The organism is Hirschia litorea (genome assembly GCF_042665075.1).
GTDB classification, from domain to species: domain Bacteria; phylum Pseudomonadota; class Alphaproteobacteria; order Caulobacterales; family Hyphomonadaceae; genus Hirschia; species Hirschia litorea.
In genome coordinates, this window is record NZ_JBHTBR010000009.1 from 66667 (window position 1) to 157501 (window position 90835).

Genomic DNA, 90835 nt, shown 5'->3' on the forward strand with positions numbered 1-90835 from the left:
AAAGTAGTTCAGCCATCTCAACGTAGGAAGATGGCTCGAAGAGCAATCAATAAACACAATGTCAGTATCGCTCTAGCCTGTCGCACTTTTCAGATTAGTCAGACCTGCTTTCGTTATTGTCGCTTACTAAGTGACGAAAACACACAGATCGCTGATTGGTTGATAAAGCTAACCGGCGCATATCGCAGTTGGGCTTTGGCTTATGCTTTTTATATCTACGTAATGTAAAAGGCTTTAAATGGAACCACAAACGTGTTTATCGCATTTATAGAGCTTTGGAGCTGAACTTGCGGATACGCCCGCGCAAACGCCGCATAACACGCCAGAAACCTCAAACTTTGGCAATCCCAGACCAGCCTAATCAAGTTTGGTCTATGGATTTTATGTCAGATCAACTTGAAGACGGTCGTCGTTTTCGAACGCTCAATATCATTGACGATTTTAATCGTGAAGGTCTCGCAATTGAAGTCGATTTATCGCTTCCATCAACACGCGTTGTACGTTGCTTGGAGCAAGTTCTGGAATGGCGCGGAAAACCTGATTTTATTCGTGTAGATAATGGCCCAGAATACATCAGTGCTACGCTCCAATTATGGGCGCAAAAGCATGGAATTGAAATCAAGTATATCCAGCCAGGGAAACCAACACAGAACGCCTATATTGAGCGATACAACCGTACTGTCCGGCAAGAATGGTTGGGGCAGTACATCTTTGAAACAATCCAAGAGGTACAACAATATGCTACCAATTGGCTCTGGACTTATAACAATGAACGCCCTCATATGGGCCTTGGCGGCATAACACCCGCCATGAAGTTAACAATGGTGACGTGAATTCTACTATCAAACCCCGTTAAATATGGGGGGATTACAGCACGAGAACTCAATGCGATCAACACACGACGTGGTAAGCCTCACACAATTGTGTCTGACAACGGAACTGAAATGTCGAGCACTGCCATCTTGAAATGGTGTCAGGATACGCAAATCAACTGGCATTATATTGCGCCAGGCAAGCTAATGCAGAATGGGTTCGTCGAGAGTTTCAACGGTAGCTTTCGAGATGAATGCTTAAACGAGACACTTTTCTCATCTCTTCGTCATGCCCAATATGAAATCACAAAATGGAAGGAGGATTACAACAAAAACAGACCACACTCATCACTAGGTAATCTCACACCTAATGAATATGCTTTCAAATCAAACTTGCAAAACTAGGCTGCTTGAGGCCTAGATAATAATGACGAATTGATACGAATAACTGGATGAAACTTGGGTCTCAAGTCAGTTCGTTTCCCTAGCTGGATATACTTGATTTCAATTGCGTGCTTTTGCGCCCATAATTGGAGTGTCGCACTGATGTATTTAGGGCCGTTATCAACCCGGATTTAGCAAACACACACATACGCACGCAAAAAGGAAAAATCACGTCACTTGAAAAATATGAAGTTGAGTTACCTTAGCTTATGACCGGTCATTTCTTCGAGCTTTTTAAGCATAGCAGATCTATCCGATACCTTGATCAGCTCTCTTTCATACTCATATATTTTTGCTCCAACTAGGAAGCGATACCAGAAGCCCTGCAAGAAGTGATAGATCAAACCTTCACGTCCATCGAGGAAACCAAACTGCAAGAAATAGCGATATAGAAAATACACGAAAGGCCCAACCCAAAATGGCAACTTGTTATATAGCTTTTCTTTGAACCCCCGTTTTGATGCTGCTTGCTTCGGTGTATTCCCCTCGGTTAGGTCTTCATCACGTTCAAATAGCGCGTACTTTTGGTTAAGTACGTCAATGGCTTCACGTGTAGCATAGTGATTATGTTTAGTTGTAAAGAAAGTGATATCGTTTAGGTTGCAATCAGAAAATCCGCCGCTGATTTTGATTGTTTTGCCACCTTTTACAACAATGTGCTCATCCATCCAACGGTCTTCGATGCGACCTTTTCCGCGACGCCATATCCGTAATAATGTGAGAGGATAACGTCCACCGTGTTTAATCCATTTACCTAGAAAGATGTGCTTTCTATCAATATTTATCCCCACCACATTCTCTTTGAGTTGAGGTAACCTATTGCGTATTTTCTTGGCTAAATCTGTTTCAATGATTTCATCAGCGTCTAACCGCATAATCCAATCACTTGTTATAGGAGCATTGTCCAACCCCCATTGAAATTGCTTAGAATAGTTGGTCCAAGGGTTTTGGAGCACTGTAGCGCCTAAAGATTTTGCTATTTCAACAGTCTTATCTTTAGAAAAAGAGTCAATTACAAAAATATTTGAGGCAAAAGACTGGACGGATTCAATGCACCTTTGAATGTGTTGCTCTTCATTATAAGTTAAAATTATAACAGAACAATTGTTATTACTCATTTTTCGCTCCGTTAAATACAAGTATTTCAGATACAGGTCGACGAGCAGATTTTGCTACTTTTAGTGTCAAAATATCTTTAGGCGGTTTCCCTACCGCTATCATCATAATCAATACTTCGTCTTTGTTTACGTTAGCAACTTTCTTAATTTGGTCAGATGTTTTATGAGTGATTGCCAAATTTAAAGGACAGCTTACTATGTCATTTGCATGACATGAATATAGTAAGGCCATGGAAAATAATGCACCATCCACATAGGGTTGGTTTCGTTGTTGAGCACCGCCCCAAGCAGATAATTCCGATGTAATTAAGAATAAGTTACTGACATCTTGATTGAAGCCTCCGGCTCCCGCTTGCAAAGAAAGCAGCTCCCGAATTTTGTTTATATCGTTGAAAAAATATGCTTTTGTAGCTTGTCTATTACATTGAGACGGGGCTTGTTGTGCTATACGAACAAGATTTTCCACTTCTTGTTCTGTTAGTTTTTCTTCAGAGTAAACTCGACTACTAAAACGAGATTTCAGCAGATCACTACCAACTTTTTGACTGCCTAGTTTTAATGGTGCTTCAAACTCTCTTAAACCACCATTTAAAGACACTTTCTTCTCATGTTTTTTTAAAGTTTGGCTGACCTTATCCAGAATCTTATCTTCAAAATTAATTTGAGTATGAAAATCATAATACGCCTGAAGTGTACCTAGTGTTTTTTCAACAGGAAATGCTCCAAAAGCAACATCATATTTTGATAGTGCATCGATGAGGTAATTTATTTTAGATTTACCAAAGCCGGGACGGGTATGAGCAACAGATAGCCCCTTTTCTAAAGAGTGCGTTTCGATAATTATTTTGTAATACAACGCTTTTTGCTTGTCGCATACTGGTGAAATACTACAGTATTTTATATATCTCCATCTATCTCCACCAAAGAGGGTGAAGAACCAAACAAATTTGTTCAATTTTTTCAACATCTACTAATATCCCCAATTTCCCAGCACCTAACAATTAGTTGATGTTAAGATGTTTCGGCTTCACTAATTTTTCTTTTTTGAATAGGCATACATGGATTGCCAACACAAACCATCCACTCTTGCAAATCTTTTGTGACGAGCGATCTAGCCCCAACCACACTACCTGTGTGAATTGTGACGCCAGGCATAATCATAGATTCTGCAGCCACCCAAACATGGTCTTGAATTACAATTGGCTTCGTGAGGAGCGGGCGTTTTAAACTGGAAATATCATGCGAGCCTGTACATAAAAAAGACCTTTGGCTGACTGCCACTTTAGATCCGATTACTATTTTATCCATCGAATAACAATCAACATTGTCACCAAGTACCGAATATTTCCCCACTTCCAAGTTCCAAGGAGCCCATACAAAACAAGTAGCTGATATCTTTGATCCTGAGCCGATTTTTGCACCAAATAGTTTTAATAAAAAGACTCTCCAGCCATTAAACATAAACCGCGGTGAGGGTCGAAAGAATACAATCCAAACAACCAACCAAATTGCCCTCAAAGCTTTACTGCTTTTTGTTAAGGTGTCCCTATATTTATACTTCGAAAAGTCTTGCGAAGATTGCATTAGAAATCCAATTGATTTTTTAAATAATTTCTGCCGACTTTTTGCATATCTGCTAGCTTCACCGACACGGATTCCCAATTAATTTGTTTTTTAACAAGTACTTTTGCTTGGTCATAGTCTTCAGCTGCAATCAGACGATCTGCTAACCCTAGTTTTTCAAGTAAATCTCTGGCTCTTTCATTTAATTTTCCTTTTGCACCAGGCAGGCCAACTACGATAAAGGGCTTCTGAAGTAAAATACTTAAAACTGTGCCATGAAAGGAGTTGGTAACCACAAAGGAGGAGCTATTTATCAAAGATACCCAGCCCGCTGGCGATGGATATACAGTTGAACCGATCTCCTTCCAACGTCTATGTACATTATAAGGGGACACAACTTCCGTTTTGAGTTCGTTGGCAACTATATTAGCAGCTTGCGTGATACCACCACCTGAACGCAGAGCATAACAAAATACGTGATCAGACCTAACAGGTTCAGCTACTTTTATCAAAGAACTAAAATCACCTAAAAGGATTGCTGGATCTGGCACACAATCAGCATCCCTTCCTGTAATGTCCTTCAATATTTTGACTCCACTCTCCTCCCTTACTGACAAACCGTCGATGGAATTTACATACGTGGCAACTGTTTCATTATATATAGGGTCAAGAGAAGCGCGTCCAAAACTTGGAGCATACATTATTCTTTTACCAATATCGCTATCACTAATAGCGGCAAAATAAGCCGGATCTAACCCTCGCTGATCAGACGGGTTCCAAATTTGATCACTTCCACAAATAATAGCGTCGAATTTATGTATTGGATTCAGGAGATAGTTTTCTAATTCTTTTAAAGTTTCTAAACGTGAACCGGTCACCCCCAAGACATCTCGATGGAATTCCGCAAATAGTTTTAGTTGTTTTTTATTCCCAACTAAACTTTTTCTAATTCTTGAATATATTAAGAAAGCAATCTTTAGGTTGGCTTTAAACTGTTTAGGCGAGTAAATATTTACGAAGCTCCCCCCCTCCTCCACATAACGAGGATGATAATTGATAAAGTCCGCATCATGCCCCTGCTCGACCAACCATTGACGCAAGCCATAGGCTTGCATCAGCGCACCAAAATTCTCACTGAAGTGATAAGTTAAAATCCCAATTCGCAACGTAACTCTCCAAATTTCAAATCAAAACCAGATCGGTTTTGGCGCATTTCCAAAACAATTACTAAAGATCTCTAATAAATAAGCAGCACCGAACTCTGCGCTTAAAACGTCTCGCGCCCATTGCTCGCGCTGTTTTCTATTTTGCGATGATAAGTATCCTTTTTCGTTCGCTAGCTTAATAGACTGAACGATGCTTTCTGTATCTCCCCACGGAATTACAGCTCCATTGTTCGGATCTCTCAACATCATGGACGCCCCAACTCTATTACTAACAACAGGGTAACAACCTTGAAATAAGGCCTCACTTACAACCGCACCCCAACCATCATCTGTCGTTATAGAAGGTAAAACCAAAATATCTATTGAGCTCATAAAGTCTCCCATCATGTTAGATGGCACAACACCATGGAAATGAATGTTTGAGGAACTAGGATTTTTATACTGTTCGATTTCTGAACCTAAACTACCTTTTCCAGCGATGTGTATCTCATAATTCGCATCTAAACATTCTGCAGCCGACAAGAACAAATCGAACCCTTTTAATACTTCTAATCGACCGACAAAACCAACACGAACTTTCAGGTTTGTTTTTTCTCTAACTTGCAAAGTCGATGGTTCTAAAAAATACGCAAAAGGAAAAATTAACTCACTATTATAGCCAGCCAGTTTGAACCATCGGGGGCCATGCTCTCCGATTGCTAAAATAAAGCGGGCTTTTTTCCGAATATTCCCTTCATTCAATATGGATTGAGCTAGTCTTATTTTGCCAGAGATCCCCTCCAAAACCCTCGGCTCCTGAATGATTCCAAACATTCTCTTATATTTTGAAGCAAGCTTTATTCCCAACACTATACATGGAACCCTACGCAAACCGGCGAATATATGAATAGAATCAGGGCTAGAATTTTTTATCACATTTTCAACCTGACCATCACTTAAACTTTCTAAGTAATTCTCAGGAAAAGAAGACGATAAGCCTTGAGATATTCGCGATTCTGGCATCATGCTCTCAACAATATATACAACTTTCCCGACGCCCCTATTTTTAGACAATGCATCAACGATCGGTACCAAATGTGGGTTATATTCGCGTCCCCATAAATATATTTCTGAAATTAACACTTCACCGTCCGCCTATGAATATTCATTTATTATAACCAGCCCACATAAACCAAGACGAACCGGGATGAACTATTGCCAAAACAATGTCAGCCCTTCGTCGTATATTACTTTCAGTTACCCAAGAAAGGGCAAGTTTGAGCTTGCCCTTAAAACTATCCATGCCTCTTGGTTCACAAAATAAGCCAAATCTTCATATTAACTTAATGTAATGACCAATGCCAATCTTAACACTTGCGCTCCAGCGAATTCCTGAAAATATATGTAGTCATATTCATAACTTTTTGTAACTATACGCGGAACCTCTTCAGGGCTAGTTAGAATAACTATATGTTTTAAGTTATCTACATTAGAAACAGATCACCCAAGCTGCCCCCCCCCTCCTCAGCAATATAGCTTACACTTTAAACTTATATTTTTCTGAGTTTAGTACTATTCGTAATAATACAGAAGCTAATTCCTCTGGCGTTTCATACTCTAAAATTTCAGAGTATGCAGAGGCCAATGAGATTTGATGTAATTTTAGCTCAATAATAATTTTTTCTATTGACGTTTCAGTTGATGAGTCCTTCCAGACCCAATGGAAAATAATATAACGTATAACCCAAATGGATAAATATTCAGGTTCATAAACCTATCGTTTATAAGCATCATTAATAATAGCGGGATTAGAACTACTGTATAGTTCATGCTCCTTTTAAGTACAATAATAAACTGCGCCAATACAAAAAGACAAAGGAAAACCCCAACTAAACCAAACTGAGTTATCGAATACAAAAACCAGTTATGTGGCTGAAGCACGTTCAATCTCGCGGGGTAATCAATGCCAACACCCCAAAATGGGTGATCCGCAAACAATTCTAACGATACCGCCCAGTGGTGATCACGCCCACTCAGCCCCGTACCACCTCCTCTATATTCGTTACTAACTAAAAAAATTTTATCAGCAAAAAAACCTGTTACAAAGTCGCCCACTGTTGGAACTGATACAACACCAATCAGAACTACAGTAGGCACTAATATCACCCCAACCCCGAATAGCAGAACAGCTGTCTTCAAGCCTTTTCGTTGAATTATCAATCTAACGCAATAAAGCACCCAACAAATCATAATTGCAAGAAGTGAAGACCGAGACTGCATCAGCATACAAGCATAAAATATACTCAAGAATAAAAAGGTGAATGATTTAAACCTTAAACAAAATGAAGATAAAATCAGAACAGTCGCTAAAATCTCACCACCTAAATTTGGATGCATATCTCCTAAAAAGAGGAACCGTCCGTAGTGATTATCTATTTTTCCTAAATGAACTAGTGGTATATACACCGCCAAGATCAAAAACCCTGAAACAGCAACACCACTAGCATAACCACGGATATCACTTCTAACAAAAAGAAGCGTCAAGAATAGCGAGAAGAAGAACATACAATACTGAATGATTGCTAATAATTCTACATCATATAGAAAAATAGAGGACGCTAAGCCAATCATCGTCAAGCACAGAAACATAGATTCTGGCATCATCCGTTTCATTCGCTTTATGTATTTGGATGAAAAAGCAACTAGGATTGCGGCCTTTGCAATTACAATTATACTGTAATACAGTGTGTTATTAATGTTCGCCAGATACATGATGTAGTTCGAACTATCCAACACCCCAATAAGCACTGGAATTCTCAGCAACATAAAAAACTTTGAAATCATTCCATCCACTTTCTAAGAGGTGAGCAGCCAATGCACATGTCTATTTACTAAGGCACATTACTGGGGCTTTGTTGGTATCATCTTGTTTATATGCACCAATATAATTATTGCAGCGCTCCCCTCCGCTACCGCAAGCGCAATTCCAACTCCTGTCAGCTGCAAAGCATCGGCCAAACACAACGTCAACACGCCCCCCCCAATTGCGCATAAAATAGGATACTTAGCGAACACAACATGAGAATTCGTTGCAAGCAATACATTGGAATAAAGGTACCAGATACCGTGAAACACCGTTGCTAAAGCCATAAAAAAAACGAATAATCTATCTGGCTTAATCTGCCCTGCACTCCACAATTCAACAAAGTCTGCCCCACAGATCGCAAATAATATTCCGCCCGGCAATAATAAAAATATCACAAGATTAAAGTTCAGCTTCCTGATTTTTTTAAGTGTTTCTTCAGACTTTTTTGCTGTGGCTGCAGCGATTTCTGGCATTGTTGCACGGTTGACTATACCCACCACCTGAATGGCTAAGCGACTCGCTGTACGAACGGGTTGATATATTGCAACAGCCGCTGGCGACAAAACATACCCAATTACCAACACTATGCCTTGCAAATTTATAGCAGTCGATAGTGGGATAAGCATGGCCGATACAGCAGGCTTAAACAGCCTTTTAATTTCGCCAATAGTTGCGTGATCGATATTATAATACAACCAATTAATTCGATAGCGCATAAACCAATAGAATAACACTGTATTCAATATTCGACCGACCAGAAGAGTTATCACGGCACTTGTAACCCCCCCCCCACCAAAAAAGACAACCATCAACATACATATATTGCAGGTGTTCACCATCAAATCGTATACAAATGTGCCAATGGCATAGTTTCCTGTCGAACAAAATCCCGCAAGCGGAATACGTGAAACCAATGTCAACATTGAATAAACTGCTAGCCAAAACAGTATTTCGCCATACCTTAAAATAATTTCCGATTGAAATCGATCAGGCACGAAGTGATGCAAATTAAATATACAAAAAGAGATAAATATTACACCAACCGAAATAGCAATAAAAAGCCAAAATACACTTTGAAAAGCTCCAAGTGCCTCTTTCTTCAAGTCTTTTGCAGCTTTTAATGCCATATCAGCTGTCAGGGCTTGTATAAATCCTAAATCCGTAAGTGCTAGATAAGTCGGTATTGTTGTTAGCAATACCCAAACACCAAATTGTTCTACACCCCAACTTGCTACCAAAATAGGAAATGATAGTAGCTGAACAAAAGCATTCATAAGAATGCCAGCACTATTTACTATTGAACCGCTAAAAATGCGCTTTGAGACACTCATATTATTCTCGATGTCGCAACGATAACTTGCATTCAAAAGCATTTAAGATCGCTGAACCACTCCACGTTTCTTCAGCCCTTAAACGCGCAGATTTAGCAAAGTCAGCATATTGAATTTTATCATTCAACAGTTGTTCTAGAGCTACTACAAATTCTGCTACATTTTCAGGTTCAGTAATTATTCCACATTTGAAAATTTCGTTGGCAAGTCCTGTATTTCCCATAGTCGTTGCTACAACAGGGCGGCCCGAGGCCAGCATATTTGTTAACTTCGAAGGCAACACCAAGTCAGCAGCCCCCTTTATTTGTGGCAACATATGGATCGTCGCCAAGTTCATCAGTTCATTCAAATTTTCTTTTGGCTGCAAATCAAAAAATTTTATATTATCGAGCCCTTCTGCTGCTTGACGCAAATTCTTCCGATTGGGGCCCTCACCGCAAATCACAAAAGTTAGATCTTTGCGATGAGCAAGTTGCTTTGCAGCTTGAACTATAATTTTTATGCCTTGTTTGTTCGCTATATTCCCTGAATATAATGCGACATGTTCCGTCGTAATATTCCACTCTTCCCGATATTTAGATGGGCGGTCCAGCGGCTTTATCACATCCACATCTGCCCAATTTCTAAACTCGTAAACTGCGTCTTCCGGAACACCCTTTTCTTTAATGAGTTTGGCGCACATTTGCGGGGATATGGAGCTGACTTTATCAAAATTTTGAATAGCCTTATTCTCAAACCCGCGAGCTAGTCTTCCAATTGAACTCTCACCTTTCAAAAGCCCAGTAGCAAATGCTGCCTCAACCTCAAAATCTTGCACGTGAAGCCAAGTCTTAGCGCCACATAGCTTAGCCACAAACGTAGCGACTGGAGCAGCTATTAAGGATGGAGCCACCGCCAAAACAATATCCGGCTTCCAAAACAAAGCTGCCTTTAACATTGGAAAGAAAGACCAAATTCGAAAACTAAAATGGTGCAAAATTCGTTTCAGACCGGAAGGATTTTTTGGAACATAGTGAGGACAGCGCGTAACTTTTACCCCATTTTCTGTACTCTTTTTATAAGTCCACCCAGTATGACCATCCATTATTTTCCAACCAGGGTAATATGGGCGCCCAGCTACTACACGAACATCATGACCCTTTTCCACTAAGGCCTCAGCCATGCCAGTTGTGTATACAGCTATGCCTACTTTTTCGGGCGCGTAGTTTAGGCCCAGGATGAGTATCTTCATTATAAGGGTATCTGTTATTTGAGTAGTAAATGGGGTCTTCAAAAAGCTTTATTATCAAACAAAACAAGACAGGCAGTTTTGATCAAAACATAAAAATCTTTTTTATGAGACCATCCCTCAACATAATCTAAATCCAGCTCAATACGTTTTAGCTTTAATTCTTCGGTATCAGTGGGCCCTCTAGAACCTGACACTTGAGCAAGGCCGGTTACACCAGGGCGCGCCTGAAAACGAAGTGCATATCGACTATCAAAAGCCATGAATTCTGCGTCATGCGCAACGACATGAGGGCGCGGCCCCACAAGGGACATTTCCCCCTTTAATACATTCAAAAGCTGAGGCAGCTCATCTATAGAGGTTTTACGTAAAAAACGACCAAGCCTTGTAATTCTCTCATCACCTCGGACCGCTTGCTTAAAGCTAGCATCATGTTGACGCATTGTACGAAATTTATAAATTTCAAACGCCTTACCATGAACGCCCCCTCTTGCCTGCTTAAACAAACCAGGGCCCTTGCTTTCCAGCCTTACAAAAGCCCAAATCATCACCATAAATGGAGAGAGAAATAACAATAAAAGCAAAGCCAATGAAAAATCAAAACACCGTTTAACTTTTCCGCCAATCGGCTTCTCACCAGCTGATTTTTTATAATTTGTTTTATTAGCATTAGAAGGCGCGACAACCGGCCGCCTATTAGATCCCTCATGGATGTAATAGCATTCATTCGACACATTACATTGTTCATTGTCCGGAATATAACGCAGCATAAGATCCCCCAGTCCAGAATTACACCTTTGTTTATCCAAAACACGTGCCATCTAGACAAAAGTTATGACGTAAACAACGTAATTAGACTTTTTCTATACCGAAGCTAGATCTTAACGACAAGTAAAAACAAGACCAAAATCTCTAGTTCTCGTCTGCTTTCCACAATTTAACGACGAGATATGCATGATTGCATTGCAGCTATGCTATTTAGCCGCGCATAATTAGGCATACCACCCTAAACTAGACTTGTTTTTCGAAAGAAAAAAGAATATCTATTCTTGTATAAGTACGAAACACACAAATACACGACTGCTTTTTTGTTTAAAATACATATCTAGAGTGCAATCTTCTCTTTATAGAGCGCTCCCAGTTTATACTATAGTGAAAATTAAGCGTTAAACGTCGCCGACTGCACTTACAGACTCAGATAACATCCCCCAAAAGGGTTCGACAGAAACGATACTGCTAACAGGTCGAGATAAATATCTCACTATATCGACAGGTCGCACTTCAATACCATTGCGAAAAAAGTCTTCGGCACGTGATATTGTCTCCTTATGAGACAAACCTGATTGTTCAGCACCTACGCCCGCTATCTCTTCATTTCCCCGCGAAATTGCCTGCATCCCTCGCTGTGTTGAGTTAGCCCCCACACCCGCATCATCCTCTATTGGCAGCGCAGCTAGTTTACCCCTTTTCGCAACAGACCAATCATGCAGACTTGATGATGCCTGCAACGCAACGAATTCATAGTCTGTCTCATCCACAAATACGGGATTGGAATTTAGGTTATCAAGAACAATATCCCCTTGAGATGTACGCACAAGCAAGACTGCATGTATGCCTACACGCGTATTTTTTACAACGGCAATCGGCAAAGACTTTCGATCAACGCCTAGCAACTCCAATTTACGCCTTTTCTCCAATACATAATCTTCACAATCCCCCCTCGCCCCCACATCTTGGCCAGGGTAGGTTAAAGGCATAGCCCACTTATCATCAGCGCCATATGTAATAGTATCTGTTGAAGGCCATATACGCTTATTTATATTGGCGTTGACTTTAAACAAAGCCTTTGCCAAGTGAGCAGTCATAACTTCCCTGCTAACATTTTGCGGTTGAGAATCTAGACGCTTAAGCTCATCTAGTCGTTGCTGCATCATGCCTTGGAAAAGATCCTTAGCCTTTGCGTTTGGACGCGTGGCTAAACCTTCCTCATTCACAGAGATGTGCTGCATTTTTATTTTTGTAGTTTGCGGCACAATACCAGCCGGCACCAAATCTTGAGACGTTTCAACTTTGATTTTAAGATCATCTAATCTTTGCTGCATCATAGCCTGAAACATATCTTTTGCGTTCAGCTCTACCTGCTCACTTGTTCCACCGGTCGATACACGAACCTTTTCAACCCTTGCGCCTCTATCCTCAAATAGAGATTCACCGCACTGATCCTTATGCTCTAGGCAAAATGCCTTCACGCCGTTGGGCGCATTTGCTTTAAGTTCAGTTACCTCAATAATAGAGCCAACACGATCTGATAATATATTGGAAGGCGTGGATGCACACCCTCCTACCCATAGAGTTACCCCTATAGCTATGGTCTTGAATAAATTTTGGTCCACCGCTGTTCTCCGCGTTTGTGACCTAAAATTTACAACAAATATTTTTATATTACGGCTACACGAGCGGCCAATTTTAAGTATTAAGGTTACGAATACAGTAACCCTAACAAATAATTACTTATAACATTAAAATTGACTATATAATTTCTACATTTCAAAAACTAAGAATAATACGTATTCCCATATCTTTACGACACTTCAAACATTCATGTCTCCAATACTGAATCTGAATACATGCTTATATTTTGAAAACGAAAATGAGAAATTATTTTATTTTATCGACTGCAGTACAAGAAAAAGCTCTTTTGGAGCCAAAAAATCAAAGCATGCTGCGGTTTTTTGACGGTAGATATTTTGGTGATATGCGCTATTTTTAAAGTAATCCTGATAATAATAAGACGCGATATAGTTTTTCACCTTCTCGCTTTCAGGTGAAATTTTACTACCATACAAGCCTGCTAACTTAAATCTTCCGCACGCCATATTAAAATCCCGTGTCATAGGCTCAATCTTCCAACTATTTTCTAAACAAGCCCGCCCCTCACAAACATCATTTTCATACCCCATTTGAAAATAATCTGCTAAACGATACCAAGACGTTCCGTGTGTCGGATTTACCCTCACAGTTCGCTCTGCATAAATATTTCCCAATCGATTTGCATCATCACTTAATTCTGGAAACCACTGAGATTTAAGAGATTGAACACGCGTTGCTTGCGCTATCGCGCCCGCATGCCAAAAAAGAGGCTTGCTCCAATGAGTGTTAGAATAATTTTCTAGTCTCTCAACGACAATCAATCTTGTTTTATCCTCTATGTTCTCTGGCAGGACTTGCTTAACTGTCGACGCTAATGTGCGTTCAACAGATGCTGCGTTGAATACAAAGAAAGCAAAACAGGCAGCTATAAGAGAAACAGCAATTAAAGGAAATCGCATCATCTTCGACTTAACTCTTTGCTATTTCGTGCACCCGCAGCCCCTAGGAGCGCCATAACTAGATACGCTATTGCCGGAACTTGAAGTCCAAAATCAACCAGCCCATGCAATAAACATATACATATCGCGACACACGTTGTAAGTGCCCAATATGAGTCTGTAGACCCCAACTTACTTCGCGCTAAATGTCCCACAACGCCGGCAATCAAACATAGCCCCAACAGGCAACCAAGCGAAAACCCAATCACCCCCACCTCTTCCAAAGCATTTACAAAAATATTATGCGTGGAACCAACACCGACAATACTCGCCCAATTTTCAGGCGTTGCGGCTAATTGATTTAAATCATGAAACGAATTCATCCCATGTCCAAATACCGGTCTCTGCAAAAACAAATTCCAATGTGTTTCAACTAACACTTCACGTGTTTGAGCATGTTGAGCTAAACTCTCATCAAATCGTCGCAACACATAATTGCTGCCGAACCCAACAAATATTATTACCGCAGCAACACTCATCACTGCAATTTTACTCACTGTCGTTTTGATTTTTCCCTTCTGCATAAAAACAGCATTTAAGAAAAAAATCGCCACACAACCCACGCATGTTAAAGCTATACCGGTACGCGATGCCGTCACTAGAAGACAAACAAGTGACAATATTAGAGCAACTAATGAAACTGGCGCGTCCAAAAGCAATCTCGCGAATATAGGGAACCTCATGTTTTTAGAGCTACCCTTGTATAGTAAGACAAATATATTGTTCATACTTAAAAAGAATAACAAATAAAATGAAGTTGCTGCAGAGTTAGCACTGGTATAATTCACCATCAGACGCCCCCCCTGAGCACCATATAAACTCAATGCATATAAGCAGTATGGTATAGATAGCCAGATGATCGCCTTGAAGAAGGCATCTCTCCCAGTACGTGATTGTGTAAACATACGCGCAGCAAAGAAAGCGCTTATGAACCCTATAAAAGCAGCCAGCCCTTCTATTGTTCTGTAAAAGGATATAGTCGCGATACCGGCTTCATCAGATATCATTTCCCAAGCCGGATGTGCCGGCAAAATAGGGTTCGGTATGAGCGTTAAAATTATATAGCCAAGAAATAGAACTAAAAACAACAAAGCCCACTTTAGCGTCCAGTCTATTTCTTGCCACGGCTTCAGAGCATAAAAAGCTAAGCCTATCGTCACCAATATTGAAATGACGCCAGAATAAAAGCTTGATAAAACTGCATTATTTGCCCCCCCAAATATCAAGGCACTAAAGATAGTTGCAACAAGAATCCAGCTCAGACTACTTTTTTTACCAATTTCAATACTCTCGACCATAGCCCCTCCCAATCGCAACTATTCTACACACTGTTTTATAAAGTTATTTAGCTATAGCAAAGCAACATTGTCTGATCTAAGTTGAAACTACAGTCGACATTTTGTTATAAATATTTCTGCATCATTGCTTCAAGCTAAGCAAATTATTCCATCACGAAGAATCAAGCGTATGTTCTTTAAAACTAAAGCAACATCTCCCCCCCCCAAATCCGCACCCACCTTTCCTAACAATCATGTAGGATATGCAATTGGAGATATTCATGGGTGCGCTGAAGCTCTAAAAAGCTTATTAAAAAAAATAGTGATAGATTTTAATTTGCTTGAAAACAAATCTAAGCTTCAACCCTCCTTGATATTCTTAGGTGATTATATTGACAGAGGCCCCTCCTCTAAAGAAGTCATAGATATTTTAACGTCGAAATTACCGCGTGAATTTGAACCAATATTTTTACGAGGCAATCACGAAGAGGCTTTCTTAGATTTCATAGATGATATTTCCTCAGGAAAGACTTGGTTTAACCATGGCGGCCTGGACACTCTGGCCTCATACGGTTTACCCGTACCTGTAATAGGAGATTTTTCAGCAATCGATGAGTTAAAATATTGCTTGAGACACGCACTCCCAATGAAACACGAAGCATTTTTCAGATCGACGGTCACCTCATACGAAATTGGAGATTATTTTTTTGCACACGCAGGCGTTAATCCTGCCAATCCACTGAACCAACAAGATGATAAATCACTTTTGTGGATTAGAGAGCCATTCTTAAGTTCAACACGTGATTTGGGTGCTTGCATCGTGCATGGCCACACGCCCGTTGATACACCTGATCGCAAATTCAATCGTATTAATATTGATACGGGTGCTTATAGTTCTGGCAATTTAACGTGTGCTCGATTTATAGGTACAGACGTCCATTTTATACAGAGTAAATAGCCCGACATTGCATTTTATATTAAAAAATGCTGTTTCATAAAAGTTAGTTTTGAGGGGATTAAGAATTATGTTTTCCAAAAAGAGGGTTGGAGCGTTCTCAATAGTTGCTTTAACTTTTATCATGATAGCTGCTTGTACCGCGACCACTGGTAGACCAGCCCAATCAAATATAGCCACTGAAGTGACTCAAGTAATGCAGCCCGAAGCATATAAATTGGGTCAAGGCGATAATATCAGCATTAAAGTCTATGATGTAGAAAGCCTATCAGGGGAATTTGTTATCGATCCAGAAGGAAAGATAGATTACCCACTCATCGGAGAAGTTATCGCTGGTGGAAAGACAGTTGAACAATTCAAAACACAATTAGCACAACAACTTAGCCCCAATTATGTGCGCGACCCTCGCATCGGGATAGAAGTGCTAAATTATCGACCATATTACATTTTAGGCGAAGTTGCTAAACCAGGAAGTTTTGAATTTATCTCTGGTATGACAATAATGGAAGCTGTAGCAACCGCAGAAGGCTTTACATATCGGGCCGATAGCCGACGCGTCTTTATTAAACACTCCGGCCAACAAAATGAAACATCTTATGTCTTAACAGGCTCCACACCGATACAACCAGGTGATGTAATCCGGATACCAGAACGCAGATTCTAACATCTTATCAAATACTTCTCTATAATCCCAATTTTTAAAAATTGAATCTAAATTCAATCTCTTATCGCAAAGCCTTTATTGAAAAAGCGCCCTAACCTGAAAATGGTTAGAGCGCTTTTATCCAATAAAAATCAACTCTATTAAAGTGTGAATTAGCTTCTTGCAGTCGCGTGATTATCCACAAACCACGCATATGCTTCACGCAATCCATCTTCTAATGAAATCGTGTATTGCCAACCAAGATCTTTAAGACGAGATACGTCCATCAGTTTACGTGGCGTGCCATCTGGCTTTGTTGCATCAAACACCAACTCACCCTTAAAACCTGTAACTTTGGCAATTGTCTCAGCAAGCTCGCGGATCGTGCAATCAACACCCGTTCCAACATTGATATGAGATAGCATTGGCTGCGTATTCGCATCATAAGTGGCGCGATCCAAATGCATAACATGGATACTCGCAGCTGCCATATCATCCACGTATAAAAACTCGCGCATGGGCGTACCACTGCCCCAGATTGTTATCTTATCCGCCCCCTCCTCAACCGCCTCATGAAAGCGGCGCAAAAGTGCTGGGATCACATGAGAGTTTTCAGGATGAAAATTATCATGCGGGCCATATAAATTCGTCGGCATCACCGAGCGATAATCGCGTTTGTATTGACGATTGTAACTTTCACACAATTTTATACCGGCAATTTTAGCAATTGCATAAGGCTCATTGGTTGATTCAAGAACACCCGTCAATAATGCATCTTCACGCATTGGTTGGTCTGCAAGCTTAGGATAAATACAAGATGATCCCAAAAACAAAAGGCGCTGAACATTATGAGCATGAGCTGCATGAATAATGTTAGCTTCAATCATCAAATTCTCATAAATGAAGTCGGCAGGATATTCATTATTGGCGTGTATCCCCCCCACTTTAGCGGCAGCTAAATAAACCTCATCAATCATCTCATACGCAAAAAAATCACGCACAGCTGCTTGGTTTGTTAGATCTAATTCAGACCGTGTCCGGGTTATAATATTTGTATACCCCTTGTCTTTCAATTGACGGACGATCGCTGAGCCAACCATGCCGCGGTGTCCTGCGACAAATATTCTAGCCATCAATTTTCTCCAATTTGATAATATTTTCTATTTGTGGAAGCTTTGCCAGAACCTGACACTCACTTATTTTTCGTGCGAGCACTTGCTGCCCTAATAGATTGGGATGAATATCATCTCGAAATGGCATTTCATTGGTTTGTATAAGAGACTGCAGATCTTCAAAGTCATTTATTACAGGCAAACCCCAGCCTTCAAAAATATCTTTTAATACAAAAAAATTAGGGTCTAGTCCCTTATCCAATTCAGTCTGGGTTACGTGCTGAACAAGACAAACTTTCACATACCCCTTTTTAGCCATGGCAATTAAGTCATTAATTCCACCAGCCCCTTCATCAGTATCACTACTAGCTGTGTTTATCTGAAGCCTCGCATCCGAACCGCGTTTATTTACTATTCTAAGCAGACGAGGAATCAGATATCTTTCGATCAATTCCGTTGTTGCAGTCAACGGTTTCTTGGTTGGGTGAGTGTTTTTATTTAATTCTTGGAACGTTGGAATGTCGGTTAAATCATGGGAATTCAGCACGAAAATTAATGTATCTGCTTTCAGAAAACCATACTCATTTAGCCATGCTAATAGGTTTTTGGGCCCCCAACTTCCAGCACTCACATTTCCATAAAAGCGATTATTATCCGACAGTATAGACGTTGCTAAGGCCGAGTGAGAGGTCTGATTCCCTCCATTTATTACACTATCTCCCAAAACTAAAGTGCGTGGGATATCACCGATTTCTTCAATTGAGGCACTCCGCATACTGTACTCATTAACGAAAATATGATTTCCAAACCGCGATACATCCTGATTTGGTTTTAACATATATTCAATCGTTGGATGAGTAACATACAATGGTGGAGACCCTAACCCAACAATATTGCGAAGTATTAGTTCACCGCAAATAACAAGCGTCGTCACAACTACTAAAATTGATTTCAACTTCCCCACCCCCGCCATTTTTTATGGAACAACTAGTTCTCCATCGACACAGGCACGTCATACCCATGCGATTTTAAAAGCGCATTACTTCGTGCTGTTTCTAAATCATGCGCAACCATTTCAGCGCACATTTCTTCAACTGTAATCTCAGGCACCCAACCCAATTTTTCTTTCGCCTTGCTTGGATCTCCCAATAAAGTCTCCACCTCTGCTGGACGGAAATATCGAGGATCTACCCGCACAATCACATCTCCAACTTTCAGCGCAGGTGCCTTAGGCCCTTTTATGGCCGCAATGATTGCAACCTCATTCACGCCCTCACCTTCAAAGCGCAATGTAATGCCAAGCTCTTTAGCACTCATCGTTATAAACTCACGTACAGAAATTTGTTTTCCTGTCGCAATCACAAAATCATCTGCAGCATCTTGTTGCAGCATCATCCACTGCATACGCACATAGTCCCTTGCATGACCCCAGTCACGTAAGGCATCCATATTACCCATGTACAAACACTGCTCAATTCCCATAGCAATATTGGCTAGCCCGCGTGTAATTTTACGCGTTACGAACGTCTCACCACGGCGCGGACTTTCGTGATTAAACAATATACCGTTACACGCATACATCCCATAGCTCTCACGGTAGTTTACCGTAATCCAATATGCATACATTTTCGCAACCGCATAAGGACTACGCGGATAAAAAGGTGTTGTTTCACGCTGCGGCGTTTCCTGAACTAGTCCATATAGTTCTGACGTAGATGCCTGATAAAAACGTGTCTTCTTCTCAAAGCCCAAAAACCGGATAGCCTCCAGCAAACGCAATGTCCCGATCGCATCCACATCAGCCGTATATTCAGGGGCTTCAAAAGATACCGCCACGTGCGATTGAGCCCCTAGATTATACACCTCATCTGGCTCAACTTCCTTCATAATACGTGTCAGATTTGACGTATCTGAAAGATCCCCATAATGCAGTTTAAACCGTTGATCTTCTGTGTGAGGACCTTGATATATGTGATCAACACGTTGTGTATTAAAAGAAGATGCACGGCGCTTTAACCCATGAACTTCATAGCCTTTTTCTAACAAAAGCTCCGCTAAATATGACCCGTCTTGGCCTGTCGTTCCGGTAATTAATGCACGTTTCATTATGCACCCCCAATCATAGAAAAACTAAATTCAAATCTATACACATTTCAGTATCAATCGCTTGTAATGGCCTATATCGACCGTAGAGGACTCATGCAACCTTTTGATAAAGTGAACGCATTTTTTTGTGCAAATTCGACGCCATCTGCGTAAATTCTAGTCATTTTTGTTTATAATATAACGCCGCCAGCAGCTAAACTTCGCCCAATTGCTTGTTTATGCCGCTCCATTATTATGGAATCCGTGTCATATCCATTAAAAAATAAGAATAACGAAATTTATGCGAATTTCTGCTATAATTATGCAAGTAAAGCACCAGATTATGGGTTTATTGCGAAATTTGCATATCACTGCTGGGCACGAAAAACGTTTTCGACGGAATTGTTAGATTTTCTTCAAAATTTCAGTTCATTAAAGACGTGTAATTTTGAAATTTTTGTAGTTTTAGTCTGCTCCCCGAATTTACCATCCAAGCTTTCGTTGCAGCCATTCTCTTAAGCCCCCCCCTTTTACAATTTACGTACCCACTCTAAGAAACGCCCGATTCTTCAATTAGAGGCAGTAAGGCACCTATCACATGGTACAAAGTGCTAGCTGGTGCACTATTAGATGTTGCTCTTCCTATACTATCGACTTCGTCAAACCAATATCCGCGGATATCACCATCAACTGTCAAAAAAATAGTTTTCAGGCGGTCCAGCATTACAAGGCCCTGTCGAACATCTTTTACATCATTGCTTAATAACTTAATACGGATATATTCAGTTTGAGGCCAGAGACGCGCCTTACTTATCGGTATCGCGCCCCCCGTCGTAAGGCACTGATTCATAACGAGGCCAGTAGCTGCTTCCATGCCATACTGGTCCGAAAATTTTTCCATATAATCAGTAAACTCTGACGCCCTACCGGTGAGTTGTTTATATTTTCTAAGAAGTGAAGCCCATTCAAGCAAATGTCCTGGCTCTAAATAATGATATTTTGCTTCAGCTGTTTCAACCAATGGAGACAGATCACTGTTAAAATATTCCCGCAACAATCCATCAATACAAAAATGGGTATTGAACAAACCAAAAATTTCACTAGCGAGATCTGCCATTTGCTCATCTTGGTGTAATTCCATCCACCACATAGCTGTTTCAAAAAGATGCATGTGAGGATTTGCACGCCGCAACGGAATGTCATCGTTCAAATTTTCTTTAAATCCCCCCCTAGGGTGACGTAAATTAGTAAAAAGAAAATCTTTAGTTTGTTGAGCAGCATCGTATATTTTTTTATCACCACTCACTTTATAGGCCCACCCTAAACCAAGGAGTGCAAATGCTTGATCATAAGTATCAACTGTATCATTCACACAACGACCATCGCGACTATACAAGTGTCCCCAGCCACCTGTTTCAAGCCAACAATGTTTGAGCATATATTCAAGTGGGCTACGCATTGCTTCTAAACCAGGTCTCCAACCCAAATCATATGCATGTGCAAAAGCGTAAACTTGCCTTGCTTGAACACGGAAGCGACGTGTCATGTCAACTAATGGCTCACCTTGCATATTCATCGCTTCAAAAGAACCACCATGAACTTTATCCAAGCCCACCTCATGCCAATACGGTAATGCCACCGACATCAACCAATTTTTAGCCCACTTCTCCGCTGATCCAATATCTACTGAAACTTGTTCCACTCCATACCCCACTTCATTACCCCGTTTAAAGTACCCAATGACTTAAAAAAATATTTTCAGTCGCATAAAGGTAAGCCACTAACAGGCCCGAATCATCAATTAGAGGGGTCTCTATACATTATATTTTCAGATGTTAAACAGAACAGCACCTATGACCGCAAATTGATCTAAAACATGCACAATAAGAATATCAATACTAAGCTTATAGATGGCTTTGTATCAGCGCGTAGTTTTGTCGCTTATGCTGAAAACAATACCCATGCGGCATTGGTTGAGTATTTATTGGAAAACACCAAGTGCAATATCCGTCATGTAATTTTAAAACGAAATGTTGTGTTTCAGTCCAAAAGTCTTGTTAAGGTACATCCTCTACCAGAGATCCGCAGCACGTCTCCAGCTCACACTTGGAACACGATACAAACCTTTTATTATGATCGTTTTAAAGACTATGATTTGATCTATTTTCAAGACCAAAGTTGGGAAAGCCAGGCTATTTCTGGAGCTACTATTCAGGCCGGACGTAAGCGATGCTTGATACAGGATGGTTTTTTGTCATTTGATGAAAAACGATCTTTCGGATTTAAAAAATGGTTCTGGGCATTTTCTCGACACATTGATTTTGTTCACCCCAAAAAACCCAAACCACATCTACATTTCTGGAAAAACCGACTACTATACAATCAACATTTTTTCGGGATTACTAGGCCTGATCAAATATGGGTTTTTGGCGAAAGTATGAAAGACAGGCTAATCCGCCAGTTCGGTATTAGCGCACAAAAAATATATGTGACAGGCCCTATATTATTACCTCGAAATTTTCCTATAAAGCCTGCAAAAAAAATCACAATCCAGTCAGTTGAAAAACTAAAAATACTGTTTCTTGATCAGTGTTTTCTACAATATGGACGAATTTCTGACAGAAATTGGAAACGAAACTATCTTCCACTTATTCATCATCTTACGAACTACGATCTAACTATTAAAATTCATCCAGCCCAAACCAAAGAGGCCCTGAAAGACATTAAGCACTATGCTGGGGATAAGGCACGAATTTTGAACACCAAACGCTTGGAAGATCAAACGTTACCCAAAATTGATATTGCAGTGACGGTATCATCTACATCTTTTGTTTATTGTTTATCAAAAGGTATTCCAGTTATTTTTTATGATGTTCAAGCATTAGACAAGATGCCAGTTATATCTCACCCTTTGATAAAGGAAGTAGGTACCAAAGCTGACTTAGACACGGCCCTTTCTATCTATCTAGCCAATGGGAAATTCAATTTCAAAAAAGGCATTTCAATTGAATATCTCATCAATCCTGGTTAATGGCCAACCTTCAAAAATAAAACCTAAGAATGAAAATTGATTACAGTTGACCTTACAAGGCACATACATTAACCACACCTCACTACAATTGTGTGGTTGGAGAAGGAGTTTTTATACTATGGTGCCGGCAAAAGTTATCGCTGAAATTGGATGCAACCACTTAGGGGACATGAAAATCGCTAAAGAATTGATTTCAATAGCTAAATCATTCTGTGGTGCGGATTATGTTAAATTCCAAAAGCGTAATAATAGAGAACTTCTCACACCTGAACAATATGAAGCTCCACATCCAGTTCCCGCAAATGCATATGGTGATACCTATGGGGCTCACCGTGAATACCTTGAGTTCTCGAAAGAGCAACACCAAGAACTTATGGATTACTGTGAAGAAATCGGGATCGGCTACTCAACTTCTGTATGGGATGTAACTTCTGCTCGAGAAATGGCCTCTCTTCAGCCAAGTTTTTTAAAAGTGCCTTCCGCGTGTAATCTATACTTCGACATGCTTGAAGTTCTTTGTACTGAGTACAAAGGCAAAATCCAATTATCTCTTGGTATGACGACACAAGCTGAAGAAGAAAAAATCGTAGAATTCTTTGAAAAGCATGATCGCGCCAAAGATTTGCTTCTTTATGCATGTACATCCGGATACCCAGTACCAGCTGACCAAACTGCGTTACTTGAAATTACTCGCCTAAAAGAGAAGTTTGACGACCGTGTAGAAGCGATCGGTTTTTCTGGACATCACCTAGGTATTGCTCTTGATATTGCTGCTTATACACTTGGCGCTCAGTGGATAGAACGCCACTACACCTTGGACCGCACTTGGAAAGGTACAGACCACGCCGCTTCTCTTGAGCCAGACGGTTTGAGAAAATTGTGTCGTGATCTTAAAAGTGTTTCTGCTGGCATGACATACAAAGCCCAAGAACTACTTCCAATAGAAATAGAAACACGTAAAAAACTCAAATGGCAAGAATCGTAACTCAAGATCTCATTTCGAAACAACTTATGATTTACAAGCTATTTTAATTTAATGCTCGGCCACATGATATATGAGTAATGTGTCATGTGGCGGCATGCAAGAGTATCAGATTTTATAGTAAATCGAACTCCATAAATTTTTTGCTTCCTTCGGAAATTGATTCGAAACTATACTTAATCTGAAAGTAAAATTTCCAATGCCCTCACAGAAGCCTGCTTCACCAATTGATCCACTTAAACGGACAGTGTTAAGGTGGTTCTTGTCTTTGACTAGCACCTCAATTGACGAGCTTGAACGTTTGAAACCGGAGCTTGAACGTTTGAAACCGGAGCTTGAACGTTTGAAACTCCAAGAAAAGCGCAAAAAACTCACAGAAAAAAGCTATCTAAATAGTCCGAGTAGACAAGAACGCGTCGTTCAAAAAATTTCTGAGGTTCTAGAATCACAAGGACTTAAAGAAGGTCGAATGCTAGAAATCGGTGGACGCGAAAACCCCTTGGGACGTTTCTTTCCAAATTTTGAATGTATGAACATGGATTTGGCGAATACTGGTGAAAATGTTGTTATCGGTGATATAACAGGATGCCCTGAGATTGAGTCTGAAAGCTTTGATGTAATTATTAGTTTTGATGTGTTCGAACACATCAATCGCCCTTGGTTAGCTGCAAATGAAATAACGCGCCTTTTGAAGCCTGGTGGTATTACCTTCCACTCAACGCTTTGGAGTTGGCGTTATCACCCCTGCCCGATTGACTATTGGCGCTTTTCTCCAGACGCCCTTGAATTTCTATTCAACGATCTAGAACCATTACTCAAAGAATTCGATAGCGTCGAACGCCGCCGTAATATTCTTGGGCGCGGCAAATATAAAGTAAAAGCCGATGCAATAGGTGGCTGGAGAGAGAACTGGCGTGTAAATTTCGGTGGTAGAAAACCGTCCAACTAAATCGGAGTTCCTCTCGCCTGGCCTAAGAAGTTGGACTCTTTTCGAACTCCAATGGGACTGCTCGCTATCCTGAATGTTGAAGTGCTTGGCTTAGGTAGTCCAACCTCGATGTTAAAATCCAGCAGCGATTTTGACCTTACCACTATGGCATAGGTCGGTGTTGCGGGCAAACTCAGCGGGAGATTGCCCATTGTGAGCCATGTGAGGACGACACTCATTGTAGTCACACCGCCAGGCCTCAATCAGGCGTCTTGCCTCGGGTAGGGACGCGAACCAATTAACGTTCAAGCATTCGTCTCTCAGCGATCCATTAAAGGATTCGATGTGGGCATTATCGGTTGGCGTACCAGGCCGCGAGAAGTCCATTTTCACTTTGTGATGATACGCCCATAGATCGACGATCTGTCCCGTGAATTCTGCACCATTGTCGGCAAACAGAGCCCTCGGAGCTCCGCGCAGATACACCAACCGGTTCAGTACCCGAGCCACATCTTCGCCCCTCAGTCGCGCCCCAACTTCGATCGCAAGGCACTCTCGCGAGTAGACATCTATCACGGTCAACAAGCGCATCTTTGACCCGAAAGATAGCTGGTCATGCACAAAGTCGAGGCTCCGCGCCTCGTTTAATTTCGAAGGCTGACAGCGTGATTCACGATGTGTGGCCATCTTGCGCCGACGCGGCCGCTTCGCCCGTAGGCACAGACCTTCTTCACAATACACCCGGTAGACAACATTGCGGCCGACCTGCCAGCCTTCCCGCTTCAACATGATGTGGACACGTCGATATCCAAAGCGGATGCGGGCCGAAACCTTCTCACGTTAGTCTTTATGGCATCAACCACTCAATTAAGTTATCAGATACTCAAAAGTTCTTTTTTCTTCATCTTCTCCAATAGACTCTTGCAGGCATTTGAGTCTCCTCCTTGAAGGAAAAACTGCTCAAATATTTGCTTCGCTTCTTGGAGGCGTCCGAGCTTGTAGAGGGCTTGGCCTCGTTCTCTCAAGAACTTGGGGAGCATTTGTGATTGATAGTCTACTTCTTGGTCCATATAGTGCAATAGCTCTTCATATAATTTGGCTTCGGACAAGCGTTGCATATTCCGAAAAACCGATAGATTCGGATCTATAGTTTCTTGGATTCTGGATTTAATCTCTACTAAATCACCGACACTTCCATCACATACATAATACCTTTCGAAGGCATCCTGAACATCACTCGATGTAGTATGCAAAACATCAAAGTCAAAATCGACTGCTCTAAGCTGCTTCATCAGGGCTTCAAAGCAATCCATCGTACTCGTGTTATACTTATTTGGGTTCACCCCATCAAAATTCTGCCCTGAGAAATCAATGCCTGTACATTCAATTCGTTGCGCACCCAAAATAGCAAAGATCTGGACTGCAGAGAAGAACACGCCCATGGCATCCATAATCGGCGCGTTTGCATCCGTGAAGTTAAACTCATCTCGGCGCGCATCAAAAGCCATCGATGACAAATTATAAGATATGAAAGGCACGTTGAGCTTTTTCAAAAGGTCAGTATCGAGCTTATTGTGAAGCTGGCTACGACGGTTGATTTGACCATAAATTCGCACTACGTCTTTCGTCAGATACTGAGGCCAAGCTTTTGGTGAATGAGGTGCATCCTGCATCACGTGCACATCGCACGCGATAGCCGAGTTGAGAACCGAACGGTTTAGTCCAACAAGAATTTTCCCTTCACATTCTGCTTCGGTTAACAGGGTAGAGCTGCTACCTGCCCCCATAATGACAACCGTTTTGCCACGAATTTTTGAGCTCAATTCTGCTATATCATCTGCAGTGAATGCGGGAGCCTCATCTGCTCCAAGAAATTTTTCAATAACCCTATCATACAGCCTAAGATATCCATCAAGGAATCGTTCCTGCGTAAAAAAGTTATCATAAACTTTTTTGGCACGGGCACCGATTTCTTTTGGTGCTGTATTAATGATCTCATCGACACTTTTGTCGGATGCATTGTCAGGGTCAAAATATACAACGTTCTTATCTATATCAAAATCCATATTGCCTTCAGTCGGGGTTAGAATGAGCCCCTTGGACAGGCTCATAGCTTCGAGTGAAGAAAAATCAAAAATTGCGTGGCGTTGCTGCATTAAAAACCAATCCGCCTGAGCAACAATGCCCATAGCGATCGGATGCGACAACCGCTGGGGAATCAATATCGTTTTAAAGGAATATTCCCTTGAGTTCTTTTGAAGCTTTTCATAATACCCGCCTTTGTGCTTTGTACCCAAAGCGATCCAGATGATTTTCTTTTCGGTTTTGTTCGCTAGCTTTTCTAACAGGACAGGGCATCGGTCGACACCTTTATTATAACTGTAGTCCCCGACTGTCACAAATACCAAATATTGCGATCGCAAATCCGGATTCAAAAGTTCTACGCAGCCATGCTGCACAAAAACCCCCTGAGCCGCTTCTTCAGATATCTCAAAATCGTCGGCTGCGTTATAAACTGGCTCTGGACCAAAATTAACCTTCCCTAGAGCCGTTGTTTCCGTGGTTTTCTCGAAAGCTTCGTATGCTCCTCTACTCGGAAAAACCACTTCTAGAGCATTCTCAAAAGCGGTCTTCTCATAGTGGTTCATGATCCACCGCTCTGACGGGTTTAAAATCTCTCCAAAACTGGTTCGCTCATGGGTAAAGCTACCCTGCTGATGGTAAACTAAAACATAGGGATATCCCGCAGAATACGCACCGACAGCAGAGCCAATATCGTGACAAACGAAGACATATTTGCAACCAGCTTTCATTGTAAACTGTTGGGGTAATTTAGAAAAAAGCTCACAAGTAACAAAATACTCTGCCTCTAGAAGTTTCCTTGCCATGGTTCCTAGGCTATGCTGCTTATTGAAATATTGCAGCCATGCTGGAAGGGCAATCTTTTTTGGTTCAAAAAAGTAACGTGAATACAATCCTCTATACTTCGGCCCGACCGCATCACGTAAGACTTTCAGAACACCGTTTGGTCCGCCGGTTGCTGCACCAGGCGGAAGGGGACGATACGCAATATTAATAAATTGAATGTCAGTGACAACATCATCGCTTGCAAGTTCTTGATGTGCTAATTCGGCCTGAAGGTGTTTGGGAAATAACATTAGTCTAACTTTCTAGAAAATACGAGGCAGCTCTCAGCCGAGCCATTTTGTAACACCTTGAAGGCTTTGCATGATGACTTGGTGCATATCAAGGTACTGATAAGTACCGCAGCGACCAATGAACTGCATACGGTCAGAGACTTTTTTTGCCTCGGATTTGTATTGTTGGTAGACATTGGCGTAACGGTTGTCGGACGTCTTTACAGGATAGTAACGCTCGAAAGCATTGTCTTCATAAGAACAGGGTTCTTCGACAGTGTGGATATATTTCTGACCTGAAATGCGATGTTGCGGAATGTTGTGCCAATAGGTTTCACGCGTGAATGGCCCGGTATCTGTGAAGTTAATGGTCACATGGCCCTGCGACTGGTCTTCTTCTGAGATGTTATGGTGAAAACGGATCGACCGATAAGGCAACGGGCCAAAAGTATAGTGGAAGTATTCGTCAATCGCCATACTGTTGAAGATATAGTCAAAATCTTTTTCCATGTCCATACTAAATGGAGTTTCCAACTTGATGGAAATGTTTGGGTGCTCGAAGATAGCCTCAAATATAGACGTATATCCATTAGTGGGAACTGCCTGAAAGCTATCATCAGGAAAATACCGCTCTTCATTGTCAGTTCTGATCTTTACACGGCGTACCACATCTACCGACATCTCACGCAAGGACATACCCCACATTTTCTCGGTATATCGTTGAAAAAATAATTCGGTCAATTCTTCTCCAATCTGACCAATGAGATACCCGCGAGCATCGTCAGCGTCGACGGAGGTATCCATCGGTAATGTTTCAAGACTCTTACCCAAAACGCGCTGCACAGTTTCGCTGTTTACAGGAAAGGGAACCAACTCACCATTTTCTAATTTTGCGCGCACTTTGTGAACGTATGGTTGCCAGTCGGTAAACTGGCTTAGCCACTCGACAACACGATTGTTTGAAGTATGAAAAAGATGTGGGCCATACTTGTGCACCCTAACGCCTTCAACTACATGGTCATAGGCGTTACCCGCAATGTGGTCGCGCTTGTCGATCACCTCCACGTGATGGCCGGCTTCAGCACATTCTCTTGCATATACTGCTCCGCTGAAACCCGCACCTACAACCAATATTTTCATTACATTTCCCCTTGCTTTAACAACCGATCCTACTTCGTTTCGTATTGCATGCGTAGAAGCATAGTCCCCTTCGTTAGCGTTTTGGGGACACGGCACAACTTAAACGAAAAGAAAATTCGAACCACCTGACTTGCTTTATGAAGAGCGCCACTGTTTCTAATAAAAAACGGCATGCTTCGAGCATTCTTCATATGAGTCGACCCATTTTGTCCATGCCATATAGTTCGATACATTAACTAAACCTAATATAGCCATAACGGTTTGGGGGATACAGTTACCCCCCTCCCTCCAAACCTACTTTAAAAAAATACACCCTTAATAAATATGTCCTGCAGATAAGTCTAATTCGAATAAAGCACTGTATTAATTCCACAAATGAATATCAATTTTATCTAACTTACAATAAGTTAAAGTCATTCATCTTAAACTTACCGATTTCCTTCTGTTAAATAGTCAGATTCAGATGCTATCTATAATCCCGTTTATTCTCAGTTTTGTTCAGGCCTTCCATACATACAGTCGCAATAAAAGGCACTATCTTGCCGATAACTGGCAATCGTTGGACCCCATCCCATACATTAGCCAGCCTCAACACCATTCTACGCTTTGAAGGAATTTGTGGTAAAAAGTCGGGATCAAAAGCAGGGTCTACTCTACGGCGCACTGATATTAACGAAGAAGCAGCAATAGCCTTCAAAGGCCCACGCATACCCGGCAAACGGGCAAGAATACCTACCGCACGAGTTGCAACCGACACCATGATTTGCTTCATTGATAAGCGTTTTTTAGCTATCTGCATTGCCGCTACTTGGGTCTCTTCAGCTTCAAAAGCGGCAGATATTGTTATTTCAGTACTCATCATCTTTTCATACGCATGTCGATATGGTGTTGTAGGCATCTGCATTCCAGATGGATCACCTTCCCACTCTGCGATTTTACTTTCAACACGATTTAAGATTTCGCCAGATGGATTGTCAGCTATGGATAATTGTCTTTCTACCCAAGTATCATCCACATCTTGAAATTCATGGTTCTCAATCTGATCAAATGTCATCAATCGATTACTAGATGCGAAGAAAGGACCGCCGTATATATCTGAAAAGCCAAAATCAGCTATTGTTGCGAAAGGGACGCCGTAAAACCATGCTTCAGGTGCAGCTGTTGAACTGACAGATAACACCAAATCAGCTTTGCTAATCAATTCTGGCATCGGTTCGTATACGACTGCAAAGTTCTGCGGGATGTCCTCTACTGCAAACCATTTTTCCAAGAGTTCAAGATAAGAAAATTTTTCTTTATTGAATGCTTTTTCACCCGGCTTGTGCCGTGGTTTAAACAAGACTTGGCTGTCTGGATAACGGCGCGCATAGTCCATTAAACGCTTCAATAAATACAATCTCTCGCGTCTGAGAGCCGGAACAGTTGGTTGTGCAGCAAATACGATCACCTTGGGAGGAAAATTTACGGAGGGACGTTTTTCAACACCACCAAATATCGTCAAGCCAGAGCAAATCAATGCCTCATCCTTGCGACCAAACATTGGCAGCGCCTCACGCATCAATTCATAATCTTGTTTTGAGTTTACACAAAGAAAATCTGAATCTATCCGATCAGCCATACCGCCCAACCAACGTTCCAGTACTAACCCAGCATACCCAGCTACCATAACCGGGCGTGTCTCAGACTCTCCTTTAGAAAACGCTTCATCAACCAATGTGTTAAGCGTTGCAGTGGAACGGCCATCCACAATCATAAAAACAGCATCATAATCAAAAATTTTGCCGGATTCCACGAGATATTCAGCAGTCGTTGAAAACGGACGTGTCTTTGCTCCAGAAGCCTTCCACTGTTCTCTCGTTATTTGTGCTCTTCCTTTATCAGATTTGCGAATTAGAACACAGTAGTCCATCCAAAAACCGCGTTCATTTGCTTCTTTTTCAAGAAAAGCTCCCCATTTCAAACTGGAATCAAAAGCTCCTACAAGTAAAAATCTTCGGTTTTTGGATTTATACGTTGAACGCAAATCTATTACTCCAGTCAAATTAGTAAAACTATTTTAATACCGGCGCTTATGGCATTTAAAATCAAACATGTGGTTTATATTATTTGACTAAACCTACCAATTGCATTCTTATTTAAATAGAAACTCTAAATGATAAATCACCTAGCTGGAGAAATTCACATTTTTACCCAATTATGCGTTGGGGTCACGGTTCCGGCATGCAGGTATTTGCTAGTCACAGATATATTTTCATTCAATTGCTTGTAAGCTAAATTCCCATCCACCATAACAGCAAAAGTCGTCACATAATTTCCTGGATTGAGTGAAATCGAAGGCATACTTATTCTCGCAGCATGCTTCCTTTCACCACTGGAAAATACTTCCACTTTCGACATATCTGACGAAATGGATGTTACACGCTCGCCCTGCTCAGTCCATATCGACAGCCCAGCTATAATTTCTGAGAAATCATCATTAAGCGTAAACTGAATATCAAAATAGGCCGGCTCATTCGTATAAAAAACAGTTTCTGGACTACCGTCCTCATTGCACCAACCATGCTGGGCTTCTGCAATACGTTGTCTTTTAAAAAATGGCTTTCCCCAGAAAGCGTTCTCGTTCTTTTCCTCTGCTGTTTGGGCAATGGCGTTTTGATCATTTCCGATACGCATATGATGATCGATAGCATCGTCTACTGAACCCCAAAAAATGAGTTTTCCTTTATCCAAAACTATAGCCGACTGACATATTTTGCGAACCATCCCTAAAGAATGAGAAGCAAAAACAACACCTGCCCCTTCCCTGAGTTCAGCCAATTTTAATTCACACTTTTTTCGAAACGCGTGATCACCAACGGCGAGCACTTCATCAAGCAGCAAAATATCTGGCTTCACACAAGCCGATATCGAGAAACCTAAGCGTAGCCGCATACCCGAACTGTATGATTTCATGGGCGCGTGGATGAATTCACCTAATTCAGAAAATTCGAATATTTCCTCATAAAGTTCATCCATCTGTTTACGCGTTTTTCCCATCAAAGCACCTTTGATGTAGATATTCTCCCGTCCTGACAGATCAAACTTCATTCCCGCGTTTAAATCTATGAGGCTGCCAACTTCTCCATAGAGTTCAACACTCCCCCTATCAGGAACAATCAAGTTAGAAAGAATGCGCAGCAGTGTACTTTTACCCGCTCCATTCATGCCAAGCAAAGCAATTGTTTCTCCACGAAATAGCTTGAAATTTATATCATCAAGCACCCAGAAATCATCGTTTCTTAATTTCGAAGAATTGGCGCTAATACCCAAACCGGTACGTATCAGCTCACCAGCCAGCATACGTCTGGTTCCAGCATAACTACGAGAAAAGCGGCGCCCTAGGCCTTGTACGTCTAATAGTAATTCTTTGCTCATTAGAAGTGTACTCTTATTCTAGGTTCGATGCGATACATAATTGAAGTCATAATCAAATAGAAGACAATCGACCCAAACATGGTCCAGTAGAGAACTGTGGGGTTTTCTAAAAATCCATGCACCAACAAAGATCTCGCCTCATTCACATAGGTGTAAAATGGGTTGAAGATGATCCACTTCTGAATAGTTTCGGTCTTCGGAAGCGGAATAACTACTCCACTAAAGAAAACGAGGTATCGCATTAATATGCCGATGATATTTTCAGTATCACGGGCCAAAGAATTGAGAACAACTCCGATCGCCCCTAACCCAAAACTCAACAGGACACCTGGTATTAAAATAAACAAGAACAATAAGTTTTCTACTTCAAAGGAAATGGAGAAGTAGAAAAACAAGCCAATAATCGCAAATATGCGAATGAATGTCGCCCAAAAATGATTTCCAAATGCCGACAGCACAATCGTGGTCATGCGTACATTTGATCTAGAAAGTAAGGTAGCGTCGCTTCGTACAGCCGTAATGGTTCCCGCAATCGGCCATGTTACCATTAAAAAGATCGTAAGCCCCACTGTCACAAACATAAGATAAGGCATTTCAGTACGCGTTCTTTGGAAAAGAATGCCTATCAAAATATATGCTGAAACAGGAACAAGTGGCATTATGACTGCCCAACCAAACCCCAGAACAGTGTTTGAATAACTCGTCCGAATATTACGCAAACTCGTAACCCAGATTTGCCTTCTATCTTGAAAGACCCCAACCCACATAATCCAAATAGCTGCAAAGAAACCCGTCCTGACACGGTAAGAACTATCTATTCGTTCTAATGGTTTTTTATTTTCTTCTGCTGGACTACCCAATTTTACACTCACTAACAAATACTCAACAAAATCACACACCTACCGTAGACTACTTTGAATAAACAGCCGAGTGAATCACTTTATTCATCCCCACAAATTTAGACATGAAGTATTGCGACTTATTTCCGAGGTTCTTTTTTTCTTGCAAGGTCCCAGAAAACAACACTACCGCGAAATATATACATAATCGCTCGTTGCGGATCTTGCTTAAACATTGTTCCCCATTTCTTCAAACCGGCCACTATACGTCTAAAAGATTCTTTTGGTTTTAGCGACCTTCCGGGTGCTTTTAGCAAATCCCCTGCCCGAATAGTTTCGACCAGTTCCCGCAACTCTTCTATACTTAGATACTCCAGCCACTTTGACTCTACATCCAAATATCCAGCATCTGACTCTAGCATCCTCCACGGCTTATCTCCAACATAATGCAGCACATGAATATTGGACAAATTAAAGTGCAACGGATAGTTTTCTCGGACACGCTTCAAAGTGTTATACTTTGGATGTAATGGTACCCAGTCTGTAATCAACTCATTTAGCATCCCCTGATCGCCGCCATCTGAGCTCGTCACAGTAGAAACCCCTGTCATTACTTTATCACAAAGTGATTTGGACGGAGAAAATACAAATAAGCCACTGTTAAAATTTTTGTCATTTCGCTCCAACCCCCAATCAGGACAAGCTCCAAACCCCTCAACATTGAACACGTCATCTATATAGTTTAAAACTATTGTGTCTGCGTCTATAAAACAGATCTTTTTATAATTTTGAAAGCACTCAAACACTCGCAACTTTGTATATGTATTTTTAAAACGCTCTGAATCCATCCTTCGATTTGGGTTGTTTAGCGGGCTCACCTGAATAGTTCTAATATTTGGGTGAGCGTCGAAGCGCCTAGCCAGTGTAGGAGTAGTATGCATCACATAAAGGGTTTTATCGGAAAACTCAGCAAGCGATCTAGCCAAAGCCCAAGCGCCGAAGTAATAATCACCGTCTACAAAAGTAACATAAGCTTTTTCTGTGTGTTGCAATGACGCATCGATACCTTCAGATAGAGTCAAAACTGTTTTATCTTGCGGCACCTGTGTGGCAGTACGTCCTTCAAAAGTCTTTTTTAAAATATCCGCGCCACTAACCAAAGAAATTCTATTGTAAGGATAGGCGTTAAGCAAACAGTCTAAGAAGCCAAGATCTATATCGAGATTATGATCTTGCTCATAACCAGCTTTAACATCTTTAGATTTCATCGATCGTCTTAGATCATCAGGAATATTATAAGCATAACGCCGGTCCCTACCTTGATAAAGATCAAATCCCACAAGACGTATTTCTTTAAAACCAGCCAATAATGCAAATGCCAGAGCCTGAAACCCTTGGGTAGGTAAAGGTCTCGACATCATGTATCGCGATATAGCTTGATTTGTTGCCAGGACAGTCCAATGGTCAAACATTTTTGGCCAGTTTTGTGGGACATTTAGGCACTTAAGTGGAGACAGAATATTCTCTATATTATAAGTGTTCTCTTCGATCACAGTCTCGAGGTGAGAGATTAAATACTCATCCTGCGCCGAGAAGAAAAATGCATCTACATTACGTCCAAAAATTGGTTTCTCTTCTAGAAAAAACCAATTCATTCTAAAGAAAACGGCATTGTCCTCAAAATCTGTAAAACTCCCCACAGAAGGACCATTCCCAACGATATAACAAGGGTCATCTAAACGATGCTCAAATCGTTTTAAAAGCTCCGCAGCATGATTATAGGGGTTCGTAAAAAGTCTTTGAGATAGGTGAACCATATATTTTCAGGTGCTCTGACGATAATCTACTTCGAGGTGTAAGAAATAATAATTTCACATATCTCTCGGACCGCACCTCTACCACCTTTTGCAACAAGAACGAAATCTGCTTTTTCTTTCACGAGTACATTAGCATCTTGCGGTGATACACTGAGGCCAACAATGTCAAAAACAGGAAGATCATTCAAATCGTTCCCAACATATATGACATTAGCCAAATCAAAACTATATTCCTTTGCCCATCTTTGGATAACCTCAACTTTGTTTTCAATGCCATGTAGACACTCAACTTTAAGCTTCTCACAACGCTTGGCTACAACTTTATTCTTTTCTTTTGAAACAACACCGATAAATACGTCAGTATTATTGCGAAGGCGTTCAATTCCCATTCCATCAGAACGACTTACTGTTACCGCTTCTTTTCCATTTTCATCAATGATAGCGAGATCATCGGTCAATACACCGTCAAAGTCCAATAGAAGCGCTTCTACTTGTTTAGGAAGAAATTTATCTCGGTTAACTTCATTTTCCAATTCTCGGGCAATCTCTTCGCAGAGCTTCAAATCTAATGGCTCATCTATTTCTAGAGAACGCATCGGCTCCATAACATAGTGGGCAACTTTATCGAAAAACCGATGTTCTTTTTCGATAAATTTGGCGACATTCATTGCATAAATTGCACCCGTTTCGAGATAAACATCTTCTCTGTCTTGTCTGCGAGGGCGAAAGTGTTTTTCATGACCTACAGGAAAGACGCCGTCATTCTCACTCGGCTTCCATAAAAATCCATGGAAAGGCGTAACAGACAGCGCACAATCAGCACCTTCACGATCCATTGACGTTAAAATTCCATCGACATCTTTCGTTGCGATAAATGGAGAAGTACACTGAATAAACACAATGCGATCAGGTAGTCCCTCCTTTAATTTAACGACATTAAGCGCGTGCAAAAGAGCGGATTCAGACGAGGCTGTATCAGAAGCATATTCGGCAGGCCGTTTAATTGCTTCTGCTCCGGATCTAACCGCTTCTGCTAAAATACGTGCATCATCAGAGGAGACGTATACTTTATCAACATTTTCAGAAAACAAAGCCGCCTCTATAGATCGCTGCAGTAAAGAACGCCCGTTAATTTTCTTAAGGTTTTTCCCTGGAATACCCTTGGATCCGCCACGTGCAGGAATGATTGCAATACAACTCATAAAAACTCTGTCCTTCTTTCCCTGCGAAAGCAAATGTCTGGCAAATAGGTGAAACATGCTGATTAAGTATTTAGCTTATCACTATGTGCACTACAATAAGTTATGGTATCTTGATTCAACTATCTTTGTCGAGAAACATACGCCTCCGTTCCCCTTCGTCACTTCGATTAGCTCAATGTTTTTGTATTGAGGATAAGACAGCGCTCTCGGATCATTCCCAACACTATTGTAAGGAAAAGATTGGGAATATTTGCGCCCTTTAAACTGTGAAGTGCTTGGTTTAGGTGGTCCAACCTCGATGTTAAAATCCAGCAGCGATTTTGACCTTACCACTATGGCATAGGTCGGTGTTGCGGGCAAACTCAGCGGGAGATTGCCCATTGTGAGCCATGTGAGGACGACACTCATTGTAGTCACACCGCCAGGCCTCAATCTGACAATTTCGTTTGTAATGCCGAGAATATAACCGTCTTAGCTATGCCATCATAGTGACGATGCAAAATCTTATACAAACATTCCGTGATCACTGGTTTCAGTATCAAAAAATAGAATAATATTGCCCTTAAAGTACCGCGATTTCTCTTCCTACTCAAACCTTATTTGAACAAGCGTTTCAAACGCTCTTTCAAAGATTGGCGTTTAAACACATCTTCAAGCTGATCTGCCATCGCCAGTAATACACCCAACTGTGAATATTTCTGCGCGCTACCTAAACGTGCATAATGATTTACTAAACGTGTTTTCATCTGACGGTGGAGATGCAATTTGCTACGAATAGAGTTTGCTTGATCACCAATTGATGTATCTCGTATATGTTGATGTGACAAAGTCTGCTTGCAAACCAAAATCTCTCCGCCAAACAACATCCGCAAATTGAAATCCCAGTCTCCTAATACCGGATAAGTGGGGTCAAACCTGCCGACGTCTTTCCAGGCCCGCACTCGGAATAAAAATGCAATAGGAGGAAATCTATTTCGCACTGCCAACAAAGGAAGCCTCAACTCCCCCGCACTAAACGGTTTGGATCGTTTAGTTTCTCGTATTCTACCGTTCTTGTCTAATTTTTCATATATTTCTAGCCAATCACACACCACGCCGAACGCTGTTTGATCGCTAGATAATAGTTGTACCATTTCAGCCAAGAAATTTTCATTCCAACTGTCATCATCATCGTGCAAGACTGCGAATTCAGCTCCGTACTGATAGGCAAACTCCAACCCGACATTGCCAGCAGCTTCCATACCTACATTGGCTTCTAAGTGTTCAACATGGATATGCATTTTCGTATCAAAGCTAAGCTTTATCTCTTCTACAGAGGATATGTCTCCACCATCATTAACAATGCACCAGATGAAATTTTTGTCCGTTTGTTCTGCGAGACTTAGCGCCGCTCTTCTAAGGAAATGCTCCCTATTACGCGTTCTAGTAACGACTATTGTTGAAATATTTTCGGGAAACATCTGAACGTTCCTAATGACATTTTAATGTGCTAGATTTAGTTTTTTACAGGGCGAACGTCCGATTTACGAGTCAGGAAAAATATTGGGCTCCAACTCATACATCGTAACAACTCCAGACTGTTCAGTTTTTTATCACACTGGACCTTCTTACGCGCTTGCAAGATAAGCATCAGTCCCTTCGCAGCCTCTATAAATGCTAATCGCACGCACTTTGCTCGACCTGTTAGTATACCACCTAAATAGATGAGCAATGTCATCCCTAAATGGGGTATAAGCATTATCCAAAATGCAAAGAACGGCATGTTCTTTACAAAAACCCAAAGTCTATTACGTGTCCCATATCGTACAGCAAAATCTCCCACTTGGTTGGAAAGCGCACTGCCCGCATGGTGAATCATTGCTTGATGTAAGAATACGCATCTTTCTCCCTGCAGACGCAAACGGAATGCAATGTCGACATCTTCGCAATAACAAAAAAAACTCTCATCAAATCCGCCAACACTAAGGAAAGTTTGGCGATGAAAAACCGCACCCGCGCCGCAAGGGCTAAAACACTCACCTGTTTGCGGCATTTCGCTTGCTGGACGTCCATACCCTCCACGCCAAGGAATTCCAAACACATGATAGCAGTCCCCTGCTCCATCCATAATTCCCGGCTCATCAAGACTGTATTGAGCGCTCGCAAACATCTTTGCAAATGGATACGCTTCAATCCCTTCTTTGATTTTTAGCAACCAATCTTCATCTGCAACAGCATCTGGGTTAAGTAAGACCAACCACTCTCCCTTTGCTAATTTCGCAGGTAGGTTATTGCCCTTTGCAAACCCATGATTGGTTTCCTCAGGCATTAAATGCACACGTTCAATACCAGATGTATCAAGACGTTCCATGGAACCATCTGAAGACGCATTGTCTACAACAAAAAGTTCAAAATCTTTATACGATTGCTGTACCAAAGAATTAACAGCCGCTTGCAAGTAATCACCACCATTAAAATTAACAATGACAACTGAAAAAGTTGGAGCTTTATCCACACCGTTCTCTACAACTAATTCTGATAAAGTTTCTTCAGCTTCCAATTCATCTGGAGTCAGATTTCGCTTCACCATGTCACCTACTCCATCTTGCAAATCGATTCCCACGCTTATCCATGATGTTGAATAGACTTGCAATGCTTCCACCTCGCAGCTCATTCTCACTGCTGACAAAAATGAGTAGAACGCAAATCTATCTTTGAGATGAAACCTCAAAGGATACATCTCATGCTTACACTCTATCACTGTCCGCAAACGCGCGCCTCCGGCGTTGTTGGATTGCTCAAAGAACTTCAAGCCCTAGACCAAGTCACCATAAAACAAGTTTGCGTCAAGCAGATGGATGGCACAGGCGCACCAGACCCAAACAATCCCCACCCTGAAGGCAAAGTCCCCCTCCTCATCCATGATGGTGTCGAGATATGGGAGACAGGTGCAATCATGATCTACCTCGCCGATCTCTTTGCGGATGCAGGTCTCAATATTCCTCAAGGACACCGCCTACGCGGAAAATATCTTAGCTGGATCGTCTGGTATTGCAGTGTGATTGAGCCAGTCACCGTGATATCAATGGCCCAGCTCTCTCACCCACTCATCGACTCCACATTCCGAGGCAATGCAGAAATAAACACGCGCCTCGTCGCCACCCTCAGTCAACACGCTTTCTTGCTCGGCGACACATTCACTGCTGCAGACATGCTGCTTAGTGGAATATATGGATGGATGGGCAAACCAGGCATTCCCGAAATTGATGCATGGGTTGATCGCTGCCAAGCACGTCCAGGCCCTCAATATGCTTTGGAATATGATGCAAAACTCATGGCCAATAGCTAGTCTCTAGGTATAGGGAAGCTGCATAAGCTTCCCTTTTATCTGTCAGACGTCTTTAAAGTCGCCTTTGCATTTGGCCCCTGCACTTTGCGCTTAGCCAGAAATCCACGATACCAATTTTGATAGGGTTTCTCGATTATTAAATGAGCCAAAAACGCGCCGCACATCACCACGACCAATACCAGCCCCATGCTCAAATCAGAACTATAAATATTATAGCCCAAACCTTTTTCTACTAAGAAACCAATCACTAAAAATGCCGGAATGTGCAATAAATACAAGACGAAAGACGCATCACCGAATAAACGCATTTCACGGCCTAAACGACGTTCGATACCCAGCGTTCCATATATAAATAGAGCCGCAGGCAGCCCTACCCACACAGCGCGCCAGCTTGCATACCCCGCTTCATAATCAATCATCAGCGCTGCAATTAAACCTATCGCCCCCACAATACTTGCAGGAATGGCACCCGCACTCACGCCAGATAAATAGAGTTTAGCGATGATGACGCCCAAAACTAATTCTGGAACGGCTGGATGAAATAATGTGCTAAGCCCGCCTATATTCCACCCAAGAAGCGAACAAAATACACTCAAGCCTGACCACACACCCAGCACACGCCAAACCGGCCCAAGCGAAGCAGTCTTGCCCTGATAGCAAAGGCAAAACAGAAGATAAAAAGTCATCTCAATGGTGAGCGTCCACGCGATCGAAATTGCATAAGTATCCGATGGCCACAAAAGAAATGACTTCAACAACACCTCAGATGTCGGCAATTTAGAAGCATCCCCTGTCGCGAGGAATAATCCCATACTGAGCGCCAGAAACACCCCCAAAAACAGCCAATATATCGGGTATATTCGGAAGAAGCGTTTTACAAGAAAGTCAGATGCCACCCAGCTCTTACTACGGCTCGCGGAAAGAAAAATCACAAACCCGCTAATTACAAAGAAGATGTCAACGCCAACTGCCCCATAGGCGAACATATCAAAAATGGGTGTCGCATACCCTTCGCTATCAGAGGCCGCGTTTAAGTGAAACCCCGCCACTAAAAGTGCGGCTATGCCTCTCAATATATGGATGATGTAGAACATTCTTTCCCCCGTGTGAGTGTCGTCACATCACACGGAGCAATAATCGCGCCAGAAATCCCGTTGTAAATTCTATCCAAAAAAGGACTACTTTCGGGCCACTATCTCTTCCATAATGACCTGACTGCCGTCTTCACGCATAAGCGTGTAAGATTGGGCTGGCGCATTAAAACCATAGCCTTTTAAAGCCAATTTCCACACCGCAAAATCCTGCTTGCTATTACCCGCATAGTAAAAGCCATCCGGACAATTTTGCACCAAAAACGCCGCTTTATTATCTGATGTGAGATTCAACGCTGATTTATCAGATGCCAATTCTGGTCCTTGTGTGCCCTGCACTCGATCAAAACCGCCAATATAGCCGCCCAGTTCAGCTGCCATTGCATCCACCATCAATTGATCAGAGCCTGATACAAGCCACACCTGCCCGCCCTGCTTTTTATGGTTTTGCATTAAAGCTATGGCTTTGCGTTCTGTGTCTAATTTTGAGCCATCAAAATAATCCCCCACCTGCCGCACAAGCCAGCGTTTCGCGTGAGGTCTATTTGTCAGCATTTTTAATCCGGCGAGCGGCAGCAAATACGGTTTATGCTTGGCACATAATTTAAACAATTCTGCTGTCGTATCCGTAAAAATCAGAGTCCCATCTAAATCCATCGCCAACACAGGCAAATTTGTATTTGGCGTCGTTTCGATCTTTGTCCCTTCTACCGTTTGATTGAGAATAAGTGCATCAGTTAGCTGTTGGGTCATTGCATCTACTTATGTTGAAAACGAATTGATTGGTCATCTATCTTCTTTGCCAAAGATTTCAGCAATTGTTGGGATGTAGAAATAACAGTAGTTGAATTTGAATACCAAACTTCGTTTAGTAAACGAACTTGTGCAGGTAAAAATGTGCGATGATCGCATTTTTCAATACCTATAATAGGCTGAATAGCAAAATGCGGGCTAATCGGAATCACCATTTTTCTATTGTACCTAACGACCCTATCCAATAGAGAAATAGGCCTATCAGGTAAAACAAAACTTCCTTTTCCTTCAATCGACCAAAATCTCACATGATTTTGTTCCATAATGGCTAGTGACTGCTCAGATTGCTCTCCTCTGAAAGATTGAAGCAAATTTGTTTTTTCTTCTATTGAATATTCCAATTCTTGAGTAGTTAACTCCAGTCCTTCAGCTTTAGCATTCTTAAATATGCGCTGATTAACTTCTGCTTCAAATATTGGATCAAACATGAAGTCTTTGGCGTCAGGCCTTCTTTTGACGCTATTATAAATATAAAATTGCCACAGCAATCGTCTTGCACTCTTATCCAATTGAGGCACCATTCCACGTTTCAATGCCTCCAATATCTGTGATGTTAAATTAGCGGCAGAATCGTCCAAAGGCTTGTAAAGTGCTGTTTCTAAAAATGAGTTTCGTTGCCCTTTTTCTTCATATACCGAGTATAAATGGTTCTCAGAATTCACATTGCACGGCTTATCGATAAAAGCCCTAGGTTTTGCAGGAACCCTTCGGTCAACACCAAAAATAAGGGAGTTTTTATCAGACCACCCTTCTTGCATACGTTTTGGAATAAAGTGGTGCTTCCTTGGAGCTTTATGAGTTTGTGTTTTCTCCACTAGTCCTCACATACACGGCTACGCAAGAAAAAGCGGCTTACAACAACGCCAATTGCACCGGATACAAAAAACAAAGCCACGCTCACCCACAATGGAAAGGGATTCACAGAGCTAGTTTCGGCAATGAAAAACAGCAAAATTGGAATACATAAAAACAACAATACAGCGAGAGATTTATTGTAATAAAAGTCGCGTTTAATGCGTCCTTCGCAATGGGGACATGGGAAGCACTCGTCTTTTTTCTTTTTTTTATACAGATCTCTACTGATATTTCCGTCACAAAGCGCACACTTCATACCTGCCCTTCGCTCTCCCTTAATCTCACTAGCTTGGCTTACCGCGTGTTTTGTACCAGCTTTTGCAAAAGCCCGTGAAAGCCGCATCTGGATTATGCGGCATAACAACCTCAAGTCCAACATGGCGATCAGCTTCTGCTTTTTTACCCATCCAAGTGCGCCACTCATCTTCGAGAGAATATACATCCCACCCCGGAGCAGCCTGTTTAGCGGACTCGTAACCATCTGCGCTAATCTTCAATCGCCGTAAATGATCAGCTAAATTACTCGCCATTTCCTGAATATCACCCGATGCACCCGCCCCTGCAGATTGCCGCGCTTTACGTGCATTTGTTCCATTCAAACGTGCCGAATTTGCGGATGTATATGAATCCAGAAATTCTTGACGTGATGACGCATGCAATGTGTCGTTCTCGATAAACACATCATAATCAGGCAAGTGATTATCATTCACCACTTCATGCAATTTACGGCGAAACTCTCTGCGTGTGGCCTGTGATCCAGATTTACGGTGTAATTTATCAACCCCGATAGACCACCCTTCTTGTTGACCACAATGCTTGCGTACAATTTCATATACGCGGCGTTCAATCGGACGCCGTAAACGCCAATAATCACGATGAAGCGTCAGCACTTCATCCGCGCGAATAGCCTCCATTGTCCAATCTGAAATCGTCACTTCCAAACGTTCAGGCCGTAAACCGCCTTTAGGCGTTTGGCGCGTCTTCATTTTTACGCGCTCAAACAAACCAAACCATTCATCGTGCTCAAACCCACCCGTTTTCACATTGGTGCGATAACGTGTGCCTTCCAATCGCTCAATGGAATCAACCAGCGCTTCATAATCCCTGCCCCCTGTTGGGCGGTTTGTATAAGATAAGAAGTGATAAGGGTCGATTACGATAGTTTTAGGTGTCTGCCCTGACCTTTGTTTCTCTCGCATAATATGAGAGATCGCATAAATCAGCAGATCCTTATCATAAATAGTCGGCAAGCCCTTAATGCTTGGACGAAATTCAATCCAGCGACCATCATGTTCAAAACGGCGTGGACTACGATCAGGCTTTTTCGTCAGTGAGTAAAATGGATATTCCAAACTCGCCATATCACTCTTAAGAACAATATCTACCAGCTCACACACGAACAACTCCCCCTGCGGATAGCGTTCGGGCAATAACGGTGAATGCTTAGGGTTGGGGTCCAGCATTTCGCCAAATAATGGTCCCGCATCTTGTGGGTTAATTACGTCACCCGACAAAACCTCTTCATTGAGGCTCTTCTTTTCTACCTCTTTGCGGGGTGATGGGGATTTAGCCATGTGTGCAAATAAACCTTATCAAACAAAAAGAGCGATCAGAATTGAGCAATTCATACAGTGATTCTTAAAAAGCGTGTGTATTCCCTCGGGAATTAGACACGCTCGCTCTGCATTTGTCCAATGAAAAATCCCCCATTTTAGCAGCAATAGCCCCTACAACGCCTTGTTCAGGGGATATTATCGCTATTTGGGTGATTGGCTTCTCCCCTTGCCTGAAAAATACACTTATCCAACATCTTACTCGGGAATCAGACACGCTTGATGAGGGATAACCTTTTGTTTTGGGGAATAGACACGCATGCAGACCATCCAATTCAAGCTTCAAAACCGTGAATTGGCGAACAGACACGGTGTTTTTGGCGATTAGACACGCCCAAAATCTCAAAACTGGCGATTAGACACGCTTTTTTGGCGAACAGACACGTTTTCTCTTGAGATGGGGAATAGACACGCCCCCTTTTCACCACTCAATTGCAATTTTGGCGATTAGACACACATTGAGAAATTGAGCTGTTTGTTAACACTTTCAAATCATTGGAAAAAGTGGCGAACAGACACGTTTGAATGGGGTTTAGACACATATTATTGGGGATTAGACACGGCGTGTCTGATAGCCTGCTTTAGATTCAGTGAGTTACAGCCATTTTTTTCCCTTTAACACTATATCTAACACATATTTAAACACATAGGCGGCTCTCTTAGTCCAAATACCCTCTCAAATTTTAACCAAATTAACAAAATCACAGTAACGTTTTCACCAGCCCTCTCCAAAGAGTCACAATCCTCACAAATTAAACGATGTGTCTGATTCCCGACTCTCCACTCAAATCTAACTTTCCTTTTTCAGATCCCTGAAAGCTGAAAAACCAACGATAAAGACGCATATACACGTCAGCCAGCAAGCACCTACCTTTCAGCGTGGGTGATTCCCCGAACTAATCCAACAGCAGAAACCTGCCAGTTTCACACCTCCTCACATCCAGTCACAAACCTTAAGCCCACCTCAAACCCCTCTTCTTTTTCCATAATCGATATTTTACGCAGTAAACGCCGTTATATTTTGCCTATAAGGAAGGGTCGTTTTTAAAGGCGCTGTGAGCCCCGCATAGAAGCGTTTCGCTTTTGAGGCTCTCGGACAGGAAAGAGCCTCAAAACGGCTCTCAGACCTCACAAAAACGATTTTTACCTAAAGGAAATGGCACTCTCTTATCCGCCCAAAATATCGATAGCGAATTGGCGCCCGTCTTGAACAAATTAAACAAGCTAAGACTACAAAAGTTGGCGATTAGACACGCCCTATTTCCCGTAGACGAAATTAGTCTCGGGAAATAGGATTTCTTGAAAAATATAAGGTTTTAAGACCCTATCTTACATATCTTGTCCGACCTTCAGCGTGTAAACGCGCATTGATCGCACCAAAAACATAAGTGGTCACATCCACATGGTTTTCTAGCGCCACAAGTTTGAGATAATGGCGAGAATTTTCACTGATGCGGAAGTTTAACTGCACCTGTTTTCCTTTGCCCTTTATCCCTGCCCGCGCATTATCATGCTCTTCGATAAAGCCTTTGATACGCCGCTGATATTCACCAAACGGAGCTGCTTTTTCTTCGCCCAATTCCTGCGCAATCCCATCCCTTGCCTCTGCAAGGCTTTGATATTCGCGCTGATCTGGGTTTTTTACGTCATAAGCAGCCTTTAAATCTTCAGGAGATACTGCTGGCCCCATATTTGTGTGCTGCTCTTCACGCTCAGACGCTTCACGCGCCGCATTTTGAGCCGCAATATTTGCTTTTAATTTCAAGGTTTCAGCAGGATCTGCCTGTGAAGTACGAATGGTTTGGTTCAAATCTTTTAGGAAACTCATGCTGCCGCTTCTCCCTTCGGTTTCACGGTGCCACGTTTCGTTGATTGAGCTAATCGCTCTTCAGTCCAAGCCCATAAATCACGGATTTCTTTAGCCGCTTGTGTACGTGGATGCATTATAATGGGTGATGATCCAGCTGCTGCTGCTTCCATAAATTGTGTGCGGTCATGAATAACCACTGGCGCAACAGGATAAGAACATTTCACCTCAACAAATTGGCGCGCATCATCGGCCAAATCTTTCATGTCTTTTGGCACACGATTTATAATTACTGCCCCTGGCGTATTTACAGTCGCTGCAATCGCAATCGTCGCTTCAATAGCCTCTAAATCATAGGCTTGAGGCTGCGTTGGGATCAAAACAAGGTCAACTTCATTGGCGATTAGAAAACTTTCTTGGCCAATATTGGGCGGCATATCAAAAATAATGAGATCCCTTCCCTCATTTTTTGCAGCTCTTAATAGCTGAGGCAGACGATTTACAGTCACTGCAATCGTTGCAGGCTCACCATCTGTGCCAGAAAGTGTGCGCTTATCGAACTGATTTAGGCTGGTGAGCTGCGGGTCAAGATCGAAAATTGCAACCTTCCGCCCCTTTTCATGCGCAGCAAATGCCAGATTTTGGGCGATTGTTGTCTTACCAGCTCCCCCTTTTTGACTGGCTATAGCAATTAATTGCACGCGCTTATCCTCTCAAAGCTTCTAGATTGCCCTGAAACTAGGAAAAATAGGTTTCTATAAAACTAACAAGCCTTACATGCAGATCTCTATATGTATTGCAGGTTAGATGTCTTGGTATATGCACATCTATATGTGTAGGTGTATATACAGCTATACGTCCATACATACATACCTCTATATCTATAGAGTGTTAGCCATATAGATGTATGGCAAGCTAGAATCCTATAAATAAAGGCTTTGATTTATTTGGTATGCTTAACCGAGCCTTAAACACAAAGGCGCACATTGGGGGCAGTAATTTAAGAGTGCAGAAAGTTTGCCGTCGATGTCTGTTGATGAAACATCACACAACATAGCTGATTTGGAAGCAGAGCAGGGACCTGTTGAGCCACCTGAGCACGGTCTACCAGGCCATATGGTGAAGGTGATCATCATTGGTCTTGTACTTGTGTGCATGCTGTTGTCTGGCTTTGGAAATATCGCGACTTGGACCAATGGGGTAGAGGGCGTTGATTACGCGATCGCTTTTGGAACAGGTATCATCTCCGAAGTGATAGGCGCGGTGCTGCTTGTCGTTATTATATGGTGTATGGCGCGGCCTAGTTTTCAGCGTTTGCTGATGGCCATTTTGTTTTTGCCTGTATGGTCTATGGCGACTTTCCAAAATGCGAGCGCGAGCTGGTCTTATTATGTGGAAGCATCCAATTCAGATGAAATAGCTGCTGCACAGAAGAGGGCGCTTGAAACGCGCCAAGCTCTCAAAACGCAAGCTAATCTTGCACAAGAGCGTATTGAAGAGATCAAAAGTGAATTGTCTTTCATTGGTATGACGCGCACACCAGAAGAGATCCGCGCCGAACGCGACCGTTTGCCAGATAATTATGTAACCAAGCGCGCTGAACTCACTGCAGAGCTAAACAAGGCAGAGCGTCGTATCTCACTTGATACTGAGCTGTCAGATCAACGTGCTATGTTGTCCAAGACAGCTGGAGCAGGGGTAGTTGCTAATGTAACAGATGCAGGCGTGTCTGAATCCCAAACTAATTTGGGTGCGCCGGCATCAGATATGCCGGCGAGCGCTGCTGATATTCATGACATCTGGAGCTTTCTGGGCTTTGTGCAAACCAATCGCCTTGGAAGCCTCGTATTGGTTATGGAGATCATGAAGTCCTTTGGCTTATTGCTTGTAAACGTCGTGTTTGCAGGAGAGGGGCGTAAACGTCGTCCAAAGGCGGATCAAACTGCGCAGCGTTCAAATACAAAGCGTGCGCCAGCACAAAATCGCGTTGCGCAAACGCCTGTCGCTGTTGCACCAACTGCGAAAGTTATTCCGATGCTTGCAGTGCCAGCAACAGCAGCAGTTGCGACACCTGCGCCAGCACCAAGACAAGAGGCTGTCCCAAAACGTTCGACAAACCAAAGTGCTAAATCAAACATTCGCTTTGCAGATGAAGAAGATAGCCAAAAGTCAGACACGCAGGAAGAATCTGTCAAAACGGGTACAGAAGGCGGCATCGGTATCAGCTCGAAGTTTGTGTAATTCAGTTGAAATTGAATAAAAGTGGCTGAAAGAGTAGGGTTTCCCCACCTTTTACAGGGGCTGCTTTCAGGAATACTATTTCCCACATATTCAAGTGGGAAGTGATTATGAATTTACGTGATTTAGCTGTTTTTACACTCGTTTTTTCTGTGTTTGGTCTAACAACACCCGCTTTTGCTCAAGATAAAATGAGCAAAAAGCAAATGGAGAAAATGATAGCTAATTGCTTAGAAGCTGATGACTTAACTCCATGTGAAACATATGTAGAGCGCAGATTGGGAACGCTAGATTCTCAAGTTGCCCAGATAATGATGATTTCACTTAAATTAGGGCAATCTTGCTACAAAGATGACGCAGATGCGTGCGTAAATGCTGGACTGATCAACACTAAATTGAACGGCAAGAAGCAAGGCAATATATTCTATAAACGCGCATGTGATCTTGGCAATGAAGAGGGCTGTAAAGCGCTCAAATAGACGAAAACATCACACGCCGTAAATACGCATCAAACATCGGCACGGTAAAATCAATATCGCCGTGCGCTTGGCTGTAAATCATACCCTTAGCAATAATTTTGGCGCGGCGAGGCCCCAGCTTTTGCATGGGTTCACCTAATTTCTCGGCCACATCAGAAGAGCGATAGGGCCCGCTGCCAAGACTAGCCATTGCAGCCACATATTCACGTTCCATTGGTGTTAAACGGTCCAAGCGGACTTTGAAAAAACCATCATCCAACCGTTGTTGCGCGGCCAAAGATGCAGCTTTCACATCTTCAATATCAATAGGGGAGTTGTCTGCGATATTCCACGCTTGATAGCCCCATTCTTGAAGAAAAAACGGATAGTTTTGCGTTTGGTCTAATATCAAATCTAACGCATCGGGCGTGATACTTTCGCCTTCTTCGCGGATAGGCTTGGCGATTGCACCGCGTGCTGCCACAGGATCCAATGGACCAAGAGGGGGAAAGTCAAATAGGCGTTCAGCGTAGGATTTAGCATCTCCAGAAAGTGCAGCCACTTGAGGCAATCCGGCACCAAAGAAAATCACAGGCAATTGCTTTTGATTGACCCGATGAATTGCCACAATCAGCGCTGAATATTCTTCAGGATCAAGGTATTGCACCTCATCAATTAATAAACACCAGCCACGACTCGCAGCTTCGGCTGCTTGCCCAAGACTTAGGAAAAGGTCAGTCAGGTCAAATTCCAGATTACCGCTATCAGCACTACCTTTTTCAGGGTCAACTGAAAGGCTCATATTGCCAAGTTTCACTTTAAATACAGATGCAAAACTGCGTAATACTCGACTTGTTTGGTATGCTGCTTCTTTTGCACTCTCAATCATTGAAAGTTTGCGCAAAGCTTGAAACACACGTGGATATAACAGATCTGCTAGCCGTTTATTTTCAGGCGCTTCTATAAACGACGTTACATAATCATGTTCTTGCGCCATCTGTTCTAATCGGTTGAGGAGTACAGTTTTACCTGTTCCGCGCAGTCCCAACATGATTTGAGATTTGTCATGACGACCCATCAAAATGCGTTGCAATGCAATGTCTGCAGCATTGATAATGGGATCGCGTCCCACAAGCGCGGGCGGGGGAGACCCTGCACCGGGTGCAAAAGGATTGCGAACTGGGTCCATAACACGCTCCTGCGATATAGGCGTCAACATATCCGTCTACAGAGCATGTTTCCCAAATCTTCGCTAGCTGATTAGCTAGCAAAATTGGGTGCTCTATATCAAATTTACCTAAGTATATCTCAATCGTGTTATATATGTATCAATTTTGGTATAGTTATAGGTGCCATACAAAATTTGGTTGTCATTTTATAACGTTATGGAGCAGAAAACAGATGTAATTGCTCGCAGGTTTACCTCTTGAAGAGTGAGAGCAAAAATGTGGGTTGTGCATTCGCGATGGATAAAGACTGAACTGCAAGTTTTTCTTTGATTTGCAATGCTTCAAAACGATGCGCCAGTTTGCCTAGATCAGCGTCCACAAGGTTACCAAGGTTGGTCGTTAGCTGGTCTTGGATTTTCATTTCCATAGTATTTGAAATGGAAATGGCGTTATGGCGTGTTGCGTAATATTGGGATTGGCGTATGACGCGCGCTTGAGCAGCATCAACAAGCTTCAATGTTTGAGCAGCGTCTGTAAAATTATTTAGGGTGGCATCTTTTAAGGATAAACCCGCTAGACCGCTTGTACGGGTGTTCTTTTCGCGAATGGGAATTGAACCACCTGTAATGCTATCGAGGACCTCAACTTTCGTAACCGTTTCCCAGCTAACATCAACATCATCTTCAACTACCATAGAATTGGATACACTGGCCAAAGTTTTAGAGCTAGCATGTGTCGTGAAATTTGTACCATCCCAATTCATCATAACCGATTGTACAGAATCGGTAGTTTCTCCAGCGCCGCCCGGATCAATAGTGACGTTGGTACGCGCAATAACCGCAACCTCGAAAATGCTGCCAGGTATGGCGGGGAGGTCGCGATTTAGGGCGTGAGAGACGCTGTCACCGACAAGACCTGTTGAGCTGTAACTGTCTAATATTTGTTCATTCCAATTTGTCCCGTCAAACCAACGCATAACGTGTTCAGTTTCTGCTTCAAAGGGTGTACCCGCAGTGCCAATTGGAGAAATATTTAGATCAGCTTTGAAGCGGCTTCCTGTAGAGCCAAGTGTATTTATGAAGGATGTATTGTGCGTATTAAATGAAATATTGCTGCTCGTGAGAGAAGCTGTGGCACTAGTTACAGTGCCGGGGTGTGTGCTGGCTTCACCATTATGTTCTGTTGTGAGATCAAGGCGTAAGCGTGCATGTTCAAAATCACGATTCGCAGCCGCTGGTTCTGGAACTGTGAGAGAGAAGGGGAGGTCTATATCGCCCGTCACAACGCTCCTTGGTGAATTTAAGCTTCCTGTATTTGCGATGGATGTCCAATTCCCAGTAGACTCATCAAGCACGTCATAATGAACAATATAGTCAAAACCTGCTTCCGTGACGCCTGGGTAATCATCCGGGATGGTAATATTGCTCGATATGACGCCATTTTTTTCTGTTGGAAAATTGGAGGTAGACGCGCTTAAAGATAACGCTCCAAATCCGTTCACACGTCCTATCTGTGTGGATGTCCAGTCTTTTTCTCCCCAATGTGCCAGTAAAATAGCCGACCCTTCTTGAGAATTATCTGAACTTGGCGCTCCATTGGCTGTAACATTTTCAATGTCATCACCATCTGGCCAAGGATACACGCCTTGATATTCCGCGTATATTTCAACTGCGCGGGCGTTCAATGGAATGTCTGGCACGACGCCAGACGCACTCGCTACGTAAGCAGGGTCAAGAGGACCTGGGCCAATTATTGTTTCAGGGGAGGTCGGAATTGAACTCACTAAAGGTGTTCCACCTGCGCCCAGTTCTAAATCTGTCCAAGTATTTCCTACCATATATCGCATACGATAGGTTACATCGCCTTCAATGCGCTCACTTTGTAAGCCGCTACCTTTAAAAGCTAGGTTTAGCTCTATGGTTTCACCTGGGATAGGTTCTCCAATAGTGCGACTGTCAGGCCCCATATGCACAGGTGCTAAACCCGAAGGTAGATGGCGTGTTCCAATGTTAAGGAAATTTGATTCATTGCTATCAAGAAGGTTGATACCATCAAAGCTGGCCATGCCTACAATGTCATCAATATATTGCTTCAGCTTTTCAAATTCGTTGGCGTAGGCCTGTCTTTGAGAAGAGGTGAGGGATATATCCGATGCAGCGAGTGCCAGCTCTTTCATTTCTATTAAAATATCTGATACCGCTTCACTACCTGCGATGGTGGTGTCTAAAATACTAAGTGAGCGGTCTCTGGCTTGGTCTAATGTGTTGAGACTTTGAATATCGGCCCTTATATCTTGGGCAATAGCATATATCGCGCCATTATCTTTAGCAGATGAAATTGCTAAACCTGACGAGATTATCTTTTGTGTTTCTAGTAATTCTTTGTGGGTGGCGTTAAATGTCTGCAAAGCGACCGCTTGGCCAGTATTTGTGTTTATAGAAAACGTCATGATGACTACCCTTTTTACGGGGTAGACATCATGGTCCTCAAAACAGACAAACTTTCTCACGCTTGGACATGCTAAAGTTACGTCCCCCCAAGGAAAGAATAGATCAGCTAACCTAGCTATTGTACTGGGGGTGAACCCTTAAGAAATTCTAATTAAGGGTTAATACCTGTCTCGCGTAGTTGGCGGCGTAGTTGTACAATTTCATTCAATTGGGTGGCTTCTAATTTTTCCATCACGTTTTTACGATGAAATTCAATCGTTTTGACAGACAATTCCAATTCACGGGCGATGTGTTTGTTGCCCATACCATCGCTAAGAAGAAAAAATACTTCACGTTCTCTATTCGTTAAACGCTCAATCTTTACTTCCAGTATTTGTCTGTGTTCATGCAGCTGGAAGCGGGCTTCTGATTCCAGATATGCTGCTGCCAAACGATTTAAGAGGTGGGCGTTGTCTATTGGCTTCTCAATAAAATCAAACGCACCATCCTTTAGAGCGTTAACCGCCATGGGGATGTCCCCAAATCCGGTGATAAAAATCATGGGTGGCAAATAGGGGCGTGTACGTAGAGTTTCTAGCAGGCTTAGTCCCAACGCATCTTTCAAATGAACGTCAACAATTAAAGCACAAGGGGCAGTAAAATTAACGTGCTTTAAGAAGGTTTCCAGATTCAAGAAGCCATTGACGGCATAGCCAGCGTTCGTAACAACCCACTCAATAGCCTCAAGCGATGATGTGTCATCATCAATGACATAGATTTGTTTAACACTAATTGTCATGATATCTCTATTGGGATGAAGAGGGATGCAACAGTGTGCGTTCCATTGCGACGTTTTATTTCAAGATGACCGTTATGGGTCTCTAATATCGAACGTACAATGGCGAGACCCAATCCCATACCTTCTTGTTTTTCTGTCACTAAAATCGCTTTGGCCGTATCAAATGGCGCTATTTTATCAAGCTTTCCATTATCTATGACATTCACTCTCAGCATGTCGCAGTTTGTTTCCATAAAGACATCCACATGACCTTTGTGGTGAGATGTTGCTTGCGCAGCATTGCGCACCAAATTGAAAATGCACTGCTGAAGCTGGTTTTTGTCACCGTGAATTTGCACAAAATTTTCAGGATAATGTATTTTCAAGCTTGTCCCATGCCTATTGGCTTCAAGGGTGAGCAATTCCTTGATTTCGTGACATAAAAGCTCACTGGAAAATAACTCATGAGAGCCTTTTCCGCGTTTAACAAAGCTTCGAATACGCTCTGTTTCGTGCATGATACGGTTTAGTTGATCGAGTGCCTTACCTAAAGGGGGCTCAAGGGTATCTACTTCTACTCCGGTGCTCGCTAATCTTTTGCACTCGGTAATATACATATTAGCTGCGCTGACAGGCGTTGCGATTTCATGAGCTAGCGAAGCTCCCAATTCTCCAATTGAGGTGAGGCGGTCCATAGCCGCAAATTGTGTAAGCTGCTCTCTACGTTCTTGTTCTTTAGAAAAATTTGAAGTGGCATAAGCGCCTATGGCTAGCGCAATCAGGGCTTCTAAAATGACCAAGAATTGTATATCTGTGCGAATTTCTAGAGACGTTGGATATAATACGAGCAGCACGCTTGCGGACATGCAGAGTATAAAAATCATCGCCGTGCTAGCTGTTATTCCATATCGAAAGCTAATCCAGATAAGAGGAATAGACATTGGATAGGCACTTATTATCGGTGACCATAATAGCGTAAGGTAACTAATGCTCGCGCCAACGAGGATGGCAAAAGCCACCTCCAACCAAAATTCTTTCTTTCGGAATAAACGCTTTTCAAGAGCTAATTGGTTTTCAAAGAATGCATGCTTACCTGAGGCCCGTATGCGTACAGGATTAAATATTAGCAAAAGGAGGGGGGCGAACATTAAGATGCCGATCGCATCCCCGATGCCAAATGTAATGTAAGCTTTCAAGGCATGAGAGATAGGAACACTGCCACTTAAAACGGGCACGGCCATTGATATCGACCCCGCCAAAAAGGGAGCAGAAATTCCACAAAAACCCAACCAGAGAAGGGCTTTTAAGCTCACAAGAGGGAAGGTGATATACCCTTTGTCTTTGAGAAATTTTATAAACAAACCATATATGATGGGGGGTGCACTTATCCCAATGATATAGCTGCTCCAATGTGGCAGTAAGTCGGTTCCGCTACCGATTAAGTATTGAGCTGTAACCTCACATACTGCTGCGGCAATCGCAAAACGTGGCCCCAAAATAACAATTAAAAAGAAGCGTAACCCTGCAGGTGGGTAACATAAGCTAAAGGCGGATAATCCATGTAAATATCCTGCCACTTCAAATAGAACAGCATATGCGAAGGTATAGCAGATACAAATTGCAAGAAGCAACAAAGGGTCAGGCAGTGGTCCTATATATTTTAGAAACGACTTGCGTTGTGATAAGACCTCTGTGCCCTGAACGGCGTATTTGCGCTTGTTTTGCACAGATTTACAATGTCCCCAACACTGATTTATTCCCGTATAAATTGTTAAGGGCAAACTTTAAATATATCAATGCTCTTTATGCTGAGCACGGAATTTCGTTGCGAGCCATTATCTGTTTCTGGACTCAATAGCTCATCCACACCTATAGACCATGCCAAGCGTGTGTGATTCCCAATTGAGAAATGTATGAGTATCGTCGGTGTTAATGTCGAGAACGTCTCCAAGCGTTTGAAAACACAGCGTTTAAAAGCACTGTCGGATGCCGCGCGTCCAAATCTGTCTCACGAAGATGATGCTCTTGCCGCCAATGCAAATTTCACTATCGGGCAATGCTTGTTGGAGCAGGGCAAGGTGGGGCAAGCAGTTGAGTATCTGAAAACAGCCGCTCTAAAGGCAAGGCAGAATGCGCAATATCTTTGCTTACTGGCAAAAGCTGAATTGATGTTGCGCAATGATGCTCAAGCCCAAAAAGCGGCTCAGTCTGCCTTAGATGCTTGTACTGATACGGATGCTCACACACTGAATATCCTTGGATATGTGTTCTCTCGCTTGGGTAATCATCAAACGGCGCTTGGCCTTTTTGAGTGCGCCGTATCTTTGGCACCTAATATAATTGAGTTTCGCGACAATCTGGTGCGCACTTATGTATTCTTTGGTCGTAAAGAAGAAGCCATTATCCAGTTTGAGGCGATTTTAAAGCTCAATCCAGCTCATGGCAAAGCGCATTTGGGGATGGCCGAGTTAAAGACCTGGACCAAAGAGAGCAACCATATCCCGCGCCTGACAAAAGCTCTCACACAAACCAAAAGCAAGATTGAGCAAATCCGTATCCGTTTTGCTCTGGCAAAAGAGTGTGAGGATTTAAACCGGTCAAATGATGCATTTGATCATTTATATGCTGCAAACAAAGACTTCTTCGTTAGCGCCAAGTTTGACATTCAAAACGATTTGCAGCTCATGCAGTCTTTTCAGGATATTTACACAGACCAGCTGAAACAACAGCAATCCAGCATAGAGGAGGGGCCATTATTTGTTGTCGGTATTCCGCGTACAGGCACAACACTCGTGGACCGCATCTTAACTGCACATCCCCGCGTAGACGGCGCAGGTGAGTTGCAATCAATGCCCTTGGCGGTGAAGCAGGCATCTAAAACACATTCCAAAATTGTGCTTGATTTGGAGACAATCCAAAAAGCAGGCAATGCGTTTATAGAAGATGTTGGCCGCGCCTATATCGAGAATGCACGCTTATATTCGCACGTTCAAAACAGTAGTGTTTTTACAGATAAATTGCCGCTTAACTTTCTCTATGCCGGCTTTATTCTTAAAGCGCTTCCACGCGCTAAAATGGTGTGTTTGCGTCGCAATCCAATGGATACAGTTTGGAGCAATTACAAACACTTATTCGCAGGCGGCGCGCGCTATCACACATATTCCTATGATTTAATGAGTATCGCCAAATTCTATTTGGGATATCTGAAGATCACACAGTTTTGGCAACAAGAGTTTCCAGACCGTTTCCTGATAGTCGATTATGAAAACATTGTTGCAGATCAAAAAGCGCAAACTTCAAAATTGCTCAGTCATTGCGGGTTAAACTGGGAAGAGGGGTGTTTGGACTTTCATACCTCAACCAAAGCCGTAGCAACTCCCAGTGCCAGCCAAGTTCGCCAACCACTATATAATAACTCCATCGGAAAGTGGAAACGCTATGCTGACCAGCTAGAACCCGTCCGTGCCTTCTTTGAAGAGAAGGGGGTGGATGTTTAAAATTTCTGCGTATTGGCCTCAAGCCATGGTTTTAAATGTGCGAAGTCCATTTGTTTTTGATCAAAACGCGCATAAATGAACGAGATTATTTCATTTGGTCGCGCAGTGATGGTTTTGCCATTCAGACCTAAAAATAGATCAAGCGACATAAACGCTGTGCGTTTATTGCCATCAATAAAGGGATGGTTTTGAGACATGCTCTCCCAAAACGCGGCTGCTTCAGAGATTAAACCATCATAATAACCTGATTGTGGACGCGCTATTGCAGCTTCTAAGCCAGCTTGATCTCGAATGCCGAATGATCCCCCATAACGTTCAATCTGCACGTGATGGATATCAAGAATATCCTCTAGGTTTAGATAGTCATGACTCATTTAGCCAATTCTTTATACACATCGTCAAAGCGTTCAAAACTCTCGTTTTTAAGTGCATCTAGCTTTGCTTTGCGGGCGTTGGTTTCATCCATGGATTTGAGGCGGTTATATTCATCAATATCCAAAAGCACATGTGATTTATGCCCGTGCTTTTGTATGCCAATGGGGATTTTGCGGGCCTCATCAAGAAAACGTCCCGCATTATTTTGAAACTCCGTTGATGTCACAAACTTTAAATCCATGGTCGCCTCCTGTTAGAATGAACGCAGTAAATCCCTATTATAGCTAAAATAGCTAATATCAGCAACCAAACCTCCACACTCTCGCCATTATATGCAATTGTACTTTACGCTTATGTCATGCTTATGTGGCGTACGGGGTGGGAAGCTACATATGTTTAAACAATTTTCGATTCTAGGCGTTGTGCTTTTATATGTGTTTGGCATAGCTGCACACGCACAGCAGATTGCCGTTTCAGAACGCAATAATTTAAAATATGCATGTGAGGCGACATGGGAGATATCTGGTGTTGAAGTCGATGCTCGCTGGTGTCAGTGCAAGAATGATTATTACCTTGACCACATGACGGTGTCCGACTGGCTCAAATATAGTCGTGACTATTATGCCCTCAACAAGCTTGAGGGAATTCAATCTGAAGCCAACAGCTATACGCGCTATTTGCAATTGGCCGACAGTCATTGTCGCACCTGTAAAGAAGACAATTATAAAGGCTGTATCAAAGGCGAGACGCAGATTGATAAATATAAAGATCTTGCTGAAAACATCTCGACAGGTCAGTTCCAAAATGTCCGTAAAGACATGATGTATAAAGCTTTCTTCGCAGACTTTATCAAAGGCTATTCAGACCATTGCAGCGCCTATATTCGCGAGGGGATGGTTGAAACGCACATATATGAAGATCCTGTTTTAGGGACGGGTGGGTATCGCCGGGAAATCGAGATGACATTCTTCAATAGCTATATTCAATACAGCAAAGACCTCGCCAATAATTTCATGCTCGAAATCATAGGTAAGGCTTACAAGTCCGTCATGGAGCAAAACCCAATGGCGATGATGGAGATCGGCTTTGATATAGCAACGCGAGATGCCTTTATGTCCCAACATTTGGCCGGCAAATGTCAAACACCTAGAGTACGCGCACTTCATACAAACCTTGCCTTATTTGATCGTGGTTTACCTGCACAAATTGATCCGCGCGTCGTCAAAAAGGAATTGGCTTCAACCCGTGAAAAGCGCAATGAAATCTACGCTTACACTCAGAAGTCATACGAAAAAGCCGTCGCAGAATACGCACCTATACGCGATAAATACGAACCCAAATCGTGTCCGCGACAGCAAGATGAGGCCACCTATATCTCCACCCCGCGTAGCCCAGATGGCTATAATCTCAAAGATTTGGAGGGCAGTTGGCGTGGGACATTATTTGGCGAACCCGCAGAAATGGGTCTCTGGCATATTCAACACACGCCTGAATCGACGCCCACAGCCATTGGCGTTTTGTATCTAGCAGAGCGTAAATGCACATTGGGTTTGGGCTTTGATGTATATGGCAATCCCGCGCGCGCAACAATCAGCACCTACCATATGCACAGACAGCCGCTTAATTGCATGGACGTGATGCAAGGGGATTATGATAAAGGTGGCTTTACCGTATGGGGTGATTTTGCTGTCCAAAATGGCAAGCCGACATTCCTTTTTTCTCAGATAGATTATTTCCTAAAAGACGTGGCTGATTGTGATGGTCCATCCCCCAGCTTTGAGCGGGCAAAAGCTTCAGATGCTTTCAAACAAGCCATGCGCGATATTCTTGCGGCAAATGATCCAAACGTCTTTCCGCCCACACAGGAACAAGTTGAGAAAATCATCCACTAACGAAGGTGAGCGGAATTTTCAGACATAATTGCACACATACTGACAGTTTTGTGATTTCACGACTGCGCCAATAGTCTTTATGGGTTTGCTTAGCAAGTCTCACGCCTTCGGCTCGTCGAAGAAGGTGTCTTTCTGCTCCCATATTTAAGATGCAAGGTCACATTATGAGCTTCAAAATACAACATTCAGTTCTGAGCATTGTAAGTGCATTCTGTTTGTTTTCAGCGTTGAGTGCATGTGCAAGCCCACCAACACCTCTGGACACAAATATCTCTTATGACGCGTCATTGGAAAAATATGCGTACCCGTTTGCTGTCGAAGCATACCAGTTTGACTCTCAAGGGCAGACACTTGAAATGGCGTATATGTATTTGCCTGAAAGCCAGGCAGGCAAGGGCGTTGTGACGCTATTGCACGGCAAGAATTTTAACGGTGCTTATTGGGAAAAAACCGCAAATTATCTGCATGAATTGGGCTATGGTGTGTTGATACCGGACCAAATTGGTTTTGGAAAATCTTCAAAACCAACAGACTATCAATACTCTTTCCCAGCATTGGCGCATAATACAAAAATGCTGATGGATAGTTTAAACATTCAATCCTCGCACCTTATCGGCCATTCCATGGGCGGGATGCTCGCGTCCCGGTTCGCGTTGCTATATCCTAACAAAACACAGCAATTGACGCTTCTAAATCCGATTGGTTTGGAAAATTATCTGCACTATGTAGAGTATAAGGATGTAGATTTTTTCTATGCAAACGAGTTGAACCAACAGCCAGAGCAGATTGCAGCGTATCAGCAAAAGAACTATTATGACGGCGCGTGGAATGACACTTATGCTGCTTTAACTATTCCCCTTATAGGCTGGGTGAATGGACCAGATTGGCCGACACTGGCGATGGTCAATGCTCGTACATATGACATGATTTTTTCAGGTCCAGTGATCGAAGAGTTTGATGACTTTGAAATGCCCGTCACACTTATAATTGGTACACGTGACCGCACCGGACCGGGTAGAAACTGGATGCGAGCAGGCGTGGATTATGAATTGGGTCGTTACGACAAATTAGGCGCTCAAGTCAAAGCCCGTAATGCCAAAATAGATGTCATTGAGTTGGATGATCTAGGACATCTACCACATATTGAGAGCTTTGAGCGCTTCGAAAAAGCGCTTAATCAAACCTTGTTGGATTAGTTGTCTCTATCCTTACCCCCCGCAATTTTGCTTATTGTGGGGGAGGGATGCAGCAGACATAATCTGTGCTTGTGAAAAAACTTAAACGTTATATTATAACACTTCAAGCAGCTGAGCCTCGACACATTTTGTGGCGAAGAGCTCCACTGGAGGCCCTAATATGACACAAGATACAACCAAGCCGTCTAAGCCTGAATTTTTCAATCAGGAAATGGCCCAAAGCTATGATGATCGAAACAGCAAGTTTGGTGTCGTGAAAGACAATGTACATTTCCATGTGAATTTAGTGCTAGAAGATTTGCCAGATGATGCGCGTGTATTGTGTGTAGGGGCAGGGACGGGCATTGAGATAATTGCACTTTCGAGTCTGCATCCAAAATGGCGCTTTGTTGCGCTAGATCCTTCAAAGCCAATGCTGGATGTGTGTGCTAAGAATTTAGAAAACGCCAATATCACTGATAGGTGCGAGCTTATCCACGGATATGTGCAAGATGCGCCCAACAGCGTTGAATTTGATGCGGTAATCAGTCTTTTTGTGGCGCACTTTATCCCAGTTGAAGATCGGCCTTCTTATTATAAAAACATTCATGATCGCCTGAAAAAGGGGGCATGTTTTGTCTCAACAGAATTGAGCTTTGATCTTGATAGTGCAGAATTTCCGGCCATGTTGGAGAATTGGAAATCTATCCATAAACTTATGGGCGCAACACCTGAATCGCTGGAAGCACTACCTCAATCATTGCGCGATACTTTAAGCATTCTGTCACCCAAAACTACAGAAAGCTTACTCAAAGAAGCTGGATTTGGTTTGCCCGTTCAATACTTACAAAATTTCATGATACGCGGCTGGTATAGCGTGAAATAAACGATCCTTACCCGCTCACATACAAGGTGCGGGTGTGTGTGCCTGAACCTATTTAATCAGCCTGATATTTGAGCCACAACCCCTTGGGGCACGGGGACAGGCGTACTGGCGTAATCTGTATTCAGAACAAGGTTCGGGCTAGATGTCAGCGAGATTGTATTGGCAACGATCACAGTGAATTCTGAATGGTCGGCGACGGGGGTGACAGCATCAATGGAAAGGCGGCCTCGAGGTAAATATATTGTGCCAACGAGATATCGCGTAAATTCACTCGTGATGCGATGGATTGCGCCGAACGCATTATACTTGTCTTCAAAGAATAATAACCCCGCCATGACGCCGTCTTCCGGTGCGCTCAACGTCACTTTTGCATTGCTAGTGAATATGAAATAGGCATCTCGTCCCGTTAAGAAAAAGCCTACGCCTTCACCTGTTAGTTCAGCATTGGCTTCAACCTTTAGCGGCCCGTCTTTTAAGATATAAATACCCTTCGATAGGGTTACTTTTGCACTGCTGTTGATGGATAAGCCGCCGCAATACACACCGGGGTGAATTGTGATGGTCTTGTTGCCAATCTGATAATTGTTGAAATCACAGCCAGAGTAAGTTGGGTGAGGGCGGTTTGCCAATGGATTTGAGATTGTGGGGGCATCTGTGATGGGTAAGGGCGCAAAATTTTGCCGCATGCCTTGATATCCACCACTTGTGAATAGGTCTTCTGCGGTAATTTTAGCGTTTGATAGGCTGACTAATCCATAACTATGTTTGGAGTTTGAATAAATCGCACAGTTGGGAGCATAAAGGGATGCATTCGACTCAAGGCTGACCGTTTTCTCCACTGTCTCATTTAATCCGATGACACATATGTTTCCAGATTCGCCGGAAGCAATTGCGGTAGCAGAGGCGGTAATCGTTTCAGCCTTTATGAGCCTAAACGGTGTGACTTGTTTGAGCGGTGCGGATAAATTTACCCCTACAGTATTTGCTTGTAGGTCAACGTCCGGATTGACTGTAATGTTTTGATCGCGATCTTGAGAGGCGACATAGGCCGTCGCAACAGCTTCTATCTTTGCGGGATCATTAGATGTGATTGCAATTTCACTCGCAGCGGCGAGGGCTGAAATATCTGCCAGTGATTGCAATTCTTGTTTCTGATTGTTTACAAAAGCAAATTCCATCATGCCGCTGACCAAAAGAGTAAGCGCACCAAGGAATAACGCCATGAATATGGCCGTATTTCCCTGTTCGTTCATAGTAAAATTGTTAATAGAGTTGCTTCGCATGTTAAGCTGTTTAGGGGATAACTTTGAATAAAAGGTATGTCTTTACAGTGGCTTTTGCGAAAAATTTTACATTTTGTAAAATATCATCGCCAAACGGGCAAGATGTCCGGCCGTATGTGTATATTTCAATTGTTTAAGTAATATAGTTAAATCTACACGTTGAAATTGTATTGTGTTGATCGCCAAATATTCAAGAGTTCACTCTAATCTCACATTATAGACACCAACTTCACTGTGGGGACATGAAAAATGTTGGATTACCTCTTTAGTTTTGATGGCCGCATAGGGCGGGGTGGTTGGTGGCTGCGTGTCATGGTTATTCAGCCTGTGATAATGTCCATCGGTTTTCTCACAATGGGCTTGTTGTATGACAATGTGGGGCCAACTATGGCGCTACTTCCTTTTTTCACATTGATAGCCGGTATCGTCGCGGGCGTCTGGGTGAATATAGCTGCAGGTATACGCCGCTATCATGATCTAGGGCGGACATGGACAAATATTTTCGGCGTATTTATTCCTGTCATAGGTCCAATAATGGAGTTTTATAGCTGTGGTTTTAAAGCCGGTGATTTAGGGCCAAATACATTTGGTCATCCTCCCAAAAGTGCGTCTGGTGGAAGCACTATGCGCCCCCGGCACAGGCAGGGGGATAACTGGACAGAAAATATTGATTTTGGCGAACAGACACGCGTGTCTAATCGCCAAAATGGCAATAGCCTCGACTTCCTCAATTCAGACCCTAAGCAGGGGGCTAGCAAATCCCCATCAAACACACGTGGGAGCAGGTCAGGTGCAGGTACACACCAGAGCGGCTTTAAAGCCAAAGCACATTATGAAAAAAGCAAAACGCAAACCAATATGATTGAGAAAAATCCAACCTTCGGTGAGAGATTATCTGGAAAAACACAGCGTAAATCCTTTGGCAAGGCCAAGAAGATATTTTAAAACAGGTTGCTATAGAAGCTGACTAGGAGTGGGTGTCAGCTTAATCTTTCACGTCAATACCGCTCTGGAAACGCTATTAAAGAAGATGTGTCATCGGTGAGTTTAACTCTTTAAAACGCAAGCTATAAGGTCCAATAACCCCGATCGGGATTATTGGGTTTGTTTCTGGTGTGAAAAAGCAATTTCATCCCGAACGGGATTACTTTGTTTAAATTTGGTGAGAATATGCTATGATCACCCCGAAAGGGATGATTTATGAGCGAAGATGCAATCTCAAAACTTGGCGATATGGTCCGCAATGCACGCAAAGCGCAGGGGCTTACGCAAGAATCCCTCGCATCCATGTGCGGGGTTGGTATTCGTTTCATTCGTGAATTGGAGCAGGGGAAAGCATCCTGCCACATGGGGAAGGCGTTTCATGTGCTGACTATGTTGGGGCTTGATGTGCGCATTGATGGAGAAACGTTATGATGGATAAAATCCTCAACGTGTATCTCAATGCCGAATGTGTGGGAGAGCTATCACAAGACCAAGCCGGCAACCTGACTTTCAAATATGACGATGCCTATTTTGCTTCCGCAAGCCGGGGCATTTCTCTGTCATTACCCCTACAGGAACATACTCACCAAGGCCCGCATGTGGACGCGTTCTTCTCTGGGCTTTTACCTGATGAATCTGTGCGCGACAGGCTTGCCGCTTTTCTAGGTGTCTCCAAAGCAAATGCTTTTGCATTGCTAGAAATTGTGGGGGGTGATTGCGCAGGTGCCATCGCGCTTTATCCACGAGAAAGCACACTGCTCACACAAACACATGCTGACTATCAAGTGCTTGATGATAAAGCGCTTATTGAAGCATTGGATATGATTAAGCGCCGCCCCATGCTTGCTGGAGATGATGGCTATAGGCTTTCGCTCGCGGGTGCGCAGGATAAGCTCGCGGTTCGATTGCTTGAAGGAGGGGACGTCGCCATAATGAAGAATGGCGCGCCTAGCACGCACATTCTCAAGCCCATGATTGAGCGCGTCATTGATAGTGCTCACAATGAATTATTCTGCATGCGCCTTGCCCAAAACGTAGGCATAGACGTGCCAAATGTCAGCCTGCATCATGTGGGTGATCGGCCATATTATCTTGTGGAGCGCTATGATCGCACAATAAATGAAAATGGCCAGATAGCGCGCATTCACCAAGAAGATTTCTGTCAGGCATTGGGTATCGCGCCGACAATTAAATATCAGCGAGAAGGCGGGCCTGGCATAGATCAATGCTTGGATGTAATTAGGGCCCATACCGCACGACCCGCGCGTGATAATCTAAAATTCCTAGACATTGTTGTTTTCAACTTTCTTATCGGAAATGCAGACGCTCACGGTAAAAACGTCTCCTTGCTATACACTGGAAATAAGCCGGTCCTTGCGCCAGCTTATGATTTGCTGAGCACAGCCATTTATCCTGATCTTGCAGATAAAATGGCTATGAAAATTGGTGGGCATTATAAACCTAGAGACATATATTTGCTCAGCTTTTTAAAGCATGTGCCCGACACAAAATTGGCGCAAAACGCGATGACTAAGCGCATATATGCCATGAGCGACAAGGTTTTAGCAGAGTTTCCAAAACTCGTTGACGCGCTAAAGTTAGAAAATGTGAATTCTGATATTTTCGATGATATTTATAAAGTCGTGAAGTGGCGTGTAGAGCGACTTCGCACTTAACTACTCATTGGGCATAAGCCAAATTATGCAACAATAAACCAGCTAGATATATTCCGACCCCAAACACAAAATGGGAAGCAAAACTTTTTAGGCGCACAAGAGAAGGTTTGGGCATCTTACTGCCAGCTATTCCCATTCCAAAACACGGCTGCATGATAAAAAATGGAATAACAACTGTCGTCACACCTATAATAAGGGCAGGTAATAGCGTTGGATTAGCAAGCCATGCTTCACCCCATATCAGCACGACTGCACCCGCATATATAATTCCAATCACATAATGAGCTGTCCACCCGATAAAGGCTTCTCCAGATGTTTTGGAACTTTGCGCAATGCTTTCATGCGTAAATTGACCTTTCATCATATGGGTCATCCAGCGCCCCACAAGAGCAAAATTAAGCCCAGCAATATTAAAAGCGGTTTTCAAAAATATCGTCCAAAAATCCATAATCGCGGTCGCGCCAACGCCGATAAAAACCACATAAGGGATGAGCTTGATCGCATGGGGCAGGTCTTGTGTGTATTCTAACAAGGGAATCTCCTAAATCTTATATTATTAAGCAATTACAACATGTTATGTGTTGTTATTTGCTCTAAAAATTGTCTTTCCTTCATTTTTGTTTGTGTCATAATGCGCATCATACGACCTCAAGTTAACTTGAGGTCAAATGCTTTTTAGGAGACTTTGATGCTGGAGACTGCAAAGGTTGCAAAAATAACGGGCCTACCAGCTTCAACGCTTAGATATTATGAGGAAAAAGGGCTGATTAAATCAGTCGGGCGTAAAGGTTTAAGCCGCTTGTTTGAGCCGGATATCATTGAGCAATTAGAGTTCATCGCATTGGCGCGCATTGCGAGGTTTTCACTAAAAGATATTGCAGCAATGTTTTCTAGAAACGGCGCTTATCATGTCGATCGTCAATTGTTAAAAGAAAAAGCCAAAACACTTGATGATGAGATCAAACGCCTCACAGCAGTGCGTGATGGATTGCTTCATGTCTCAGACTGTATGGCATCTAGTCACAGCGAATGTCCAAGATTTCAAAAGCTTTTGCGCGTTGCTGCCAAGAAACAATCAAGAGACAAACACATACGGAATAAAGTTTGATTCTGTCCGAGTATGATTGAACGATAGTGTGTCATACTATCTTTAAATGTAGGAAGAAAAGCCCAGCAAAGCTGGGCTAAATCAAGTTATGTTTATAATAAATAAGGCTTATTTATTTCATTCAAATAGAAAAGCCCGTAAGCGCTGATACAGGGTGTGTGATGCATCCAACCCCAGGGCAGCTATTTCTTTTTCTGGCCCTTCTTGAGCCATGGAATATCGTTTCATCGATAGGCCGAATACTTCCCTATAGAATGAGAGAGACGTTTCCCTTGGAGTTTCTTCGTAAATTGCGATCGTTGCAACTAAGTACACAACTGCGTTCTCTAACGCTGCAATGCGAGCGGCGAGTGCTTTTTCATTATTCATGATATCCCCTTGATTAAAAAGGGAGTTATTCACATTAACCGCGGTCTTATGAGTTGGGCAAACCCTATCTTCGTATTCGTTCCCAAGCCAGTATTGTTCAGCTGAATATTGTTAAATCGAATAAAAGAGTACCCGCCTGTAGCGGGACGCTTTAGCATATCAATACTGTGACAAATGGCGAACAGACACGCCTAAAAAGAAACAGAAATTTTTTAGTGTTATACTGGCTCAGAGAAGCTCTGATACGAATGAGCTTCTCTGAGTTGTCAGAGCGCTTATTTAGGGGGATTTCGGCTCCATACCATCACACCCGTTCCATCCTTTGCATTTTCAAAAAAAGCAGCACGCATGGGAGATGCAAAATTGGGATCATCCAATTTGAGGGCCAAATACTGTGTTTCACCAGAATTAGATTCTTTAATCCAACCAGCGCCCAATTCACTTCCATCCGAAAAAACGCGATAATCAGGAGCATCTAAATTGGGTTTGTCTTTGACTGGTAAAATTTGAGCTTCGACATTTATCGACATGGTTCTAATTCTGCCAGTGTAAATGCCATCTTTTAGTGTAAAATGTCCTATTTGAGCCATGGTCTAATATCCTTGTGGTTGAGAGGTTGAATGAAGCTTTTTGCGAGCACGTTTAAATCCCAGGTCTGACTTTAGAAACGTATCGAGCATGGCAGGGATAAGTGTTTCTGGCTTTTCGTCATTTCCATAAGATTGCTGATATAAATGGGCATAATCTTTGAGAGCGAGAGCCAAATCCGGCTCTAAACTGATGCTCATTCGTACAGGCGTGCGGTCAGGTAATTTCTCTAAACGTAGAGGCATTTAGGTCTCCTTCAGTGATAGGGTTTCAAAATGATGTCTTGGGTGACAATGACGCGCAGTGGCCAACCGGGGCGTATTTTTATGGTTGGTTGGATCCCAAGCTGTTTATCAACAATTGTTTGTCCAGCTTGGTTGATTGTATCTGACGTCCCATTGCGAATAGCTCTAACAATATCGCTGTCATCATTTGCACCCAGTTCAGAACCTATTCCTAGCAAGGTAGCTAAACCTGCAGCTGCAAATACGCGGTCCCAATGATGATCTGTTTTATCTGATAAGCCAGAATAGCCTTGTTCATCCGCGCCAGGTGCCGAAATGATGATGGAGTGACCATCAGGAAAGAGAATTCGGTTCCAAATCACAAGTGCTCGGTTTTGACCAAAACTGACACTTGATTGGTATCGTCCCAAGAGACGTGCGCCTTGTGGGATAAGAATATGATGACCTGTAGCTGTGTCATACACCGGTTGGGTAATCTGTGCGATAATAGTTCCAGGAAGATCTGAATTAATCCCAGTTACCAAAGATGCTGGTATTAATGTGCCAGCCATAATTTGATAAGGAGAGGCGGGGACCTCTAGATTATGCCGATTATAAATGTCACTCCGAGGTGGCGCATCTGCAAACGCACTTTTTTCTTCCTGCAGATTACTATTGTACTGTCCTTTTAAGGCAGATCCAGCTTGAGGCATGCTAGATTTCGCAAGTGCCATGAGTTCTGAGCGCGTATCTAGCATAGCTTGATGCTGACTGCTTAAGGGGGATGTCGTTGACGATGTTTTACTTGATTTGGATTGAAGCTGGAAAAAAATAGGTGCTTTGCTTGCATCCTCAGCAAGTTTAGCTTGTCGCATACGCGCGGCGCGTTCAGCTTCATCTACTGGATTGGGTTTAAAACCATTTGGTGTCGTTGTGAGATAAGTGGGGTCTATACCTAAATCACGCTCTGCCGCTAATATGGTTGCGCCCAAATCTCCATTTAAAGGCGGACCTAGTTTGGGCACATCATTATACGTTCTGGGAAGTCGGGCTAAACCTTCTGGTTTACGTGTATTGGTGGTGTTATAAAGCTCGCGCCTTTGCGTTGGATCGATAGCCTTGGGAGGAGCGAGCGCGATATTCACGGCAAAAAAAAGCCCTATAGCACATACACCAGCTGCGAGTATTAAAACCTTGCGGTTTATGCGCGTGACAGGACGCGGCTTTGAGCGGATATTGAGTTTGTCTACATGCTCAGCAAAAGGGATGGGGTCAGACATTGGCTAACGTCCAAATAGGGCAGATAGGCTGCTGCGCGAAGAAGCGCGCTCAATTCGCACGATAGTTTGGCGCTTAGTACCAAGACGTAACTCGGCTGCGCGAAACAAGCGGTCTACAATATAGTAGTTATTCTTTATGCGGTAATTGACCAGTTCGGCATCACCTGTCTGCCCCACCACGAAAAGCGGGGGCATGTCTGACGTGTGAATATTTGCAGGCATTTGGATGAACACTTTCGTGCCATCATCAAAAACGCGGACAGGCTTCCAAGAGGGGCTATGACCAGACAGCTTATAATCAAAGTTCAAACCTTCGAGTGTAAGCCCGCTTTCTATTGTGTGAGCCTGTCGTTTCTGAGCGCGCTCATTCTTAGAGGTGAGCTCAGCTAAAGCATCCTGAGGATAACGCCAAGATAAAGCGGCCATATACCCCGATGAAACAGCCTCTAACTCAAGATGGTAGGTACGTTTATTCGTCGCAATCATCAAATTGGTACGTATGTCAGCGCTTATAGGTTTTACTAAAACATGCGCGCGCGATGTCGCGCCAGAGCCAGAGAGGGTGTCGCCTACAACCCAACGCACAGTGTCACCGGCTGAAACTGAAACCAGTTCCTCACCTATTTGCAGAGCGATATCTGTAATTTGCCCTGGACTAGCGTACAGGCGATAGAGGGCACCTTCTGTATAGGGGTAGATTTGTATAGCGTTGACATACCCGTCCACGGACGGCTCAATTAACGCATGCTTGCGGCCTTCTTTGATAGCTTCTTGCGGTGTAATTTTCTTTTTAGAAGGTGCCTGAGGGCCTATCTTTTTCATTTGCCCCGGCAAAGGTAACGCAACAGTTGTTTCTACAATTTTGACTGGGCGGGCTGTTGCATCTTCAAGCGGGCGCGCAGCAATAAAATCTTTTGGTGTGACAGGCTCAAGGTCTGTTGTTGCGCAAGCTGACACACATAAAACCAAAAGGGGCGGCATAAAGCGTGTGCAGTTCATTTTTGATCTCCTGTAACAAGGTCTTGGCCCCAATTGAGGCTGTGCAGATAGAGCCCGAGTGGATTAGCCCGCAGGGTGGCAGCTGTGTTGGGTGTTTTGTGAATGATGGAGAAGTTTCCGGTATATCGTTGCGCTAATGTGAGCGCGCCATTTTCGTACGTCTTCTCCAGCCAACGTGCCTGAAAACTATTCTCAGACACACGCACTACTGAAATAACATCTATGGTGCGCGATTTACGACCTACATCTGCGAATGGGTCATTATTGGCTGCATATTCATTAAGAGTGGTAGCGGCTTTATCGGTTACGAAATCATAAGCTTTAAGCCAGTTTTGCCGCACCACAACTGGATCAATTGAAAGGCCGCGTACATTCTCTATGAAGTTTGCCAAATGATGGGCTATCTGTGCGTCTGTTGGAATATAGGTGTCATTCGCGGGCGCAATCGCACGCGCAGCACCGGTCTCATCTACCTCGACAACATAGGGCGTAACGCTTGATTGCATGGAGCGCCATATTAATGCTCCCGAAGATAAGAAGCTTAGACCTAAACATCCTAAGGCCATAAGTCGCCAGTTTTTGGCTTGAACTCGCGCTGAACCAATACGTTCGTCCCAAATTTGTCCTGCTTTTTGATAGGGAGTTTCAGGAAAAGGGCTAGGTCCATACGAAGAAGTGGAGCGCTTGAACATTATTCATCCTTCGTCTGTAAGCTGGGGTTTGCACCTGATGCACCGCGATCTCCATCCCGTACGCTATGCATGACTGCGCTGCTGGCTTGACCAATACGTTGCTGGGTTTGGAAACGCTGAGCCCAATTATCTGATTGAGTATTGGAAGTGGCAGATTGAGGTGGAGGAGATCCACCTGTAGCACCCCAAACAGATTGACTGCCCTGATTGTAAGCCTGTTTGATACTATCAATAGGCTTTGAAGCTTGCTTTTGAAGGGCGTCGCCGCCAGCGCGTGCGATACCGCTAATGCCACCTGCAATGGCTTTGGCACCAGTCGTGCCTGAAGCAACAGACCCCAAAGTATAAGCTGTGCGTGCGGCACCTGTCATGGAGGCTCCAGCTTTTATAGCTGAGCTTGCACCAGATGCGGTTGCACCGACCATAGCACGACTGCCCATGCTTGCCACATATCCAGAAGCTGCAATACCAGCAGCAGCTCCTGCAGCGGATCCAGCGCCCAATTGTGGGGCTCCAGTTATAAGTCCTGCAGCGATACTCGGCGAAAATATTCCCATCCAGAAGAAAACTATTGAGGCAAGCACTGTCCCCATAACTTGAGCTAGGGTGATATCAGCCTCTGTTGAAAAGGCATCTGTAATACTCGCAAAGAGGTTTGAGCCAATGCCAATAATGACGGCTAAAACCATGAGTTTGATACCCGATGTCATGACATTACCTAACACACGTTCGGCTAAAAAACTGGTCTTATTCCAGAGTGCAAAAGGTATGAGAATAAAGCCGGCAAGTGTGGTGAGTTTAAATTCTAATATAGTTATGAAGAGCTGCACAGCTAAGATAAAGAAAGCCAATATGATAACAGCCCATGCCACAAACATTACAGCAATCAGTACAAAATTATGAAAGAAGCTAACTGGACCTAAAAGCTCAGAAATTTCCTCTAATAGTGGAGCTGCCGCCTCAAAACCTACATTTGCGATATAACCAGGGCGCAACAAGTCATCAGCAGTCATCGAACCACCACCAGCACGCAGACCAAGGCCTGCAAAACTGTCAAAAATGAGGGTGGCGAGTAGGGTGAAATTGCCGATAATGAAGGCAAAAAAGCCCACATATAGTATTTTTTTGATCAAGCTGCCAATGACATCCTGATTAGCAGATAATGCCCAAAATAGACCTGCCAATGTGATATCAATGACTATCAGTGTGCTGGATAGATACGCAACATCACCTGCGAGTAAGCCAAAACCTGAATCGATGTAGGTAATAAAAGTGGCTAGGAAGGTATCAATAACATCCATCAATTATCTCCTTCGATGAATGCTTTTGTGCGAGCGCGTCCGCGCTCAGCTTCTGCTAAATGGCGCGCATTTTCTAACACCTGAGCTCGGTAATGACCTGCCATGAGGTTTTGCATTTGAATAAGTTGTTGAGTTTGTAAGCCTTCAATCTGGTTACCCGCTTGAACAGCTTGAAGGTTACCGGATGCAGATTGGCTAGCAGAGATGAGTCGCTCTAAAGATGCGCTATCAACCCGCGTATTTTGAACCGTTTGTGCGGTTAACTCTAGGCTTTCTTTAAACGCGATGCGCGATTGTTGCCATCGAGCGCGTGCTTGAGCCACAAGGTCTGCTTGTGCTGGGGGCATATGTGTTTGATCTTCTGGATAAAGATCTTCATATTGCTTTTCAATCTCTTCTATGCGGTAGCCAATGCCATGCGCTTTTTGCGTTAATTCTTCAATTTTGGAGAGTCGATCTAAGATATCATGTTCAATGCTTTCAGGCAGGCTTTCTAAGTCTTTTGCCATATTTTCAAGCATTTTCACTTCATTTGCGAGTTGAACAATTTGGTTGATGACTTCTTCAACAGCCTGCACCAATTGTAGAATGCTTGAGATGTGATTTGCAGGATCATAGACGACCCATTGAGCTTTTGCGGGTAAGACAATTGATAGGGATGATGTCGCAAAGAATATGCTGGTAATAAGGCGTTTCATTACCTGCTCCTATTCTGCTGCGATTGAGTTAAGCGTAGGCTCGGATATAAGTTTCGCAGCCCAAGCAAGATCTTTTTCGATGAGCCAGGTCTGTAGGAAACTATCACCTTCGGTTTCTGCCCAAATGCGGTCCATCAAAGCTTGATCGGCTGGTGAGGCTGCCCCGCAAAGACTAAGCGCAACAGGCCCAAGGCCCAATTCAAAAACACGACATCCTAGAGGCGATTGGTAATAATATTCGCGTTTGGGCGTAGACCTTGAAATGAGTTCAATCTGGCGCGCATTTAGTCCGAATTTTTCGTAAATGGTTTTAGTTTGTGGCTCCAAGGCGCGTTCATTGGGTAAGAAGATGCGTGTTGGACAGGATTCAACTAAAGCAGGTGCGATTGTTGAGTTTGCAATATCAGCCAGAGATTGAGTGGCGAAGACAACAGCGACATTTTTCTTTCTAAGTGTCTTAAGCCATTCGCGAATACGCGCTGCAAACATTGGATCATCTAAAAAGAGCCAAGCCTCATCTAAAATGAGCAATGTAGGTTGGCCGTTAAAGCGTTCCTCCAACCGATGAAATAAATATGTGATGACAGGGGCAATGGCTTTGCCAGTGTGCATCAACTCTTCCATTTCAAAACATGCATTTGATGAGAGTGTAAGAGTATCACAATCACTATCTAGCAGGCGTCCATGAGGCCCTTCAAGTGTATAAGGGTGTATGGCGGATTTAAGCTGGTCTTCTTGAAGAAGTAAGGATAATCCAGTGAGTGTACGCTCACAGAGTGGGGCTGTAGCTAGTGCGCAAATCCCATTCCATAATTTGGCTTTGAGATCAGGCGTTATACTCAGGCCTTCATTCATACAAAGCCCAGCTAACCAATCGGCAGCAAAGCTAGTCCCTCGATCACTGTCTAAGTTTGCTAGCGGTTGCAAACTGGGGCGATGATTGCCACCGAGATCTATATGTGTCCCACCCATTGCCAATATAGCTGCCCGTGCGGATCGGCCTTTGTCAAAAATGAAGACTTGTGCGCCTTCATAGCGTTGCCACTGCAATGCGAGCAAAGAGAGTAAAACTGATTTACCTGCACCCGTAGGCCCAATTATGAGTGAGTGTCCCACATCACCAACATGAAGGTTTAAGCGAAAAGGCGTTGTACCATCTGTTTGAGCCTCTAAGAGAGCGGGGGCTTTTAAATGTGAGTTATTCGCTTCGCCGGCCCAGACCGCAGAGAGGGGGACCATATGTGCTAGGTTGAGTGTATGTAGGATAGGTTGGCGCACATTCGCATAGACATGGCCTGGTAAAGAGCCAAGCCATGCTTCAACAGCGTTGAGGGTTTCTTTAATGGCTGTAAATCCACGTCCATTTATGATGCTGGTGACTTTGCGGATGTGTTCTTCAGCAATGTGTTGATCAGGATGGCTAATTGTAATTGTGGTTGTTACATACCCATAGGATACAAGATCTGCCCCTAGCTCTTGAAGGGCAGCATCAGCGTCAGCTGCTTTGTTATCTGCATCATTATCAACCAACGCTGCTTGTTCGTTAAAAAGAGTCTCGCGTACAACCGCGCCAATAGATTTGCGTTTGGCAAACCAATGGCGACGTTTTTTATTCAAAACGGCTTCAGCCTCAGATTTATCCATCGCAATAAAGCGAGTACACCAGCGATAACTAAAACCTTGTCGGTTCAAGTCATCAAGAATACCTGGAAGGGTAGAGGCTGGAAAACCCAATATAGTGAGTGTACGCAAATGTGCGTCACCTAATTGAGGTTCTAATCCTCCAGCAAAAGGTGTGTCCGCCAGAATAGCGTCAAGAAAGACGGGAAATTCCGGTGTTGTCACCGGATGTTGTTTTGTTGAGATTGTCGAGTGGAGATAGGTGAGCGTTTCGTCATCATCCAGACGTGTAATTTCAGAAAGACAAGTTGCCAGTAGATCGAAGACGCGATCTGAATGCTGTGAAAAACTATCTAACCGTTGTTGCCAGGTTTGTGTGTCCTTTGCATTTCGTCGCTCAATAAGGGCGCGCTCTGCATGATTGGCGGTATCTGCTGGCGGAAGCCAAAGCAGTGTGAGATAATAATCACTTTTAAACCTTGCCCCCATTGCTTCTGACTGTAAGCTGCGTTCTTGATCGATGAGCCAAGAAGCTGGTTCTGGAAAGTTAGAAATGGGGTAATTTGTTACGTCTGATCTAACAGCTTCAAAAAATAGAGCCCATCCTGACCCAAAGCGCCGAAATACATTATTGATGCGAGCCATAACAGACACGAGTTCTTCTTTGGTAGAACTTTCTAGGTCTGGTCCGCGATATTTAAAGCTTGTTTGAAATGATCCATCCTTATTCAGAATAACGCCTTTTGCAACAAGGCATGCCCATGGCAAATAGTCTGCTAAGCGTTTGGGAGTTTCTGAATACTCTTTAAGGTTTAGCATAACAAATGCTCCTTATGGCGTGCAGAACGGCTCGCTACGACCATGAAATCAGGATCTGATTTGGCCATAAAAACCGCTGCAGAATGCCCAATGATCCATAAAATGAGACCAGGTACCCACAGCTGTAAGCCTAATGCTAAAGCGGCAGCAATCGTGCCAATCGCAATGGCTGCGCCGCGAGGGGCACCGCCCATTAAGATGGGTTCAGCGAGCGACCGGTGGAGCGGTATTTCATAACCTTCAACCATCAGATGAGCGTGCCCCCACCAAATGAGAAGAAGGTCAAAAAGAAGCTGGTTGCTGCAAAGGCTATGGACAGCCCAAAGACAATTTGGACAAGTTTGCGCATGCCGCCTGATGTTTCACCAAAAGCAAGTGTAAGGCCCGTCACTGTAATAATCAGTACAGCCACAATGCGCGCGACCGGACCTTCTATGGATTGTAAAACTTGATCAAGTGGAGCCTCCCAAGGCATTCCAGTTCCTGCTGCATGGGATGGCAATGAAAGCGAGACATAAGCAGACGTTAGAGCAAGGTATTTTAGTGAGAGCTTGCGCATGGGACTTCATCCGTATTGAGAATTGAAAGTGAAGGCGAAACGAGGGAGGTTGTGAGGTAATCATGCCCATCATAACCAGTGACACGCAGCACTTCTTCTACGCTGCGAACACCATCTTTGCGGGACATGAAGACAACCACATCAATTGCCTCTGCAATAAGCTGATGAGGAGGATGTGAGATTGCTTCTTGGGTCAGTTGTTCTAGCCGCTTTAGAGCTGATCTAGCTGAATTGGCATGTAAGGTGGTGAGCCCACCAGGGTGGCCAGTATTCCATGCTTTGAGGAGATCAAGCGCTTCGCTACCTCGTACTTCTCCTACTACGATACGATCGGGACGCAGGCGTAGAGTGGAACGTACAAGTTGCTGTAAACTTATTCTGTCTTTAAGCGTACGAAGAGCAATAGCATTGGGCGCTGTGCATCTAAGTTCTCTTGTATCTTCTAATATAATGACACGGTCGGATTGAAAAGCCGTTTCAGCAAGCAATGCATTTGCAAATGTCGTCTTGCCTGATGATGTTCCTCCCGCAATGAGGATGTTGTCATGTTCGAGCACAGCATTTTGTAGTGCCAATGCCCCATTTGAATTAATACATCCCAAAGTGATATAGTCGTTTAACCCAAGAGGTGTGTTGGCTGGTTTGCGAATTGAAAAACAGGGAGCCTCGCTTACAGGAGGAAGTATGCCTTCAAAGCGTTCTCCTGAATTTGGTAGTTCAGCAGATAGAATAGGGGAGGTTGTATCAACGTTCTCTCTTACGCTAGATGCAACAAGTTTGATAATACGTTCACGATCTGAAGCTTCTAGTCTCGTATCTGATACCACAATGCCTATGCGTGCTTTCTCAATCCAAATGGAGCCATCTGGATTGGCCATTATTTCAATTGTATCTGCTTCAGTTAATGCCTCACGAATGGCAGGGCAAAAGGCTGTATGCAGCATTTGATTGCGTCGCTTCAGTGTTTCAATATGAGACATGCCCTTACACTCCGTTGGAGACGAAATATGAGCTTAATATGTGAAAAGTAGGAAAGTTTGGGCAGTGGGAATGGCGGCAAATGAATGCAGGATATTACAAAATGACCACGTGAGATATGACAGGAAAATCACGTCTCGTTTGCCGTTTCGTGCACGTGAAATCATTGAATTATTATATGGATTTCTACATTTAATACTTTAAGTAGTGTTTGGCATGTAGGTTGCTTTGTCTGGCTCTGTAAGTATGGAGGCCTGCATGAAGCGATTTGAGTTAGATAAAGACTGCATATTAGAGAAATATGATTATCTTTGGTGCCTATCCGATGATCGATGGGCTTGGGAATATGCACGTAGAAGTAAGCTGGTTCGAGACTCTTTTGAGCAGATAGACTTAAATGCGGTCGTTGAAAAAATTAGCCCTTATACTGGTGCACGCCTAATAGAATTTAAAGCCAGTTCCAACATTTGTGATAAGTTAGGAATGGCGTTATTTCCAGACCCCAAACATAACGCGCTTAAGGCTGACATAGTTTGGAACAGAAGCGCTTTACCCAATCAAGCTGAAATTAATGCGACTTTCCTGATGGAAGGGCAGGTGTGTGACTTATGGCAAGCGGCACAAGAGCAGTGCGATATAACACATGTTATAGACCGCTCAGGACAGGAATTTGTATTGGCGTCAAACGCTGGACGCGTGGTGCAAGTTCATTGCACTGGGGTTTCACTTTTAAGTTTGGAGCCTGTGCGACTTAAGTTAACAATTTCGGACATACTTTCATTTGAAGAAAAGGTAAAAGCACAAAGGTCGGTTCTGGAAGTTTTAGGTCAAGACCTTCTTAAAAACCCTGTTTGGTCGAAGAAAACGCAGATACTTAGAAATGGCCTCATTGCTTTAGATGGCTTGGAGGCAGGTATGACACGCATGCAAATTGCTGAATTGATTTTTGGAAAATCTAGAACAAAGAATGAGTGGAGTGGGGGATCTTTAAGGTATTCAATAAGATATTTAGTCAAAAAAGCGCAAGCTTTGAGAGATGGGGGCTTTTACACGGAGTTGCTTGGAAGTCAAAAGGGCTTAGTCTGGGATTAAGCTAAGTCTGAACCTCTCATTGCTCTGCTATCTTACGTCGTTTTGATGGTAAATGCGGATTGATATTTTAACTATTAGGGGCGCATTGCGCACTTAAAACGGTCGTCTGCAATCAAGTGCAGACGGCTTTTTTATGTGTGTATTGGCTAGCCAATAGATGGTGGCGACGCGTTCTTCTTGCACACGTCTCAGCTATTTAAACCCGCAAGGGGTCGCGTGCGCGTCCGCTCAATTTGAGCGGATGAAATAGCTGTTTGGGTGTGCCTTCATCTCTCTTTGTCGCCACCATCTATGGCCAGCCAAATGCTGGGGTAGACGGTGTGAGCGATGAGTCATGATACCAAGGCAAAATGATATGAACAGTTATGAAGAAAAAATGGCGCGTCGGAAAGAAAAACTAGAAGCAGCGGCGCAAAGAGCTGATGCCAGAGCGAAGGCGGCATATGAACGTGCAGATTTAAGAGAAGAAAAAACAGGTATTCCACTCGGCCAGCCTATTTTGGTCGGTCATCATTCTGAGCGCAGACATAGAAGGGTAATTGAGCGGGCACATGCTGCGATGGATGAATCAGTATCGCAAAATAAACGTGCTGAACAATTACGTGAAAAAGCAGCGAATGTTGGAGCTGGAGGCATAAGTTCTGATGATCCAAATGCAATTGAAAAACTAGAGAAAAAACTAGCAAAATTACAAGACCAGCAGTCGCAGATGAAATTTAATAATCGCATCTTAAAAAAATGGGTCAAAAAGGGCGTGTCACCTGATTCCGAAGGGGCTTTATTTGAAGAATGCTTTGCTGAATTAAAGGCGATAAATCCAGCTATAACGATGAATTCAGCGCGCTTAATGTTAAAGCCAGATAGCTTTGGATACGTAGGGCATGCTCCGTTTGAATTGACGAATAATAATGCAAAAATAAGATCCACAGCTAAACGAATAAAACAGTTAAGGGCTAATCAAAACAATCAAACCAGTACGGAAATTGTTGAGGATGTCTGTAAAATTGTTTTTAATGTTGAGGAAAATCGGGTTCAAATTATTTTTCAAAATAAACCAAACCAAAGTGTCCGAATGCTCATGAAAAGCCATGGATTTCGATGGGCACCGTCTAGAAACGCTTGGCAACGTCAGCTCACCAACAATGCAAGATATGCAGCCAAATTGATCATGTGCAAACTCAAAAAATAGCGCTTGTGACTGAGCTTTGAGAATATCATATCTTACATTGCCCCCTATAGAAATTTTAGGGGGCAATATTGATTTTAAACTTTGGTTTTTGGGATTTAAATGCTCGCTTGATCTCGTCAGATATATTAGAAATAGAGTGTATAATATCAAGCGCTTATCACCTAATTTAATGAAATTATTAAATACATTTGGTAAATGAAACGGTGCAATATTTGAAAGTAAATATTGCACCTGTAAATTAAGATATTTTGCCGCCTTTTAATTGCTCACTTTGGAATTATTAGGGAATGCAAGTATGTCTTACTCACGTCAAACACCTCCTGAACATCGCAATGGGTTAGATTTGTTGACGACAGCTCAAGCAGCAGAATTTCTAAAGCTGTCTGAGACGACATTGTGTCATTATCGATGCCAAGGTAAAGGCCCTATATACCGCAAACATGGCTGGCGAATTTTCTATACAAAATCTGATTTGATTGATTGGTCGGAAAAGCAAAGATGGTCCTCAACCTTCAATAAATTGAGGTCCAACTGATGCGGGTTGTTCTCATAGGTTGTGCTGGGATATGTGCGATCGTATTTGAACTTTTTTGGCCAGAACCTGTCACTAAGAAATTCATTTTCAATAGAACGAATAGCGCTCCGATAGGATTATATTGGGTCTTGCAGGAACCCATTGCAAAATCGAATTGGATTGTTGTTTCAGCCAAAAGTGAAGCTGCTAAATATGCCTACAGACAGGGGTTTATTGGTCCAGGCTGGCCTATGATCAAAAAGGTTGCAGCGCTTTATGGCGATGAAGTTTGTCGCCAAGGCATGCAGGTGTTTATAAACGGTAGTTTAGTAGCCCTGGCGCAGAAGCAAGACAAATCTGGTCGCGCACTTCCCGAGTGGAAGGGCTGTAGAATACTTCATACACAAGACATTTTTCTCCTCAATGAGAATTTATCGTCCTTGGATGGGCGCTATTTAGGGGTGATGACCGTTTCTGACGTGGATGGAGTCGCTGTGCCTATTTGGACGTACAGGTAATTTCAACACATAGTTAGAGGGATGTATGTGAGGGTTAGGTGGGAGTGGGCAAGATAAAATAAGAATGTTCCAGTGACATTCTAAGTTATTGTCTTCACATCTTTTAATTGGAATTTGTTGTCAGCTTTTGTGGTGCACATTTCATGGGATGTGTCTGTTTCCAAACCTTCAAACTTGAAGTCTCACAAAAGGGAAATGATGGAAGATGAATTTAGAGTTCGTTTGGGACGTATACGTGACAAGCATACACAGCGGGAATTTCCGCTGCAAAAAAGAATTAGAAATTTAGCAAACAAATCTAAATATCAAAATGGGTATCAGACACGCTATGCACGAGGAAGATTGGCGGCCTTAGAATCTAAATTACACATTCAAAAAACCGATAATATCTACCGACGGCGCGTGTTGATTAAAACTCACATTGCGAAGCCAAGTAAACATTTGGGTCGTTCAGGGTTTAAAATCCATCTCAAATATCTTCAACGTGAAGGGGTAGATAAAGACGGAATAGGTGGTGAGCTCTACAGCAGTGAACGTACTGTTGTGAGTGAAGAAAATTTTTTAGCGCGCTCAGCACATGATCGTCATCAGTTTCGTTTTATCCTGTCAGCTGAGGATTCCAATGATTTATTGGATATGAAGCAGATAACTAGAAAGTTGATGGCACAAGTTGAAAAGGACTTAGGCGCGAAGCTCGATTGGTTAGGGGTCGATCATTATAATACAGAGCATCCTCATTCTCATATTGTGTTGCGCGGAAAAGATAAATCAGGGCGTGACCTAGTTATAGCTCGCGAATATCTATCTCACGGAATGCGTTTACGCGCCGAAGACTTAATTACCAAGGAGTTGGGATTAAGGTCCGATCGGGAAATTTTTGAATCTAAGAAATTAGAAATAACCAAAGACTGTTTTACGCGTTTAGATAGAGATATCGAAAACCGCATAAGAAATGGTGGAGTAATAGATCAGTTTGATGGTCCTTTACGTTTGAAATTTGAGCACGCCTTTGTGCGTCAAAGATTGCAGTATTTACAATCACAAAATTTGGCAGATTTCACAGAAGGGGAGTGGAAGTTGAAATCTGACTGGCAGGAGGTGCTTCGAGCAAGAGGGAAGCGTGGAGATTTAGTGCGTTCATTTGTGCATCAGCACGACAGAGATAGCGTAGATCAAGCTTTAAATTTCATTGAAGAACGTCAGGGCAATTGGACAACTCTATTGGGAGCCGTTGTTAAACAGGGCTTAGTCGACGAATTGCAGGATCAACGATACATTATTATTGAAGATCAAAACGCTCAAAGATGGCATATGGCTCTAGGTAAATCTCAAACGACCATCCATCCCTCGAATGGAGCGATTGTTAGGGTTGAAAAAAAATCTTTAGAGCCCAAACCCTCTGATATAAAAATTGATCAGATTGCAAAGCGCAATGTCGGGCGATACTCGGATCAGATGCATTGTGAATTTGAACCTGGGGATTCTATTGCATACCGCTTAGCCATCAAAAGGCGATTGGAGGGGCTTCGGCGTAAAGGTATTGTTGATTTAGTGGGAAAAGATGTTTGGAAAATTCCAACTGATTACCTGACACGTATTTCGACTTTGGAAAGTAAACCCATAGATCAAGCCAAGTTAAGTGTGAAATCTTGGATGCCATTGGATAAGCAAATTACAGCAAATGGTTATACATGGTTAGATAGTCAAAAAGATGTCTTAAAAGGGCGCTTTGCCGAGGCTAAAGAAAAACGTATTGTATATCTTCGCCAAAAAGGGTGGCTTAAAGGCAAAGAAGTTGAATTGAGTGATACGTCTCAAAGATTGTTGCGTAATCAGGAAACTAAGCGTGTTTTGGCCATTGAAATCAATCAATCTAAACGGAATCCGATTGACCTTGTCTCTGGTGGTTCAATCTTTGGACGTTACGAGAAAAGCTTATACTTAGCCAAAGGCCGTATGGCCTTAATTGGCAATGCGCATCAGTTTGCGATTGTTCCATGGAGACCTGCACTAGAGCGGCATCTTGGACGTGAGATGCTATTTGAGATGGGGCGAAGAAATATATCTTGGAAGTTGGGTAAGGAACAAGATTTGGGTCGTTAGCTGAGTTGCTGCCTTTTGTACCTTTTGACACTATAGCCAATGCAAACCGTATGGGATGTTGAACATGCAACATCTGGAGTTTGTAATGACGCCATCTAAAATTTTGATTGGTCAGTTCGCTATCGTTTCTGGTATAATTATACTGGCAAATTGGATTGCGACGCAGTGGGTGGCATCGTCTCTACACTATCAAGTGGGTCTAGGCTCAGTTTGGTTTTTCATCGATGAACAGCCAATTTATTATCCCTGGCGGATATATCAATGGTGGTATGCTTATGAAGCGTATTCACCAAGTATTTTTGCGCAAGGAGGGCTTATTGCTGTATCGGGGGGCGTATTCGGAATTCTTGCTGCCGTCATCGGGTCTATTTGGCGTTCTCGCTGGGAGAAAAATGTATCTACATTTGGTTCTGCCCGTTGGGCAGATATGAAAGATATAAAAAAAGCAAATTTGTTTGAAGAAAAAGGCGTATTCTTAGGGCGATTGCATTCAAAATACTTACGGCATAATGGTCCTGAGCATGTACTAGCTTTTGCGCCAACGCGTTCAGGTAAAGGTGTCGGGCTCGTTATTCCGACTCTATTGAGTTGGCCAAAAAGTGTCGTTGTTCATGATATAAAGGGAGAAAATTGGGACATTACTTCGGGGTGGCGCTCAAAGTTTGGCCCGTGTTTGAAGTTTGACCCTACAGACTTATCCTCTAGTAAATATAATCCATTGTTAGAGGTAAGGCGAGGGATCAATGAAGTACGTGATGTGCAGAATATCGCCGATATTTTAGTCGACCCAGAAGGTTCACTAGAAAGGCGCTCGCATTGGGATAAAACAGCACATACTTTACTTGTGGGGGTTATATTACATGTGCTGTATGCGGAAAAGAAAAAGTCTTTAAATTCGTGCGCTTTACTACTTTCCCACCCTAAAAGGTCATTTGAGCTGACATTATCCTTGATGTTGCAGACAAAGCATTTAGGCGAGGAGGGTGTGCATCCGGTCATTGCCCAGTCGGTGCGAGAGTTGCTCAACAAGTCTGCGAATGAACGTTCAGGGGTCTTATCGACTGCTTTAAGCTGTTTAAGCTTGTACCGGGACCCAATTATTTCGGAGATCACCTCTGCAAGTGAATGGCGTGTTGAAGATCTGGTGAATACAGCACAACCCGTGTCTCTATATCTGGTGGTCCCGCCGTCAGATATTTCTAGAACGAAACCTTTAATCAGGATGATACTGAACCAGATTGGAAGACGATTAACACAGGAATTACCAACCCAAGCTCGCACTAGATTGTTACTGATGTTGGATGAATTTCCAGCGCTCGGGCGACTAGACTTTTTTGAAACATCTTTGGCATTTTTGGCAGGGTATGGAATTAGGGTGTATATAATAGCTCAATCTTTAAATCAGATTGAGAAATCATACGGAACGAATAATTCAATTTTGGACAATTGCCATGTCAGGATCGCTTTCGCGAGTAATGATGAACGTACAGCTAAACGAATTGCAGATAGTTTAGGTACAAAGACCCAATTACGCGCTCAGAAGAATTATACGGGGCACCGGCTGGCACCTTGGTTGAGCCATATGATGGTTTCGCGCCAAGAGACACAGCGCCAACTATTAACCCCGGGTGAAGTGATGCAACTTAGTGAAACTAAAGCTTTAATTATGATAGCGGGCGTACCTGCTATCATGGCGAAAAAACTACAATATTTCAAAGATAAAAATTTCATTGAACGAGTACTTCCTGCTCCTGTGAGAGGGGGACATTTAAATACTCCAAATACTGATTGGTATAAAGCGTTACCGTATACGGGGCCGAATATGAGTGATTTGGAGATGTCCAGTCAAATAAATCAAGAAATTCAAACAATTATAGAATGCGGAAAGAGCCACGAACATGACGTTGAAGTTGTAGATGACAGAGGTGAAAATGAGGTCGAAAATATTAAACGATCGTTTTCATTTCATCAAAGCAAGAATGATGTTTTTCCGGAGTTTTGAAAATTGTACAAACCACGAGTAAATCTGCGATTGTCCCATCAACTTTATGCTCAACTTTGCGAAAGATCTAATTCTCCAGGAGTCACAAAGACTCAAATTGTGGAAGCTGCGCTTGAGCAATATTTCCGAATAGGCAGACATGAAAGTGATGACAATCAGTTGCTCACTAAATACAGAGAAGTAGAAACCAAAATTGTTCAATCACATCGTGATATTGCTTTGGGAAATGAGATGTTAGCTCAATTTATTCTTTATTGGCTCACAAGAACTGAACCATTGCCCGAGAAAGAGCGGGAGAGAGCACATACTTTAGGACAAAAACGCTTTGAGTATTTTCTCAACCAAGTTGCCCAAAAAATTGGACAGACCTAGCATTTAGAACTAGCGCAGAATTTTTGCCAACAAATTTGAGGTTTAACGGCTATTTTGGCTGCCAAATAGATCGCACCCAAGATACTGAGACTTTTGTAAAACCTTTGGTAAGGCTAAAAAGGTATTTTAAAACAATACACTTGCTTTTCCATAGAGGCTGAATATGACCGTCTACCAGTTCGAACCCCACCGTAAACGCCGTGATGAGCAAGCTAAGCAGGCCGCAAAACAAAATGCTGCACCAAAGAAAAATACTATTAAATACATAGGGTTGTTGATAGGTATTGTTGTTCTTGTAGCTGGTATAATGTATGGGCCGGGTAGTTTGTAAGAGAGCTGATTGAGTGTTGGATAACAAGCAAGCAAATTACAAACTATCCTTGAAATTACTGCATTCGTAGTCTTTGCATTGACGTAGACTGGGGGCGTTGCTACCCGGATTAAGGTAAATTAATTACTTGAGTAGATTTTGTTGAATAGGGGTTTTGAGTGAAGGGGATTATTTTAGCCGGAGGCACAGGATCAAGATTATTTCCTGTCACTTTAGGTATCTCCAAACAATTGGTTCCCGTCTATGATAAGCCCATGATTTATTATCCGCTCAGCGTGTTGATGCTGGCTGGAATTAAAGATGTGCTGATCATTACCACGCCAACTGATATGTCTGCTTTTCAGCGACTTTTAGGTGATGGATCACGTTTTGGAATAAACATCGAATATGCAGCGCAAGAAGTGCCAAATGGATTGGCGGAAGCCTTCTTAATCGGTGAGCAATTCATCGACGGGAAGCCATGTGCGCTTATTTTAGGTGACAATATTTTTTACGGTGCAGGTCTGCGCCAGATTTGTAAAGCCGCTGCCGAAAAGGACGTAGGGGCGAGCGTCTTTGCCTATAAAGTCGCCGATCCAGAGCGTTATGGTGTCGTCGAATTTGATAAAGATCATAAAGCCCTATCAATCGAGGAAAAACCGAAAATTCCTAAATCCAGTTGGGCGGTCACCGGACTTTACTTCTATGACGCGCAAGTGGTTGATATCGCAAAATCTGTTCGCCCATCAGAACGTCAAGAATTAGAAATCACTGATGTAAATCAAGCTTATTTGGATCAAGGATTGTTACAGGTTGAAAGGTTAGGGCGTGGTTATGCATGGCTTGATACTGGGACCCACGATAGTCTACATGAAGCCGGTTCATTCGTGCGCACGATTGAAAAACGTCAGGGTATTAAGATTGCCTGTCCAGAAGAGATTGCATTTGATTTGGGCTATATAACGCCAGACGAATTAAAAAAGCGCGCCAGAGCGCTAGGCAAAACAGACTATGCAAAATATCTGATGCGGATATTGCGAGAAAGCAATTAAAACGAGGATAACGCATGCAGATTCGTGATCTAGGGCTGGAAGGCGTCAAGGAAATTATCCCAAAACGCTTTGGAGATGCACGCGGTTTTTTTTCCGAAACATACAATCAAAAACAGTTTGAAGCAGAAAACTTACCCACTAATTGGGTGCAGGATAACCACTCACTTTCAGCTGATGCCTATGTCTTGCGGGGCTTGCATTTTCAGACAAACCCAATGGCCCAAGATAAATTAGTGCGCGTCATATCCGGACAAGTTTTTGATGTTGCTGTAGATATTCGCAAAAACTCACCTGATTACGGCAAATGGGTAGGTCTAAAATTATGCGCTGAGCAGGGCAATCAAATCCTTGTTCCCAAGGGTTATGCGCATGGCTTTTTAACCCTTACACCCAATGCGCAGGTTGTGTATAAAGTGACAGCACTTTATGCCCCAGAAAATGACCGTTCCATCGCATGGAATGATTCAGAGGTTGGAATAGAATGGCCACTTGATGGACAGGTGCCGCAACTGTCTGAGAAAGATGCTTCAGCGCCCAAATTGTCTGAAATAGATAATAATTTCATATACTTAAAAAGTTAGGCCGACACATGAAAATTCTGGTAACAGGTGGGGCAGGCTTTATCGGATCGGCTGTATGTCGCTATCTTGTCGGACAATGTGGTGTCTCCGTAGTGAACCTTGATAAGCTCACTTATGCAGCAAATTTATCATCGCTAAAAACCATCGAAAACCATTCCGCATACGCTTTTGAGCAAGTTGATGTTTGTGACGGGGAAGCAGTGTTGTCCGTGATGAAAAAACACGCCATCGATGCAGTTATGCACCTTGCTGCCGAAAGCCATGTGGATCGATCTATAGATGGTCCGTCAGCCTTTATGCAAACCAATATTATGGGCACGTATTCTATGCTCGAGGCGTCACGCGAATATTGGTCTAATTTTATGAAAAACAAAGATAATTTTAGATTTCATCACGTGTCTACAGACGAAGTTTTCGGGGATTTACCCTTTGATGATAGCTTGTTTAGAGAAGACACGCCTTATGCTCCATCTTCTCCATATTCAGCTTCCAAAGCATCCTCTGACCACCTTGTACACGCTTGGCATCGCACCTATGGCTTGCCCATTGTCATGAGCAATTGTTCCAATAATTATGGCCCATACCATTTCCCAGAAAAGTTAATTCCACTCATAGTCATAAACGCGTTACAAAACAAACCTTTACCGGTATATGGCAAAGGAGAAAACGTCCGCGATTGGCTCTATGTCGAAGATCATGCAGTGGCGCTCACAGCCGTCATCGAAAAGGGCCGTATCGGTCAAAGTTACAATATTGGCGGTAATAGTGAGCGCACCAATCTCGCTGTGGTGCAAGGCATATGTGATATCCTAGATCAAAAGCGACCAGAGGGGCGTTTACGGCGTGACCTGATAACATATGTCGCTGACCGACCCGGCCATGATATGCGCTACGCTATTGATTCAAATAAGATAAAAAGTGAATTAGGTTGGCGGCCATCAGTCTCCTTTGAGCAGGGGTTGGCGGCGACCGTAGATTGGTATTTAAACAATGAGTGGTGGTGGAAACCTATTCTTGTAAACAGGTATTCAGGACAACGGCTTGGACGCTGAGACACGTCTGAACTAGCGGGTTACAGTATCAATAGATACTAAAAGTTTTCAACGAGGCGACAGTGTGTTAGCTGACCTCGAATTGATTTTTTGGGGCGATCAGTAAGAGGTGACTTTTGATGAAAATAGGAATTGCGGGACTAGGTTATGTTGGTTTGTCCAACGCGATCTTATTAGCGCAACATAATGAAGTGGTTGCATTTGATGTCGTTCAAGAAAAAGTAGATTTGGTCAATGCAGGCAAATCTCCAATTGTTGATGCAGAATGTTCAGAATACCTTGCAAAAGGAACATTGAATTTAAAGGCCACAACTGATCCCATCGAAGCTTATGAAGGTGCCGATTTTGTTATCATCGCGACACCGACAAATTACGATGTAGATAGCAATGCATTCGATACATCTACCGTCGAACGCGTCATTGAAACTGTGTCGAGTCTAAATCCCAATGCTGTTATGGTAATTAAATCAACAATACCAGTTGGTTACGTTTCTAGTGTTATCGAAAAGACGGGATGCAAAAACATCATGTTCAGTCCCGAATTTTTGCGGGAAGGGCGTGCTCTATATGACAATCTGCACCCGAGTAGAATTGTGGTTGGAGAGAAGTCTGAACGCGCCAAAGTGTTTGCAAATTTATTGCTAGAAGGTGCACTGGAAAAAGACGTAAAACTCTTATTCACCGATGCATCTGAAGCTGAGTCTATCAAACTCTTTGCCAACACATTCCTTGCTATGCGCGTGGCCTATTTCAACGAGCTTGATTCATATGCAATGGCGCTTGGTTTGGATTCGCGCCAGATCATTGAAGGTGTCGGTTTAGATCCACGTATTGGCTCACATTACAATAACCCTTCATTTGGTTATGGCGGGTATTGTTTGCCCAAAGATACAAAGCAGCTACTCGCTAATTATGATGCAGTTCCGCAAAACTTGGTGCGCGCTATTGTAGATGCAAACTCCACACGAAAAGACTTTATCGCGGATGCAATCATTGCGAAGGGACCAAAGACTGTTGGCGTCTATCGTCTGGTGATGAAAGCTGGTTCAGATAACTTTAGAGCATCTTCAATTCAAGGCATTATGAAGCGGATAAAAGCTAAAGGTATCAATGTTATAGTGTATGAGCCGACCTACACAGAAGAGACTTTTTATGGCTCTGAAGTCACAGCTGATTTGAACAAACTAAAGGCTGAAAGTGACGTTATCATTGCAAATCGTCACAGCTCAGATTTAGCGGATGTGAAAGAAAAGGTCTTCACCCGAGACCTCTTTGGAACAGATTGAGCCTGAGCGTATGAAAGTCTTTGTAACAGGTGAAACAGGCCAAGTTGTAAAAGCGCTCATTAAGCTAGCAGATCAAGACCGTTTGGATGTCTACACCGCTGGACGGCCTTGGTTGGATTTATCAGAACTTACCGATGATACAAAGTGCGAGCATTTAAGTTCAATGATCGAGGATATCTCTCCAGATGTCATCGTAAATGCAGCCGCTTATACCAATGTTGATAAAGCCCAAGAAGAGGGCGATATGGCTGCGGCTGTAAATGCAAGTGGAGCAGGGGCCGTGGCAATGGTCGCGCGCAAGCTTGGTTTGCCCATTATTCAAATCTCGACTGACTATGTATTCGATGGCAGTAAGAGCGCTGAAATATTTGATGAAGATAACCCTGAATACAGCGATTATGATGCTGAAGATATTGCCGATATAAAAGCCAATGTTGACGATGGCACTTATAAAGAAGGTGATCTTACAAATCCAAAGTCAGTTTATGGGCAAACAAAGCTGGAAGGTGAAAAACTTGTAGCTTATGTCAATCCTTGTCATGTTATCCTCCGGACATCTTGGGTTTATTCTGAAACGGGTAATAATTTCCTCAAAACCATGTTGCGGGTAGGCGCTGAACGCGAGGAGGTTGGCGTTGTGGATGACCAATTCGGTGCCCCCACACATGCAGATGCCATCGCCGCTGGCATTGTTCAAATCGTAAAAAACCTAGTCGAAAGCCCTGAAAATGAAGAGCTTTATGGTGTGTTTCATATGACATGTCGCGGCACGACCTCATGGCATGGTTTTGCTGAGGCAATTTTTAAAGCATCGTCGCTTGCGGGTGGTCCTAATCCCAAGCTCAACGCCATCACAACTGAGGAATATCCATTGCCCGCCCCAAGGCCGGTAAACTCCCGCTTAAACTGTGAGAAGATTGCGCGTGTTCACAATGTCAGACTTCCAGCTTGGGAAGATTTGATAATGAAAACAGTTGTAAAAGTGCTAGGATAATAAAGAATTTAAAATTCCCTATCTTTAAGGGTGCTTACCGTCTTCTAGAAGCGGCATCAAACAGCCTAGCACGTGATAGAGTGTAGATGCAGGCGAATTGCTCGAAAGCACCTTGCCTTGTGCATCCACTTCATCATGCCAATAACCCATATTCTCTCCGCCAACCGTGAGATAGTGCTTTTTCAAACGCTCAAGCATTTCCAAGCCTTTACGTTGATCTTCAGGCGTATCTTTTGTTAATTTCAAACGAATGTATTCTGTTTGAGGCCATAAGCGCGATTTTAAAAATTTAGGGTGTGTGCCATCTGGATAGACAGCATTCACCAATAAGCCTGTATTAGGGGCCATGCCATATGTATCACTAAAGGCTTCCAAAACAGCCGTTGTGTTGGTTTTGCGGCCCGTCAGCTTTTCGTATTTACGCAGTAAGAATGCCCATTCCAGTAGATGCCCAGGCTCTAGTAAGCGGTAACGCGCATTCGCTCGGTCAGGTAAGGGTGTCAGGTCTTCGTGGAAATACTCACGCAATAAACCATCCACACAGAAACGTTGCGTATATAGCTCAAAAATTTCCTGTGCGAGATCTGCCATTTGCTCATCATCGAATAACTCCATCCACACCATCGCTGTCTCAAACAGGTGCATATGCGGATTAGCTCGGCGCGGAATTGTTGCAGGGATACCTTCAGAAAATCCGATAATAGGATGACGCAATTGGTTGAATAAAAGGTCTTTGGTTTTGTTAGCTGCTTTAAGAACGCGTTTTTCGCCGGTTACCTTGTATGCCCATGCTAGTCCAAGCAAGGCGAATGCTTGATCATATGTATCGATGCGGCCATCTTTAAGTGATCCGTCACGATTGTAAATGTGACCCCAACCACCAGTATCTAGCCAGCAATGATCCAACATATAATTGAGAGGTGAGAGGAGGGCCTCAGCGCCTTGTTTCCAACCCATTTCATGTGCATGTGCAAATGCATACACCTGACGCGCCTGAACACGGAAACGACGGCCCATGTCGTGGATAGGTTTACCATCTATATCCAACGCTTCATATGCACCGCCATATTCACGGTCCAAACCAATATCAGCCCATAATGGCAATGCTTGGTTAAACAGCCAATTTCTAGCCCACCCACGCGAACGCGACTCAAATGATTTTGAACGCGACCCATGTCCAAGTGCGGTGGAGTGTCCGTCTTTTTCAAGCGCTTGGTGTACTTTTTTCACGCTCTGAGCATGCTCAGTGTGACACACCAATAATGCATCAGGCGTATCAATAATCGCGACATCATCAAGCCCAATAACAGCGACAACCCGGCCACTTGCTTGCACAAGACAGTTTTTAGAATCTACAATCCGCACATCACCCGTGAGGTTGTTACCATTCTTGTCCATCGTGCCAAGCTCACGAACACTGGCCCAACTTCCAACATCAGACCAACCAAACTTGGCAGGCACAACAGCGGCATTTTCTGTACGTTCCATGATCGCATAATCGATTGATTTTTTCTCAATCGCGCTAAATAGCAATGGATCATATTGCAAATGCTTATAGCCATTCGCGGACGTTTCCAGACGTGCACAATCACACGCGGCAATCACTTTGGCATAAATATCTGGCTCAAAATTCGATAGCTCACTTAGATATGTGGAGCCACGCACAGCGAAAATCCCCGCATTCCAAACATAGTCTCCACTGTCCACATAGGATTGAGCCGTGTCAGCGTCTGGTTTTTCAACGAATTTTT

81 protein-coding genes and 4 pseudogenes are annotated in these 90835 nt (G+C 43.0%); 31 read left to right on the forward strand and 54 right to left on the reverse strand.

Translation table 11 applies throughout. From position 1 onward, the window contains the following. Both ACFQS8_RS15065 and ACFQS8_RS15070 read left to right on the forward strand, forming a co-directional pair. Nucleotides 1–833 (forward strand): annotated as a pseudogene (locus ACFQS8_RS15065) (IS3 family transposase); the annotation flags it as partial. 27 nt (nt 834–860) lie between these two features. Continuing rightward, nucleotides 861–1217: pseudogene (locus tag ACFQS8_RS15070) on the forward strand (integrase core domain-containing protein); the annotation flags it as partial. Nucleotides 1218–1453: 236 nt separating this feature from the next. Here the strand turns inward: ACFQS8_RS15070 and ACFQS8_RS15075 are convergent. The 12 genes from ACFQS8_RS15075 to ACFQS8_RS15130 form a co-directional block, all read right to left on the reverse strand. Then, nucleotides 1454–2374 (reverse strand): glycosyltransferase family 2 protein, encoded by a 921-nt coding sequence (locus ACFQS8_RS15075; RefSeq protein ID WP_382168897.1) that lies wholly within the window; start codon nt 2372–2374, stop codon nt 1454–1456. Beyond that, nucleotides 2367–3341 carry a nitroreductase family protein gene (locus ACFQS8_RS15080; protein WP_382168900.1) on the reverse strand — a complete coding sequence of 325 codons (975 nt, stop codon included), beginning with the start codon at nt 3339–3341 and terminating at the stop codon, nt 2367–2369. Before ACFQS8_RS15080 ends, ACFQS8_RS15075 begins: the two co-directional genes overlap by 8 nt. A gap of 44 nt (nt 3342–3385) precedes the next feature. Then, nucleotides 3386–3958: an LbetaH domain-containing protein gene (locus tag ACFQS8_RS15085; RefSeq protein WP_382168902.1), complete on the reverse strand. Its 573-nt coding sequence runs from the start codon at nt 3956–3958 to the stop codon at nt 3386–3388. After that, nucleotides 3958–5103: a polysaccharide pyruvyl transferase family protein gene (locus tag ACFQS8_RS15090; protein ID WP_382168904.1), complete on the reverse strand. Its 1146-nt coding sequence runs from the start codon at nt 5101–5103 to the stop codon at nt 3958–3960. Before ACFQS8_RS15090 ends, ACFQS8_RS15085 begins: the two co-directional genes overlap by 1 nt. A 21-nt stretch (nt 5104–5124) precedes the next feature. Further along, entirely contained in the window at nt 5125–6225 is a 1101-nt protein-coding gene (locus ACFQS8_RS15095) for a glycosyltransferase (RefSeq protein WP_382168906.1), read from the reverse strand. A gap of 540 nt (nt 6226–6765) precedes the next feature. Beyond that, a complete protein-coding gene (locus ACFQS8_RS15100; protein WP_382168908.1) occupies nt 6766–7926 on the reverse strand; it encodes an O-antigen ligase family protein in 1161 nt (386 codons plus the stop codon). Between the two features lie 57 nt (nt 7927–7983). Then, a complete protein-coding gene (locus tag ACFQS8_RS15105; RefSeq protein WP_382168910.1) occupies nt 7984–9279 on the reverse strand; it encodes a lipopolysaccharide biosynthesis protein in 1296 nt (431 codons plus the stop codon). A 1-nt stretch (nt 9280) separates the two neighbouring features. After that, a complete protein-coding gene (locus ACFQS8_RS15110; RefSeq protein WP_382169208.1) occupies nt 9281–10510 on the reverse strand; it encodes a WcaI family glycosyltransferase in 1230 nt (409 codons plus the stop codon). Nucleotides 10511–10548: 38 nt separating this feature from the next. After that, nucleotides 10549–11277, reverse strand: a complete 729-nt coding sequence (locus tag ACFQS8_RS15115) for a sugar transferase (RefSeq protein WP_382168912.1) — start codon at nt 11275–11277, stop codon at nt 10549–10551. Between the two features lie 396 nt (nt 11278–11673). After that, on the reverse strand, nt 11674–12900 hold the full coding sequence (locus ACFQS8_RS15120; protein ID WP_382168914.1) for a transglutaminase-like cysteine peptidase: 1227 nt from the start codon (nt 12898–12900) through the stop codon (nt 11674–11676). A 270-nt stretch (nt 12901–13170) separates the two neighbouring features. Then, the gene (locus tag ACFQS8_RS15125) at nt 13171–13839 is read right to left on the reverse strand and encodes a hypothetical protein (RefSeq protein WP_382168916.1); all 669 of its coding nucleotides are present in this window, start codon (nt 13837–13839) and stop codon (nt 13171–13173) included. Next, nucleotides 13836–15173 carry an O-antigen ligase family protein gene (locus ACFQS8_RS15130; RefSeq protein WP_382168918.1) on the reverse strand — a complete coding sequence of 446 codons (1338 nt, stop codon included), beginning with the start codon at nt 15171–15173 and terminating at the stop codon, nt 13836–13838. The genes ACFQS8_RS15125 and ACFQS8_RS15130 overlap by 4 nt, the downstream gene beginning before the upstream one ends. Before the next feature lie 169 nt (nt 15174–15342). Between ACFQS8_RS15130 and ACFQS8_RS15135 the strand changes: the two genes are divergently transcribed. Both ACFQS8_RS15135 and ACFQS8_RS15140 read left to right on the forward strand, forming a co-directional pair. Beyond that, a complete protein-coding gene (locus ACFQS8_RS15135) occupies nt 15343–16110 on the forward strand; it encodes a metallophosphoesterase family protein (RefSeq protein WP_382168920.1) in 768 nt (255 codons plus the stop codon). Between the two features lie 67 nt (nt 16111–16177). Continuing rightward, nucleotides 16178–16771 (forward strand): polysaccharide biosynthesis/export family protein, encoded by a 594-nt coding sequence (locus ACFQS8_RS15140; RefSeq protein WP_382168922.1) that lies wholly within the window; start codon nt 16178–16180, stop codon nt 16769–16771. 152 nt (nt 16772–16923) lie between these two features. On the opposite strand, the gene fcl is transcribed toward ACFQS8_RS15140, so the two are convergent. The 4 genes from fcl to ACFQS8_RS15160 form a co-directional block, all read right to left on the reverse strand. After that, nucleotides 16924–17883, reverse strand: coding sequence for a GDP-L-fucose synthase (gene fcl / locus ACFQS8_RS15145; protein ID WP_382168925.1), 960 nt, complete (start codon nt 17881–17883; stop codon nt 16924–16926). Then, entirely contained in the window at nt 17876–18817 is a 942-nt protein-coding gene (locus ACFQS8_RS15150; RefSeq protein WP_382168927.1) for a hypothetical protein, read from the reverse strand. Before ACFQS8_RS15150 ends, fcl begins: the two co-directional genes overlap by 8 nt. Nucleotides 18818–18849: 32 nt before the next feature. After that, a complete protein-coding gene (gene gmd, locus ACFQS8_RS15155) occupies nt 18850–19968 on the reverse strand; it encodes a GDP-mannose 4,6-dehydratase (protein ID WP_382168929.1) in 1119 nt (372 codons plus the stop codon). 529 nt (nt 19969–20497) lie between these two features. Beyond that, nucleotides 20498–21649: an AGE family epimerase/isomerase gene (locus ACFQS8_RS15160; RefSeq protein WP_382168931.1), complete on the reverse strand. Its 1152-nt coding sequence runs from the start codon at nt 21647–21649 to the stop codon at nt 20498–20500. Nucleotides 21650–21823: 174 nt separating this feature from the next. On the opposite strand from ACFQS8_RS15160, the gene ACFQS8_RS15165 reads away from it, so the two are divergent. The 3 genes from ACFQS8_RS15165 (at nt 21824) to ACFQS8_RS15175 (ending at nt 24909) form a co-directional block, all read left to right on the forward strand. Beyond that, nucleotides 21824–22978 carry a hypothetical protein gene (locus ACFQS8_RS15165; RefSeq protein WP_382168934.1) on the forward strand — a complete coding sequence of 385 codons (1155 nt, stop codon included), beginning with the start codon at nt 21824–21826 and terminating at the stop codon, nt 22976–22978. A 118-nt stretch (nt 22979–23096) separates the two neighbouring features. After that, nucleotides 23097–23963, forward strand: coding sequence for an N-acetylneuraminate synthase family protein (locus ACFQS8_RS15170; protein ID WP_382168936.1), 867 nt, complete (start codon nt 23097–23099; stop codon nt 23961–23963). Between the two features lie 265 nt (nt 23964–24228). Continuing rightward, on the forward strand, nt 24229–24909 hold the full coding sequence (locus tag ACFQS8_RS15175) for a class I SAM-dependent methyltransferase (protein WP_382168938.1): 681 nt from the start codon (nt 24229–24231) through the stop codon (nt 24907–24909). Nucleotides 24910–25020: 111 nt separating this feature from the next. Here ACFQS8_RS15175 and ACFQS8_RS15180 read toward each other — a convergent pair. From ACFQS8_RS15180 to ACFQS8_RS15230, 11 genes and pseudogenes are all read right to left on the reverse strand, one after another. Then, nucleotides 25021–25728 (reverse strand): annotated as a pseudogene (locus ACFQS8_RS15180) (IS3 family transposase); the annotation flags it as partial. A gap of 35 nt (nt 25729–25763) precedes the next feature. Beyond that, nucleotides 25764–28046, reverse strand: a complete 2283-nt coding sequence (locus tag ACFQS8_RS15185; RefSeq protein ID WP_382168940.1) for a glycosyltransferase family protein — start codon at nt 28044–28046, stop codon at nt 25764–25766. A gap of 33 nt (nt 28047–28079) precedes the next feature. Beyond that, entirely contained in the window at nt 28080–29165 is a 1086-nt protein-coding gene (locus ACFQS8_RS15190) for a UDP-galactopyranose mutase (RefSeq protein WP_382168942.1), read from the reverse strand. A 466-nt stretch (nt 29166–29631) separates the two neighbouring features. Then, nucleotides 29632–31188, reverse strand: a complete 1557-nt coding sequence (locus tag ACFQS8_RS15195; protein ID WP_382168943.1) for a DUF6716 putative glycosyltransferase — start codon at nt 31186–31188, stop codon at nt 29632–29634. 155 nt (nt 31189–31343) lie between these two features. Continuing rightward, nucleotides 31344–32504 carry an ABC transporter ATP-binding protein gene (locus ACFQS8_RS15200; RefSeq protein ID WP_382168945.1) on the reverse strand — a complete coding sequence of 387 codons (1161 nt, stop codon included), beginning with the start codon at nt 32502–32504 and terminating at the stop codon, nt 31344–31346. A 74-nt stretch (nt 32505–32578) separates the two neighbouring features. After that, nucleotides 32579–33439: an ABC transporter permease gene (locus ACFQS8_RS15205; protein WP_382168947.1), complete on the reverse strand. Its 861-nt coding sequence runs from the start codon at nt 33437–33439 to the stop codon at nt 32579–32581. A gap of 119 nt (nt 33440–33558) precedes the next feature. Then, complete coding sequence (locus ACFQS8_RS15210) at nt 33559–35235, reverse strand: alpha-2,3-sialyltransferase (RefSeq protein ID WP_382168949.1); 1677 nt, start codon at nt 35233–35235, stop codon at nt 33559–33561. Nucleotides 35236–35261: 26 nt separating this feature from the next. Further along, the gene (locus ACFQS8_RS15215) at nt 35262–36494 is read right to left on the reverse strand and encodes a cytidylyltransferase domain-containing protein (protein WP_382168952.1); all 1233 of its coding nucleotides are present in this window, start codon (nt 36492–36494) and stop codon (nt 35262–35264) included. A gap of 244 nt (nt 36495–36738) precedes the next feature. Then, nucleotides 36739–36873 (reverse strand): annotated as a pseudogene (locus ACFQS8_RS15220) (hypothetical protein); the annotation flags it as partial. A 160-nt stretch (nt 36874–37033) separates the two neighbouring features. Then, on the reverse strand, nt 37034–37897 hold the full coding sequence (locus ACFQS8_RS15225) for a glycosyltransferase (protein WP_382168953.1): 864 nt from the start codon (nt 37895–37897) through the stop codon (nt 37034–37036). Between the two features lie 35 nt (nt 37898–37932). Next, on the reverse strand, nt 37933–39006 hold the full coding sequence (locus ACFQS8_RS15230; protein WP_382168956.1) for a glycosyltransferase family 2 protein: 1074 nt from the start codon (nt 39004–39006) through the stop codon (nt 37933–37935). A 153-nt stretch (nt 39007–39159) separates the two neighbouring features. On the opposite strand from ACFQS8_RS15230, the gene ACFQS8_RS15235 reads away from it, so the two are divergent. Then, nucleotides 39160–39765, forward strand: coding sequence for a glutathione S-transferase family protein (locus tag ACFQS8_RS15235; RefSeq protein WP_382168958.1), 606 nt, complete (start codon nt 39160–39162; stop codon nt 39763–39765). 35 nt (nt 39766–39800) lie between these two features. Here the strand turns inward: ACFQS8_RS15235 and ACFQS8_RS15240 are convergent, their stop codons facing one another. The 6 genes from ACFQS8_RS15240 to ACFQS8_RS15265 form a co-directional block, all read right to left on the reverse strand. Next, entirely contained in the window at nt 39801–40859 is a 1059-nt protein-coding gene (locus tag ACFQS8_RS15240) for an acyltransferase family protein (protein ID WP_382168961.1), read from the reverse strand. Between the two features lie 84 nt (nt 40860–40943). Next, nucleotides 40944–41609 carry a haloacid dehalogenase-like hydrolase gene (locus ACFQS8_RS15245; protein ID WP_382168962.1) on the reverse strand — a complete coding sequence of 222 codons (666 nt, stop codon included), beginning with the start codon at nt 41607–41609 and terminating at the stop codon, nt 40944–40946. Nucleotides 41610–41614: 5 nt separating this feature from the next. After that, complete coding sequence (locus tag ACFQS8_RS15250; protein WP_382168965.1) at nt 41615–42484, reverse strand: DUF4238 domain-containing protein; 870 nt, start codon at nt 42482–42484, stop codon at nt 41615–41617. Between the two features lie 324 nt (nt 42485–42808). Then, a complete protein-coding gene (locus tag ACFQS8_RS15255; RefSeq protein WP_382168967.1) occupies nt 42809–44098 on the reverse strand; it encodes a replication initiator protein A in 1290 nt (429 codons plus the stop codon). A gap of 1363 nt (nt 44099–45461) precedes the next feature. After that, nucleotides 45462–45965 (reverse strand): hypothetical protein, encoded by a 504-nt coding sequence (locus ACFQS8_RS15260; RefSeq protein ID WP_382168970.1) that lies wholly within the window; start codon nt 45963–45965, stop codon nt 45462–45464. Next, nucleotides 45962–46645, reverse strand: a complete 684-nt coding sequence (locus tag ACFQS8_RS15265; RefSeq protein ID WP_382168973.1) for a nucleotide-binding protein — start codon at nt 46643–46645, stop codon at nt 45962–45964. The genes ACFQS8_RS15260 and ACFQS8_RS15265 overlap by 4 nt, the downstream gene beginning before the upstream one ends. A 325-nt stretch (nt 46646–46970) precedes the next feature. Between ACFQS8_RS15265 and ACFQS8_RS15270 the strand changes: the two genes are divergently transcribed. Beyond that, the gene (locus ACFQS8_RS15270; protein WP_382168976.1) at nt 46971–48185 is read left to right on the forward strand and encodes a hypothetical protein; all 1215 of its coding nucleotides are present in this window, start codon (nt 46971–46973) and stop codon (nt 48183–48185) included. Between the two features lie 107 nt (nt 48186–48292). After that, nucleotides 48293–48661, forward strand: a complete 369-nt coding sequence (locus tag ACFQS8_RS15275) for a hypothetical protein (RefSeq protein ID WP_382168979.1) — start codon at nt 48293–48295, stop codon at nt 48659–48661. Here ACFQS8_RS15275 and ACFQS8_RS15280 read toward each other — a convergent pair. The 4 genes from ACFQS8_RS15280 to ACFQS8_RS15295 form a co-directional block, all read right to left on the reverse strand. Continuing rightward, on the reverse strand, nt 48654–49829 hold the full coding sequence (locus tag ACFQS8_RS15280) for an ATP-binding protein (RefSeq protein ID WP_382168982.1): 1176 nt from the start codon (nt 49827–49829) through the stop codon (nt 48654–48656). The genes ACFQS8_RS15275 and ACFQS8_RS15280 overlap by 8 nt on opposite strands. 230 nt (nt 49830–50059) lie before the next feature. Then, nucleotides 50060–52258, reverse strand: coding sequence for a flagellin N-terminal helical domain-containing protein (locus ACFQS8_RS15285; RefSeq protein ID WP_382168984.1), 2199 nt, complete (start codon nt 52256–52258; stop codon nt 50060–50062). A gap of 152 nt (nt 52259–52410) precedes the next feature. Beyond that, a complete protein-coding gene (locus tag ACFQS8_RS15290) occupies nt 52411–53037 on the reverse strand; it encodes a response regulator transcription factor (protein WP_382168987.1) in 627 nt (208 codons plus the stop codon). Continuing rightward, nucleotides 53034–54743: an ATP-binding protein gene (locus ACFQS8_RS15295; protein WP_382168990.1), complete on the reverse strand. Its 1710-nt coding sequence runs from the start codon at nt 54741–54743 to the stop codon at nt 53034–53036. Before ACFQS8_RS15295 ends, ACFQS8_RS15290 begins: the two co-directional genes overlap by 4 nt. 186 nt (nt 54744–54929) lie before the next feature. Between ACFQS8_RS15295 and ACFQS8_RS15300 the strand changes: the two genes are divergently transcribed. Next, nucleotides 54930–56513 carry a tetratricopeptide repeat-containing sulfotransferase family protein gene (locus ACFQS8_RS15300; RefSeq protein WP_382168993.1) on the forward strand — a complete coding sequence of 528 codons (1584 nt, stop codon included), beginning with the start codon at nt 54930–54932 and terminating at the stop codon, nt 56511–56513. Here ACFQS8_RS15300 and ACFQS8_RS15305 read toward each other — a convergent pair. Continuing rightward, a complete protein-coding gene (locus ACFQS8_RS15305; protein ID WP_382168996.1) occupies nt 56510–56887 on the reverse strand; it encodes a type II toxin-antitoxin system death-on-curing family toxin in 378 nt (125 codons plus the stop codon). The genes ACFQS8_RS15300 and ACFQS8_RS15305 overlap by 4 nt on opposite strands. Next, on the reverse strand, nt 56884–57129 hold the full coding sequence (locus tag ACFQS8_RS15310) for a type II toxin-antitoxin system Phd/YefM family antitoxin (protein WP_382168999.1): 246 nt from the start codon (nt 57127–57129) through the stop codon (nt 56884–56886). The genes ACFQS8_RS15305 and ACFQS8_RS15310 overlap by 4 nt, the downstream gene beginning before the upstream one ends. A 151-nt stretch (nt 57130–57280) precedes the next feature. On the opposite strand from ACFQS8_RS15310, the gene ACFQS8_RS15315 reads away from it, so the two are divergent. From ACFQS8_RS15315 to ACFQS8_RS15325, 3 genes are all read left to right on the forward strand, one after another. Then, nucleotides 57281–58780 carry a hypothetical protein gene (locus ACFQS8_RS15315; RefSeq protein ID WP_382169002.1) on the forward strand — a complete coding sequence of 500 codons (1500 nt, stop codon included), beginning with the start codon at nt 57281–57283 and terminating at the stop codon, nt 58778–58780. A gap of 164 nt (nt 58781–58944) precedes the next feature. Next, the gene (locus tag ACFQS8_RS15320) at nt 58945–59976 is read left to right on the forward strand and encodes an alpha/beta fold hydrolase (RefSeq protein WP_382169005.1); all 1032 of its coding nucleotides are present in this window, start codon (nt 58945–58947) and stop codon (nt 59974–59976) included. Nucleotides 59977–60136: 160 nt separating this feature from the next. Then, entirely contained in the window at nt 60137–60841 is a 705-nt protein-coding gene (locus ACFQS8_RS15325) for a class I SAM-dependent methyltransferase (protein ID WP_382169007.1), read from the forward strand. A gap of 56 nt (nt 60842–60897) precedes the next feature. Here the strand turns inward: ACFQS8_RS15325 and ACFQS8_RS15330 are convergent, their stop codons facing one another. After that, nucleotides 60898–62124, reverse strand: coding sequence for a TadE/TadG family type IV pilus assembly protein (locus tag ACFQS8_RS15330; RefSeq protein WP_382169010.1), 1227 nt, complete (start codon nt 62122–62124; stop codon nt 60898–60900). A 249-nt stretch (nt 62125–62373) separates the two neighbouring features. Here ACFQS8_RS15330 and ACFQS8_RS15335 point away from each other — a divergent pair, with 249 nt between their 5' ends. The 3 genes from ACFQS8_RS15335 to ACFQS8_RS15345 all read left to right on the forward strand — a co-directional run bounded on the left by ACFQS8_RS15335 (nt 62374) and on the right by ACFQS8_RS15345 (nt 64784). After that, nucleotides 62374–63069 carry a DUF805 domain-containing protein gene (locus ACFQS8_RS15335; RefSeq protein ID WP_382169013.1) on the forward strand — a complete coding sequence of 232 codons (696 nt, stop codon included), beginning with the start codon at nt 62374–62376 and terminating at the stop codon, nt 63067–63069. Nucleotides 63070–63324: 255 nt separating this feature from the next. After that, nucleotides 63325–63540, forward strand: coding sequence for a type II toxin-antitoxin system Y4mF family antitoxin (locus ACFQS8_RS15340; protein WP_382169016.1), 216 nt, complete (start codon nt 63325–63327; stop codon nt 63538–63540). Then, complete coding sequence (locus ACFQS8_RS15345) at nt 63537–64784, forward strand: type II toxin-antitoxin system HipA family toxin (protein WP_382169019.1); 1248 nt, start codon at nt 63537–63539, stop codon at nt 64782–64784. Before ACFQS8_RS15340 ends, ACFQS8_RS15345 begins: the two co-directional genes overlap by 4 nt. A gap of 4 nt (nt 64785–64788) precedes the next feature. On the opposite strand, the gene ACFQS8_RS15350 is transcribed toward ACFQS8_RS15345, so the two are convergent. After that, entirely contained in the window at nt 64789–65316 is a 528-nt protein-coding gene (locus ACFQS8_RS15350; RefSeq protein ID WP_382169022.1) for a DUF2938 domain-containing protein, read from the reverse strand. Nucleotides 65317–65472: 156 nt separating this feature from the next. On the opposite strand from ACFQS8_RS15350, the gene ACFQS8_RS15355 reads away from it, so the two are divergent. Beyond that, complete coding sequence (locus ACFQS8_RS15355; protein ID WP_382169024.1) at nt 65473–65892, forward strand: helix-turn-helix domain-containing protein; 420 nt, start codon at nt 65473–65475, stop codon at nt 65890–65892. A gap of 117 nt (nt 65893–66009) precedes the next feature. Here the strand turns inward: ACFQS8_RS15355 and ACFQS8_RS15360 are convergent, their stop codons facing one another. The 12 genes from ACFQS8_RS15360 to trbB form a co-directional block, all read right to left on the reverse strand. After that, the gene (locus tag ACFQS8_RS15360; RefSeq protein WP_382169026.1) at nt 66010–66261 is read right to left on the reverse strand and encodes a hypothetical protein; all 252 of its coding nucleotides are present in this window, start codon (nt 66259–66261) and stop codon (nt 66010–66012) included. 275 nt (nt 66262–66536) lie between these two features. Next, complete coding sequence (locus ACFQS8_RS15365; protein ID WP_382169028.1) at nt 66537–66851, reverse strand: DUF736 domain-containing protein; 315 nt, start codon at nt 66849–66851, stop codon at nt 66537–66539. Between the two features lie 3 nt (nt 66852–66854). Continuing rightward, entirely contained in the window at nt 66855–67094 is a 240-nt protein-coding gene (locus ACFQS8_RS15370; protein WP_382169030.1) for a DUF2274 domain-containing protein, read from the reverse strand. Between the two features lie 11 nt (nt 67095–67105). Continuing rightward, nucleotides 67106–68353 carry a TraB/TrbI/VirB10 family type IV secretion system protein gene (locus ACFQS8_RS15375; RefSeq protein WP_382169032.1) on the reverse strand — a complete coding sequence of 416 codons (1248 nt, stop codon included), beginning with the start codon at nt 68351–68353 and terminating at the stop codon, nt 67106–67108. A gap of 3 nt (nt 68354–68356) precedes the next feature. Further along, nucleotides 68357–69352: a P-type conjugative transfer protein TrbG gene (trbG, locus tag ACFQS8_RS15380; RefSeq protein WP_382169034.1), complete on the reverse strand. Its 996-nt coding sequence runs from the start codon at nt 69350–69352 to the stop codon at nt 68357–68359. Further along, complete coding sequence (gene trbF, locus ACFQS8_RS15385; RefSeq protein ID WP_382169036.1) at nt 69349–70044, reverse strand: conjugal transfer protein TrbF; 696 nt, start codon at nt 70042–70044, stop codon at nt 69349–69351. The genes trbG and trbF overlap by 4 nt, the downstream gene beginning before the upstream one ends. Continuing rightward, nucleotides 70044–71345: a P-type conjugative transfer protein TrbL gene (gene trbL / locus ACFQS8_RS15390; RefSeq protein WP_382169037.1), complete on the reverse strand. Its 1302-nt coding sequence runs from the start codon at nt 71343–71345 to the stop codon at nt 70044–70046. Before trbL ends, trbF begins: the two co-directional genes overlap by 1 nt. Beyond that, entirely contained in the window at nt 71345–72043 is a 699-nt protein-coding gene (gene trbJ / locus ACFQS8_RS15395; protein ID WP_382169039.1) for a P-type conjugative transfer protein TrbJ, read from the reverse strand. The genes trbL and trbJ overlap by 1 nt, the downstream gene beginning before the upstream one ends. A 9-nt stretch (nt 72044–72052) precedes the next feature. Further along, nucleotides 72053–74482 (reverse strand): conjugal transfer protein TrbE, encoded by a 2430-nt coding sequence (gene trbE / locus ACFQS8_RS15400; RefSeq protein WP_382169041.1) that lies wholly within the window; start codon nt 74480–74482, stop codon nt 72053–72055. Then, on the reverse strand, nt 74476–74730 hold the full coding sequence (locus ACFQS8_RS15405; RefSeq protein WP_382169043.1) for a VirB3 family type IV secretion system protein: 255 nt from the start codon (nt 74728–74730) through the stop codon (nt 74476–74478). Before ACFQS8_RS15405 ends, trbE begins: the two co-directional genes overlap by 7 nt. Beyond that, a complete protein-coding gene (locus ACFQS8_RS15410) occupies nt 74730–75041 on the reverse strand; it encodes a TrbC/VirB2 family type IV secretion system protein (RefSeq protein WP_382169045.1) in 312 nt (103 codons plus the stop codon). The genes ACFQS8_RS15405 and ACFQS8_RS15410 overlap by 1 nt, the downstream gene beginning before the upstream one ends. Beyond that, nucleotides 75023–76021 carry a P-type conjugative transfer ATPase TrbB gene (trbB, locus tag ACFQS8_RS15415; protein ID WP_382169047.1) on the reverse strand — a complete coding sequence of 333 codons (999 nt, stop codon included), beginning with the start codon at nt 76019–76021 and terminating at the stop codon, nt 75023–75025. Before trbB ends, ACFQS8_RS15410 begins: the two co-directional genes overlap by 19 nt. Nucleotides 76022–76277: 256 nt before the next feature. Here trbB and ACFQS8_RS15420 point away from each other — a divergent pair, with 256 nt between their 5' ends. The 13 genes from ACFQS8_RS15420 (at nt 76278) to ACFQS8_RS15480 (ending at nt 89084) form a co-directional block, all read left to right on the forward strand. Then, the gene (locus tag ACFQS8_RS15420; protein WP_382169049.1) at nt 76278–77111 is read left to right on the forward strand and encodes a DNA -binding domain-containing protein; all 834 of its coding nucleotides are present in this window, start codon (nt 76278–76280) and stop codon (nt 77109–77111) included. 355 nt (nt 77112–77466) lie between these two features. Further along, entirely contained in the window at nt 77467–78300 is an 834-nt protein-coding gene (locus ACFQS8_RS15425) for a DUF3560 domain-containing protein (protein ID WP_382169051.1), read from the forward strand. Between the two features lie 295 nt (nt 78301–78595). Then, nucleotides 78596–78835 carry a helix-turn-helix domain-containing protein gene (locus ACFQS8_RS15430; protein ID WP_382169053.1) on the forward strand — a complete coding sequence of 80 codons (240 nt, stop codon included), beginning with the start codon at nt 78596–78598 and terminating at the stop codon, nt 78833–78835. Continuing rightward, entirely contained in the window at nt 78835–79332 is a 498-nt protein-coding gene (locus ACFQS8_RS15435; RefSeq protein WP_382169055.1) for a S26 family signal peptidase, read from the forward strand. The genes ACFQS8_RS15430 and ACFQS8_RS15435 overlap by 1 nt, the downstream gene beginning before the upstream one ends. 129 nt (nt 79333–79461) lie before the next feature. Then, nucleotides 79462–81435 (forward strand): DUF3363 domain-containing protein, encoded by a 1974-nt coding sequence (locus tag ACFQS8_RS15440; protein ID WP_382169057.1) that lies wholly within the window; start codon nt 79462–79464, stop codon nt 81433–81435. 85 nt (nt 81436–81520) lie between these two features. After that, complete coding sequence (gene traG, locus ACFQS8_RS15445; RefSeq protein ID WP_382169059.1) at nt 81521–83437, forward strand: IncP-type conjugal transfer protein TraG; 1917 nt, start codon at nt 81521–81523, stop codon at nt 83435–83437. Nucleotides 83438–83467: 30 nt separating this feature from the next. Continuing rightward, nucleotides 83468–83809: a hypothetical protein gene (locus ACFQS8_RS15450; protein WP_382169061.1), complete on the forward strand. Its 342-nt coding sequence runs from the start codon at nt 83468–83470 to the stop codon at nt 83807–83809. Between the two features lie 163 nt (nt 83810–83972). After that, nucleotides 83973–84140: a hypothetical protein gene (locus ACFQS8_RS15455; RefSeq protein WP_382169063.1), complete on the forward strand. Its 168-nt coding sequence runs from the start codon at nt 83973–83975 to the stop codon at nt 84138–84140. Nucleotides 84141–84298: 158 nt separating this feature from the next. Then, complete coding sequence (gene rfbA, locus ACFQS8_RS15460; RefSeq protein ID WP_382169065.1) at nt 84299–85171, forward strand: glucose-1-phosphate thymidylyltransferase RfbA; 873 nt, start codon at nt 84299–84301, stop codon at nt 85169–85171. A gap of 14 nt (nt 85172–85185) precedes the next feature. Next, nucleotides 85186–85752, forward strand: coding sequence for a dTDP-4-dehydrorhamnose 3,5-epimerase (gene rfbC / locus ACFQS8_RS15465; protein WP_382169067.1), 567 nt, complete (start codon nt 85186–85188; stop codon nt 85750–85752). A gap of 8 nt (nt 85753–85760) precedes the next feature. Next, complete coding sequence (rfbB, locus tag ACFQS8_RS15470; protein ID WP_382169069.1) at nt 85761–86804, forward strand: dTDP-glucose 4,6-dehydratase; 1044 nt, start codon at nt 85761–85763, stop codon at nt 86802–86804. A gap of 119 nt (nt 86805–86923) precedes the next feature. Continuing rightward, the gene (locus tag ACFQS8_RS15475) at nt 86924–88090 is read left to right on the forward strand and encodes a nucleotide sugar dehydrogenase (protein WP_382169071.1); all 1167 of its coding nucleotides are present in this window, start codon (nt 86924–86926) and stop codon (nt 88088–88090) included. Further along, complete coding sequence (locus ACFQS8_RS15480; protein WP_382169073.1) at nt 88077–89084, forward strand: SDR family oxidoreductase; 1008 nt, start codon at nt 88077–88079, stop codon at nt 89082–89084. The genes ACFQS8_RS15475 and ACFQS8_RS15480 overlap by 14 nt, the downstream gene beginning before the upstream one ends. 24 nt (nt 89085–89108) lie before the next feature. Here ACFQS8_RS15480 and ACFQS8_RS15485 read toward each other — a convergent pair. After that, on the reverse strand, nt 89109–90835 hold a 1727-nt coding region (locus tag ACFQS8_RS15485), incomplete at its 5' end, for an AGE family epimerase/isomerase (RefSeq protein WP_382169074.1).

What these genes read in the sequence shown, in the direction of transcription:
- ACFQS8_RS15425 (WP_382169051.1), top strand. Translation starts at nt 77,467, where the DNA reads ATGAACAGTTATGAAGAAAAAATGGCGCGTCGGAAAGAAAAACTAGAA.
- ACFQS8_RS15130 (WP_382168918.1), bottom strand. Translation starts at nt 15,173, where the DNA reads ATGGTCGAGAGTATTGAAATTGGTAAAAAAAGTAGTCTGAGCTGGATT.
- ACFQS8_RS15315 (WP_382169002.1), top strand. Translation starts at nt 57,281, where the DNA reads ATGTTTAAACAATTTTCGATTCTAGGCGTTGTGCTTTTATATGTGTTT.
- ACFQS8_RS15080 (WP_382168900.1), bottom strand. Translation starts at nt 3,341, where the DNA reads ATGTTGAAAAAATTGAACAAATTTGTTTGGTTCTTCACCCTCTTTGGT.
- ACFQS8_RS15370 (WP_382169030.1), bottom strand. Translation starts at nt 67,094, where the DNA reads ATGCCTCTACGTTTAGAGAAATTACCTGACCGCACGCCTGTACGAATG.
- ACFQS8_RS15165 (WP_382168934.1), top strand. Translation starts at nt 21,824, where the DNA reads ATGCACAATAAGAATATCAATACTAAGCTTATAGATGGCTTTGTATCA.
- ACFQS8_RS15290 (WP_382168987.1), bottom strand. Translation starts at nt 53,037, where the DNA reads ATGACAATTAGTGTTAAACAAATCTATGTCATTGATGATGACACATCA.
- ACFQS8_RS15365 (WP_382169028.1), bottom strand. Translation starts at nt 66,851, where the DNA reads ATGGCTCAAATAGGACATTTTACACTAAAAGATGGCATTTACACTGGC.
- gmd (WP_382168929.1), bottom strand. Translation starts at nt 19,968, where the DNA reads ATGAAACGTGCATTAATTACCGGAACGACAGGCCAAGACGGGTCATAT.
- ACFQS8_RS15345 (WP_382169019.1), top strand. Translation starts at nt 63,537, where the DNA reads ATGATGGATAAAATCCTCAACGTGTATCTCAATGCCGAATGTGTGGGA.
- ACFQS8_RS15430 (WP_382169053.1), top strand. Translation starts at nt 78,596, where the DNA reads ATGTCTTACTCACGTCAAACACCTCCTGAACATCGCAATGGGTTAGAT.
- ACFQS8_RS15210 (WP_382168949.1), bottom strand. Translation starts at nt 35,235, where the DNA reads ATGGTTCACCTATCTCAAAGACTTTTTACGAACCCCTATAATCATGCT.
- ACFQS8_RS15125 (WP_382168916.1), bottom strand. Translation starts at nt 13,839, where the DNA reads ATGATGCGATTTCCTTTAATTGCTGTTTCTCTTATAGCTGCCTGTTTT.
- ACFQS8_RS15420 (WP_382169049.1), top strand. Translation starts at nt 76,278, where the DNA reads ATGAAGCGATTTGAGTTAGATAAAGACTGCATATTAGAGAAATATGAT.
- ACFQS8_RS15355 (WP_382169024.1), top strand. Translation starts at nt 65,473, where the DNA reads ATGCTGGAGACTGCAAAGGTTGCAAAAATAACGGGCCTACCAGCTTCA.
- ACFQS8_RS15190 (WP_382168942.1), bottom strand. Translation starts at nt 29,165, where the DNA reads ATGAAAATATTGGTTGTAGGTGCGGGTTTCAGCGGAGCAGTATATGCA.
- trbJ (WP_382169039.1), bottom strand. Translation starts at nt 72,043, where the DNA reads ATGAAACGCCTTATTACCAGCATATTCTTTGCGACATCATCCCTATCA.
- ACFQS8_RS15405 (WP_382169043.1), bottom strand. Translation starts at nt 74,730, where the DNA reads ATGGTTGAAGGTTATGAAATACCGCTCCACCGGTCGCTCGCTGAACCC.
- ACFQS8_RS15475 (WP_382169071.1), top strand. Translation starts at nt 86,924, where the DNA reads ATGAAAATAGGAATTGCGGGACTAGGTTATGTTGGTTTGTCCAACGCG.
- traG (WP_382169059.1), top strand. Translation starts at nt 81,521, where the DNA reads ATGACGCCATCTAAAATTTTGATTGGTCAGTTCGCTATCGTTTCTGGT.
- ACFQS8_RS15360 (WP_382169026.1), bottom strand. Translation starts at nt 66,261, where the DNA reads ATGAATAATGAAAAAGCACTCGCCGCTCGCATTGCAGCGTTAGAGAAC.
- ACFQS8_RS15135 (WP_382168920.1), top strand. Translation starts at nt 15,343, where the DNA reads ATGTTCTTTAAAACTAAAGCAACATCTCCCCCCCCCAAATCCGCACCC.
- ACFQS8_RS15275 (WP_382168979.1), top strand. Translation starts at nt 48,293, where the DNA reads ATGAATTTACGTGATTTAGCTGTTTTTACACTCGTTTTTTCTGTGTTT.
- ACFQS8_RS15245 (WP_382168962.1), bottom strand. Translation starts at nt 41,609, where the DNA reads ATGACCCAACAGCTAACTGATGCACTTATTCTCAATCAAACGGTAGAA.
- ACFQS8_RS15225 (WP_382168953.1), bottom strand. Translation starts at nt 37,897, where the DNA reads ATGTTTCCCGAAAATATTTCAACAATAGTCGTTACTAGAACGCGTAAT.
- ACFQS8_RS15115 (WP_382168912.1), bottom strand. Translation starts at nt 11,277, where the DNA reads ATGCTGCGTTATATTCCGGACAATGAACAATGTAATGTGTCGAATGAA.
- ACFQS8_RS15300 (WP_382168993.1), top strand. Translation starts at nt 54,930, where the DNA reads ATGAGTATCGTCGGTGTTAATGTCGAGAACGTCTCCAAGCGTTTGAAA.
- ACFQS8_RS15455 (WP_382169063.1), top strand. Translation starts at nt 83,973, where the DNA reads ATGACCGTCTACCAGTTCGAACCCCACCGTAAACGCCGTGATGAGCAA.
- ACFQS8_RS15255 (WP_382168967.1), bottom strand. Translation starts at nt 44,098, where the DNA reads ATGGCTAAATCCCCATCACCCCGCAAAGAGGTAGAAAAGAAGAGCCTC.
- rfbB (WP_382169069.1), top strand. Translation starts at nt 85,761, where the DNA reads ATGAAAATTCTGGTAACAGGTGGGGCAGGCTTTATCGGATCGGCTGTA.
- ACFQS8_RS15085 (WP_382168902.1), bottom strand. Translation starts at nt 3,958, where the DNA reads ATGCAATCTTCGCAAGACTTTTCGAAGTATAAATATAGGGACACCTTA.
- trbL (WP_382169037.1), bottom strand. Translation starts at nt 71,345, where the DNA reads ATGGATGTTATTGATACCTTCCTAGCCACTTTTATTACCTACATCGAT.
- rfbC (WP_382169067.1), top strand. Translation starts at nt 85,186, where the DNA reads ATGCAGATTCGTGATCTAGGGCTGGAAGGCGTCAAGGAAATTATCCCA.
- ACFQS8_RS15340 (WP_382169016.1), top strand. Translation starts at nt 63,325, where the DNA reads ATGAGCGAAGATGCAATCTCAAAACTTGGCGATATGGTCCGCAATGCA.
- ACFQS8_RS15435 (WP_382169055.1), top strand. Translation starts at nt 78,835, where the DNA reads ATGCGGGTTGTTCTCATAGGTTGTGCTGGGATATGTGCGATCGTATTT.
- ACFQS8_RS15240 (WP_382168961.1), bottom strand. Translation starts at nt 40,859, where the DNA reads ATGTTCTACATCATCCATATATTGAGAGGCATAGCCGCACTTTTAGTG.
- trbF (WP_382169036.1), bottom strand. Translation starts at nt 70,044, where the DNA reads ATGTTCAAGCGCTCCACTTCTTCGTATGGACCTAGCCCTTTTCCTGAA.
- ACFQS8_RS15100 (WP_382168908.1), bottom strand. Translation starts at nt 7,926, where the DNA reads ATGATTTCAAAGTTTTTTATGTTGCTGAGAATTCCAGTGCTTATTGGG.
- ACFQS8_RS15170 (WP_382168936.1), top strand. Translation starts at nt 23,097, where the DNA reads ATGGTGCCGGCAAAAGTTATCGCTGAAATTGGATGCAACCACTTAGGG.
- ACFQS8_RS15270 (WP_382168976.1), top strand. Translation starts at nt 46,971, where the DNA reads ATGTCTGTTGATGAAACATCACACAACATAGCTGATTTGGAAGCAGAG.
- fcl (WP_382168925.1), bottom strand. Translation starts at nt 17,883, where the DNA reads ATGGCTAGAATATTTGTCGCAGGACACCGCGGCATGGTTGGCTCAGCG.
- ACFQS8_RS15320 (WP_382169005.1), top strand. Translation starts at nt 58,945, where the DNA reads ATGAGCTTCAAAATACAACATTCAGTTCTGAGCATTGTAAGTGCATTC.
- ACFQS8_RS15335 (WP_382169013.1), top strand. Translation starts at nt 62,374, where the DNA reads ATGTTGGATTACCTCTTTAGTTTTGATGGCCGCATAGGGCGGGGTGGT.
- ACFQS8_RS15230 (WP_382168956.1), bottom strand. Translation starts at nt 39,006, where the DNA reads ATGGTGAAGCGAAATCTGACTCCAGATGAATTGGAAGCTGAAGAAACT.
- ACFQS8_RS15235 (WP_382168958.1), top strand. Translation starts at nt 39,160, where the DNA reads ATGCTTACACTCTATCACTGTCCGCAAACGCGCGCCTCCGGCGTTGTT.
- ACFQS8_RS15140 (WP_382168922.1), top strand. Translation starts at nt 16,178, where the DNA reads ATGTTTTCCAAAAAGAGGGTTGGAGCGTTCTCAATAGTTGCTTTAACT.
- ACFQS8_RS15410 (WP_382169045.1), bottom strand. Translation starts at nt 75,041, where the DNA reads ATGCGCAAGCTCTCACTAAAATACCTTGCTCTAACGTCTGCTTATGTC.
- ACFQS8_RS15280 (WP_382168982.1), bottom strand. Translation starts at nt 49,829, where the DNA reads ATGGACCCAGTTCGCAATCCTTTTGCACCCGGTGCAGGGTCTCCCCCG.
- ACFQS8_RS15185 (WP_382168940.1), bottom strand. Translation starts at nt 28,046, where the DNA reads ATGTTATTTCCCAAACACCTTCAGGCCGAATTAGCACATCAAGAACTT.
- ACFQS8_RS15310 (WP_382168999.1), bottom strand. Translation starts at nt 57,129, where the DNA reads ATGGATTTAAAGTTTGTGACATCAACGGAGTTTCAAAATAATGCGGGA.
- ACFQS8_RS15260 (WP_382168970.1), bottom strand. Translation starts at nt 45,965, where the DNA reads ATGAGTTTCCTAAAAGATTTGAACCAAACCATTCGTACTTCACAGGCA.
- ACFQS8_RS15200 (WP_382168945.1), bottom strand. Translation starts at nt 32,504, where the DNA reads ATGCTGGCTGGTGAGCTGATACGTACCGGTTTGGGTATTAGCGCCAAT.
- ACFQS8_RS15075 (WP_382168897.1), bottom strand. Translation starts at nt 2,374, where the DNA reads ATGAGTAATAACAATTGTTCTGTTATAATTTTAACTTATAATGAAGAG.
- ACFQS8_RS15215 (WP_382168952.1), bottom strand. Translation starts at nt 36,494, where the DNA reads ATGTTTCACCTATTTGCCAGACATTTGCTTTCGCAGGGAAAGAAGGAC.
- ACFQS8_RS15305 (WP_382168996.1), bottom strand. Translation starts at nt 56,887, where the DNA reads ATGAGTCATGACTATCTAAACCTAGAGGATATTCTTGATATCCATCAC.
- trbB (WP_382169047.1), bottom strand. Translation starts at nt 76,021, where the DNA reads ATGTCTCATATTGAAACACTGAAGCGACGCAATCAAATGCTGCATACA.
- ACFQS8_RS15110 (WP_382169208.1), bottom strand. Translation starts at nt 10,510, where the DNA reads ATGAAGATACTCATCCTGGGCCTAAACTACGCGCCCGAAAAAGTAGGC.
- ACFQS8_RS15375 (WP_382169032.1), bottom strand. Translation starts at nt 68,353, where the DNA reads ATGTCTGACCCCATCCCTTTTGCTGAGCATGTAGACAAACTCAATATC.
- trbG (WP_382169034.1), bottom strand. Translation starts at nt 69,352, where the DNA reads ATGAACTGCACACGCTTTATGCCGCCCCTTTTGGTTTTATGTGTGTCA.
- trbE (WP_382169041.1), bottom strand. Translation starts at nt 74,482, where the DNA reads ATGCTAAACCTTAAAGAGTATTCAGAAACTCCCAAACGCTTAGCAGAC.
- ACFQS8_RS15325 (WP_382169007.1), top strand. Translation starts at nt 60,137, where the DNA reads ATGACACAAGATACAACCAAGCCGTCTAAGCCTGAATTTTTCAATCAG.
- ACFQS8_RS15330 (WP_382169010.1), bottom strand. Translation starts at nt 62,124, where the DNA reads ATGCGAAGCAACTCTATTAACAATTTTACTATGAACGAACAGGGAAAT.
- ACFQS8_RS15285 (WP_382168984.1), bottom strand. Translation starts at nt 52,258, where the DNA reads ATGACGTTTTCTATAAACACAAATACTGGCCAAGCGGTCGCTTTGCAG.
- ACFQS8_RS15105 (WP_382168910.1), bottom strand. Translation starts at nt 9,279, where the DNA reads ATGAGTGTCTCAAAGCGCATTTTTAGCGGTTCAATAGTAAATAGTGCT.